At 63.7% G+C, this 115,343-nt stretch carries 97 protein-coding genes and 1 riboswitch (2 of these 98 only partly in view); of the genes, 69 read left to right on the forward strand and 28 right to left on the reverse strand.

Annotated features, from left to right (window positions below; translation table 11 throughout):
- The 8 genes from DBIPINDM_RS06890 to DBIPINDM_RS06925 form a co-directional block, all read left to right on the forward strand.
- Positions 1-495: the 3' portion of an aldose 1-epimerase gene (locus DBIPINDM_RS06890; RefSeq protein WP_258585026.1), read on the forward strand. It extends 405 nt beyond the left edge of the window; the window shows 495 of its 900 coding nt (coding positions 406-900); its start codon lies off the left edge, out of view; it ends in the stop codon at positions 493-495.
- Positions 496-656: 161 nt separating this feature from the next.
- Positions 657-1,814: a fumarylacetoacetate hydrolase family protein gene (locus DBIPINDM_RS06895; RefSeq protein WP_258585027.1), complete on the forward strand. Its 1,158-nt coding sequence runs from the start codon at positions 657-659 to the stop codon at positions 1,812-1,814.
- Positions 1,815-1,917: 103 nt separating this feature from the next.
- Entirely contained in the window at positions 1,918-3,447 is a 1,530-nt protein-coding gene (locus DBIPINDM_RS06900; RefSeq protein WP_258585028.1) for a sugar ABC transporter ATP-binding protein, read from the forward strand.
- Positions 3,444-4,478 carry an ABC transporter permease gene (locus DBIPINDM_RS06905; protein ID WP_258585029.1) on the forward strand — a complete coding sequence of 345 codons (1,035 nt, stop codon included), beginning with the start codon at positions 3,444-3,446 and terminating at the stop codon, positions 4,476-4,478. The genes DBIPINDM_RS06900 and DBIPINDM_RS06905 overlap by 4 nt, the downstream gene beginning before the upstream one ends.
- A 227-nt stretch (positions 4,479-4,705) precedes the next feature.
- Positions 4,706-5,641: a substrate-binding domain-containing protein gene (locus DBIPINDM_RS06910; protein WP_258585030.1), complete on the forward strand. Its 936-nt coding sequence runs from the start codon at positions 4,706-4,708 to the stop codon at positions 5,639-5,641.
- A 116-nt stretch (positions 5,642-5,757) separates the two neighbouring features.
- Positions 5,758-6,744 carry an ABC transporter permease gene (locus tag DBIPINDM_RS06915; protein WP_258585031.1) on the forward strand — a complete coding sequence of 329 codons (987 nt, stop codon included), beginning with the start codon at positions 5,758-5,760 and terminating at the stop codon, positions 6,742-6,744.
- A 3-nt stretch (positions 6,745-6,747) separates the two neighbouring features.
- Positions 6,748-7,539, forward strand: coding sequence for an ATP-binding cassette domain-containing protein (locus tag DBIPINDM_RS06920; protein ID WP_258585032.1), 792 nt, complete (start codon positions 6,748-6,750; stop codon positions 7,537-7,539).
- A 149-nt stretch (positions 7,540-7,688) separates the two neighbouring features.
- Positions 7,689-8,711, forward strand: a complete 1,023-nt coding sequence (locus DBIPINDM_RS06925; protein ID WP_258585033.1) for a LacI family DNA-binding transcriptional regulator — start codon at positions 7,689-7,691, stop codon at positions 8,709-8,711.
- A gap of 332 nt (positions 8,712-9,043) precedes the next feature.
- Here DBIPINDM_RS06925 and DBIPINDM_RS06930 read toward each other — a convergent pair whose 3' ends face one another.
- The gene (locus DBIPINDM_RS06930; protein WP_258585034.1) at positions 9,044-9,634 is read right to left on the reverse strand and encodes a TetR/AcrR family transcriptional regulator; all 591 of its coding nucleotides are present in this window, start codon (positions 9,632-9,634) and stop codon (positions 9,044-9,046) included.
- Between the two features lie 244 nt (positions 9,635-9,878).
- Between DBIPINDM_RS06930 and DBIPINDM_RS06935 the strand changes: the two genes are divergently transcribed.
- Genes DBIPINDM_RS06935 through DBIPINDM_RS06945 form a run of 3 tightly spaced genes read left to right on the forward strand, consistent with a single transcriptional unit; the run spans position 9,879 to position 14,470 of the window.
- Positions 9,879-10,130: a hypothetical protein gene (locus DBIPINDM_RS06935; RefSeq protein WP_258585035.1), complete on the forward strand. Its 252-nt coding sequence runs from the start codon at positions 9,879-9,881 to the stop codon at positions 10,128-10,130.
- Complete coding sequence (locus tag DBIPINDM_RS06940) at positions 10,115-13,300, forward strand: efflux RND transporter permease subunit (RefSeq protein ID WP_258585036.1); 3,186 nt, start codon at positions 10,115-10,117, stop codon at positions 13,298-13,300. Before DBIPINDM_RS06935 ends, DBIPINDM_RS06940 begins: the two co-directional genes overlap by 16 nt.
- Positions 13,301-13,315: 15 nt before the next feature.
- The gene (locus DBIPINDM_RS06945) at positions 13,316-14,470 is read left to right on the forward strand and encodes an efflux RND transporter periplasmic adaptor subunit (protein WP_258585037.1); all 1,155 of its coding nucleotides are present in this window, start codon (positions 13,316-13,318) and stop codon (positions 14,468-14,470) included.
- A 43-nt stretch (positions 14,471-14,513) separates the two neighbouring features.
- Here DBIPINDM_RS06945 and DBIPINDM_RS06950 read toward each other — a convergent pair whose 3' ends face one another.
- Positions 14,514-15,422: a LysR substrate-binding domain-containing protein gene (locus DBIPINDM_RS06950; protein WP_258585038.1), complete on the reverse strand. Its 909-nt coding sequence runs from the start codon at positions 15,420-15,422 to the stop codon at positions 14,514-14,516.
- A 101-nt stretch (positions 15,423-15,523) separates the two neighbouring features.
- Between DBIPINDM_RS06950 and DBIPINDM_RS06955 the strand changes: the two genes are divergently transcribed.
- From DBIPINDM_RS06955 to DBIPINDM_RS06995, 9 genes are all read left to right on the forward strand, one after another.
- Positions 15,524-16,312 (forward strand): 2OG-Fe(II) oxygenase, encoded by a 789-nt coding sequence (locus DBIPINDM_RS06955; protein ID WP_258585039.1) that lies wholly within the window; start codon positions 15,524-15,526, stop codon positions 16,310-16,312.
- Between the two features lie 240 nt (positions 16,313-16,552).
- Entirely contained in the window at positions 16,553-17,245 is a 693-nt protein-coding gene (locus DBIPINDM_RS06960) for a GntR family transcriptional regulator (protein WP_258585040.1), read from the forward strand.
- 36 nt (positions 17,246-17,281) lie between these two features.
- The gene (locus DBIPINDM_RS06965) at positions 17,282-18,388 is read left to right on the forward strand and encodes a mandelate racemase/muconate lactonizing enzyme family protein (protein WP_258585041.1); all 1,107 of its coding nucleotides are present in this window, start codon (positions 17,282-17,284) and stop codon (positions 18,386-18,388) included.
- Between the two features lies 1 nt (position 18,389).
- Complete coding sequence (locus tag DBIPINDM_RS06970; RefSeq protein WP_258585042.1) at positions 18,390-19,574, forward strand: mandelate racemase/muconate lactonizing enzyme family protein; 1,185 nt, start codon at positions 18,390-18,392, stop codon at positions 19,572-19,574.
- 264 nt (positions 19,575-19,838) lie between these two features.
- Entirely contained in the window at positions 19,839-21,503 is a 1,665-nt protein-coding gene (locus tag DBIPINDM_RS06975; protein WP_258585043.1) for an ABC transporter substrate-binding protein, read from the forward strand.
- Between the two features lie 140 nt (positions 21,504-21,643).
- On the forward strand, positions 21,644-24,004 hold the full coding sequence (locus DBIPINDM_RS06980; protein WP_258585044.1) for a molybdopterin guanine dinucleotide-containing S/N-oxide reductase: 2,361 nt from the start codon (positions 21,644-21,646) through the stop codon (positions 24,002-24,004).
- A gap of 65 nt (positions 24,005-24,069) precedes the next feature.
- The gene (locus DBIPINDM_RS06985) at positions 24,070-24,960 is read left to right on the forward strand and encodes an ABC transporter permease (protein ID WP_258589211.1); all 891 of its coding nucleotides are present in this window, start codon (positions 24,070-24,072) and stop codon (positions 24,958-24,960) included.
- Positions 24,957-25,835, forward strand: coding sequence for an ABC transporter permease (locus DBIPINDM_RS06990; protein WP_258585045.1), 879 nt, complete (start codon positions 24,957-24,959; stop codon positions 25,833-25,835). The genes DBIPINDM_RS06985 and DBIPINDM_RS06990 overlap by 4 nt, the downstream gene beginning before the upstream one ends.
- Positions 25,828-27,870 (forward strand): ABC transporter ATP-binding protein, encoded by a 2,043-nt coding sequence (locus DBIPINDM_RS06995; protein WP_258585046.1) that lies wholly within the window; start codon positions 25,828-25,830, stop codon positions 27,868-27,870. The genes DBIPINDM_RS06990 and DBIPINDM_RS06995 overlap by 8 nt, the downstream gene beginning before the upstream one ends.
- A gap of 18 nt (positions 27,871-27,888) precedes the next feature.
- On the opposite strand, the gene DBIPINDM_RS07000 is transcribed toward DBIPINDM_RS06995, so the two are convergent.
- Positions 27,889-28,791: a LysR family transcriptional regulator gene (locus tag DBIPINDM_RS07000; RefSeq protein WP_258585047.1), complete on the reverse strand. Its 903-nt coding sequence runs from the start codon at positions 28,789-28,791 to the stop codon at positions 27,889-27,891.
- A gap of 115 nt (positions 28,792-28,906) precedes the next feature.
- Here DBIPINDM_RS07000 and DBIPINDM_RS07005 point away from each other — a divergent pair, with 115 nt between their 5' ends.
- The 8 genes from DBIPINDM_RS07005 to DBIPINDM_RS07040 all read left to right on the forward strand — a co-directional run bounded on the left by DBIPINDM_RS07005 (position 28,907) and on the right by DBIPINDM_RS07040 (position 37,626).
- On the forward strand, positions 28,907-30,562 hold the full coding sequence (locus tag DBIPINDM_RS07005; RefSeq protein WP_258585048.1) for an ABC transporter substrate-binding protein: 1,656 nt from the start codon (positions 28,907-28,909) through the stop codon (positions 30,560-30,562).
- 246 nt (positions 30,563-30,808) lie between these two features.
- On the forward strand, positions 30,809-31,606 hold the full coding sequence (locus tag DBIPINDM_RS07010) for a DUF427 domain-containing protein (RefSeq protein WP_258585049.1): 798 nt from the start codon (positions 30,809-30,811) through the stop codon (positions 31,604-31,606).
- 92 nt (positions 31,607-31,698) lie between these two features.
- Entirely contained in the window at positions 31,699-31,848 is a 150-nt protein-coding gene (locus DBIPINDM_RS07015) for a hypothetical protein (RefSeq protein WP_258585050.1), read from the forward strand.
- Positions 31,849-31,911: 63 nt separating this feature from the next.
- Positions 31,912-32,286: a hypothetical protein gene (locus tag DBIPINDM_RS07020; protein WP_258585051.1), complete on the forward strand. Its 375-nt coding sequence runs from the start codon at positions 31,912-31,914 to the stop codon at positions 32,284-32,286.
- Positions 32,287-32,343: 57 nt separating this feature from the next.
- On the forward strand, positions 32,344-33,108 hold the full coding sequence (locus DBIPINDM_RS07025) for an SDR family oxidoreductase (protein WP_258585052.1): 765 nt from the start codon (positions 32,344-32,346) through the stop codon (positions 33,106-33,108).
- 422 nt (positions 33,109-33,530) lie between these two features.
- Positions 33,531-34,505, forward strand: coding sequence for an ABC transporter substrate-binding protein (locus DBIPINDM_RS07030; RefSeq protein WP_258585053.1), 975 nt, complete (start codon positions 33,531-33,533; stop codon positions 34,503-34,505).
- A 77-nt stretch (positions 34,506-34,582) separates the two neighbouring features.
- Positions 34,583-35,650: a quaternary amine ABC transporter ATP-binding protein gene (locus tag DBIPINDM_RS07035; RefSeq protein WP_258585054.1), complete on the forward strand. Its 1,068-nt coding sequence runs from the start codon at positions 34,583-34,585 to the stop codon at positions 35,648-35,650.
- Positions 35,647-37,626, forward strand: coding sequence for an ABC transporter permease (locus DBIPINDM_RS07040; protein ID WP_258585055.1), 1,980 nt, complete (start codon positions 35,647-35,649; stop codon positions 37,624-37,626). The genes DBIPINDM_RS07035 and DBIPINDM_RS07040 overlap by 4 nt, the downstream gene beginning before the upstream one ends.
- 19 nt (positions 37,627-37,645) lie before the next feature.
- Here DBIPINDM_RS07040 and DBIPINDM_RS07045 read toward each other — a convergent pair whose 3' ends face one another.
- A complete protein-coding gene (locus DBIPINDM_RS07045) occupies positions 37,646-39,004 on the reverse strand; it encodes an NAD(P)-binding domain-containing protein (protein WP_258585056.1) in 1,359 nt (452 codons plus the stop codon).
- Positions 39,005-39,265: 261 nt separating this feature from the next.
- Here DBIPINDM_RS07045 and DBIPINDM_RS07050 point away from each other — a divergent pair, with 261 nt between their 5' ends.
- Entirely contained in the window at positions 39,266-39,967 is a 702-nt protein-coding gene (locus DBIPINDM_RS07050; RefSeq protein ID WP_258585057.1) for a helix-turn-helix domain-containing protein, read from the forward strand.
- A gap of 160 nt (positions 39,968-40,127) precedes the next feature.
- Here the strand turns inward: DBIPINDM_RS07050 and DBIPINDM_RS07055 are convergent, their stop codons facing one another.
- Genes DBIPINDM_RS07055 through DBIPINDM_RS07070 form a run of 4 tightly spaced genes read right to left on the reverse strand, consistent with a single transcriptional unit; the run spans position 40,128 to position 43,911 of the window.
- Positions 40,128-41,168, reverse strand: a complete 1,041-nt coding sequence (locus DBIPINDM_RS07055) for a heme-dependent oxidative N-demethylase family protein (RefSeq protein WP_258585058.1) — start codon at positions 41,166-41,168, stop codon at positions 40,128-40,130.
- A gap of 9 nt (positions 41,169-41,177) precedes the next feature.
- Positions 41,178-42,143, reverse strand: a complete 966-nt coding sequence (locus DBIPINDM_RS07060) for a PDR/VanB family oxidoreductase (protein WP_258585059.1) — start codon at positions 42,141-42,143, stop codon at positions 41,178-41,180.
- Positions 42,140-42,736, reverse strand: coding sequence for a dimethylamine monooxygenase subunit DmmA family protein (locus DBIPINDM_RS07065; protein WP_258585060.1), 597 nt, complete (start codon positions 42,734-42,736; stop codon positions 42,140-42,142). The genes DBIPINDM_RS07060 and DBIPINDM_RS07065 overlap by 4 nt, the downstream gene beginning before the upstream one ends.
- A 41-nt stretch (positions 42,737-42,777) precedes the next feature.
- The gene (locus DBIPINDM_RS07070) at positions 42,778-43,911 is read right to left on the reverse strand and encodes an aminomethyltransferase family protein (RefSeq protein WP_258585061.1); all 1,134 of its coding nucleotides are present in this window, start codon (positions 43,909-43,911) and stop codon (positions 42,778-42,780) included.
- Positions 43,912-44,197: 286 nt separating this feature from the next.
- Here DBIPINDM_RS07070 and DBIPINDM_RS07075 point away from each other — a divergent pair, with 286 nt between their 5' ends.
- The 16 genes from DBIPINDM_RS07075 to DBIPINDM_RS07150 all read left to right on the forward strand — a co-directional run bounded on the left by DBIPINDM_RS07075 (position 44,198) and on the right by DBIPINDM_RS07150 (position 61,856).
- Positions 44,198-44,485 carry a hypothetical protein gene (locus DBIPINDM_RS07075; RefSeq protein ID WP_258585062.1) on the forward strand — a complete coding sequence of 96 codons (288 nt, stop codon included), beginning with the start codon at positions 44,198-44,200 and terminating at the stop codon, positions 44,483-44,485.
- A gap of 12 nt (positions 44,486-44,497) precedes the next feature.
- Positions 44,498-44,875 (forward strand): hypothetical protein, encoded by a 378-nt coding sequence (locus DBIPINDM_RS07080; protein ID WP_202355418.1) that lies wholly within the window; start codon positions 44,498-44,500, stop codon positions 44,873-44,875.
- 33 nt (positions 44,876-44,908) lie between these two features.
- A complete protein-coding gene (locus DBIPINDM_RS07085; protein ID WP_095198794.1) occupies positions 44,909-45,070 on the forward strand; it encodes a hypothetical protein in 162 nt (53 codons plus the stop codon).
- 14 nt (positions 45,071-45,084) lie between these two features.
- On the forward strand, positions 45,085-46,488 hold the full coding sequence (locus DBIPINDM_RS07090) for an APC family permease (RefSeq protein WP_258585063.1): 1,404 nt from the start codon (positions 45,085-45,087) through the stop codon (positions 46,486-46,488).
- A gap of 45 nt (positions 46,489-46,533) precedes the next feature.
- Positions 46,534-47,223 carry a hypothetical protein gene (locus tag DBIPINDM_RS07095; protein ID WP_258585064.1) on the forward strand — a complete coding sequence of 230 codons (690 nt, stop codon included), beginning with the start codon at positions 46,534-46,536 and terminating at the stop codon, positions 47,221-47,223.
- A complete protein-coding gene (locus DBIPINDM_RS07100; protein WP_258585065.1) occupies positions 47,220-47,549 on the forward strand; it encodes a hypothetical protein in 330 nt (109 codons plus the stop codon). Before DBIPINDM_RS07095 ends, DBIPINDM_RS07100 begins: the two co-directional genes overlap by 4 nt.
- Positions 47,550-47,634: 85 nt before the next feature.
- Positions 47,635-48,531 (forward strand): class II glutamine amidotransferase, encoded by an 897-nt coding sequence (locus tag DBIPINDM_RS07105; protein ID WP_258585066.1) that lies wholly within the window; start codon positions 47,635-47,637, stop codon positions 48,529-48,531.
- Between the two features lie 4 nt (positions 48,532-48,535).
- The gene (locus tag DBIPINDM_RS07110) at positions 48,536-49,267 is read left to right on the forward strand and encodes a GXGXG domain-containing protein (protein WP_258585067.1); all 732 of its coding nucleotides are present in this window, start codon (positions 48,536-48,538) and stop codon (positions 49,265-49,267) included.
- A gap of 6 nt (positions 49,268-49,273) precedes the next feature.
- The gene (locus DBIPINDM_RS07115; protein WP_027034102.1) at positions 49,274-50,602 is read left to right on the forward strand and encodes an FMN-binding glutamate synthase family protein; all 1,329 of its coding nucleotides are present in this window, start codon (positions 49,274-49,276) and stop codon (positions 50,600-50,602) included.
- A 94-nt stretch (positions 50,603-50,696) separates the two neighbouring features.
- Positions 50,697-52,004 carry a type III glutamate--ammonia ligase gene (glnT, locus tag DBIPINDM_RS07120; protein WP_258585068.1) on the forward strand — a complete coding sequence of 436 codons (1,308 nt, stop codon included), beginning with the start codon at positions 50,697-50,699 and terminating at the stop codon, positions 52,002-52,004.
- A 36-nt stretch (positions 52,005-52,040) separates the two neighbouring features.
- The gene (locus tag DBIPINDM_RS07125; protein WP_258585069.1) at positions 52,041-53,294 is read left to right on the forward strand and encodes a sarcosine oxidase subunit beta family protein; all 1,254 of its coding nucleotides are present in this window, start codon (positions 52,041-52,043) and stop codon (positions 53,292-53,294) included.
- 10 nt (positions 53,295-53,304) lie between these two features.
- Positions 53,305-53,580 carry a sarcosine oxidase subunit delta gene (locus DBIPINDM_RS07130; RefSeq protein WP_258585070.1) on the forward strand — a complete coding sequence of 92 codons (276 nt, stop codon included), beginning with the start codon at positions 53,305-53,307 and terminating at the stop codon, positions 53,578-53,580.
- A complete protein-coding gene (locus DBIPINDM_RS07135; protein WP_258585071.1) occupies positions 53,580-56,561 on the forward strand; it encodes a sarcosine oxidase subunit alpha in 2,982 nt (993 codons plus the stop codon). The genes DBIPINDM_RS07130 and DBIPINDM_RS07135 overlap by 1 nt, the downstream gene beginning before the upstream one ends.
- Complete coding sequence (locus DBIPINDM_RS07140; protein WP_258585072.1) at positions 56,554-57,177, forward strand: sarcosine oxidase subunit gamma; 624 nt, start codon at positions 56,554-56,556, stop codon at positions 57,175-57,177. Before DBIPINDM_RS07135 ends, DBIPINDM_RS07140 begins: the two co-directional genes overlap by 8 nt.
- A gap of 346 nt (positions 57,178-57,523) precedes the next feature.
- A complete protein-coding gene (locus DBIPINDM_RS07145) occupies positions 57,524-59,893 on the forward strand; it encodes a DUF1989 domain-containing protein (protein ID WP_258585073.1) in 2,370 nt (789 codons plus the stop codon).
- Between the two features lie 253 nt (positions 59,894-60,146).
- Positions 60,147-61,856 carry an APC family permease gene (locus DBIPINDM_RS07150; protein WP_258585074.1) on the forward strand — a complete coding sequence of 570 codons (1,710 nt, stop codon included), beginning with the start codon at positions 60,147-60,149 and terminating at the stop codon, positions 61,854-61,856.
- A gap of 52 nt (positions 61,857-61,908) precedes the next feature.
- On the opposite strand, the gene DBIPINDM_RS07155 is transcribed toward DBIPINDM_RS07150, so the two are convergent.
- The 5 genes from DBIPINDM_RS07155 to DBIPINDM_RS07175 all read right to left on the reverse strand — a co-directional run bounded on the left by DBIPINDM_RS07155 (position 61,909) and on the right by DBIPINDM_RS07175 (position 70,718).
- The gene (locus tag DBIPINDM_RS07155) at positions 61,909-63,264 is read right to left on the reverse strand and encodes an LLM class flavin-dependent oxidoreductase (protein ID WP_258585075.1); all 1,356 of its coding nucleotides are present in this window, start codon (positions 63,262-63,264) and stop codon (positions 61,909-61,911) included.
- Positions 63,265-63,453: 189 nt separating this feature from the next.
- Positions 63,454-66,594, reverse strand: a complete 3,141-nt coding sequence (locus tag DBIPINDM_RS07160) for an efflux RND transporter permease subunit (RefSeq protein WP_258585076.1) — start codon at positions 66,592-66,594, stop codon at positions 63,454-63,456.
- A gap of 243 nt (positions 66,595-66,837) precedes the next feature.
- A complete protein-coding gene (locus tag DBIPINDM_RS07165; RefSeq protein WP_258585077.1) occupies positions 66,838-67,980 on the reverse strand; it encodes an efflux RND transporter periplasmic adaptor subunit in 1,143 nt (380 codons plus the stop codon).
- A gap of 54 nt (positions 67,981-68,034) precedes the next feature.
- Positions 68,035-68,643 carry a TetR family transcriptional regulator gene (locus DBIPINDM_RS07170; RefSeq protein WP_258585078.1) on the reverse strand — a complete coding sequence of 203 codons (609 nt, stop codon included), beginning with the start codon at positions 68,641-68,643 and terminating at the stop codon, positions 68,035-68,037.
- Between the two features lie 434 nt (positions 68,644-69,077).
- Positions 69,078-70,718 carry an acyl-CoA synthetase gene (locus DBIPINDM_RS07175; protein WP_258585079.1) on the reverse strand — a complete coding sequence of 547 codons (1,641 nt, stop codon included), beginning with the start codon at positions 70,716-70,718 and terminating at the stop codon, positions 69,078-69,080.
- Between the two features lie 202 nt (positions 70,719-70,920).
- Between DBIPINDM_RS07175 and DBIPINDM_RS07180 the strand changes: the two genes are divergently transcribed.
- The 4 genes from DBIPINDM_RS07180 (at position 70,921) to DBIPINDM_RS07195 (ending at position 74,691) form a co-directional block, all read left to right on the forward strand.
- A complete protein-coding gene (locus DBIPINDM_RS07180; protein WP_258585080.1) occupies positions 70,921-71,886 on the forward strand; it encodes a sugar-binding transcriptional regulator in 966 nt (321 codons plus the stop codon).
- An 86-nt stretch (positions 71,887-71,972) separates the two neighbouring features.
- Positions 71,973-74,027 (forward strand): bifunctional aldolase/short-chain dehydrogenase, encoded by a 2,055-nt coding sequence (locus DBIPINDM_RS07185; RefSeq protein WP_258585081.1) that lies wholly within the window; start codon positions 71,973-71,975, stop codon positions 74,025-74,027.
- Between the two features lie 123 nt (positions 74,028-74,150).
- Positions 74,151-74,411 carry a ribbon-helix-helix domain-containing protein gene (locus DBIPINDM_RS07190; RefSeq protein WP_416361773.1) on the forward strand — a complete coding sequence of 87 codons (261 nt, stop codon included), beginning with the start codon at positions 74,151-74,153 and terminating at the stop codon, positions 74,409-74,411.
- On the forward strand, positions 74,404-74,691 hold the full coding sequence (locus tag DBIPINDM_RS07195) for a type II toxin-antitoxin system RelE/ParE family toxin (RefSeq protein ID WP_258585083.1): 288 nt from the start codon (positions 74,404-74,406) through the stop codon (positions 74,689-74,691). Before DBIPINDM_RS07190 ends, DBIPINDM_RS07195 begins: the two co-directional genes overlap by 8 nt.
- 67 nt (positions 74,692-74,758) lie before the next feature.
- Here the strand turns inward: DBIPINDM_RS07195 and DBIPINDM_RS07200 are convergent, their stop codons facing one another.
- The 3 genes from DBIPINDM_RS07200 to DBIPINDM_RS07210 form a co-directional block, all read right to left on the reverse strand.
- Positions 74,759-75,811, reverse strand: coding sequence for a substrate-binding domain-containing protein (locus DBIPINDM_RS07200; RefSeq protein ID WP_258585084.1), 1,053 nt, complete (start codon positions 75,809-75,811; stop codon positions 74,759-74,761).
- 49 nt (positions 75,812-75,860) lie between these two features.
- Positions 75,861-76,856 (reverse strand): ABC transporter permease, encoded by a 996-nt coding sequence (locus DBIPINDM_RS07205; protein ID WP_095791243.1) that lies wholly within the window; start codon positions 76,854-76,856, stop codon positions 75,861-75,863.
- Positions 76,857-76,937: 81 nt separating this feature from the next.
- The gene (locus DBIPINDM_RS07210) at positions 76,938-78,449 is read right to left on the reverse strand and encodes a sugar ABC transporter ATP-binding protein (RefSeq protein WP_258585085.1); all 1,512 of its coding nucleotides are present in this window, start codon (positions 78,447-78,449) and stop codon (positions 76,938-76,940) included.
- A gap of 136 nt (positions 78,450-78,585) precedes the next feature.
- On the opposite strand from DBIPINDM_RS07210, the gene mtnK reads away from it, so the two are divergent.
- From mtnK to DBIPINDM_RS07270, 12 genes are all read left to right on the forward strand, one after another.
- Positions 78,586-79,860: an S-methyl-5-thioribose kinase gene (mtnK, locus tag DBIPINDM_RS07215; RefSeq protein ID WP_258585086.1), complete on the forward strand. Its 1,275-nt coding sequence runs from the start codon at positions 78,586-78,588 to the stop codon at positions 79,858-79,860.
- Entirely contained in the window at positions 79,857-80,951 is a 1,095-nt protein-coding gene (gene mtnA, locus DBIPINDM_RS07220; RefSeq protein WP_258585087.1) for an S-methyl-5-thioribose-1-phosphate isomerase, read from the forward strand. Before mtnK ends, mtnA begins: the two co-directional genes overlap by 4 nt.
- Positions 80,952-81,301: 350 nt before the next feature.
- Complete coding sequence (locus tag DBIPINDM_RS07225) at positions 81,302-82,324, forward strand: ABC transporter substrate-binding protein (RefSeq protein ID WP_258585088.1); 1,023 nt, start codon at positions 81,302-81,304, stop codon at positions 82,322-82,324.
- Between the two features lie 68 nt (positions 82,325-82,392).
- Positions 82,393-84,861 (forward strand): ATP-binding cassette domain-containing protein, encoded by a 2,469-nt coding sequence (locus tag DBIPINDM_RS07230; protein ID WP_258585089.1) that lies wholly within the window; start codon positions 82,393-82,395, stop codon positions 84,859-84,861.
- Positions 84,858-85,889 (forward strand): ABC transporter permease, encoded by a 1,032-nt coding sequence (locus DBIPINDM_RS07235; protein ID WP_258585090.1) that lies wholly within the window; start codon positions 84,858-84,860, stop codon positions 85,887-85,889. The genes DBIPINDM_RS07230 and DBIPINDM_RS07235 overlap by 4 nt, the downstream gene beginning before the upstream one ends.
- A gap of 107 nt (positions 85,890-85,996) precedes the next feature.
- Positions 85,997-86,824, forward strand: a complete 828-nt coding sequence (locus tag DBIPINDM_RS07240; protein ID WP_258585091.1) for a phosphogluconate dehydrogenase C-terminal domain-containing protein — start codon at positions 85,997-85,999, stop codon at positions 86,822-86,824.
- Between the two features lie 291 nt (positions 86,825-87,115).
- Entirely contained in the window at positions 87,116-88,057 is a 942-nt protein-coding gene (locus tag DBIPINDM_RS07245; protein ID WP_258585092.1) for a D-ribose ABC transporter substrate-binding protein, read from the forward strand.
- Between the two features lie 78 nt (positions 88,058-88,135).
- Positions 88,136-88,819 carry a DUF2291 family protein gene (locus DBIPINDM_RS07250; protein WP_258585093.1) on the forward strand — a complete coding sequence of 228 codons (684 nt, stop codon included), beginning with the start codon at positions 88,136-88,138 and terminating at the stop codon, positions 88,817-88,819.
- Complete coding sequence (locus tag DBIPINDM_RS07255) at positions 88,816-90,375, forward strand: sugar ABC transporter ATP-binding protein (protein ID WP_258585094.1); 1,560 nt, start codon at positions 88,816-88,818, stop codon at positions 90,373-90,375. The genes DBIPINDM_RS07250 and DBIPINDM_RS07255 overlap by 4 nt, the downstream gene beginning before the upstream one ends.
- The gene (locus DBIPINDM_RS07260; RefSeq protein WP_258585095.1) at positions 90,375-91,439 is read left to right on the forward strand and encodes an ABC transporter permease; all 1,065 of its coding nucleotides are present in this window, start codon (positions 90,375-90,377) and stop codon (positions 91,437-91,439) included. The genes DBIPINDM_RS07255 and DBIPINDM_RS07260 overlap by 1 nt, the downstream gene beginning before the upstream one ends.
- A 2-nt stretch (positions 91,440-91,441) precedes the next feature.
- A complete protein-coding gene (locus tag DBIPINDM_RS07265) occupies positions 91,442-92,476 on the forward strand; it encodes a Gfo/Idh/MocA family protein (RefSeq protein ID WP_258585096.1) in 1,035 nt (344 codons plus the stop codon).
- On the forward strand, positions 92,473-94,311 hold the full coding sequence (locus DBIPINDM_RS07270; RefSeq protein WP_258585097.1) for a hypothetical protein: 1,839 nt from the start codon (positions 92,473-92,475) through the stop codon (positions 94,309-94,311). Before DBIPINDM_RS07265 ends, DBIPINDM_RS07270 begins: the two co-directional genes overlap by 4 nt.
- Before the next feature lie 4 nt (positions 94,312-94,315).
- Here the strand turns inward: DBIPINDM_RS07270 and DBIPINDM_RS07275 are convergent, their stop codons facing one another.
- A complete protein-coding gene (locus tag DBIPINDM_RS07275) occupies positions 94,316-95,029 on the reverse strand; it encodes a transcriptional regulator NanR (RefSeq protein WP_258585098.1) in 714 nt (237 codons plus the stop codon).
- 177 nt (positions 95,030-95,206) lie between these two features.
- On the opposite strand from DBIPINDM_RS07275, the gene oiaX reads away from it, so the two are divergent.
- Both oiaX and DBIPINDM_RS07285 read left to right on the forward strand, forming a co-directional pair.
- Positions 95,207-96,457, forward strand: a complete 1,251-nt coding sequence (gene oiaX, locus DBIPINDM_RS07280) for a 3-oxo-isoapionate-4-phosphate decarboxylase OiaX (RefSeq protein WP_258585099.1) — start codon at positions 95,207-95,209, stop codon at positions 96,455-96,457.
- 8 nt (positions 96,458-96,465) lie between these two features.
- Positions 96,466-97,788, forward strand: coding sequence for a four-carbon acid sugar kinase family protein (locus DBIPINDM_RS07285; RefSeq protein ID WP_258585100.1), 1,323 nt, complete (start codon positions 96,466-96,468; stop codon positions 97,786-97,788).
- 81 nt (positions 97,789-97,869) lie between these two features.
- Here the strand turns inward: DBIPINDM_RS07285 and DBIPINDM_RS07290 are convergent, their stop codons facing one another.
- Positions 97,870-98,409: an Lrp/AsnC family transcriptional regulator gene (locus DBIPINDM_RS07290; protein WP_258585101.1), complete on the reverse strand. Its 540-nt coding sequence runs from the start codon at positions 98,407-98,409 to the stop codon at positions 97,870-97,872.
- Positions 98,410-98,457: 48 nt separating this feature from the next.
- On the opposite strand from DBIPINDM_RS07290, the gene DBIPINDM_RS07295 reads away from it, so the two are divergent.
- The 4 genes from DBIPINDM_RS07295 (at position 98,458) to dhaL (ending at position 102,168) form a co-directional block, all read left to right on the forward strand.
- Positions 98,458-99,633, forward strand: a complete 1,176-nt coding sequence (locus DBIPINDM_RS07295; RefSeq protein ID WP_258585102.1) for an MFS transporter — start codon at positions 98,458-98,460, stop codon at positions 99,631-99,633.
- A 100-nt stretch (positions 99,634-99,733) separates the two neighbouring features.
- A riboswitch (FMN riboswitch) is annotated at positions 99,734-99,881 on the forward strand.
- A gap of 77 nt (positions 99,882-99,958) precedes the next feature.
- The gene (locus tag DBIPINDM_RS07300) at positions 99,959-100,432 is read left to right on the forward strand and encodes a 6,7-dimethyl-8-ribityllumazine synthase (RefSeq protein WP_258585103.1); all 474 of its coding nucleotides are present in this window, start codon (positions 99,959-99,961) and stop codon (positions 100,430-100,432) included.
- Between the two features lie 68 nt (positions 100,433-100,500).
- Positions 100,501-101,508: a dihydroxyacetone kinase subunit DhaK gene (locus DBIPINDM_RS07305; RefSeq protein WP_318036927.1), complete on the forward strand. Its 1,008-nt coding sequence runs from the start codon at positions 100,501-100,503 to the stop codon at positions 101,506-101,508.
- Positions 101,509-101,523: 15 nt separating this feature from the next.
- Positions 101,524-102,168: a dihydroxyacetone kinase subunit DhaL gene (gene dhaL, locus DBIPINDM_RS07310; protein ID WP_258585105.1), complete on the forward strand. Its 645-nt coding sequence runs from the start codon at positions 101,524-101,526 to the stop codon at positions 102,166-102,168.
- Here dhaL and DBIPINDM_RS07315 read toward each other — a convergent pair.
- Positions 102,163-104,088 carry an autotransporter outer membrane beta-barrel domain-containing protein gene (locus DBIPINDM_RS07315; protein ID WP_258585106.1) on the reverse strand — a complete coding sequence of 642 codons (1,926 nt, stop codon included), beginning with the start codon at positions 104,086-104,088 and terminating at the stop codon, positions 102,163-102,165. The two genes, dhaL and DBIPINDM_RS07315, sit on opposite strands and share 6 nt — an antisense overlap.
- An 81-nt stretch (positions 104,089-104,169) precedes the next feature.
- Between DBIPINDM_RS07315 and DBIPINDM_RS07320 the strand changes: the two genes are divergently transcribed.
- Positions 104,170-105,072: a FadR/GntR family transcriptional regulator gene (locus tag DBIPINDM_RS07320; protein WP_258585107.1), complete on the forward strand. Its 903-nt coding sequence runs from the start codon at positions 104,170-104,172 to the stop codon at positions 105,070-105,072.
- An 81-nt stretch (positions 105,073-105,153) separates the two neighbouring features.
- Here the strand turns inward: DBIPINDM_RS07320 and DBIPINDM_RS07325 are convergent, their stop codons facing one another.
- From DBIPINDM_RS07325 to DBIPINDM_RS07335, 3 genes are read right to left on the reverse strand one after another with little or no spacing between them, the layout of a single operon-like run.
- Positions 105,154-105,597, reverse strand: a complete 444-nt coding sequence (locus DBIPINDM_RS07325; RefSeq protein ID WP_258585108.1) for an RpiB/LacA/LacB family sugar-phosphate isomerase — start codon at positions 105,595-105,597, stop codon at positions 105,154-105,156.
- 29 nt (positions 105,598-105,626) lie between these two features.
- On the reverse strand, positions 105,627-106,355 hold the full coding sequence (locus tag DBIPINDM_RS07330; RefSeq protein ID WP_258589212.1) for a triose-phosphate isomerase: 729 nt from the start codon (positions 106,353-106,355) through the stop codon (positions 105,627-105,629).
- A 55-nt stretch (positions 106,356-106,410) separates the two neighbouring features.
- Positions 106,411-107,175 carry a DeoR/GlpR family DNA-binding transcription regulator gene (locus DBIPINDM_RS07335; RefSeq protein ID WP_258585109.1) on the reverse strand — a complete coding sequence of 255 codons (765 nt, stop codon included), beginning with the start codon at positions 107,173-107,175 and terminating at the stop codon, positions 106,411-106,413.
- Between the two features lie 272 nt (positions 107,176-107,447).
- On the opposite strand from DBIPINDM_RS07335, the gene fba reads away from it, so the two are divergent.
- A complete protein-coding gene (fba, locus tag DBIPINDM_RS07340; protein WP_258585110.1) occupies positions 107,448-108,512 on the forward strand; it encodes a class II fructose-bisphosphate aldolase in 1,065 nt (354 codons plus the stop codon).
- A 65-nt stretch (positions 108,513-108,577) separates the two neighbouring features.
- Here fba and DBIPINDM_RS07345 read toward each other — a convergent pair whose 3' ends face one another.
- The 6 genes in view from DBIPINDM_RS07345 to DBIPINDM_RS07370 are tightly spaced (at most 50 nt apart) and all read right to left on the reverse strand, a layout consistent with a single transcriptional unit that may run on beyond the window.
- Positions 108,578-109,519: a sugar phosphate isomerase/epimerase family protein gene (locus DBIPINDM_RS07345; protein WP_258585111.1), complete on the reverse strand. Its 942-nt coding sequence runs from the start codon at positions 109,517-109,519 to the stop codon at positions 108,578-108,580.
- 50 nt (positions 109,520-109,569) lie between these two features.
- On the reverse strand, positions 109,570-110,658 hold the full coding sequence (locus DBIPINDM_RS07350; RefSeq protein WP_258585112.1) for a class II aldolase: 1,089 nt from the start codon (positions 110,656-110,658) through the stop codon (positions 109,570-109,572).
- Positions 110,628-112,145, reverse strand: coding sequence for a glycerol-3-phosphate dehydrogenase (locus DBIPINDM_RS07355; protein ID WP_258585113.1), 1,518 nt, complete (start codon positions 112,143-112,145; stop codon positions 110,628-110,630). The genes DBIPINDM_RS07350 and DBIPINDM_RS07355 overlap by 31 nt, the downstream gene beginning before the upstream one ends.
- Before the next feature lie 45 nt (positions 112,146-112,190).
- Positions 112,191-113,231, reverse strand: a complete 1,041-nt coding sequence (locus DBIPINDM_RS07360) for a 2-hydroxyacid dehydrogenase (protein ID WP_258585114.1) — start codon at positions 113,229-113,231, stop codon at positions 112,191-112,193.
- 10 nt (positions 113,232-113,241) lie between these two features.
- Positions 113,242-114,795: an FGGY-family carbohydrate kinase gene (locus DBIPINDM_RS07365; RefSeq protein ID WP_258585115.1), complete on the reverse strand. Its 1,554-nt coding sequence runs from the start codon at positions 114,793-114,795 to the stop codon at positions 113,242-113,244.
- On the reverse strand, positions 114,795-115,343 hold the 3' portion of the coding sequence (locus tag DBIPINDM_RS07370) for an ABC transporter ATP-binding protein (protein WP_258585116.1). Its footprint extends 576 nt past the window's final position; 549 of the gene's 1,125 nt are visible here — the last part of the coding sequence; its start codon lies beyond the right edge, outside the window — the gene reads right to left on this strand; the stop codon is at positions 114,795-114,797. The genes DBIPINDM_RS07365 and DBIPINDM_RS07370 overlap by 1 nt, the downstream gene beginning before the upstream one ends.

The raw sequence follows: 115,343 nt of genomic DNA on the forward strand, positions 1-115,343 counted from the left end.
CGCTATGCACTGGAGGATGGCGCGCTGTCCGCCGTCCTGGCCGTCGAGAACCGGGCCGCCGTCCGCCTTCCCTACGGACTCGGTTTCCATCCCTGGTTTCCGCACCGCCCGCGCACCTTGCTCCAGGCATCGGCGCAGAGGGTCTGGTTGGAGGACGAACGCCATCTGCCGACAGGGGTTGTGCCGCTCGCCTCTCGCCCGGACTGGGATTTTTCGCACGCTGCGCCGCTTCCCGACGCCTGGGTCAACAATGCCTTCGAAGGCTGGAATGGGCGCGCCTCGATCGTTCAACCGGATGACGCCATCGTCGTCACGGTCGAAGCATCGCCGTCGCTGAATGTCTTCGTTCTCTATTCGCCGGCACGAGACGCCGATTTCTTCTGCTTCGAACCCGTTTCACATCCAGTGGACGCCCATCACGGCGGCGGCCTGACCACACTGGAACAAGGCGGATCGACAAGCGCGCGTTTGCGTCTACGCTGGGATGAGCTGTAGCGTCGAATCGGGCGTCACTAAGTGGCGCAAGGGCATGGTGGCACAGGCCTTTTCCACTGAGCGTCTGTCGCTCCGGCGCATGCTGCTTCAGGGCGTGTCGACTTGAACAGACCATGCGCACCACATAACAGTGAACCATCCTGCGTAATGACGAGAGTGCAATGACAAACATGACGTTTCTGCCTGACGATGGTGTCTTTCTCGGCCGTGCTCGATCACCGGCCGCGCTCCATCCTTTGGTGGTCACGGTGCGTGACGGCACCGTCTTCGACATCACCTCGAGCGTGGCACCGACGGTGCGTGATGTCTGCGAGATGGCCGATCCGGCAGGGCATGTGCGCTCGGCCAAGGGCAAGCCGATCGGCTCGCTCGACGACATCGCGGCCAACAGTTTCGAGGCCAAGCGCGATCCGGCAAAACCATATCTGCTCTCCCCGGTTGACCTGCAGGCAGTCAAGGCGTCGGGCGTGACCTTCGTCGTCAGCCTGCTCGAGCGGGTGATCGAGGAACAGGCGCGCGGCTCGGCTGAAAAGGCCGATGCCATCCGCGCCGACATTGCCGGATTGATCGGCCATGACCTTTCGAAGCTGAAGCCCGGTTCGCCCGAGGCGATGGAGATCAAGGCCAAGTTCATCGCACGCGGCGCCTGGTCGCAATATCTGGAAGTGGGCATCGGCCCCGATGCCGAGATCTTCACCAAGTGCCAGCCGATGGCCTCGGTCGGCTTCGGCGCCGATGTCGGCCTGCACCCGGTGTCGACCTGGAACAATCCGGAGCCGGAGATCGCCATGATCGCCGCCTCAAGCGGCAGGATCGTCGGCGCCACCATCGGCAACGACGTCAATCTGCGCGACGTCGAAGGGCGTTCGGCACTGCTGCTCGGCAAGGCAAAGGACAACAACGCCTCGGCTTCGCTTGGCCCTTTCATCCGCCTGTTCGACGACACGTTCTCGATCGACGACGTGAAGCAGGCCGTGGTGCGCCTGAAGGTCGAGGGCGATGACGGGTTCTCGCTGGAGGGCGCAAGCTCGATGGCCGAGATCAGCCGTTCGCCGGAAGAGCTGGTTGCCGCCGCGATGGGGCCGCACCACCAATATCCGGACGGGCTGGCGCTCTATCTCGGCACCATGTTCGTGCCGTCGAAGGACCGCGGCGAAAAGGGTAAGGGGTTTACGCACAAGGTCGGCGACATCGTCACCATCTCGTCGGAGAAATTCGGTGCGCTGGTCAACCGCGTGCGGCTGTCGCCCGATTGCCCGCACTGGACTTATGGTGCCAGCCATTTGATGCGCGACCTGGCGAAGGCCGATTTTATCTAGAATCTGTCCGAAACGGCCGCAATCAACACAATTTTATGCGGAATCCCAGTGACGGCGGACGCAATCCGCTTCAAGATCGCGGTGCGGTCGGGGGGCCGTTTCGATGTCCGATTCGCCGATCCTGTTCGTGCGCACCATCGCCAAGCGCTTTGGCGGCACGGTCGTGCTCGATGACATGAACCTTGTGGTCGAGCGCGGCTCGACCCACGCGCTGGTCGGCGAAAGCGGCGCCGGCAAATCGACGCTGACGAAAGTGCTGGCGGGCATTGTCCGGCCAGACCGTGGCGTGATTGAATTTGACGGCAAGACCGCGACGATCGACAGCCCCAATGCGGCGCGCAAGCTCGGCATTGGCGTGGTCCTGCAACGGCCGGGGCTTTTTCCCGAGCGCCCGGTGCTGGCCAATCTGTTCGTCAACCGCGAGCCGGTCCACAACGGGCTGATCTCGCGGCGCGAAATGGAAGCACGCAGCCGTGACCTGCTTCGCCAGCTTGATCTCGATGTCGATGTCCATGCCTCGCTCGGCGATCTCGGGCCCGGCGAACGGCAGTTGGTCGCGATCGCCCGCGCGCTTCTGGAAAACCCGAGGCTGCTCCTCCTTGACGACCCGAATTCGGCGCTCGACCACCGCCAGAGCGAGCGGCTGTTCGCGGTGCTGCGGCGGCTGAAAGCCAGGGGCATGAGCATGCTTTACGCGTCGAACCGGCTGGGGGACGCGCTTGCCATCGCCGACCAGCTGACGGTGATCCGCAACGGCCGCGACGTGCTGTCAAAGGCGCGGCAGGAGCTGACGGCGTCCGAGGAAGCGATGATCGGCCAGTTGCGCCAGTCGCTGTTCCCACTGCCGCTTAGGGCCCTGCCGACGCTCGCCGGCACGCTGCGGCCGCAGATCACCGTCGACGGGCTCAGTGGCGGCACACTGAATGGGATCAGCTTCACGGCCCGCGCGGGCGAGATTGTCGGGCTTGCCGGGTCCGGAGCGCCGGATCTGCTCGCTCTGTTGTTCGGGCTGCGCAAGGCGCGCCAAGGCAAGGTGCGCTTTCCGGATGGAGACGGCTTGCCGAAGACGCAGACAGAAGCAGCGCGGCGCAACATCTGCATGATATCAGGCGAGCGCGGCAATGGGTTGATGCCGGACAAGTCCATCGCCTTCAACATGGCGAACGTCGTCGTCGGGGCACGCAACTGGGGGTCGCGCTGGTATTCGCCCAAGGCGGCGCTCGGCCGCGCCGCACGGCAGATCGAGGCACTGCGCATCAGGAGTACGCCGGAGATGCCTGCGGGCTCGCTATCGACCGGTGGCCAGCAGAAGGTGATCATCGCCAAATGGCTGGAAATCGGTCCGCAGACGGTGCTGCTCGACGAACCGGCCCGCGGTATCGACATTGGCAGCAAGCAGGAGATCTACGCCTTGATCCGCCAGATGGCGGCCAGCGGCTGCATCGTGCTGCTGCATTCCAACGAGCTGTCCGAACTGACCGGGCTCTGCGATCGCATCCTTGCGTTGCACCAAGGCAGGCTGGCCGGCGAAATCGCCGGCGACGATATGGATGTGGGCAGGCTTCTGACGCTGATCACGTCGGGCAAGCCAGCGGACGAAAACCGCCGGAGCAGTCGGGAGAGCGCTGCATGACCAGGACCGAGACCGCGCCGCCGCTTGCCGGGTCGGCGAACCATCAAGGCAGACGCAGCATCCGGCTGCCGGCCGAGACCGGCGCTGTCGTTGCGCTCGCCCTGTTGGTCGCACTGCTTGGTTGGCTGAGCCCCGCCTTCCTCGAGCCGCCCAGCCTGCTCTCGGTGCTGAGCCAGGCCGCCCTGCCTGGCCTGCTGGCGATCGGCATGGTGTTCGTGCTCGCCACGCGCGAAATCGATCTTTCGGCCGGTGCCGTGTTTCATCTCGCGGCAACCTTCACGGCCCTGCTGATGGTTGCCGGAATGAGCCCCTGGCTCGCCGCGCTGGCGGGTGTCGCGGCCGGCGCCGGGCTCGGCCTGATCAACGGCCTGCTGGTGATCGCGCTGCGCCTGCCGGCTCTGCTGGTGACGCTCGTCACATGGTGGATGATCCAGGGCCTGTCGCTGGTCACCGGCAAGGGACAGACAATCGTGCCGCCGGGCATAACCGGGAGCTTCTTCACGACTCTATCGGGCAAGGCGTTCGTCGTGGTGCCAGCGGCAGGCCTCGTCTTCATCGTACTGGCGCTGGCGATGCATGTCGTGCTTCACCGCACCCGCTTCGGCTACAGGGTCCAGGCCGTGGGCAGCAATCCGCGGGCTGCCGCCTATGCCGGCATTCCAACAGGCAAGGTCAGGGTGCTGACGCTGGTGCTGATGGGTGCGATGGCCGGGCTTGCCGGCGTGATCCATGTCGGCGCCCAGGGCGCCATTGCCCCCGGTGACGGCGGCACGTTCGCACTGCTGGCGATCGCGGCGGCCATCATTGGCGGCACATCGCTTTCGGGCGGCAACGGCAGCGTCATCGGTGCCGCGATCGGCATGCTGTTCCTTCAGGTGATCCTCAGCGCCATGAGCATGCTTGGCGTCGATGTCGCGTGGAGCACTTTCGCCGCCGGTACCCTGGTCGTGCTTGCGCTGGCGGTCGACCGGCTGATCCGGCTGTGGCGCAACTGGCGCGCCGGACACGGCCAGGACGATCCACTCGGCTGAGCCTCGACGCCAATCATCCGACTGCCCTGAAAAAATCACCTCAACTGATGCAATCTGATGGGGTTCGTTGATGGCGCCACCTGAGGCGCCAACTACATCTGCAGATGGAGGCTTGCCATCCGTCGAAAAAGGGGATGCTCTGAGGCATCCGAGCGGCGCTGGCAAAAGACGCAGTCCGGCTGAAGCCGGAACAAGGGACGGATCATCTTCAACCGGGAGGAAAGCAAATGCTGACAAGACTAAGACTTGTGCTCTATGGCCTGCTGGTCGCGCTGACGGTTATTCCGGCAGCGGCGCAGGCCAAGACATTCTACTGGATTTCGCATGGCGGCCCGGCCGATCCGGTCTGGACCTACTTCCTGGCCGGCGCCAAGCAATGGGCAAAGGACACCGGCAACACCGTCAACACCTCGTTCCACAATGGTGATGTCGCCTCCCAGCAGGAAGCCGTTCGCGCCGCCCTCTCGGCCAAGGCCGACGGCATCGTCACCACCAGCCCCGATCCGGGCAGCCTTGTCGAGATCGTCAAGGAAGCCCGCGCGGCCAACATCCCGATCATCAACTTTAACACGCCCGATCCCAAGGCCAATTTCAACGCCTATGTCGGCGGTGACAACGTCACCTTCGGCAAGCATTGGGCGCAGTATCTGGTCGACAGGGGCCTGGTGAAGAAGGGCGACTTCGTCTGGATGCCGGTCGAGGTGCCCGGCGCCACCTATGGCGTCCAGGAAGAGGAAGGCATCAAGAGCGTCTTCGGACCGCTCGGCATCACCTATGAAGTGACCGAGGCGACGCTCGACCAGGCCGAAGTGATCAACCGCATGGTCGACTACCTCACCGCCCACAAGGGCAAGGTCAACGCCATCATCGGGCTCGGCGACCTCGTCACCGGCTCGATCAAGCGGGTGTTCGACCAGGTCGGCGTCAAGCCGGGTGAAATCCCGGTCGTCGGCTGGGGCAATTCGCTCGACACCACGCAGGAAGTGCTGAACGGCTACGTCAATGCCGGCCAGTGGCAGGACCCGCAGGCGACCAGCTATGTCGCGCTGTCGCTCGCCAACATGGCCGCGTCAGGCATCCCTCCGGGCTTCAACGTCATCACCGGCGCGCTCTATGAAAAGGACACCGCGGCCGTCTACGACAAGATCCTGTCCGGCAAGTAACATCCGGACCCAAACAGTCGCGATCGCATCCGCGGTCGCGACTGTTTTGTCCATTCGCCGAGCCTCGCCGGAACCGGTGCAGGTGTCAGCCATTCCCATCATGTCGCGGGTTATCAGTGGAAAATCATTCGCTTGTCCAACGCCTGATTGCGCGGCCTGAATTCGGCCCCTTCGTGCTGCTCGTCATCGAGATCGGCGTTTTCTGGGGCTTCAACCACGACTTCCTGTCGCCGCAGAACATCTCCAACACACTGGCCTTCACCGTCGAGCTCGGCCTGATCGCGCTGGCGATGACCTTGCTGATGACATCGGGCGAATTCGACCTGTCCGTCGGGTCCCTGTTCGGCTTCTCGCCGGTGCTGATGTGGACGCTGTTCAATGGCGGCGTCACCTCGCTGGAGATGGGCTTCGTCGTCGCGCTGGTGGTCGCCGCCTTGATCGGCCTGGTCAATGGCTGGTTCGTCACGCAGCTCAAGATCCCGTCCTTCCTGGTGACGCTCGGCATGCTTTTGGTGGTGCGCGGCAGTGCCCTTTTCATCACCGACGGTTTTCCGCAGCGCACCTGGAGCGCCGAAGGCAGCTGGCTGGCGCAGGCGCTGGTCGGCGACTTCTTCATCGGGCCGTTCCGCATCTACATGTCGCTGTTCTGGTTCATCGCCGCGGCCATCGCGCTCGGCTACGTGCTGACGCAAAGCCGGACCGGCAACTGGATCCAGGCGGCGGGCGGCAATCCCAACGCGGCGCGGGCGCGCGGCGTCAATGTCAACCGCGTCAAGATCGGCCTGTTCGTGCTGTCGTCGCTCATGGCGTCCCTTGCCGGCGTCATCTCCTCGCTGCGCACCTCCGCCGCCAACCCCAACAGCGGCACCGGCTACGAGCTCGAAGTCATCGCCATGGTGGTGATCGGCGGCACGGCGCTGACCGGCGGGCGCGGCACGATCATCGGCACCGTGCTCGGCATCCTGATCCTGCGCGTGATGCGCAACGGCATCGTGCTGATCGGCGTGCCCGGACTTGCCTACAACATCTTCATCGGCGCGATCATCCTTGGCATGATGGCACTCCACTCATGGCTGGAACGCCGGCATCAGGCAGGGACTTGAACCATGGCCGAGCCATTGATCCGCATGCAGAACATCCGCAAGTCCTACGGCCGCGTGCAGGCGTTGGAGGATGCCAATTTCCATGTCAATGAGCGCGAGATCGTCGGCCTGCTCGGCGACAACGGCGCCGGCAAGTCGACGCTGATCAAGGTCTTGTCGGGCGCCGTGCCGCTGACCAGCGGCGACATCTTCATCCGCGGCAAGAAGGTGAGCCTGCGCAGCACCAGCGACGCCATCGCCCATGGCATCGAGACCATCTACCAGGACTCGGCGCTGGTCACGCAACTGTCGATCGCCCGCAATTTGTTCCTGGGACGCGAGCCGATCAAGCCGCCGCGCTTCCTCAACCGCATGGACCAGGAGGCGATGAACACTGTCGCCCGCGACCTGCTCAAACAGGTCGGCATCTCGAAAAACATTCCCCCGACGACGCCGATCGGCTCGCTCTCCGGCGGCGAGCGCCAGGCTGTGGCGATCGCGCGCGCCATGCATTTCGACAGCGATCTCATCATCCTCGACGAGCCGACCAACAATCTCGGCGTCGCCGAAACGCAAGGGGTGCTGAGCTTCGTGCGCAGCGCCCGCGATTCCGGCCATTCCTGCATCTTCATCGCGCACAACATCCACCATGTCTTCCAGGTGGTCGACCGCATCGTCGTCATGCGCCGGGGCAAGGTGGTCGCCGACGACATCGACCCGAAGAAAACAAATGTGACGGAAGTCGAGCGGATCATCACCGGCATGTCGGACAAGGAAATCCGCGACGCCATCGCCGACGGCAAGCCGCCGCACTGAGGATGGGCGGAAGCCGTCTTGTCGAAGCAGCCGAATGCGCATCGCGGTGATGGGTGGCAATCACCCGTCCCTCAGATCACATCGCCTGTCAAATCGCTTGTCACATCGCTTGGCTGGCGCGCCATCGCATCGGCGCATAGGGTCGCGGCATGAAGGCCACCGTCTCCGACATCGCCCGGAATTGCGGGCTCTCGACCGCGACGGTCGACAGGGTGCTCAATAACAGGCCCGGCGCCAGCGCCGCCAATCGGCAGCGCGTGATGGAAGCCGCCAAGCAGCTCGGCTATTTGCCGGTCGCCGATCAGGTGACGCTTCCCTCCAAGCCCGCAAACCTCGAATTCTTCCTGCCGATCGGCAGCAACGCCTTCATGCAGGATCTGGCAAGACATATCGAGGATTATGCATCGCGCCTGCCGCTGGTCGCGTCCTGCCGGATCCACACCCTCGCCGGCATCTCGCCGAACGCGCTTCAGACAGCCGTGGAAAACCTGTCGCTGAGGGCCAATGGCGTCGGGGTGATCGCCGTCGACCATCCCCGAACCCGCAACATCCTGCGCGACATTGTCGAGGCCGGCATCCGCCTGGTGACGCTGGTGTCCGATATTCCGGCCGCTCCCCGCTCGGCCTATGTCGGCATCGACAACCGGGTGGCCGGGCGAACGGCGGCACTTCTCATGGGACGCTTCCTCGGTGGCCGCGAGGGCCATCTGGCGATGGTGGTCGGCTCGCGCTCCTACCGCGGCCATGAGGAGCGTGAAATGGGTTTTCGCTCGGTGCTTGGCGAGGAATTTCCCAACCTCACCGTGACCAGCGCCGTCGAGATCAATGACGAGCCGGATGCCAGCTATGCTGAGACCATGAAGGCGCTGCACAACGAACCGGAACTGCTCGGCATCTATTGCGTCGGGGCCGGACGTTCCGGCGTGGCGAAAGCCATCCGGGAAGCCAGGCCCAACCGCAAGCCGGTGTTCATCTGCCACGACCTGACGCGGGAAACGCGCGGCTATCTTGTCGACGATCTCGCCGACGTCGTCATCGACCAGAACGCCAGGCTGATCGCCGAACAGTCGGTCATCCGCCTGCTCGGCTCCATTGCCTCATCGGCGCCCTACCTGACACGTAAATTCATCGAGCCGCGCCTGATTTTTAGGGAAAACGTGCCGGTGCAGTGAGGCCGAGCGGCCTGGGCAAACCCAGCCTCCCGTATTTGTATGATAATTGACACGGCAAATCTGCACAGCTGCTATGCACAATTCATTGTTGCCGAATCATTGGGCAATTCGTAGGTTCTGGTTGTCGGCCATCTACTCCTCCCAGATGCGATGCCGACGCTGAGTGGGGTGCACCTCCTCCCGCGCCACACTCGAAATCGAGCCCGCTGCCACCTCCTCCCGGCAGCGGGCTTTTTTCGTTCAGCCGTCGAAAATTCCTGTGCCGCCCGCGCTAAAGGGCGCGCACCGTCGCGGTCATACGACCGGTAAATCGCCAACAGTCGCGGCGGATTTCAACCGGCGGCGGTGCCCCGGAAGGAAACGATCAGCCCTTCGGCCATGCGCACGAACTGCGTGCTCGGACCTTCGGTACCCACGGTCTGCACGCTGACACGCGCGCCCTCGAACAGCAGCGACAGCGTATCGGCGAGCAGTTCGGCCTGACCAATGCCCGCATCCCGACACAGCGTCACGAGGCGCTCACGCTGGGCCTCCTTGAGTTCCTTGATTACCAGCCTCGCCGGATGGTCCGGCTCGGTCAGTTCAGCGGCGGCATTGGCCATGTCACAGCCGCGGCCGTCAGCCTTGAGCATGACGGCGGCCTTGCGAACCCAGGCATGCAGCTGCGCGAGCTTGTCACCGGGAAACTCGGCTTCGAACCCCTCCCACATCGCGCCGGCCTTGGCCGCATTGGCGCGCAGGCACTCGACGATCAGTTCGTCCTTGGATTCGAAGTGACGATAGAGCGTCATCTTGTTCGTGCCGGCAGCTTCGGTGATAGCGTCGACGCCGACGCCCTTGATGCCGTGCTTGTGGAACATGTCACGCGCCGTCTCCAGGATTCGATCCCGGGGACGTGAGCGCTCCACGACGCCGTCTGTCATCATGATCTCCTTTCGTTTCCTAAAAACCACGGCCACCTCTTGACTAGGGTGTTACCGGTCTGTAACTATGCAAATGTTACTTACTGGTAACACCTATGTCGCCTTCCGTCAATAACAAGGCCGTGAACTGGTCCTGCCAGATTGAGATGGGCGAAAAACTGCAGTTCATGCGGCTCCGGCCGGTGAAGAGATGAAAAACGGTTCGCGAGCATGGGCTGCGAATCGACAGACAAGGAGCCGGCCAATGCCACAGCGCCGCGATCTTACCATAGATGAGGCCGTCCGGGATCCGATGATCCGGCTGGTCATGAAAGCAGATGGGGTGGACCCCCGCGCCTTCGAGAAGATGCTTCGCTCGCTTGCCGATGAGCAGCGTCGCGAGGTGCCGTTGCTGCGTTCACGGGAAGTTCCCCGTGACGGGCACGGCCAGTTGTCCAAGGTTGCCAGCGCCTTCGGGCGGGCAAGAGCAACTGGCGAGGCATGTGTGTCGTGGTAAATTTTTTCATCCACCGTCCGATCTTCGCCTCGGCGATCGCCATCATCATGGTGCTCGCCGGGACGATTTGTTATTTCCTGCTGCCGGTCTCGCAGTTTCCTGACATCACGCCGCCCCAGGTCGTGGTCAGCGCCCATTATCCGGGCGCCAGCGCGCAAGTCGTGGCCGATACGGTGACGACGCCGCTGGAGCAGCAGATCAACGGCGTGCAAGGCATGACATACATGTCGTCGACGAGCTCCAATGACGGCTCCTCGACTATCACCATCACCTTCGATGTCGGCTATTCCCTGAGCACCGCCGCCGTCGACGTCCAGAACCGCGTCTCGCAGGCGGCTTCGTCGCTGCCGGCGATCGTCAACCAGGGCGGCGTGACGATCAAGAAGCAGAACCCGAATTTCGTCCTGATCGTCAACCTCACCTCGCCCGACAAGTCCATCGATCCGGTGGCACTCTCGAACCTTGCCTATCTGCAGGTTGTCGATCCGCTGAAGCGGCTGCAAGGCGTCGGCGACGTGCAGATCTTCGGCGAGCGGCGCTATTCAATGCGCGTCTGGCTCGATCCCGACAAGCTCGCCAATCTCGGCATCACCGCCGTCGACGTGCAGAATGCCATCGCCGAGCAGAACGTCCAGGTGGCGGCCGGCAAGATCGGCCAGTCGCCGGCGCCCGCCGGCACAGCCTTCGAAATGCAGGTCAACGCCGTCGGCCGCCTGAGCGACCCGAAGGAATTCGGCGACATCGTGGTGCGCGCCAACACCGACACCGGCTCGCTGGTGCGGCTGCGCGACGTCGCCCGCATCGAACTCGGCGCGCTGCAATATTCGTCCTCCGCCTTCTTCGGCAAGGACCCGACCGTAGTGCTCGCCGTCTATCAGATGCCCGGCTCCAACGCGCTCGACCTTCAGCAGCGCGTCAAGGACAAGATGCAGGAGCTGTCCGGCCGTTTCCCCGAAGGCGTCAGCTACGCCATGCATTACGACACGACGCGCTTTGTCTCGGCATCGATGCATGACGTGCTGATCACGCTCGGCGAAGCCCTGGTGCTGGTTGTTGCCGTGGTGTTCGTCTTCCTACAGAGCTGGCGCACGACGATCATCCCGACCATCGCCATTCCGGTGTCTTTGGTGGCGACGCTTGTGGTCATGGAGATGATGGGCTTCTCGCTCAACATGCTCTCTTTGCTCGGCATGGTGCTGGCGATCGGCCTTGTCGTCGACGATGCCATCGTGGTGGTTGAGAACGTCGAACGACAGCTCGAGGCTGGGCTGAAACCACTGGCGGCGACCAAGGCCGCGATGGCCGAAGTCACCGGCCCGATCATCGCCACCACCGCCGTGCTGATGGCGGTGTTCGTGCCTGTCGCCTTCATCCCCGGCGTTTCCGGCAAACTCTACAACCAGTTCGCGCTGACGGTGGCGATTTCGGTCGGTATTTCCGCCTTCAATTCGCTGACGCTGAGCCCCGCGCTCAGCGCCGCCTTCCTGCGCCATCGCGGCGAGACGCAGTTCGTGCTGTTCCGCTGGTTCAATACAGGTTTCGACAAGCTATCGCATGCCTACGCCCATGGCGTACGCATTCTCATCCGCTTGCGCTGGATCATGCTCGGCCTGTTCGCGGCCGGGCTGGTTGCCACCTATTTCGTCTGGCAGAAGCTGCCCTCGACCTTCCTCCCGGTCGAGGACCAGGGTTATTTCTTCGTCGTCATCCAGTTGCCCGACGGTGCCTCGCTGGAGCGCACAGACGCGGTGGCGCAGAAGGCGCGCGACATCCTGCAGGCGACGCCCGGCGTCGACATTGTCGGCTCGATCAGCGGCCTGAACTTCCTGACCAGTGCCGCGCAGTCGAACTCGGCGGTCGAGTTTGCCATTTTGAAGCCCTGGGAGGAGCGTACTCCCGACCAGAGCGCATCAAAGCTCGTTGCCGACGTGCGCGGCAAGCTGTTGCAGATACCGGAAGCCTTTGCGTTGAGTTTCGATCCGCCTTCGATACCGGGTATCGGCACCACGGGCGGCTTCGAATTCGTCGTCGAGGATCTCACCGGTCGCGGCAGCACGGCCCTCAACGACGCGACGCAGGCCGTGATCGCCGAGGCGCGCAAGCAGCCGGAAATCAATCCGCAGCAGCTGTTCTCGCCGTTCTCGACCTCGACGCCGCAGTTCAACTACGACCTCGACCGCAGCAAGGCCAAACTGCTCGGCCTGAACCTGCCCGACGTCTTCAACACGCTGCAGATCTATCTCGGCTCGCTCTACGTGAACGACTTCAACCTGTTCGGCCGCACCTTCCGGGTGACCATCCAGGCCGACAAAGATGCACGTGCGGGTGCCGCCGACATCTCACGGCTCTATGTGCGCAATGCCTCGGGCGGCATGGTGCCGCTCAGCACACTGGGCAAGCTGGTGCCGTTCGTCGGGCCGGAAACCGTGCCGCACTACAACAACAACGCTTCGGCCTCGATCAATGGTGGTGCCGCACCGGGCTTCTCCTCGGGCCAGGCCGTCGCTGCCATGGAACGGGCGGCGGCCACCGCGTTGCCCAGGGATTTCGGTTTCGAATGGACCGGCATCACCTTCCAGGAGCTCAAGGCAGGATCGATCGCGTCGGTCGTCTTCGGCCTCGCCATCGTCTTCGTCTTCCTGATCCTGGCGGCGCAGTATGAGAGCTGGGCGATGCCGTTCATGGTGCTGCTGGCGGTGCCGCTCGCACTGTTCGGCGCATTCGCGGCTCTCTGGGTGCGCGGCATGCAGATCGACGTCTATTCGCAGATCGGCTTCGTCATGCTGATCGGCCTGGCGGCCAAGAACGCCATCCTGATCGTCGAATTCGCAAGACGACGGCGCGAGGAAGGCCTCAGCATCGTCGAGGCGGCGATGGAAGCCGCGCGGCTGAGACTCCGGCCGATCCTGATGACGGCCTTCGCCTTCATCCTCGGCGTGCTGCCGCTGATGTTCGCGACAGGCGCTGGTGCTGCAAGCCGGCAGTCGATCGGCACCACCGTCTTTGGTGGCATGGTTGCCGCGACCATCCTGTCGCTGGTGTTCGTGCCGGTCTTCTACGCGGTCATCGAACAATTGCGGGAACGCCGTGAAGGCGGCGAGCCCGCCTCCCAACATCCTGAACCAACTGCCGAACCCGCCTTCCCTCCCCTGGCGGAAGCGGCCGAATAAGATTGGAGAATTACTATGCGTAAATGGAAAATCGCGTTGGGAACGGCTGTCGCGCTGGGTGCGATCTCGGTGGCCAGTGTCCACCTGCTCGACATGGGCAACCTCAGGCTCAGCGCCGGCACGGCCGGAGCGGCGACGCCGGCTCCAGCGGCATTCGTCATGCCGGTGCCGGTGGCAAACGTCATCAAGAAGACGATCCCGATCTATCTCGACTATGCCGCCCGCATCGAGCCGATCCGCAGCGTCACGCTGCAGGCGCGCGTGCCCGGCTACCTGCAGGAACAGACGGCGCAAGACGGCGCCGATGTGCGGCAGGGCGACCTTCTCTACAAGATCTCGCCTGACGACTTCCAGGCGGCACTCGACCAGGCGAAAGCCCAGGTCCAGCGCGATACGGCGACACTCGACTATGCGCGTTCCAATCTCGGCCGCGGCACCGAACTGGCCAAGAGCGGTTACCTGGACAAGGACAGCTTCGACCAGCGCACCAGCACCTTGCGCGAAGCGCAGGCGTCGCTGGCGCTCAACCAGGCGGCGGTGCGCACGGCGGAGCTCAATCTGAGCTACGCCGAAATCCACGCTCCGTTCACCGGGCGCCTGGGCCGCAACCAGGCTTCGGTCGGAACGCTGGTCAGCGTCGCCGGCACGGTGCTCAACACGCTGGTGCAGCTCGACCCGATCTATGTCACCTTCAATCCGAGCGAGACGGATCTGGCCGAGATCGAACAGGCCCGCGCGGCCGGCCCGATCGAGGTCGAGGTCCTGCTTCCAGGTGAGACCGAGACCAGCCAGAAGGGTGAACTCACCTTCATCGACAACACGGTCGACCACTCGACCGGAACCATCACCGCACGCGCCACCATCGGCAATGCGAAGTTCACGCTCATGCCTGGCCAATATGTTCGCGTGCGGCTGCATATCAAGCAGCAGCCCGATGCGTTGATGGTGCCGCAGACGGCGCTGGGTTCGAGCCAGCTCGGCAAATATCTCTACGTCGTCGGCAAGGGCAACACGGTCGACCAGCGGCTGGTCTCAATCGGCCCGACCAGCGGCGATCTGGTGGCTATCCTGAGCGGCGTCTCCGAAGGCGACCAGGTGATCACAGGCAATCTGCAGAAGATCGGGCCCGGAATGCCGATCTCGCCACTGCCACAGAAGCCGGCTACCTGAATCCCCCGCAGGCCCGGTTTCCGCGCGGCGCCCCGACCTTTTCTCAGGTCGCGGGCGCCGTTTTCACAAGCAGGCCGACAAGAGCGGCGACATCCGCGCGGTCGGCCTTGGCCGGCGGCATGAAGGCGCAATAGGGATGGCCAAGGCGCACCGAGACTGACGAGAGCGCGATCAGGCGGCCGGCCTCCAGATCGGCCTGCGCCATCACCCGCTGGCCGAGCGCCACCCCCAGACCAAGCCTCGCCGAAGCGATCGCCAGGCTGGACAGGCCGACACGGCGCCCATGCGACGGGTCAGGCGAGCGGCTGCCGCCGCATGCGGCGAACCAATCGGCCCAGGTCGGGTGCGACGCATAGTTCGGCCCCCAATTGGTGTGGATGAACAGGCTCTCATGCAGGTCCGTGAGACCCGGATCGCCCTTGCCGTGCCGGTGCCAGAATTCCGGCGCGCAGACCGGCAGCGCATCATCATGGACGAGGCGGACCATGCGCAGGCCGGGATAGTGATAGTCGCCATAGGAGATGCGCAGATCGACATTCTGGCGCATCAGGTCGATCGGATCGTCCTCCGCCCGCACATCGATCGCCATCTGCGGAAAGGCATCGAGAAGGGCGGCCAGCCTCGGCGCCAGCCACAGTTCGGCCAGCGAGAACGGCACGCTGACCACAAGGCGCGTCCTCAAGCCGCCTTCCAGCATGCGCTGGCCGATGGCGGCGATGTCGCCCAAAGCGCGCGCCGTCTGCGGATAGATGGCATGGCCGGCGTCGGTGAGCGTGATGCGGTTGCCAGTGCGCACGAACAATTGCTTGCCGAACCAGGTTTCGAGATTGCGGATCTGCTGGCTGACCGCCGCCGAGGACACGCCAAGCTCGCTCGCGGCCAAAGTGAAGCTGCCGGCGCGGGCCGCGACTTCGAAGGCCTTGATCGCGTTCAGCGGTGGCAGCCGTTCCATGACAGGTTCCATAAGTTTTTCTTGGTCAGTCGTAATAATTTTCCGCGTTGAGGGAAAGAATTTTTTGCCGTCTTCTGTGCTCAACCCTTGGAGCACCCGACATGAAAGACATTCTCGATCTCGACCGCTATCCGCTCGACCGCGAAGGCAGCCCTGAATGGCATCGCCTCGTCGAGCAATCCATCGAAGCACTCGAAGCCGACGGCATGTTCAACCTCGAAGGCTTTTTGCGGCCTGGCGTCGCTGAACAGGCGGTGCGGGAAATCAAGCCGGTGATGGACACGCAGTCCCATGTCCACAAGCGCATGCACAACATTTACTTCAAGCCCGATATCCCCGAACTCGCACCCGAACATCCCGCGCTGCGCAAGGTCGAAACCATCAGCCACACTGTCTGCGCCGACCAGATTCCCGGCAGCACCGTGCTTGCCATCTACGAGTATGAACCGCTGGTGCGGTTCCTGGCGGCGACCATGGGCAAGGCAAAACTGCATGTCATGCAGGATCCGCTGGCGCGCACCAATGTCATGGCCTATCGCGCCGGCGAGGCGTTGAACTGGCATTTCGACCGTTCGGAATTCACCACGACGCTGCTGCTGCAGCAGGCGGAGCGCGGCGGCGACCTCGAATACCGCACCGACCTCAGATCGGATGACAACCCGAATTACGAGGGCGTCGCCCGGCTGCTCGAAGGCCGTGATCCCGACGCCAAGATCCTGCGCATGAAGCCGGGTACGCTGAATGTCTTCCGCGGCAAGAACACCGCGCATCGCGTCACCACGGTCGAAGGCGAGCGCGAACGCATGATCGCGGTGTTTTCCTACTATGAGAAGCCGGGTGTGATGTTCAGCGCCGAAGAGCGGGTCGGCTTCTACGGCCGGGCGGCCTGAGAGACCGTTTGGAAATTCTACTCTGGCGGCCATCTGAAGGCGTTTTCTGCGCTTCCGGTGCTCACGGACCCAAATGTCCGCTGCGCGCCGGTTCTCGAAACCACCACCATATGTCTTGCCAGAGCGAATTTCGAAGCGGTCTCGAAGCGCCAAATCCAAAATCAGAATCCGAAAATAATCTCTTGTTAGATTGTCGACAATCTGATTGTCTCGCTTTCTGTTCTCGCTGGAGTGGGCCGGATGGTGAAGACGGATTTCAGCCCGATTGCCGATACGACGCGCCGCGCCGAAATCGTCGCGCTGCTGCGGCGCGCGATCCTGACCGGGCAACTGCAACCAGGCCAGAAGCTCAACGAACTCAGGATATCCGAACAGATGCGGGTCAGCCGCGCGCCCCTGCGCGAGGCGATGCGCGAGCTGGTGCAGGAAGGCATCCTGACCAGCATTCCCTATGCCGGCACCTTCGTCATCGACGTCACCGCCAAGGACATCGACGATGCCTATTCGCTCAACCAGGTGCTGGACGAATTCGCCATCGAGTGCACCTGGCCGCTGCGCGACCAGAGCTTCTTCGATGAGCTTGACCGGCGCCATGAAGCGGTGAAGCAGGCGACCCGCAATCTCGACACCACGCGCCAGATCGAAACGGCGCTGCAACTGCATGGGCTGATCTACGAATGGGCCGACAATTCCGTGCTGCTGGAAACCTGGCAGCGGCTGACCAGCCGGCTGCAGATGTATTTCGCGCTGCACCAGCATGCGCGCAATGAGCCGGTGCCGGCCGAGGACGTCCATGAGACTTACGTGCAACTGATGAAGGGCACCGACATGCGCGCTGCCCAGCGCCATGCCCGCGAGCATATCCACCTCGATTTCGAACAGCTGCTTTCTTACGCACGCGGCCTCGAACAGCGCCCATCAAGGGGCGCCTGATCAATTCCCCAGACATTACAGCCAACGGACAGACACGTGCGGATCGAAACCATCAAAGCCTACCATGTCGTGCAGCCCTTCGTGGACGGCCCCTACCGGATGTCCAAGGGGCGCGAAGCCGACGCCTTCGAGGCGGTGATCGTCGCCATCAGCTCGGACAGCGGCTTGACCGGCTGGGGCGAAATGGCGCCGCTTGGCAATTTCTACTCGGCCGCCTTCCCGGCCGGCACCCGCGCCGGCGTGCCGGAAATCGCACCGCATCTTATCGGCCAAGATCCACGCGGGCCGGCCAGCATCGGCCGACTGATGGACACGGTGTTCAAAGGCCATCCCTACATCAAATCGGCACTCGACATGGCGTGCTGGGATCTCGCGGCGCGCGCCGCCGATGTGCCGCTCGTCACGCTGCTCGGCGGTAAGGAGAGCGACACGGCCGAACTCTACAAGGTCGTCACCCATGGCAGCGTCGATGCCATGGCCGCGCTGGCCAAGCGCATCGTCAAGGACGGCTTCCATCGGCTCCAAGTCAAGGTCGGCGGCAATGTCCATGACGACATCGAACGTGTCACCGCGGTCGCCGCTTCGGTGCCGAAAGGCACCGTGATCTTCTGCGACGCCAATGCGGGCTGGACGCCCTATCAGGCGCGCCAGTTTGCTGACGCCACGCGCGCCATCGACTACACGTTCGAGCAGCCCTGCACGACCATCGACGAGAACATGTCGGTGCGCCGCATGCTCGACAAGCCGATGGTACTCGACGAATCCGTCATCTCGCTCGAGGCAATGCTGGAAATCCATCGCCTGGGCGCGGCCGACGGATTGACGCTGAAGATCTCGCGGCTGGGCGGCGTGACGAAGACGCGCCAGATCCGCGACGTCGCCGTCGATCTTGGTTTCATGATCACGGTCGAGGACACTGGCGGCGCCGAGATCGACACAGCCGCCATGGCGCATCTGTCGCTGTCGACGCCGGAGGAGCGCCGGCTGCATGCGATTGCCTTCCATGAATGGGTGACGGTGCGCACCGCATCGAACATGCCGCCGGTCACCGGCAGCCGCATGGGCATTCCCGACGGACCGGGCCTTGGCATCGACGTCGTTCCCGACCTGCTCGGCGCGCCGTTCTTCGAGATCGGACGCTGACATGAAAATCCGCAGCATCAAGGCCACGCCGATCAATCTTCGCCTCGAAGCGCCCTATGGCTGGGTGTTCGGCGAGCTCGACGGATTTTCGCAGACCATTGTCGAGGTCGAGACCGAAGATGGGCTGATCGGCCTCGGCGAGGCGCCGACGCCGGCGGCGGCCGCCATTGTCAATGATGTTCTGGCCGAGCGCCTGATCGGCCGCGATGCCTTCGATATCGCCGGCGCCGAGCATGTCTGCCTGCCCTACTGGACCGGCGTGCAGTCGATCAACGACCGCGCCCGCATCATGGCCTTCGGCGCCGTCGAAATGGCGCTGTGGGACCTGCGCGGCAAGGCGTGGAAGCAGCCGCTCTACCAGCTGCTCGGTGGCGCCGTGCGCAAGGACATCCCGTTCACCGACTATTTCTCGCTGCGCGGCGACGGACCCAAGGTGAAAGGCGAGACGACGCCGGAAGAAGTCGCCGACTATTGCGTTGAACTGCATGAGACACATGGAACGACCTTCTTCGAAGGCAAATTCTCGACGCAAGACCCGAAAGTCTCGCTGAGAATGGTCGAGCTGATCCGCGAAAAACTCGGCGACGAGGCGATGATCCGCATCGATTCCAACCAGGCCTATTCGCTGGCGACGGCGCGGCGGCTGGCGCGGCCGCTCGAAGAGCTCGGCGTGCGCAACTGGGAGGATCCGGTGGCGACGATCGAGGAGATGCGCCAGTTGCGGCAGCATTGCTCGATCCCGTTCTCGACCCACAACATCGACATTGCGCGCGCCATGGACCTGAAGGTTCCGGACGCCTTCGTCGGCAATCCGACAGCGCATGGCGGCATCGGCCGCATGCTGCGCTTCGTCGGCGCCTGCGAGCACGCCGGCGTCGATTTCTGGTGCTACAGCGGCGACAGCGGCATCGGCAGCGCGGCCTATCTGCATCTGTGCGCAGCACTCGGCTGGATCCGGGAGCCGAACCAGTCGCTGTTTCGCATGCAGCCTATGGATATCACCGACGAAGGGCCGTTTTCGCCGAGGAATAATGTCGTGCGCGTGCCGGAAGGCCCCGGTCTCGGCGTCACCTTGTCGCGGAAAAACCTCGCGGCCTGCCATCGCGATTTCGTCGAGAACGGCCCGTGCAACAAATATCACGACCCGGCGAAGCCCGGAACATATCGCCGCCTGCCGCTCAACTAGGAGAACGAGAAGGAAAGGAGACTTATTCAACAACAAGAAGTCCGCGCCGCGATCGGATCGTGACGACAGGACCTGACGGGTGGAAGCATTGCCTCAAGAAAATCTGACCCCCGCGCCGCAAGGATCGGATGGACCAGAAAAAACCGCATGCTACAGTCCGGTCAAACTCACGTCGTAGATGGCCGGGATGAGGAGAACTCCACGGAATTTCGTCAACTGAAATGCATTCTTCAGCCATAAGAAACAGGGGAAAGGGTTAAACCCATGAGCAAGAACTACCGCATTCTCGACCTGATCCGGCGCAACCGCTCGCCGCTCGAAAATCACCTGATCGACGGTCTCGTCGACGGCCGCGTCAGCCGCCGCGACTTCATCCGCCATGGCAGCCTGCTCGGCCTGTCGCTGCCGCTTCTGGGTGGTATCACCACGGCGGCCGGCTTCGGCGGCATGCCGTCGCTCGCCCGCGCCGCGGGTGCCGCCGGCGCCACCATCCGCGTCGCCAGCAGCGTGCCGGCAGCAGCCATCGACCCGGTCACCATTGCGGACGCCGGCGGCCTGCTGGTCATGCAGCAGGTTGCCGAATTCCTCTGCGTCGATGGCCCCGACCTCGTGCTGCAGCCGGCCCTGGCCGAGAGCTGGAAGCCGAACGACAACGGCACGGTGTGGACCTTCAAGCTGCGCAAGGGCGTGAAATTCCACTCGGGTGGCGAGATGAAGGCCGACGATGTCGTGGCCAGCATCGACCGCCTTGCCGATCCGGCAAACTCGTCCAACGCACTGTCGGTGTTCACCGGCATCCTGCAGAAGGGCGCCACCAAGAAGGTCGACGACTATACGGTGGAATTCCATCTCGACGCGCCGAACGGCAACTTCCCCTACATGGTATCGTCGGACAACTACAACGCGGTCATCATCCCGGCGAGCTACAAAGGCGACTACGAGAAAAGCTTCGACGGCACCGGCCCGTTCAAGATCGAGAAGTACACGGCAAAAGTCGGCGCGTCCTTCGTCCGCAACGACGACTACTGGGGGCCGAAGGCGCTGCCGGATCGCACCGAGTTCACCTTCTTCACCGATGTGCAGCCGATGATCCTGGCATTGCAGGGTGGACAGGTCGACATCATCAACCAGATGCCGGTGCTAGCCGGCGTTGCACTGCTCAATGATCCGAGCGTCGACATCATCAGCCTCAAGTCGGTCGCGCACCAGCAACTGCATCTGCGCTGCGATTCCGATCCGTTCAAGGACCCGCGCGTGCGCCGCGCTATCGCGCTCAGCCTCGATCGCGACAAGCTGGTCGCCGGCCTGATGAAAGGTCGCGCTTCGCCTGGCAACGACAGCCCGTTCGCGCCTGCCTATCCGTCGACCGATACGAGCGTGCCGCAGCGCAAGCAGGATATCGCGCAGGCCAAGCAGCTGATGGAAGCGGCCGGCGCCGGCAAGGGTTTCAAGGTGACGCTGACCACCGAGCGTTACCTGGAAATTCCCGAATACGCCCAGCTCATCCAGAACTGGGTCAAGGAGATCGGCATCGAGCTCGAGCTCAACATCCTCGACCAGGGCGGCTACTACGGCGATGCGGTGTTCGGCAAATCGAACTGGCTGGATTCGGTGATGGGCATTACCGACTATGGTCACCGCGGCGTGCCGAACGTGTTCCTTGCAGCACCGCTGAAGAGCGACGGCACCTGGAACGCCGCGCACTTCAAGAACAAGGACTACGACACGCTGGCGAACAGTTACATCGCCGCGCTCGACCTTGAGGCGCAGAAGGCCGACGCCGGCAAGATCCAGAAGCTGCTTCTCGAGGAAACGCCTGTCATCTTCGGCTATTTCTACGACTACCTGACGGCGACGGCGAAGGGCGTGGCCGGCGTGCAGCCGACCGCCATGTCGCAGCTGTTCCTCGACAAGGCATCGAAGGCCTAAGCGGAGGCAAGCAAAGCCCATCCCGCAACCACCAGCCCCTCCGGGGGCTGGTGCTTTCGCTGCCAGGTCGAGGCAAGGCGCTGCGCGCCGGCCTGACGCGGAACCTCGCGTTGCGGGACGATCAATCATTGACCGGTCCCATGGAGTCCGAGACCCTGCTCACCACCATGCATTGGGGGACCTACGAAGTCCGTGCCGAGAACGGCAGGCTCGTCGGCGTCGAGCCGTGGAGCGGCGACCCCGATCCATCGCCGATTGGCAAGTCCATGCTCGGCACGGTTCAGGGCGACCTGCGCGTCTCCCATCCCGCCATCAGGCGCGGCTGGCTGGAGGGGAACAGGTCCGGCGCCAAGGGCGGGCGCGGCAGCGAGGCTTTTGTCGAAGTCTCCTGGGAAACGGCACTGGGCATCGTAGCGGCAGAACTCGACCGTGTTCGCCTCGAGCATGGCAACAGCGCGATCTATGCGGGCTCCTATGGATGGGCGAGCGCGGGGCGGTTCCACCATGCCCAGAGCCAGGTCCACCGCTTCCTCAACACGATCGGCGGCTATACGAGCTCGGTGCTCAGCTATTCCTACGGCGCGGCCGAGATCATCCTGCCGCATGTGCTTGGCGGCACCGATGGCCTGACGGGCAATCATTCCACCTGGGACGGGATCGAACGGCATAGCCAACTGATCGTCGCCTTTGGTGGCCTGCCCTGGCGCAATGCGCAGATACAGGGTGGCGGCGCGGCCCGTCACGAGGCGGCGGCGGCCTTGCAAAAGGCCGTCGGCAACGGCGCCCGGCTGATCAACGTCTCGCCCGTGCGCGATGATGCGCCGCGCGGCGTCGAAACCGAATGGCTGCCGCTGCGGCCGAACAGCGACACCGCACTGATGCTGGCTCTATGCCATGTCCTCATCAGTGAGCACCGTCATGACGAGGCATTCCTGGCGCGGTACTGCACTGGCTTCGAGGCCGTGCGGGCCTATGTCCTGGGAGAAGCCGACGGCCAGCCGAAGAGCCCGGCATGGGCTGCCGCCCTGAGCAGGGTGGCAGAAGACAGGATCGTCGCGCTGGCCAGGGAAATGGCTGCCAAGCGCACGATGGTGATGGTGAGCTGGTCTTTGCAGCGTGCCGACCATGGCGAACAGCCATATTGGGCGGCGATTACGCTTGCCGCGCTGCTCGGCCAGGTTGGATTGCCGGGCGGCGGCTTTGGCTTCGGCTATTCATCGACAAATGGTGCTGGAAGACCGGAGATGGGATTTCGGTGGCCGTCCGTGCCGCAAGGCAGGAACCAGGTGCCGGACTTCATCCCGGTCGCGCGGATGGCCGACATGCTGCTCAATCCCGGCGGTTCCTTCCAATTCAACGGCGCCACGATGTCCTATCCCGACATCAGGCTCGTCTACTGGGCCGGCGGCAATCCCTTCCATCATCACCAGGATCTGAACCGGCTGGTCGAGGCATGGCGACGTCCTGAAACCATCATCGTCCACGAGCCCTTCTGGACTGCGACGGCGCGCCATGCCGACATCGTGCTGCCGGTCACCACACCGCTGGAGCGAAACGATCTCGCCTTTTCGAACCGGGAAAACCTGGTGGTCGCCATGAAGCAAGCGATCGACCCCGTGGCGGAAGCCCGCGACGATTATCGTATCTTTGCCGACCTGTCGGCACGGCTCGGCACCGGCGAAGCCTTCACCGAAGGGCGCGGAGCCGGCGAATGGATCCGGGTCCTTTACGATCAGGCCAGCGATAATGCGAACGCGGCCGGGGTCGCGATGCCGTCCTTCGACCGTTTCTGGCGTGACGGCCACGCCGATCTTGCCCGGCAGGTGACGTCGCAGATATTGCTCGGCGCCTTCCGCGCTGATCCCGAGCGCCACCGCTTGGCGACCCCATCGGGCCGGATAGAGCTGTTTTCGCCGACAATCGATGCCTTCGGCTATGACGATTGTCCGGGCCATGCTGTCTGGCGGGAGCCGCGGGAATGGCTGGGCAGCGACCTCGTCAATCGGTTCCCGCTGCATCTTCTGTCACCGCAACCGGCGGACAAGCTGCACAGCCAGTACGATCACGGTTCGGTCAGCCGCGCGGGCAAGGTGTCGGGCCGCGCGCCGCTGTGGATCAACCGGGCCGACGCCGCCGCGCGCGGCATCGTGGACGGAGCGGTCGTGCGCGTTTCCAACGATCGCGGAGCGTGCCTCGCGGGCGCCGTGCTGACGGATGGCCTGATCCCTGGCGTCGTCCAATTGCCCACCGGTGCATGGTTCGACCCCGCCGAGCCGGGCCAACCGTACAGTCTGGAAAAGCATGGCAATCCGAATGTGCTGACGCCGGACCGGGGGACGTCGCGCCTTGCCCAATCGCCGACCTGCAATTCGACACTGGTCGAGGTGTCGCGATTTGACGGAGCCGTTCCGCCCGTGACAGCATTCGATCCGCCTGCCACAGTGCGTTTAGCCGACGTGTCCGGCCTGGCCGGACCGCAGCCCCATCACAAGGAGGCTTAGCCATTCTCTCCTTCTTTGCCCGGCGTGTTTCCCTGTCGCTCGTGACGCTGTTCCTGCTCAGCATCATGGTGTTCCTGGGTGGCCAGGTGCTGCCCGGCAATGTCGGGCGCGCGATCCTTGGGCCGTTTGCCGACCAGCGCGCGGTCGATGCGCTCAATCACACGCTCGGCGTCGATCGCCCGCTGCTCACCCAATATGCGACCTGGATCTGGAATTTTATCCGCGGCGACATGGGCACGTCCTACATCTTCCGCTCGCCGGTTGCGCCGTTTGTCATCAACGCTTTGGGCAATTCGATGAAGCTGGCGGCGGTCGCCTTCGTGCTGGTGGTGCCGATCGGCATCCTCGGCGGCGTCGTGGCAGCGCTCAACCTCAACCGCCCGCTCGACCGCATCATCAGCCTTGGCGGCCTATCGGTGACGGTGCTGCCGGAGTTCGTCACCGGCATCATCCTGATCCTGATCTTTGGCGTGTGGCTGCGCTGGCTGCCGATCTCGGCGGCATGGCCGAAGGATGCCGGCTTCTTCACCCAACTATATTACCTGATCCTGCCGTCGCTGCCGCTGTTCCTGGTGCTGTTCGGCTATATCGCGCGCATGGCGCGCTCCGGCATGATCGAAGCACTCGATTCCGACTATACAAGAACGGCGGTGCTCAAGGGCCTGCCCTGGCGCACCGTGATCTGGCGCCATGTGCTGCGCAATGCGCTGCTGCCGACCATCACCGTCATCGCCACGCAGACCGGCTATCTCATCGGCGGCCTGGTGGTGATCGAGACGCTGTTCCGCTACCAGGGCATCGGTTCTCTGATCTTCACCGCCGCGCGCGGCAAGGACTTTCCGATGCTGGAATCCGGCATCCTCACCATCGGCATCGTCTATGCCGTGGCGACACTGATCGCCGACTTCCTCTATTCCGTGCTCAATCCGCGCATCCGGCTGGGGTCAGATCAATGAGCGTCGTCCAGACCACCTCTCCGCCACAAGACGACACGCGCCGGCGCAGCCCCATGGCGGAGGTTTTTTTCTCCCTGCTGCGCTCGCGAACCTTCCTCGTCGGCCTTTTCATCGTGCTGTTCTGGGTCGCCTGCGCGCTGTTCGGCGAACATTTTGCGCCCTACGACCCGCTTGCCGACGACATCATCAACGCGCTGGCACCACCCTCGCGAGACCACTGGTTCGGCACCGACCAGATCGGCCGCGACGTCTTCTCGCGCGTCATCGTCGGCTCGCGCGATATCCTCACCGTCGCCCCGCTGGCGACGCTGCTGGCGACGGTGGCTGGTACGGCACTTGGCCTGCTCACCGGCTATTTCCGCGGCATCGTCGACGATGTCGTCAGCCGCATCCTGGAAGCGTTCATGGCCATTCCCGTGGTCATTGTCGCGCTGCTCGCCATCGTCGCGCTCGGCACCTCCAAGACCACCGTCATCGTCGTCATTGGGCTGAGCTTCGCGCCGATCATCGCACGCACCGTGCGCTCGGCGGTGCTGGCCGAGCGCGAACTCGATTATGTTGCGGCGGCGCAGCTGAGGCATGAGAGCGCGCTGCATACGATGTTCGTCGAGATCCTGCCCAACGTCATCCCGCCGATCCTGGTCGAGACCACCGTGCGGCTGGGTTACGCCATCTTCGCGGTTGCCACGCTCTCCTTCATGGGTTTTGGTATCCAGCCGCCCTCGCCCGACTGGGGGCTCTCGATCTCCAGCAATTACGGCATGATCGGCGGCGGCTTCTGGTGGACGGTGCTGTTCGACGCACTCGCCATCGCCTCGCTGGTGATCGGTGTCAACCTGGCCGCCGACGGCGTTCATGGAGCGCTCAATGACTAACTCCGCAAAGGCTGAAAACGCCCTCGAACTCAGCGATCTGTCGGTTGCCTACCGGGTGGCCGGACGCAACCGCGCCGTGCTGCGCAATCTCAGCCTCAACATCAGACAAGGCGAGGCCTACGGGTTGGTCGGCGAATCCGGCTGCGGCAAATCCACCGTAGCGCTCACCGTCGTGCGCTATCTGCCGAGGAACGGCTCGATATCCGGCGGCGCCATCTCGCTCGACGGCCAGGATGTCATGAAGCTCGATGCCGAGGCCTTGCGGCGCGCACGGGCCGAAAGCGTCTCGATGGTCTATCAGGATCCCGGCAAGGCGCTGAACCCGTCGATCCGCATCGGACGCCAGCTGACCGAGATCTTTGAACTTGCCGGCGTCACGGGCAAGGCGGCTGAGGATCGCGCCATCGCGATGCTCAACCGCGTGCGCATCTCCGATCCGCCAAGCGTCATGCAGCGCTACCCGCACCAGCTCTCCGGCGGCATGCAGCAGCGTGTGGCGATCGCCATGGCGCTGGCCAACGATCCCTCGATGCTGATCCTCGACGAGCCGACGACGGGCCTCGATGCGACGGTCGAAGCCGAGGTGCTCGACCTCATCGCGCAGTTGCGGCAAGAGCTCTCGGCCTCGATCCTGTTCATCAGCCACAACCTCGCCGTCGTCTCCAACATGTGCGACCGGGTCGGCGTGCTCTATGCCGGCATGCTGGTCGAGGAAGGCCCGACCGACGTCGTCTTCAACGATCCGCGCCATCCCTATACCGTAGCACTCCTGCGCTGCCTGCCGCGCGGCGGCCAGCGCAAGGACCAGGGCCGGCTCGACACCATTCCGGGTTTCCTGCCCGGCATTGGCGCTGACATCAAGGGTTGTGCCTTTGCCGACCGCTGTGCGCTCGCCGACGACCGCTGCCGCATCGAATTGCCGCCGCTCTATGATCTGAGTGACGAGCGCGGCAAACGCCTGTCGCGTTGCTTCCATCACGACAAGGCGCAGGCCCTGCCGCGCGCCACACCGAGCGATGTGGCGCTTGCGCCAAAGCCGGCAGTAGCACCGGTGTTACGTGTCGCCGGGCTGAACAAGACCTATGCCAGCCACGGCCATCCCTTGCGCGCGGTCAAGGATGTCTCGCTTGATCTACGGCCCGGCGAGACGCTGGGGCTGGTCGGCGAATCCGGCAGCGGCAAGACCACTTTCGCCAGGCTGCTGCTCGGCCTTGTGTCACCTGATGACGGCGGCACCATCGAGCTCGAGGGCAAGGCGCTGGCGCCGAAGCTGGAGAACCGTGGCGACGACCAGGTCAAGGCGATGCAGATCGTCTTCCAGAACCCGGACTCAGCGCTCAACCGCTCGCATTCGATCCGCCACATCCTCGGCCGCGCCTTGAAGCGGCTGGCCGGCCTCTCTGGCAAGGCGCAGGAGGCGCGCCTCGACGACCTCGTCCGCTCGGTTCGCCTCACCGACCGGCATCTGGCCGTCAAGCCGCGCCAGCTGTCGGGTGGGCTGAAGCAGCGCGTCGCCATCGCGCGGGCCTTCGCCGGCGATCCGCGCATCGTCGTCTGCGACGAGCCGACCTCGGCGCTCGACGTCTCCGTCCAGGCGGCAATCCTCAACCTGCTCGCCGACCTGCAATCCAAGGAAGACGTCAGCTACATCTTCATCTCGCATGACCTTGGCGTGGTGCGTTACCTCTCCGACAAGATCGCCGTGCTCTATCTCGGCCGCATCATGGAGCTCGGGCCATCGGAGGAAGTCTTTTCCGGTCCGCATCATCCCTATACCGAAGCCCTGCTGTCGGCCGTGCCCAAGCTCGACCAGACGGAAACGGCGCGCATTCGGCTCGACGGCGAGATCCCCAGCGCCACAAACCCGCCCACGGGCTGCGTCTTCAACACGCGCTGTCCGCGCAAGATCGGTCTGATCTGCGAGCAGCAAGAGCCGCCGCTGGCCGAGGCGCAGCCCGGACATTCGATCCGCTGCCACATCCCCTATGCGGAGCTGGCGAGGCTGCAGAAGGGGCTCGTGATCGAACCGGCATAGCAAGGCATCGCTGGCCGGTTACCTACGGCCGGCCATGCCTAGGGAGCGGTCGCCTTCCGAAAAACCCTGATCGCTGGTCCAGCCCTTGGCCAGCGAGCGCAAGCCTGTCAATGCGACTTCGAGGACATCCGACGAGACAGGATTGCTGGGATAGGCGAGATAGATCGGCCGCTGGAACATCGGCGCGTTGTCGATGCGCCGCATCTCGCCGCGCTCGATATGGCCGCTGACGGCGCTAAGCGGCAGATAGGCGGCCGCTTGCTGTGAAAGCACATGCTGCAGCCCGATGAACACCAGCCCGGCCGAAATGGCCGGCTTGACCATGCCGGCAAAGGCGCGGTCATGCTCGATGCGGAATTCCAGCCCCCAGTCCATCAGGATGTAGTTTTCGGTCCATGGCTTGGTCTGCGCGGCATGCTGGACCAGCACCACCTGATCGACGGCCAGCGTTTCATAGACGATGCCAGGATGCGGTCGTGGCAGATAGAGAATGCAGATGTCGAGCAGGCCTTCGGCCAGCTGGTCAATCGCCAGATCCGGAAAACTGCCTTCGAGCCGCAGCGCCACGTTCGGCCGTTCGGCGCGCATCCATTCGACCCATGGCGAGGTGATGCGCTCCCACAGATAGGCGGGAGCGGTCAGTCGCAGCAGGCTCTCATAGCCATCGGGAACAGCGATGTCCTGCCTCGATTGCTCCCAGGTGCGGGTGATGGAGGAGGCGTGCGGCAGGAACTGCCGGCCGGCCGGCGTCAGCGTGACGCCGTCGCGGTCACGCACGAAAAGCCGGCGCCCCAGCTGCTCCTCCAGCCCCCGGATCCGTGCACTGACGGTGGATTGCGCCAGGTTGAGCCGGCTGGCCGCGACGGTGAAGCTGCCATGTTCGGCAACCTCCAGGAAACTGCGCAGGTTTTCGGTATCCATGCTCACACCTTGCATCGAAAATTTCGATGGCCCCCAACAAAAAATATCGCTTTCCGGCCGCGATCAACAATGACCTAAATGGCCAATCCCCCAAGGGCAAGCGAGGAATGCAGCCATGCCAAGGCATTTCATGACGATTGACACTGCTCGCGAAAAACTCACCGCAATCGAAAATTCCGCTGTCGACGAATTGCTGGCCGGCAGGCTCGACCGCCGCGATTTCCTGCGCCATGGCAGCCTTCTCGGCCTTTCCCTGCCATTCCTGGGCAGCCTCGTGACGGCTGCCGGCCTCGGCACGCAAAAGGCCCGCGCCGAAGGCAAGCCGGGCGGCACAGTGCGCGCCGGCGTCGCCACGCCAGGCGGCGCCATCGATCCCGTCACCTATTATGACAGCGGCAGCTACCAGCTGGTTTTCCAGACCGCCGAATTCCTCTGCATCACGCAGCCCGATCTCACTTTGAAGCCGGTGCTGGCGGAAAGCTGGGCGCCGAACGCGGACGGCAGCGTGTGGACCTTCAAGCTGCGCAAGGGCGTGAAATTCCACAATGGCGAGGACTTCAAGGCCGATGATGTCGTCGCGACCTTCGACCGGCTGGCCGACCCCAATGGTGCCTCGAACGCGCTTTCGGTGTTCAAGGGCCTGCTGTCGAAGGGCGGCACGCAGAAAGTCGACGATCACACCGTCGCCTTCCATCTCGATGCGCCGAACGGCAGCTTTCCCTATTCGGTGTCGATCGACAATTACAACGCCGTCATCCTGCCGGCGAGCTACAAGGGCGACTACGAAAAGACCTTCGAGGGCACCGGCCCCTTCCGGCTGGAGAGCTACACGCCGAAGGTCGGCGCAACCTTCGTGCGCAATCCCGACTATTGGGGCGAGAAGGCGCTGCCGGATCGGCTCGAATTCAAGTTCTACGGCGACGTGCAGCCGCGCATCCTGGCGCTGCAGGCCGGCGAGGTCGACGTCCTCGATGCCGTGCCGCTCGATGTCAGCCAGGTGGTGCTGAATAGCCCCGACATCACGGTGTTGCGCGTCGCCTCGACCGCCCACCGCCAGCTGCACATGCGCTGCGACACCGGTCAGTTCACCGACAAGCGCGTGCGCCAGGCGCTGGCGCTCAGCATCGACCGCTCCAAGCTGGTCGACGGCCTGTGCCGCGGCATGGCGGCGACCGGCAATGACAGCCCGTTCGCGCCAGCCTTTCCCGCCACCGACAAGACGGTGCCGCAGCGCGTGCAGGACATCGCCAAGGCCAAGCAGTTGCTCGAGGCGGCAGGCCTTGCCAGCGGCTTCGACATCACGCTGACGACGCTGCGCTATTCCGACATTCCGGGCTACGCTCAGCTGTTCCAGAATTTCGCCAAGGAAATCGGCGCCCGCATCTCGCTCAACATCGAGGACCAGGACAAATATTACGGCAAGGCGGTGTTCGGCCAGTCGGACTGGCTGGACAGCCCGTTGGGGATCACCGACTACGCCCACCGCAGCGTGCCCAATGTCTTCCTCAAGAGCCCGCTGGTCAGCGACGGTCCGTGGAACGCGGCGCATTTCAAGAACCCTGCCTATGACGGCATGGTCACCAGTTACCTCAAGGCACTCGACATCGGTGCGCAGCGCGCGGCCGCGTCCGACATCCAGAAGCTGCTGCTCGACGAGACACCTGTGATCTTCAGCTATTTCCCGGATCTGCTGGTGCCGGTGCGCAAGAATGTCAGTGGCTTGCCGCCGATCGCCGCCGGGCTGCTGCTCGATCGCGTGTCGCTGGGATAGAGGCTGGATTGGACAATTCTGCTTTTCGGGCGGTGAGGCTATCGCTGGCAGGGCTGCGAAGAACGATGGGGGGCCATCGTTCGAGCCGCTCGATGCAAGGGAAACCCGCCGCCCGGAAACCCTTTCCGGCGCCATAGCTCAATCCAGGTTCATCTCGCTATGCGCCAACGCTCGATGACAAAAGAAAAGAAACGGGAGACTACCATTCGCAAGCCTCATTTGCGCGGTCGCGGACCGCATTTCCCCTTGCTCGACACCATCGTGCAGTATGAGTTCGAGCCGGGCTATGTCGCCTTCACCATGCCGATGCAGAAGCGGCTGCGCGTGCAGGTGGGATCGATGATCGTCGCCGATACGACCAAGGCGCTGGTGCTCTACGAATCCGACCATTTGCCGGTCTACTACTTCCCGATCAGCGACGTTCGCGAGGAATTCCTGCTGCCCAGCACCACGACGACCGAGAGCCCGTTCAAGGGCGTCGCCACCCATTATTCGCTGAACACCGGCATCACGCTGGTCGAGGATGCCGCCTGGCGTTATCTCGATCCGGTCAAGGGATCGCCGCTGTTGTCGGACTACATGTCCTTTTATTGGCCCAAGATGACGCACTGGTATGAGGAGGACGAGGAGATCTTCGTCCACGCCCGCGATCCATTCCGCCGGGTCGACTGCCTGCCCTCCTCGCGGCGGGTGCAGGTCATCCTCGACGGCGAGCAGGTTGCCGATTCACGTCGCGGCGTGTTCGTGTTCGAAACCGGCCATCCGGTGCGCCACTATCTGCCGATCGCGGACACGCGGCTCGATATGTTCGCGCCCAGCCGCTACATCTCGCGCTGCCCTTACAAGGGCATCTCCAGCTACTATCACGTGACGACGGCCAAGAAGCGGCACGAGAACCTCGTCTGGTATTATCCCGATCCGGTGCATGAGGCCGAGCGCATCAAGGGCCTGGTCTGCTTCCATCACGAACTGGTCGACAAGATCCTGGTCAACGGCGTCGAAATCCCGAAGGAATTCACGGCCGCGTCCAGCGGCTATTTCTGAGCTGTCACTGGCTGACTGCGTTCGAGTCACCCTTCGAGTTTTCGTTCGCCCGGGCCAGTGCTAGGCTGAGCCTTCGCGACGGACGATTGCTCATGACGACAGCACTTCATCTTGCGGCCCTGCCCTGGCTCGTCGCCCTGGCCGCTTTGCCGGTGCCGGCATTTGCCGAAAACGGTCCGGCTTTCGATCTCAAGCTCGACATCGACCAGGACGGCAAGATGGACCGGGCCATGGTTCTGTAGGAGCCCGGCGGACCGGCCGATCTGTATATTTACCTGGCAGCCGGTGAGGAGAAGCTCGATCCCTTGCGCCGGCCCGATTTCGTCAAGAAAGGGCTGACCGAAGACCGGGTCATTGACCTTGAAAGCAAGGGCAAGGGATCGCTGGCGATGACGTCCTGCTTCGGCTGCGGCGCCAGCAAGTCGACAGAAGACACGCTGACGATCGTCTATCGCCAAGGCCAATTCCTGGTCGGTGGCTACGGTCGCAGCTGGGATTGGAATCAACAGACATCCGATGGCGTCAAGACGACGGTTGGTGGCTGCGACATCAACTATCTCACCGGCAAGGGCACTGTCTCCAAGGACCTTGAGGACGGCAAGCCGATCAAGGGCGGGTTCAAGCCGGTGCCGCTCAAAGACTGGTCTACCGACAGGCGCCCTAAGGCGCGCGACTTCTAAGAGGTTGCTCGAAAGACCGCATAGGCAATAACCTCTTCGAAACGGGGAGGGCTATCGATGGATCTTTTCAAGCTGGGCGGCGATGTCGCGCTGGTTACCGGCGCCGGCAGCGGCATTGGCCAGGCAATCGCGATCGGACTGGCTGAGGCCGGCGCCAACGTCGCCTGTTTCGGTCATGCATCGAAGGGTGGGCTGGAGGAGACTGCGCAGCGGATCACGTCACTTGGCCGCAAGGCGCTGGTGTTGACCGGCACGGTCACCTCGGAGAAAGATCTCGCAGCAGCGATCGATCGCGCCGAGGCGGAGCTCGGTGTGCTGACCGTCGCCGTCAACAATGCCGGCATCGCCGGGTCGGAACCGGCCGAAACGATGTCGCTGAAGACATGGCAGAAGGTGCACGAGGTCAATGTCGCCGGCGTGTTCCTGTCCTGCCAGGCCGAGGCTCGCAAGATGCTGGCTCGACGCAAGGGCTCGATCATCAACATCGCCTCGATGTCGGGCACGATCGTCAATCGCGGGCTGACGCAGGCGCATTACAATTCCTCGAAAGCCGCCGTCATCCACATGTCGAAGAGCCTCGCCATGGAATGGGCCGATCGCGGCTTGCGCGTCAATGTCGTCAGCCCGGGCTACACGCTGACGCCGATGAACAAACGGCCGGAGGTCGCTGAGGAGATAAAGATCTTCAAGCGCGACACGCCAATGGGGCGCATGGCAACGCCGGAGGAAATGGTTGGGCCGACCGTGTTCCTGGCCAGCCGCGCATCGAGCTTCGTCACCGGCCTCGATCTGATCGTCGATGGCGGTTACGTCTGCTGGTAGGACCGCATCTGGCAGAACTTCGCCTGCAGTCTGAATTTGTGCGTTCCGCGCGGCTTAGTCGTTGCGTGAGATGAACGTTGGTATATATAATTTCATCCTATGAAACGGCTTGGCGAGATGGGGCTTGCCATGCCGACAGCCGAGATCATGGGACCTTGATGGCTTGCACCTTGCAGGGCGCCGCAAGACTGGCAATTGATCCGCAGATGATCGCTCCCGCAGCGATGCATCGGCAGCCATGACGCTGACGGTATATTCCATCCTCACGAGAATTGAGCACCATCTTGCCTGCGCTGGCCACGGCCAGGGCGATATATTGGGGCCGACGGCCTTGCGCAACAGCCAGCCTTTCCAACACAATCAAGAAAAGACGCAAGAAGGGAACGACCAATAACCGTCACAGCTTGAAGGAGAACCAAGCAATGCCACTTCGCAGTGTGATTTCGAAATTCTCAATGGGAGCACTGGCCCTTGCAGCGGCAAGCGCCATCACGCCGACGGCCCAAGCCGCAGCGCCTGAATCCAACGACCCGATCAAGATCGCGCTGTTCGACTGGACCAGTGTCAATCTCAACGCCAAGATCCTCGGCGGCATCCTGGAAAAGCTCGGCTACACCGTCGAGTATCCGACGGCCGACTACCTCTCCAGCCTGACCACTGGCCTGACCAATGGCGACCTCGATGTCGGCCTGGAGTTCTGGGACACGACCGCCGGCGAGGCGATGAAGGCGTCCGACGCGACCGGCCAGACAGAGCGCCTCGGCAAGCTTGGACCGAAGGCCAAGGAAGAATGGTGGTTTCCCGAATACATGAAGGAGAAATGCCCGACCTTGCCGGACTGGCATGCCTTGCTCGACGCCACATGCGCGGCGTCATTCTCGACGGCGGAGACCGCGCCGAAGGGGCGCTATCTCGGCGGCCCGGTGACCTGGGAAGGCTTTGACGACGAGCGCGTCGCGGCGCTGAAACTGCCCTTCACCGTGATCCATGCCGGCACCGATGCAGCGATGTTCGCGGAACTCGACTCCGCCTATCAGCGCAAGGCGCCGATCATGCTGTGGATCTATTCGCCGCACTGGGCGCCGGCCAAGTACAAGGGCGAGTGGGTGCAATTCCCCGAATACACGCCCGAATGCTACAACGACCCGAAATGGGGCGTGAACCCCGACGCCAAATATGACTGCGGCAAGCCGCATGGCGAGATCTGGAAATACTCCTGGAACGGTATGAAGGACAAATGGCCGGTCGCCTACAAGGTGGCGAAGGCCTTCACGATCGATACCGACGAGCTCAACAAGATGAGCGGCGAAATCGACCTTGACGGCAAGAAGCCGGAAGATGTCGCCGCCGCCTGGATCGCCGCGCACGAGGCCGACTGGAAAGCCTGGGCGCAGTGACCGTTCCGACTGGAAACGCGAGACCCGGCTGTTGATCGGCCGGGCCTCAAGTCTTGATGCTCCAGAAGGACGATTGGATGACGACTGAACAGGGATCGGCGCAACCGGGCACGGATAGCCGTCCGATAAAACTTGCATGCCGCAATGTCTGGAAACTGTTCGGAGCGAACGCGGCCAATTTCATCCGCGAGCGCGACGGCAAGGCCAGCATGGCCGATGTCACTGCTGCCGGACTGGTCGGCGCCGTGCGCGCCGTCGATCTCGAAATCCGTCAGGGCGAGATCTTCATCATCATGGGCCTGTCGGGATCCGGCAAGTCGACACTGGTGCGCTGCATGTCGAGGCTGGTCGAGCCGAGCCACGGCAAGGTCGAGTTCGAAGGCAAGGACCTGCTCAAGATTTCCGACGCGGCACTCATCGAATTGCGCCGCCATCGCATGGGCATGGTGTTCCAGAATTTCGCGCTCTTGCCGCATCTCAATGTTCTCGACAACATCGCCTTTCCGCTCGGCATCCAGGGGCAAAACCGAGCGACACGTGAGGCGCGGGCTCGCGAGGTCATCGAACTCGTCGGCCTGCGCGGCCGTGAGCATTTCTATCCCCGCGAATTGTCCGGCGGCCAGCAGCAGCGCGTCGGCATCGCCCGGAGTCTCGCGACGAAGCCGGAGATCTGGTTCCTCGACGAGCCGTTCTCCGCGCTCGATCCGCTGATCCGCCGTGAGATGCAGGACGAGTTGATGCGGCTGCAGACCATGCTGCACAAGACCATCGTCTTCATCACCCATGATTTCGACGAGGCCATAAGGCTCGCCGACCGCATCGCCATCATGAAGGATGGCGAGGTCATCCAGATCGGCACGCCGGAGGAACTGGTGGTCAATCCGGCGACCGACTATGTCGCCGAGTTCACCCGCGACGTCGACCGCGCCAAGGTGATTTCGGCGCGCAGCCTGATGCGCGCCTGCGATGGCGCCGAGCATGGCGGCACGGTTTCGCCCGATGCCAAGATCGCCAGCTTCTCGGCCAGCATCGTTTCCACCGGCAAGCCTTTCGCCGTGGTCAACGGCACCGGCAAGCCGATCGGCGAGGTGACGCCGCAAGCGGTCATCGACCTGCTGGCCGGCATCGAGAGAGCCGGCGCATGACGGTAACGGCAAGCGCCAGCGAGGCCAGGCCGCCGCTTCAGCGCTGGCTACTGGTCTGGGCGCTCGCCCTTGCCGCGGTGCTCACGGTGTTCTTGCTGCAGGACAGCGTCCCTTGGGCTGTCGACTATCCGGCCAGTGCCGTCGTGCCGGTCGCCGACGGGGTCAGCGCGCTGATGGGCTGGATCAAGTCGAACCTGTCGTGGCTGACGCGCTCGATCACCGCAGTGCTCGGCGTGCCGCTCGATTTCGCGCTCAATCTGCTCGCCAAGAACTTCAAGATCGGCCACGGCGCGGATGCCTATGTCTTGCCGCGCCTGTCCTGGGTCGGGGTGTGCGCTGCCGCCTTCCTCGCTGGCCATGCCGTGGGTGGTCGCAAACTCAGCCTGCTGGTCGGCGGCTGCTTCCTCTACATCGCGCTGTTCGGCCAATGGACCAGCGCCATGCTGACGCTGGCGCTAATCTCGATCGCCGTGCCGTTCTGCATCGTCACCGGCCTGCTCGCCGGCATCTGGGCCTGGCGCAAGCCGTGGGCAGAAAGGCTCATCGTCTCCCCTGCCCTTGATCTGATGCAGACGATCCCGACCTTCGCCTATCTCATCCCGATGCTGCTCCTGTTCGGCAACAGCCCGGTGTCGGCGATGATCGCCACCGCCATCTTCGCCACGCCGCCGATGGTGCGCGCGACGATGCTCGGCCTCGCCCGCGTGCCGCTGGAAATCGGCGAATTCAGCGACATGGCCGGCTGCACGGCGCGGCAGAAACTGTGGCGGGTGCTGCTGCCCTCGGCGCGGCCGACGCTGATGGTCGGCGTCAACCAGGTCATCATGCTGGCGCTCAACATGGTCATCATCGCCTCGATGATCGGCGCCGGCGGCCTCGGCTACGATGTGCTTCTGGCGCTGCGCGCGCTGAAGGTCGGCGAAGCGATGGAAGCCGGCCTCGCCATCGTCGCGCTGGCGATAGCGCTCGACCGGCTGAGCCAGGCCATCGCGCACAAGCAGGCGAAGGGCCATGTCCATCGGGAGCTGAACTCAAACTTCTGGCGGCGCTACCCCCATCTGACGCTGGCCATCGCCATCCTTGCCGTCACCACGCTGCTCGGCCTGTTCGTGCCGGCTTTCGCGGCGGTGCCGAAGGCGATCACCTTCACCACCGCGCCGCTGTGGAAGGCGGCAGTGAACTGGGTGACGATCAACTTCTTCGATGCTATCGAAGCCTTTCGCGTGGCGCTGATCCTCAATGTGCTCAACCCGATTCGAGCCTTCTGCGAAGGCTTTCCGTGGCTGGGCGCGGTGTTCCTGCTCGGCCTCGCCGGCTATCAGCTCTCAGGCCTCCGCCTGGCGGCCCTGGTCGCGGCGTTGACCGCCTTCTGCGCCATCACCGGCCTGTGGGAAAAGACCATGGCCACCGTCTATCTCTGCGGCATCTCGGCCTTCATCGCCTGCCTGATCGGCATCCCGATCGGGCTGATGGCAGCGCGCAGCGACCGCTTCGAGAAAACCGTCACGCCCATCATCGACACGCTGCAGGTGCTGCCATCCTTCTGCTTCATCATCCCGGTGGTGATGCTGTTCCGCGTCGGCGACGTCACCGCCATGATCGCAACGATAGCCTTCGCCGTGGTGCCGGCGATCCGCTACACCAATCACGGCATCCGCCAGGTGCCGCCGGCGCTGATCGAGGCGGCGAAGGTGTCGGGCTGCACGCCGCGCCAGACATTCTTCCGCGTGCAACTGCCGCTGGCGCTTCCCGAGATCATGCTCGGCGTCAACCAGACCATCCTGATGGCGCTGGCGATGATCATCATCTGCGCCATGGTCGGCACACGCGATCTCGGCCAGGAGGTGTTCATCGCGTTGTCCAAGGCCGATTCCGGCCGCGGCATCGTCGCCGGCCTGGCAATAGCCTTCATCGGCATCGTCGCCGACCGGCTGTTCAACGCCTGGACGGCGAAGGCGCGGGCAAGACTGGGATAGGCAGGACGATGCGCTGCGACTACTCCGCCGCGACGCCCTTCACTTCGAGATAGCTCTCCATGGAATCGTCCAGCGCCTGCAGCCAGGGCGTATGGTGTAGCGGCGCCATGGTGCCGGTCATCAGCGAGCGGTAGGCGTGATCGCGAAAACTCATAATGTCTTCCGCCTTGTGGTGTTCCCACTCCATGAAAGTCTGGTTGACCGCTTCGACATCGAAGCCGGGATAGTCGGTCTGGTCCATCAATTCCTTGGTGTAATCGCCCTGGAACCAGATCATCTGCTCGGCGTCTTCCAGCGTCTCTTCACGCGCTCGCCATTTGGCACCATGCGCGGCCATCGCCTCGGCCGAGGGCAGCTTGATGCGGCCCATGATGACGTCGCGGGCGAACCAGGCCTGCGCGTCGAACATGTTGAAGGTGTAGAACTGATCCTGCATGCCGATATAGGACAGTTTTGGATTCTTCTCCCAGACGACGCCTTCATAGAGATCGAGCGGCCACATGCGGTTGGCGGTCTTGAGCTTGAGGTCGTCGGTGAGGAAGGGGAAGGAATGGAGGTAGCCGGTGCACAGGATGATGGCGTCTACATCCTTGGTTGAGCCGTCCTTGAAGTGCGCGGTCTTGCCGACGACCTTCTGCAGCAGCGGCACCTCCTTCCAATTGTCAGGCCATTTGAAGCCCATCGGCTTCGAGCGGTAGCTGGAGGTGATGGATTTGGCGCCGTATTTGTAGCATTGCGAGCCGATGTCCTCGGCCGAATAGGAGCGGCCGATGATCAGGATATCCTTGCCCTTGAACTCCATGGCGTCGCGGAAATCATGGCTGTGCAGGATGCGGCCGTTGAAGGTGGAAAAGCCCTCGAAATAGGGAACGTTGGGCACCGAAAAATGCCCGGAAGCGACGACGACGTTGTCGAACTCTTCGGAGTAGGTGACGTCGTTGGTGCGGTCATGCGCGGTGACGGTGAATTTCTTGGTCTCGTCCGAGAAGGTGACCATGCGCACCGGGCTGTTGAAGCGCACCCATTTGCGCAGCCCTGATTTTTCGACGCGGCCCTTGATGTAATCCCACAGCACGGCGCGCGGCGGGTAGGAACCGATCGGCCGGCCGAAATGCTCCTCGAAAGAGTAGTCGGCGAATTCCAGACACTCCTTCGGTCCGTTCGACCAGAGGTAGCGGTACATCGAGCCGTGCACCGGATCGCCATGCTCGTCGAGGCCGGTGCGCCAGGTGTAGTTCCACAGGCCGCCCCAGTCCGACTGCTTTTCAAAACAGACGATTTCAGGAATGTCGGCGCCCTTGTCGGCAGCCGACTTGAAGGCCCTGAGCTGTGCCAGGCCGGACGGTCCGGCGCCGATGACGGCAACGCGAGTTTTCATTTCCAGGGCCTCCTCTTTTTGATTTCCCCAGCGAAACAAATTTCACTGACAGTGACACTAATTGGCCCTTCGGTGCTGTCAACAGACATCTGCGGGAACGGCGTTTGCGCGCAAAGGATTCCTGGCGAAAAACCTTCGCTGGCAGAATTCATGGGATCGGCAGGTGGGACTTAAGACGGCTTGCCGACGCCGCCTCGCTGCTGTATCGCCACCTCTGATGTTCACCTTGAGTGAAATAAATCCGCGACGTCCGGGGGCGACATGGCGAAAGACAGTTCCAATCCCAAGGCTGCCGGCGCCAAGCCAAAGGTCTCGGCCGACGGCAAGACCATCCGGGCACCGCTGACGCAGAATCCGCACGCCATCCGCGACACCCGCGAAAAAGTGCTGGAGGTGGCGATCGGCCGTGAGGTGCGGGCGTTCCGCAAGAAGCTCGGCATCACCGTCGCCGATCTCGCTGTCGCCACCGACATTTCGCTGGGCATGCTGTCGAAGATCGAGAACGGCATCACCTCGCCGTCGCTGACCACCTTGCAGGCGCTGTCGCGGGCGCTCGGCGTTCCCGTCACCGCCTTCTTCCGCCGCTTCGAGGAGGAGCGCAGTGCCGTCTTCGTCAAGGCCGGCGAAGGCCTCGATGTCGAGCGCCGCGGCACGCGCGCCGGCCACCAGTACAATCTGCTCGGCCATATCGGCTCGAACACCAGCGGCGTGGTGGTCGAGCCCTATCTGATCACGCTGACCGAGGATTCGGATGTCTTCCCGACCTTCCAGCATGAGGGCATGGAGTTTCTCTACATGCTGGAAGGCGAAGTCGTTTACCGGCACGGCAGCAACCTCTATCCGATGAAGCCCGGCGACAGCCTGTTCTTCGACGCCGACGCGCCGCACGGGCCGGAGCAACTGACGAAACTGCCGATGCGGTATTTGTCGATTATTTGCTACCCGCAGAACAGCGCGGGTTAGTCGGACCGCCGCAGCCCCCTCACCCGGATTGCCAAGACCGAATTGCGAAGGGCAATTCGGGGCAATCCGACCTCTCCCCGAGGGGAGAGGAGCTAGCGTTGGCGATCTCTTCTCCCCTCGGGAGAAGGTGGCCCGAAGGGCCGGATGAGGGGGCCTTGCTTCAATCCGGCCCAAACCCCGGCGATGTCGCGCTCCCATCATCCAGCTTCGACAGCCATTCGACCAGCGTCGGCCTATACCGAGTTAGGCCCTTGTAGGTGGCGAGTTCCTCCGGCAGGTCGCGGATGACGCGGTGCAGGCGGCGTGCCCATTTCGGCTGCGTCACCAGTTCGTCCATCTTGATCAGATAGCAGCGGATCGGGAAGACGATGCCGTTCGAGCGCGGCAGCCGCCAGAAACTCTGCAATTCGACGCGCAGATGCACCTTGTCGCCGACATTCTCCGGCGTCACTGTGGTCCGGTCCGGACCCCATTTGTGATAATTTTCGGGGCTGGTGTCGAGGCGCGGATTGATGGTCATCGTCCAGTTCAGGCGCCGCGCCGGCTTGCCTTGCTGGATGTTGGTGAGGAATTTCAGCGCCCTGACGAAAATGCCCTTCTCATGCGCCAGCGGCACCGGCGCGTGCCACTCGAAGAAGTTCATGCCAATGTCGAAATCGAGCGACCAGTCGGCTTGGGTGGTGACCATGCCGGCATCCATCCACAGATTACCGTCGCGCTGGTCGAGTATGCAGAAATCGCCCTGGCTCTGGCGGGTGATGTATTCCATCGGCCCGTAAGGCAGCGTCGAGGTGTCGCCGAAGGTGAAGGTGTCGTCGATGCCGAGGGGCCGGTTGATCCAGCGCCAGCGGTCGCCGTCGCGGGTCAGCGTAAAATGCTCGGGATAGCCCAGCGCCTGCTGCTCCATCAGAAGTTCGAGCAGGTCCCAGCCGGCCAAGGTCATGTGCGGCAGCGACTGGCAGCGCAGCGGGTCCTCGGCCAGCACCAGAGCGCGGTCCTGCATCTCGGCGACATAATGCTCGTCGACGTCGATCAGGTTTTCCAGCACGCTGCCCTTCGGGCCGACGACATGCGGCTCGATGTTGACCGCATACATGTAGGCGTCTTCATGGAACGGGAACGGGAAGCGCCTGATGTGCTCCGGGCTGTTCCTGAAGGTGAAATCGTCGCGGAACGTTTCCTTGCGAAAGGTGATGCCCATGATTTCCTCCTACCGCTCCAGCACCAGCGACCGGCCTTCGAAGCGCGAGACGCACGGCATGATCTTGCAGCCGGAGCGATGGTCTTCCTCGCTCAGCCAGTGGTCGTTGTGGATGAACTTGCCATCGTATGAGATGACGTTGGTTTCGCACTGGCCGCAGACGCCGCCGCGGCAGAGATAGGGCGGATCGACGCCGGCCGCCTCGATGGCTTCGAGCAGGCTCTGCTGCTCGCCGACGCGGATCGACTTGCCGCTGACGGCTAAAGTCACGTCGAAGGGCAGGCCGGGCTGGGGTGCAGCGAAATGCTCGAAATGCACGGCCTCCGATGGCCAGCCCAAGCTTGCCGCGCGGTCGCGCACCCAGTTGATCATCCCGGCCGGGCCGCAAACATAGAGATGCGTGCCGAGCGGCTGCGTCGACAGCAAGCGGTCGAGATCGATGCTCTCGTCACGGTCGTCGTGATAGAGCCTGATGCGCCTGTCGTAGCGCTCCCGCAGCACGTCGGCATAGGTGCCGAGCGAGGCGGTGCGGCAGGTGTAGTGCAGTTCGAAATTACCGCCCTCCCCCGCCAGTTGCGCGGTCTGCGCCATGAAGGGGGTGATGCCTATGCCGCCGGCGAGCATCAGGTGTTTTTTTGCCCTGAGATCGAGCGAGAACAGATTGACCGGATAGCTGATCACCATCTCGAGGCCCGGCTTGACGGACCTGTGCATGAACAGCGAGCCGCCGCGGCCGACATCGTCGCGACGCACCGAGATGGTGTATTCGCGCGTGTCGAGCGGCGAGCCCATCAGCGAATAGGGATTGAGCCGGGTGCGGTCGCCGTCGCGCATCTCAACCACGACATGGGCGCCGCCGGAAAAGGTCGGCAAAAGCTCGCCGTCGCGCCGGCGGAAATGGAAGCGTGTGACCAGCTCGTTGACCGGAACGACGTCGCTGACGACGACATCGAGTTTGGTGGTGCCAGTGCTCATGGGGAGGCCTCCTCCATTGGAGGAATCTCCGAGCGATCCTCGGCATTGATGCAGACACCCTGGAAGGCAGCGAGGCGCCGGGAATAATGATCGCGCACCAGAAGCAGCAGGCCGCAATGCGAACAGGTGGCCGGCTGTGTCGTCACGTTCTCGGTGATGCCCTTGCAGTGCACGCATTGCATGCGCCGCGCCAGCGAGCCGCGATGTTCTGTCTGCATCGAGGTGTGGTCTATGCCGGCTTCGAGCGCCACCTGCATCGCCTGCCCGATCAGACCTTCGGTGCCGGCAAGGTAGAGGCGCAAGCCCATATGCGCGTTGCTCAGCGTCTGCTTCAGGCGCGGCAGCAGGCTGGCGAAGGACGGCGCCTGATGAAACTGCGCCGGCTTCAGCGCTTCGAGAGCTGCGACATGCTTGCCGTCGGGACCGGGAATGAAGACGATCTCAGCCCCGTCGAAGAAACCAGGCGGAGCCACCCTGGCCATGTCAAGGATGGCCAGCGCGCCTTCCGCATCCGCCACGAAAAGATGGTGCTTACCGGGCTGCGGAGACAGGGTTCCGTAGATGGGCCGGCTGATGATGGTCTTGGCTGCCATTCTCGCTTTGTGCCTTAAAATCCCTCGCTGTTGATGATGCCTCAACCCTTGGCGGTACGCTTGGTCTTTTTGGGATCGTCGAACGGCAGTGGCTGCGCCGTCGCCTTGATCGAGCCGCTCTTGTTGCGGATTTCGAGCTTGGTGTCCTTGACGGCGCAGTCGACGTCGAGGCGGGCGATGCCCATCGATTTCTTGACCAGTGGCGAATACATGGCGCAGGTCACCACGCCGACCTTTTTGCCGCCGCGATAGACAGGTGCGCCCTCGTCGGCCGGCTCCTTGCCGTCGAGCAGCACGCCATAGATCTTGAAGCGCTCCTTGCCCTTCAGCCGGTAGTGCTCCTCGGCGCCGCGAAAACCGGTCTTGCCGGGGCTGACGGTGAAGTCGAGGCCGAGTTCCCACAACGTGTCGCCAGGGCCTTCATTCTCGAACGGATATTTTTGCGAATTGTCGTAGGGATAGAACAGCAGATAACTTTCGACGCGCAGCATATCGAGCGTGGTGAAGCGGCACGGGATGATGCCGGCGCTCTTGCCCTCGTCGAGAATCCTGTCCCAGATCGTGCCGGCATCCTGGCCGCGGCAGAAGATCTCGTAGCCGCGCTCGCCGGTGTAGCCGGTGCGCGAGATCATGACGGGGAAGCCGAACAGCTGCGTCTGCATGTGATGGAAATAATTGAGGTCGCGAATCCCCGGCACGTGCTTGGCCAGATAATCGACCGCGGTCGGCCCCTGCAGCGACAGATCATGCAGATTATCGTCGAAGCGTAGCGACACGTCCCTGCCCATCGCAGCGCGCTGCAATTCCTCATGGCCGGTGCCCGAACCATGCACCACCATCCAGGCGTTCGGGCCGGTGCGGTAGAGGATGCAGTCGTCGGTGAATTTTCCCGCCTCGTTCAGCATGCAGGCATAGGCCGACTTGCCCGGATATATCTTTTCCACGTCGCGCGTGGTGGCGAGATCGATGAGATGCGAGGCATGCGGCCCGGTGATGTGGACCTTCTTCAGGCCCGACACATCCATCAGCCCGGCCTTGGTGCGGATAGCAATGTACTCTTCGTCAGCGTCCTTGTCGTAGGTCCAGGCGGTGCCCATGCCGCTCCAGTCTTCGAGCTTCGAACCCAGCGCGCGGTGGCGGTCCGCCAGGGTCGAAAATCTCCAGGATGCCGTCATCCGCTCGTCCTCCGTTCAAAAATCCATTGTTCCCTGCTCCTTGGCTCGGAGGCCGGAGCTTTGGCTTGAATAATGATCGCAAACGTGAGGGAGCCGCAATCCCCTGAAAGCAAATAATTTCATTGTCAGGCAAAATTGCCCGCTCCGAGCAAACGGTTAACTCAACGTAAATTCGTCTTGACAATTGCCGGAAACGGTCTGAATTTATGAAAAAAATTTCACTCTCTTGAAAGAGAGCGGCGCACGGTGGATTCGGAACCGGACGTCGGAAAAAAGGGGAAAACCGATGTCAGACCTGCAGCAGCGCATCGAAGCGCTGTATCGCTCCGACTTGCGCGGATCCGCGTTGCTGATCATCTGCCTGTGGGCGACGATCCTCTTCGTCCTCTTCATGACATGGCCGTACATTCCAGACAGCGGCATCAAGGCCGTCGTCGCAATTGCCGCCGCCGCCGTGCTGATCTTCAACACTGCCGCGATCCTGGCGATGGTCAAACACTACAAGGAAGACAAGGACTTCATCTACGGGCTCGACATCAAGAATGCCGACGCGGCCCGCAACCGCAACTCCTGAGGGGTCAAGAACATGCCGCGCTACACGCCGCCGGAGCAGAGCAAGGCCGGCCAGGTTTTCGATATCGTCGTCGTGGTGGTCGCCATCTTCGTGGCGCTGTGGCTGCCGCTGAAGCTTGGCCTTGCCGGAGCCGCCAAATCCATCGACGCGCTCGACGCCAAGACCTGGGAAGCGCTTGGCCAGAACCCGACCATGGCCGCGATCTGGGAGAAGCTCGGCTACACGCCCGAGACCGCGCATGACGTCATCCAGAACCGCTTCCACTATGTCATCGACTGGCCGACGCTGATCATCATGGCGGCGGTGCTGATCGGCTATTTCGTCTTCCTGTTTCGCGCATCCGACCGCGAATACCGCGACGTCATCAACGAAAAGTTCGACGACAAGTAAGAGTTCCGAAGACAGGCAATCGGGAGACGCACCATGTGGATTTCACTTTCTTACGCATGCTGGGGCATCTCGGTCGTGCTCGCTTTGTGGATGCTCTACGACTGGTTCAAGGTCGACACGACCTATTCCGAGGACGTTCTGACCTCGTCGCGTGAAGGCGAGCTTGAGGCCGTTTCCGAAAAACACCGGATCTGAGTGGGGATTGAACAATGACGGTCGCGGTTGAAACGGCGGGTTCGGTAACAAATGGCGACAGGGTCTCGCTGCTGCGGGTGCTCGGCCCCGCCCATGTCTGGGCGCTCGGCGTCGGCATCGTTCTGGTCGGCGAATTCACCGGCTGGAATTTTTCCGCCGACAAGGGCGGCGCGCTGGCCGCGCTGATCGTCTGCTGGATCGTCGGGCTGCTCTACACCTCGGTCGCCATGATCGATTCCGAGGTGACGTCGACGGTCGCCGCCGCCGGCGGCCAGTATGCGCAGGCCAAGCACATCGTCGGACCGCTGATGGCCTTCAATGTCGCGCTGTTCCTGGTGTTCGCCTACACGATGCTGGAGGTTTCGGACGCGATCCTGCTCGGCGACACGATCGTTGCCAAGGCCGGCGTCGAAGGGCTCACCCACAATTCGTTCATCGCCGCCACCATCGTGGTGCTGGCCTGGCTCAACTATCGCGGCGTGCTGATGACGCTCAACGTCAATTTCGTCATCACGGCAATCGCCTATATCTCGATCGTCATCCTGTTCTTCTCGGTAAGCCCGTGGACGCAAGGGGCGGTGTTGAAGCTCAATGAGCTGGTTACGCCGGGCAATGCGCTCCCCTATGGCTGGATCGGCGTCATCGCCGCCTTCCAGTTTGGCATCTGGTACTATCTCGGCATCGAGGGCACCACGCAGGCCGCCGAGGAAGTGCGCTCGCCGGCCCGCTCCCTGCCCTATGGCACGATGGCCGGCATGATCACGCTTCTGATCGCCGCCGCCATGACCTGGTACGTCTGCGCCTCGCTGATGCCCTGGGAATATCTCGGCATCACCTATTACCCGCTGTGGGACGCCGGCAAGCTGACCGGCAGCCCGCTGCTGGAAAATCTGTTGTTCATCGCCACGCTGCTGGCGGCGCTGGCCTCGGCCAATGGCTGCATCAACGACGCAGCACGCGCCTGGTTCTCGCTTGGCCGCGACCGCTATCTGCCGAGTTGGTTCTCTGCGGTGCATCCGAAATACCGCACGCCTTACCGTTCGATCCTGTTCCTGCTGCCGATAGCGCTCGCCTTCGCCTTCATCGCCGACCTCAATCAGGCGATCACCTTCTCGATCCTGTCGGGCGTGCTGCAATACACCTTCATGAGCATCAACATCATGATGTTCCGCAAGAAGTGGCCGCTCGGCACGATCCGCCGCGGCTACACGCACCCCTTCCATCCGCTGCCGGCGATCGTGCTGTTCTGCCTGTGCGTGGTCACCTTCTTCGCCATCTTCCTCGGCTTTGGCTCGCAGCTGATCGCGATGACCATCTTCTATTTCCTGATCTCGCTGTGGTTCCATTTCTACCGCTACAAATTCGTGCGGCGCGGCGACCAGTTCACCATGCCGTGGCCGAAACCGCAGGGCTATTGATGGGAGACGGCCCGCCCCGATCCTTGGCGGGCCGGACATGACAAAATGTCCGAAGTGACATCAGCACTGCTTGTCGGGGGCATTGTCCTGGCTCTCGCCCTTCACCTTGCGTGGCTGGCGCGCCGCAGCCGCAACAGGGCATTAGTGGCGCTCGCCGCCGACGCGGCCGGCATCCGCACCGTCATTGCCGACGCCGCTGATGTTTCGGACGGCACCGCCGGCGTCGTCACCTGGGAAGGCTCGTGGAACGGCCAACGCGTTCAGCTGCGAACCATCGTCGATACGCTGGCGACACGAAAACTCCCGGCCCGCTGGCTCAGCGTTTCGATCACCGAAAAGGTCGCTGTGCCAGCCACGTTCGACATGATGATGCGGCCGGGCTCGCCGACGACCTTCTCCAATTTCGACCATCTCCAGCATACGCTGCCCAAGGCGCCCGGCTTTCCCGCCGAGGCGGTGCTGCGGACCGACCGCCGAGGCACGCGTTTCCCGCAAGGCATCATCGCCGACCATCTGGAGCCCTTTTCGGAGGGGCGCGCCAAGGAATTGCTGATCACCCCAAACGGCGTGCGCATCGTCTGGCTGCTGGCCGAGGCCGAGCGGGCGCGTTACGGCGTTTTCCGGCAGGCCGCGTTTGGCGACGCGCAGATCGATCCGGCGCTGATCCAACGGCTGCTCGTATCCCTCTCGGCGCTGCGCGACGCCATCAACCAAAGCGAACGGCAAGCCGCATGACCAGTTCAGACACCTCGCCCGCACCGGCAAACCCGTATCTCGTCCTGGGCGCCGCAATCGTGCTGCCAGGCAGCGGACATGTCATTCTGGGTGTGCCGGTGCGTGGCCTGCAGTTTCTATTCTTCATGGTGATCCTGGCCTGGGTCACCGCCAAGATCGCGCCGGCAGACGCCAGCTTCATCGGCCGTCATGCCGGCGGCTTCTTGATCTATGCGCTATCGATCCTCGACGCCTACAAGCTCGCCCGCATCCGCCATGCCCGGTGGGTTCACAATGCCGCGCGAGACAGCGATAATTCGGACGGCGGCATCACGCCGCATAGGTAACTACAGGAAAATTTTTTTCATGTGATTGAATTCGTGCAACGCATTCGGTACATCATCTCTTAGCTACAAACGCCGGGAGGCTGACATGTGTGGAATTGTCGGACTGTTTTTGAAAGACAAGTCGCTGGAGCCAAAGCTCGGCGCGATGCTGTCGGAGATGCTGGTCTCGCTCAGCGATCGCGGCCCCGACAGTGCTGGCATCGCCATCTATGGCGCCCCTTCCAAGAACGAAGCCAAGATCACCATCCAGTCGGCGAAACCCGCGCGTGATTTTCGCGACCTCGATACCGAGCTTGCCAAGGCGCTCGGTGTGCCGGTGAGCATTGCGGTGAAGTCGACCCATGCCGTCGTCAGGACCAGCCCTGACAGGATCGATGAGGCCCGCGAGACCATCCAGGCGCTGCGTCCCGACATCCGCATCATGGGCGCCGGCGATGTCGTCGAGATCTACAAGGAAGTCGGCCTGCCGGAAGCGGTCGTCGATCGCTTCGACGTCCGCAAGATGACCGGCACGCATGGCATCGGCCATACCCGCATGGCAACGGAATCGGCGGTGACGACGATGGGCGCGCATCCGTTCTCGACCGGCGCCGACCAGTGCCTGGTGCACAATGGCTCGCTCTCCAACCACAACAATGTCCGCCGCGAGCTGATCCGCGAGGGCATGAAATTCGAGACCGAGAACGATACTGAAGTCGCGGCCGCCTACCTCTCCTCGCAGATGGCGCATGGCAAGAATCTCGGCGAGGCGCTGGAAGGCACGCTCTCCGACCTCGACGGCTTCTTCACCTTCGTCGTCGGCACCAAGAACGGTTTTGGCGTGGTGCGCGACCCGATCGCCTGCAAGCCCGCCGTCATGGCCGAGACCGACCAGTATGTCGCCTTCGGCTCGGAATATCGCGCGCTGACCAAACTGCCCGGCATAGACAATGCGAGGGTCTGGGAACCGGAACCCGCAACCGTCTATTTCTGGGAGCATTGAGTTCATGCCGGCAACCAAACTTTCAAAGGCGGCGACGCACGACCACGCCTCTCGTATCTTCGATCTCGATGTGTCGTCGCTGCGCGAGCTCAACCAGGCGCTGCACAATCTGACGCCCGGTTCCAATGAAACAGCATGGGAAGTGCTGCACCCGAAGGGCAGCCATTCGGTCGCCGTCGGCGTCGACCAGCCTGTCTCCATCGATGTGCGCGGCAGCGTCGGCTACTACTGTGGCGGCATGAATTCCGGCAGCACCATTACCGTGCATGGCTCGGCCGGACCCGGCGTCGGCGAGAACATGATGTCGGGCTCGATCACGATCAAAGGCGACGCCAGCCAATATGCCGGCGCCACCGGCAAGGGTGGTCTGCTGGTCATCGAGGGCAACGCCTCGTCGCGTTGCGGCATTTCGATGAAGGGCATCGACATCGTCGTGCACGGCAATATCGGCCACATGTCGGCCTTCATGGCGCAGTCGGGCAATCTGGTGGTGCTGGGCGATGCCGGCGATGCGCTCGGTGATTCCATCTACGAGGCGCGGCTGTTCGTGCGCGGCAAGGTCGACAGCCTGGGTGCCGACTGCATCGCCAAGGAGATGCGGCCCGAGCATCTGGAATTGCTGCAGGGCCTGCTCGACCGCTCCGGTGTCACCGGCGTCAAGCCGTCGGAGTTCAAGCGCTACGGCTCGGCGCGCACGCTCTACAATTTCAATATCGACAACGCCGACGCGTATTGAGGCAGCATGACCTATCGCAACCCGCCGACGACGCCGCGCAAATCCGCGACCTTCGACGACTACACGCTTTCCGAAATCCGCCGCGCCGCGGCGACCGGCATCTATGACATCCGGGGCGCCGGCGCCAAGCGCAAGCTGCCGCATTTCGACGACCTGCTGTTCCTCGGCGCCTCGATCTCGCGCTATCCGCTGGAAGGCTATCGCGAGCGCTGCGACACCTCAGTCGTGCTCGGTTCGCGCCATGCCAAGAAGCCGATCGAGCTGAAAATCCCGATCACCATTGCCGGCATGAGCTTCGGCTCGCTGTCCGGGCCGGCCAAGGAAGCGCTCGGGCGCGGCGCGACGCTGTCGGGCACCTCGACCACGACGGGCGATGGCGGCATGACCGAGGAAGAGCGCGGCCATTCCAAGCAACTGGTCTACCAATATTTGCCCTCGCGCTACGGCATGAATTTGCGCGATTTGCGCCGGGCCGATGCGATCGAAGTTGTCGTCGGCCAGGGCGCCAAGCCCGGCGGCGGCGGCATGCTGCTTGGCCAGAAGATTTCCGACCGCGTCGCCGAGATGCGCACGCTGCCGAAGGGCATCGACCAGCGCTCGGCCTCACGCCATCCCGACTGGACCGGCCCGGACGATCTCGAGATCAAGATCCTCGAACTACGCGAAATCACCGACTGGGAAAAGCCGATCTACGTCAAGGTCGGCGGCGCCCGCCCCTATTATGATACCGCGCTGGCAGTGAAGGCCGGCGCCGATGTCGTCGTCGTCGACGGCATGCAGGGCGGCACGGCGGCGACGCAGGAAGTGTTCATCGAGAATGTCGGCCAGCCGACGCTCGCCTGCATCCGGCCGGCCGTGCAGGCGCTGCAGGATCTCGGCATGCACCGCAAGGTGCAGCTGATCATCTCCGGCGGCATCCGCAACGGCGCCGATGTCGCCAAAGCGCTGGCGCTCGGCGTCGACGCGGTCTCGATCGGCACCGCGGCGCTGGTCGCGCTCGGCGACAACGATCCCCGCTGGGAGGCGGAGTACAACGAGCTCGGCACCACAGCCGGCGCCTATGACGACTGGCATGAGGGCCGCGACCCCGCGGGCATCACCACGCAGGACCCTGAGCTGATGAAGCGGGTCGACCCGGTGGCGGCCGGACGCCGGCTGGCGAACTACCTCAAGGTGATGACGTTGGAGGCTCAAACCATTGCCCGCGCCTGCGGCAAGAACAGCCTGCACAATCTCGAGCCCGAGGATCTCGTCGCGCTCACCATCGAAGCCGCCGCCATGGCCGGCGTGCCGCTCGCCGGCACCAACTGGATACCGGGGAAGAACGGCTTCTAGAGCATGATCCCGAAAAGTGGAATCCGGTTTTCGGAAAAGATCATGCTCAAGCCAAGAAACAGCACATCCAAAATACCATAAGCGAGGAACTATAATGGGGAACGATCTCGCCGCATTCGCCAAAGAGAACGGCGTCAAATATTTCATGATTTCCTACACCGACCTGTTCGGTGGCCAGCGTGCCAAGCTGGTGCCGGCACAGGCGATATCAGACATGCAGAAGGACGGCGCCGGCTTTGCCGGTTTCGCCACCTGGCTCGACCTGACGCCGGCGCATCCCGACATGCTGGCGGTGCCGGATCCGGACTCGGTCATCCAGCTGCCATGGAAGAAAGAGGTAGCCTGGGTCGCCGCCAACTGCATCATGGACGACAAAGAGGTCGACCAGACGCCGCGCAACACGCTGAGGCGGCTGATCGCGGAGGCCGCCGGCGACGGGATGCATGTCAAGACCGGCGTCGAGGCCGAGTTCTTCCTGATCTCGCCGGACGGCAGCGTCATATCAGACCAGTACGACACGGCATCAAAGCCCTGCTATGACCAGCAGGCGGTGATGCGCCGCTATGACGTCATCGCCGAGATCTGCGACCACATGCTGGCGCTGGGATGGAGCCCCTACCAGAACGACCACGAGGACGCCAACGGCCAGTTCGAGATGAACTGGGCCTTCGACGACGCGCTGGCGACCGCCGACAAGCACTCCTTCTTCAAGTTCATGGTCAGGTCGGTCGCCGAAAAGCACGGCCTGCGTGCCACCTTCATGCCAAAGCCCTTCCAGGGCCTGACCGGCAATGGCTGCCATGCCCATATCTCGGTGTGGGACAAGGCTGGCAAGACCAACGTCTTTGCCGACAATTCGATGGAGCTCGGCCTGTCGGCCAAGGGCAAGAATTTCCTCGGCGGCATCATGAAGCACGCCTCGGCCCTGGCCGCCATCACCAACCCGACGGTCAATTCCTACAAGCGCATCAACGCACCGCGCACGATCTCTGGCGCGACCTGGGCGCCGAACACGGTGACCTGGACCGGCAACAACCGCACCCACATGGTGCGCGTGCCCGGACCCGGCCGCTTCGAGCTGCGGCTGCCCGATGGTGCCGCCAACCCCTATCTGCTGCAGGCGGTGATCATTGCCGCTGGTCTGGACGGCATCCGCTCCAAGGCCGATCCCGGCAAGCGCTACGACATCGACATGTACCAGCACGGGCACACGGTGAAGGGCGCGCCAAAACTGCCGCTCAACCTGCTCGACGCGCTGCGCGAGTTCGACAAGGACAAATCGCTCAAGGCGGCGCTGGGTGAGGAATTCTCGTCGGCTTATCTAAAGCTGAAGCACCAGGAATGGAATTCCTATGCTTCGCACTTCACGCAATGGGAGCGCGACCACACGCTGGATATCTGATGTCCGGTTTGGGGCGAGCGACCTCGGAATGAACGTATGAAATACTCGATCTTCTCGCTCGCCCGTGCCGCCTTGTCCGGCCACAAGAACTGGCAGCGCACCTGGCGCGACGCCACGCCGAAGGATCGCTACGACGTGGTGATCATCGGCGGTGGCGGCCATGGCCTGGCCACCGCCTGGTTCCTCGCCAGCGAATACGGCATCAAGAATGTCGCCGTGCTGGAAAAAGGCTGGATCGGCTCCGGCAATGCCGGCCGCAACACCACCATCATCCGCTCCAATTACGGCCTGCCCGGCAATACCGGCTTCTACGAATTGTCGATGAAGCTCTGGGAGCGCATGGAGCAGGATCTCAACTACAATTCGATGGTCAGCCAGCGCGGCGTCATCAACCTCTACCATTCCGATGCGCAACGCGATGCCTATGCGCGGCGCGGCAACACGATGCGCATCAACGGCATCGATGCCGAACTGCTCGACCTCGCCGCGGTCAAGAAGATGATACCGTTCCTGAACTACGACAATGCGCGTTTCCCCGTGCAGGGCGGATTGCTGCAGCGACGCGGCGGCACAGCGCGGCACGACGCCGTGGTTTGGGGCTATGCCCATGCGGCGAGCGGGCTCGGCGTCGACATCATCCAGAATTGCGAAGTGACTGGTTTCGTCAGGGACGCCAATGGCAAGGTGACCGGGGTCCAGACTTCGCGTGGCAAGATCGGCGCCGGCAAGGTCGGCATGGCCGTCGCCGGATCCTCGTCGCGCGTCGCGGCGATGGCGGGCTTGCGCCTGCCGATCGAAAGCCATGTGCTGCAGGCCTTCGTCTCCGAGGCGATCAAGCCGCTGATCCCCGGAGTCATGACCTTTGGCGCCGGCCATTTCTATGTCAGCCAGTCCGACAAGGGCGGACTGGTCTTCGGCGGCGACATTGACGGCTACAATTCCTACGCCCAGCGCGGCAACATGCCTGTAATGGAGGATGTCTGCGAGGGCGGCATGGCGCTGATGCCGATGATCGGCCGCGTGCGGCTTTTGCGCCAGTGGGGTGGCATCATGGACATGTCGATGGACGGTTCGCCGATCATCGACAAGACGCCGGTCGACGGGCTCTATCTCAACGCCGGCTGGTGTTATGGCGGTTTCAAGGCAACGCCGGGTTCCGGCTTTGTCTTTGCCCATCTGCTGGCCCGCGACACGCCGCACGAGGAGGCAGCACGGTTCCGCCTCGACCGCTTCCGGACTGGTGCCATGATCGACGAAAAGGGCCAGGGCGCCCAACCGAACCTGCACTGAGGACGGTCACATGCGCATCACCTGTCCCTTCTGCGGCGAACGCGAACTCGGCGAGTTCACCTATCTCGGCGACGCCAAACCGGTGCGGCCGGTGGCTGGCGCTTCGGAAGATGAGGTCTTCGACTACGTTTATCTGCGCGACAACATCGCCGGCGTGATGAGCGAGAACTGGTATCATGGCGGCGGCTGCCGGGCGTGGCTGAAGGTCACCCGCAACACGCTGACGCATGAGATTTCGGCGATCGAACCGGCGGCCGGTGCCGGTGCCGCGAAGGTTGGCGCGTGATGGCCGGCGCACAGACAAACCGGCTGGACAATGGCGGTCTCATCGACCGCTCGGCGCCGCTGAACTTCCGTTTCGACGGTAAGAGCTTTTCCGGCTTCCAGGGCGACACGCTCGCCTCGGCGTTGATTGCCAATGGCGTCAAGCTGGTCGGCCGCTCGTTCAAATACCATCGCCCGCGCGGCATCCTGACCGCTGGCTCGGAAGAACCCAACGCGCTGGTCGAACTGCGCACCGGCGCCCGGCGCGAGCCGAACACCAAGGCAACGACGGCGGAGCTCTACGAGGGGCTGGAAGCCGCCAGCCAGAACCGTTGGCCGTCGCTGCGCCACGACGTGATGTCGGTCAACCAGCTGTTCGCGCCGATCTTCGTTGCCGGCTTCTACTACAAGACCTTCATGTGGCCGGCGAAATTCTGGGAAGCGATCTACGAGCCGGCGATCCGCCGCGCCGCCGGCCTTGGCCGCGCTGCGGGCGTTGCCGATCCCGACCACTACGACAAGGCCTGGGCGCATTGCGATGTGCTGATAGCGGGTTCCGGTCCGGCCGGCCTTGCCGCGGCGCTCGCCGCCGGCCGCAGCGGTGCCCGCGTCATTCTCTGCGAGGAAGATTTCACGCTTGGCGGCCGCTTGCTGTCGGATGGCGGTACGATCGATGGCCTACCGGCCACCGAATGGCTGTCACGGACGCAGGCTGAGCTGGCAGCAATGCCCGATGTCCGCATCATGACCCGCACGACGCTGTTCGGTGTCTATGACGGCGGCACCTATGGTGCGCTGGAGCGGGTCAACGACCATCTGCCCTCCCCGCCCGAGCATCAGGTGCGCCAGCGGCTGTGGCGGATCGTGGCCAAGCGCTGTGTGGTCGCCGCAGGCGCCCTTGAGCGGCCGATCGTCTTCGCCGGCAACGACACGCCCGGTGTGATGATGGCTTCGGCGATGCGAACCTATGTCGGACGCTACGCCGCCGCTCCTGCAAAGCGCATCGCGCTGTTCACCAACAATGAGGATGGCTGGCGCACGGTCGAGACGGCACTCGGTGCCGGACTGCAGATCGCGGCGGTGATCGATGCACGGGCTGACGTCTCACCCGCTCACCGCTCGCTCGCCTCCAAGGGCGGCTTTACAGTGCTGCATGGCTCCGTCAGCGGCGTCGAAGGCGGCAAGGATGGTGTCAGGAAAATCGCGGTGTCGCTGACCGGCGGCGCACGCGCCCAAGTCGAGGCCGACGGGCTTGCCGTTTCCGGCGGCTGGAATCCCGCGGTCGGGCTGACCTCCTACCATCGCGGCCGGCCGAAATGGCGCGACGACATCGCCGCCTTCGTCCCGGATGGCGCGCCTCCCGGCATGGTCGCCGCCGGAGCCGCCAACGGTGCCTTCGGCCTTGGCGCCTGCCTGGCTGAAGGGTTCGCCGCAGGTTCTGCGGCGGCGCGTGATGCCGGGCGTGCCGGCAAGACCGGCTCAGCGCCACTCGCCGACGACGAAGCCTTTTCGTTGACGCCGCTCTGGCACGTCGCCAGCAAGGGCAAGGCCTTTGTCGACTACCAGCACGATGTCACCGCCTCCGACATCGAACTGGCCCAGCGCGAAGGTTTTGAATCGGTCGAGCATCTGAAGCGCTACACCACGCTCGGCATGGCGACCGACCAAGGCAAGACCTCGAATGTCGCCGGTCTCGCCATCATGGCCGCGGTGAGCGGCCGATCCATCCCCGAGACCGGCACGACGATCTACCGGCCTCCTTACGTGCCGGTCGCCATCGGCGCCTTCGCCGGCCACCACCGCGACGAGACTTTCCATGCAACACGGCTGACGCCCTCGCATCACTGGGCCGCCGAACAGGGTGCCGTCTTCGTCGACACAGGTCTCTGGAAGCGGGCGCAATGGTATCCGCGCGCTGGCGAAAAGGACTGGCTTGACTCGGTGACGCGCGAGGTCAAGGCGGTGCGCGGCGGTGTCGGCTTCTGCGATGTCTCGACGCTCGGCAAGATCGACGTGCACGGCCCGGACGCCGGCGCCTTTCTCGACCGCGTCTATATCAACACCTTCTCCAATCTCGCCGTGGGAAAAGCCCGTTACGGGCTGATGCTGCGCGAGGACGGCATCGTCTATGATGACGGCACGACGTCGCGGCTGGCCGAAGACCATTATTTCCTCACCACCACCACGGCCAAGGCCGGGCTGGTGATGCAGCATCTCGAATTCTGCCGGCAGGTGCTGTTTCCCGAACTCGATGTGCAGCTGACTTCGGTCTCCGACCAATGGGCGCAGTTTTCCATCGCAGGCCCGAAGACACGTGATCTGCTTCGGGAAATTGTCGCCCCTGCCGAGGACCTTTCCAATGAAGGTTTCCCGTTCATGGGCGCGCGGGAAATCGCTTTGCGCGGCGGCATCAGGGCAAGGCTGTTCCGCATCTCCTTCTCCGGCGAGATGGCGTTCGAGATTTCGGTGCCGGCGCGCTACGGCGAGGCGATGGCGCGCAATCTGATGCTGGCCGGCAGACAGTTCGGCGTCACGCCTTACGGCACCGAGGCGCTCGGCGTCATGCGCATCGAAAAGGGTCACATCGCCGGACCGGAACTGAGCGGCACGACGACGGCGGCCGATCTTGGCCTCGGCAAGATGATGTCGACCAAAAAGGATTTTATCGGCCGCGTCATGGCCGGCCGCGAAGCGCTGGTCGCGCCGGACCGGCAGGTCGTGGTGGGCATCAAGCCGACGGACAGAGCGCGCCGGCTGCGCTCCGGCGCACACATCATCCCGAAGGGGCAGACACCCGGACCAGGCAACGACCAAGGCTATGTCACCTCGGTCTGCTTCTCGCCGACATCAGACCAGTGGATCGGGCTGGCTCTAGTCGAGCGCGGCCGCGAACGCATCGGCGAGATCGTCCATGCGCACGATCCGATACGCGGCGAAGACTATGATGTCGAACTCTGCAATCCCGTCTTCTACGATCCGGATGGAGGGCGCCAGCGTGGCTGAATTTTCCTGGGACATCCGCAGTCCGCTTGAGCGGGCGCTTGTTGCCGGACCGTATGGTGCGCATGGCGATGCCGGCGTCTCGCTGACCGAGGTGCGAAATTTCGACCTCGTCCAGGTGATGGCGCGGCGCGGCAAAGCGGCGGAGATGAGCAAGACTGCCAAGGGCAGGTTCGGCGTTGCAGCTCCGGAACCGCCGAAGGCAGTCGGCACGGCGGATGCTACGTTGATCTGGTCCGGGCCAGACCAGTTTTTTGTCTTGTCCAAGGGCGGCAAGCATGGGACGGGAGCGCTTGCGCCTGCCTTTACCGCATCGGCATCGCTCTCCGACCAATCGCATGCACGGTCGCTGATCAGCATCTCCGGCGCCAAGGCGCGCACGATGCTCGCCAAGCTGTCATCAATCGATCTGCATCCGGCGGCATTCCCCACCGGTGCGGCTGCTGCGACCTCGATGGATCATACCAGCGTCACGCTCTGGCGGGGTAATGATCGGTCGGATGGGCAGGCGGTGTTCAACCTCCTGGTGTTCGCGACTTTTGCCGAGAGCCTGTGGCATACGATGCTCGATTCTGCTGCGGAGTATGGCGTCAATATCAAGCATTCCGAGGAATTTTAGATCGCCAATTGTAGATCTCGGCGCCGCCCCTCATTGCCCTGCCGGGCATTTCTCCCCGTGAACGGGGAGAAAGAGGCTGGCCGTTACGCCGCGCCACTTCCGCAGCGCTGGTGATTGGCGAAAGCGGAGATCGGAGCGTCCTTCGCCCCGTTTACGGGGAGAAGATGGCGGCAGCCAGATGAGGGGCGGCGCCGACGTTCGGAAGATAAGGCTGAGCAACGAATTCATACCTTTGTTCACATCCGGCCCGCCACCTTCGCCTTGCCAAACGCGACGCCCCTGCTATTCTTGCTGCTAAAATAATTTCACGCACAGGCAAACTTGTTTCTCGAACCGCAAGGCTGAGATGAGCCAGTCGCCCTACCCCACAGTCACAGCCGGAGCGCCGCGCCCGAGCCTGATCCTGAGGCCCGGCCAGATCGCGCTGCCGCCGGGGATGGAGCGCTATACGATCCAGGGCAATGGCGCGGTGCTGATCGAGGTTGAGGCCGGCGACACGATCACGGTTCGCAATGTCGAGGGCGGCCAGGCCTGCGAGTTGCTGGCCTGGGACAAGTCAGGCGCCACCGACCCCGGCATCTTCGGCGAGAAATCCAACAGCAATGCCGCCGGCATCAAGGCGTTGTTGACCGAGGGCGACGACAGTATCGGCGCGTTGCGGCGCGGCATTGCGCGCCGGCAGGTGCAGCTCGACCAGGCCAAGGCTGTGCGCGTGTTCGGCGCCATCACGCCTGCCGGTACGGAACAAGCATTCACGGTCACGTGTGACGGCTCCATGGTCATCGCCGCGCCCGGCGGGCCGATGCTCGTCGATGGCCACGACACGGCGACGCCGCTCACCGTCATAGTGCGCCGCGCCACGATCCGCCTGAAAACAAAATCGCAGCTTGCCGATCCCCTCGCCGATCCGGTGCTCGATCTGCGCGTCCATTCGGCGACGGCGGAATCCTATTTCGTCAAGGCCGGCGATTATCTGCAGATCATCGATGTCGAAGGGCGCCAGTGCACCGACTTCCAGTGCTTTTCGGCGCGCAAGCTGGACAAGGGCCTCGACCATCCGCTCGACGTGACGACGACGCGCACGCTGATGGGATCAAGCTATCCGATGCCCGGCCTGCACTCGAAATATTACGACCAGGACATGGAGCCGCTGGTCGAGGTGGTGCAGGACACATGCGGCCGGCATGATGCCTTCGCGCTCGCCTGTGCTGCCAAATATTACGACGACATCGGCTATCCCGGCCACACCAACTGCTCGGAGAATTTCAACGGTGCGCTGGTCGGCAAGGGCGTCAATCCCCGCGCCGGCTGGATGGCGATCAACTTCTTCTTCAACACGGCGATCGACGCGCATGGCGTCATGGTCTCCGACGAGCCATGGTCGCGACCCGGCGACTATGTGCTGCTCAGAGCGCTGACCGACATCGTCTGCGTCTCCTCGGCCTGCCCTGACGATACGACGCCGGCCAATGGCTGGGATCTGACCGACATCCATGTGCGGACCTATTCCGGCCAGCACAAATTCTCGCGAGCAATCGCCAGACGCATGACGCCCGATTCGGAACCGAAAATGACCCGCGAGACCGCTTTTCATTCGAGCTTTGCCAAGCACACCCGCAACTTCTCGGAGTATAGGGGCTACTGGCTGGCCAATTCCTTCGCCAGGCAAGGCCCCATCGACGAATACTGGGCCTGCCGGCAGGATGCCGTGATCATGGACCTGTCACCGCTGCGCAAGTTCGAGGTCACCGGCCCGGATTCCGAAGCGCTGCTGCAATACACGCTGACCCGCGACGTGAAAAAACTCGGCGTCGGCCAGGTCGTCTATTCCGCCATGTGTTACGAGCATGGCGGGATGATCGACGACGGCACGCTGCTCAGGCTCGGCAAGGACAATTTCCGCTGGGTCGGCGGCGACGATCTGTCCGGCGAATGGCTGCGCGAAACGGCGAAAAAGCTCGGTCTCAATGTGCTGGTGCGCTCGTCGACCGACCAGATGCACAATGTCGCCGTCCAGGGGCCGAAGAGCCGTGACATCCTGCGAGAGGTGATCTGGACCTCGCCATTGCAGCCGTCGATTGACGAGCTTGAATGGTTCCGTTTCGCTGTTGCCCGGATCGGTGGCGGCAACGGCATTCCGGTGGTCGTCTCGCGCACCGGCTATACCGGCGAACTCGGCTACGAGATCTGGTGTCATCCGCGCGACGCCGAAAAAGTGTTCGACGCCATCTGGGAGGCCGGCCAGCCGCACGGGCTGAAGCCGATGGGCTTGCAGGCACTCGACATGGTGCGCATCGAGGCGGGACTGATCTTCGCCGGTTACGAATTCTCGGACCAGACCGACCCGTTCGAGGCGGGCATCGGCTTCACCGTGCCCTTGAAGACCAAGACCGATGACTTCATCGGCCGCGAGGCGCTGATCCGGCGCAAGGAGAACCCGCAGAACAAACTGATCGGGCTCGACATCGACAGCAATGTCGCCGTCGGCCATGGCGACTGCGTCCATGTCGGCCGCGCCCAGATCGGCGTCGTCACATCGGGCATGCGCTCGCCGGTGCTGAACAAGAACATCGCGCTGGCCAGGCTCGACGTCACCCATGCGGCCATCGGCACGGAGGTCGAGATCGGCAAGCTCGACGGCCACGCCAAGCGGCTGCCGGCGCGCGTCGTCGCCTTCGCCCATTACGATCCGCAGAAGACCAGGCCGCGCTCCTGAGCGCGGCTTTCCGGACAGGCAAACCCTCGCTTCGGCAGTGCCGCAGGATGTATTGCGGCGTGCGCGCGCAAGCGTGATGTGCACGGCGTCACAAAACGCTTGACGTGAAAGCGCGCCGGATCAATCTTCACTCTTAAGAAAAAAATACGACTGAGTGGAAACACCGGAGTCGTACGGTCATGTGCCGGGGAGCAAGCTTCGCGAAGTCGAGGCATCGCCGGCGGGGAACACTAGAAAAGGGGAAGTCACTGACATGAGCACCATAAGCACGGCCCTCGAGCAGCCTGCCGAAAGCAAGCTGCTCAGGCATATCGACTGGCGCGGCGCCTTCTGGGTGGCGAGCGGCGTTCCGGCGCTGGTCCTGTTTTCGATCGGCGGCATCGCCGGTACCACCGGAACGCTGGCCTTCCTGATCTGGACGGTGTCCATGATCATGGGTTTCCTGCAATCCTTCACCTATGCCGAGATTGCCGGCCTGTTCCCGAACAAATCGGGCGGCGCCTCGATCTACGGCGCCACCGCCTGGCTGCGCTATTCCAAGTTCATCGCGCCGCTGTCGGTGTGGTGCAACTGGTTCGCCTGGTCGCCGGTGCTGTCGCTCGGCTGTTCGATCGCCGCCGCCTATATCCTCAACGCGCTGGCGCCGGTGCCGCTGTTCACCGAGACCTCGGCGGAAGTCGTCGCCTATATCGCGGCACATGCCGGAACGGCGCCCGCCGACGCGATTGCTGCGGTGACGACCGCCGCGACACCGGCCATCCGCAACTGGACGCTGTACAGCCATACGCTGGGCCCGGTCTCCTTCACGCTCAACGCGACCTTCTTCATCGGCGCGGTGCTGATGTTGATCATCTTCTCGATCCAGCATCGCGGCATCCTCGGCACCGCCAATGTGCAGAAATATATCGGCCTGCTGGTCATCATCCCGATGCTGATCGTCGGCGTCGTGCCGATCTTCACCGGGCAGATCAACTGGGCCAATTTCTCGCCACTGGTGCCGCTGGCCGCCGCCTATGCGCCGGACCCCGGCGCCTGGAACATCGCTGGCTGGACGCTGGTGCTCGGCGGCATGTTCATCGCCGCCTGGTCGACCTACGGCTTCGAAACGGCCGTCTGCTACACCTCCGAATTCAAGAACCCCGGCACCGACACTTTCAAGGCCATCTTCTATTCTGGCCTGCTCTGTATGCTCCTGTTCATCCTGGTGCCCTTCACCTTCCAGGGTGTGCTGGGCCTCAACGGCATGCTGGCGACACCGATCGTCGACGGCTCGGGTGTTGCCGACGCGCTGGCCGGCATGGTCGGCGGCGGCAAGCTCATCCACAGCCTCTTGGTGATGCTGATGATCCTGGCGCTGGTGCTGTGCATCATGACAGCGATGGCCGGCTCCTCGCGCACGCTCTACCAGGGCTCGGTCGACGGCTGGCTGCCGCGCTATCTCAGCCACGTCAACGAACATGGCGCGCCGACGCGGGCCATGTGGACCGACCTCTGCTTCAACCTGATCGTGCTGGCGATCGCCTCGGCCGACGCGACGAGCTTCTTCTTTATCCTCGCCGTGTCGAACTGTGGCTACATCATCTTCAACTTCCTCAACCTCAATGCCGGCTGGATCCACCGCATCGACAACGGCCATATCGCGCGGCCATGGAAGGCGCCGAGCTGGCTCTTGGGCATCGGGGCGATCTTCGCCTATGTCAATGCGATCTTCATGGGCGCCGGCGCCAAGGTGTGGAACCCGATGGCGCTGTGGGCCGGGCTGATCACCGCAGCGCTGATCATCCCGGTGTTCTGCTTCCGCCACTACATCCAGGACAAGGGCAAGTTCCCCGACCACATGCTGGCCGATCTCGGCATGAGTTCGGCCGATCTCAAGGTCAAGAAAGCGGGCATGCTGCCCTATCTGACGCTGGTCGCCGGCGTGGCGGTGATGCTGATCGCCAACTGGCTGTTCGTCATCTGACAGGCCGACTTAACAGGCATCGGGCGCGCTTCGGCGCGCCCGATGCTTTTCTTCAGCCAGCCTTGCGGACCGCCGCCTTCGGGTCTTCGAAGAACCGGTTTGGCGGCCGCTTCAAGCCGAGATTCTCGCGCAGCGTCGATCCCTCATACTGCCGCCTGAAGATGCCGCGCCGCTGCAGCTCGGGCACCACCTTCTCGACGAAATCATCGAGCCCGGCGGGCAGATAGGGAAACATGATGTTGAAGCCGTCCGACCCCTCAGTGACCAGCCATTCCTCCATCTCGTCGGCGATGGTTTGCGGCGTGCCGACGAAGGCGAGGCCGGAATAGCCGCCCAGCCGCTGGGCAAGCTGGCGCACGGTCAGATTTTCGTTGCGGGCCAGCTCGATGACGCGCTCGCGGCTGCTCTTCGAGGCATTGGTTTCCGGTATATCAGGCAGAGCGGCGTCGGGATCAAAGGCCGACGCGTCATGTCCAAGCGCGATCGACAGCGAGGCAATGCCGCTCTCGTAATAGACCAGGCTGTCGAGCTTCGCCCGCTTGGCCCGCGCTTCCTCGACACTGCCGCCGACAATGACGAAGGCGCCAGGCAGGATCTTGATGTCGTCGCGCGAGCGGCCGAGCTTTTGTGCACGGCCTTTGACGTCGGCGAAGAAGCGCTGCCCGGCGGCAAGATCACCGTGGGCAGCGAAAATCACCTCGGCCCTCTCGGCGGCCAGCTGGCGCCCCGCCTCCGAGGCACCAGCCTGGACGATGACCGGCCAGCCCTGCACCGGCCGCGCAATGTTGAGCGGGCCGCGCACGGAGAGGTGCTCGCCCTTATGGTCCAGCACGTGCAATTTGGCGGGATCGAAATAGAGCCCGCTTTCAGCATCGCGGATGAAGGCATCGTCGGCAAAACTGTCCCACAGGCCGGTCACGACATCGTAAAATTCCCGCGCCCGGTGATAGCGCTCGTCATGCTCGACATGTTCGTCCAGCCCGAAGTTCAGCGCGGCATCCGGGTTGGACGTGGTGACGATGTTCCAGCCGGCGCGGCCGCCGCTGATATGGTCAAGCGACGCGAAGCGGCGGGCAATGTGATAGGGCGCGTCGAAGGTGGTCGACGCGGTGGCGACCAGCCCGATATGGTCGGTGACGGCGGCCAGCGCCGACAAAAGCGTGAACGGCTCGAACGACGTCACCGTGTGGCTGCGCCGCAACGCCTCGATCGGCATGTTGAGCACAGCCAGATGGTCGGCCATGAAGAAGGCGTCGAACTTCGACGCCTCCAGCGTCTGCGCGAAGCGCTTCAGATGCGCGAAGTTGAAGTTGGCGTCGGGATAGGCGCCGGGATAGCGCCAGGCGCCGGTGTGCAAGCTGACCGGGCGCATGAAGGCGCCGAGTCGCAATTGCCGTTTTTCTGCCATGGGAAGACACCCTGATGAGGACGAGCGTTACCGCTCCAGTGTAGCGCAGGATGGGACCGCTTTGCGGTCCTGGGAAGGAATTCTGTTTTGCAGAATCCTCTCCGGAGAGCATTTTCATCGGCGTGACGGACCGACCGTCACACGGCATCATCCGCCATCGCCGACGGCGGATGATGCGATAAGACCGCCCTATTCCGCGGCCAAGGCCAGTTGCGGCCGCTCGGCGGGCAGCTCCGGCTCGGCCGCCTGCTCACTATTCACCACCTTCTTCGGCTCACGGCCGAAGAAGAGGGCGTAGCCTGCCGGCAGCACCAGGATGGTCAGCACGGTGGCAACCATGATGCCGCCCATCATGGCATAGGCGAGCGGCCCCCAGAACACGGCGCGCGAGATCGGGATCAGCGCCAGCACCGCCGTCATCGCCGTCAGCACGATCGGCCGGAAACGCCGGACAGCCGAGCCGATGATGGCCTCCGAGCGCTCCATGCCTCTGGCGATGTCCTGGTCGATCTGGTCGACCAGGATGATCGAGTTGCGCATGATGATGCCGAGCAGCGCGATGACGCCGAGGATGGCGACGAAGCCGAACGGCGCGCCGCTGATCAGCAATGCTGCAGCCGCACCGATGATGCCGAGCGGACCGGTGGCCAGCACCAGCATCGCCTTGCCGAAATTCTGCAGCTGGATCATCAGCAGCACGACGATGATGGCCAGCATGATCGGCGCCTTGGCGGCGATGGACGCCTGGCTTTCGGCCGAATCCTCGGCACCGCCCTGGATCTCGATCTTGTAGCCGGGCGCCAGGCCGTCGCGCAGGCCCTGCATGTCCTTGTACAGCTTGGTGACGACGTCATTGGACTGCACGCCGTCAGGCAGCGTCGCCCGCACGCTGATGGTCGGCAGGCGGTCGCGCCGCCACTCGATGCCTTGTTCGAGCACCGGCACCACCTTGGCCACCTGCGACAGCGGCACGAAGCCGCCGAAATCGGTCGGGATATAGACCGAGTCGACCGAGGACAGCAGGCTGCGGCTGGCATCCGGTTCGCGGGCGACGATGGACACCGTCTCCTCGCGGTCACGGAAATCGTCGAGGGACGCGCCGGACATCGATGCCTGCAGCATCTGGCGGATGCGCTGCGAGGTGACGCCGAGCGCGCGGGCACGGTCCTGGTCGATGACCAGCTTCATTGCCGGCACGGGTTCGAGCCAATCGTCATGCACCGCGCCCAGCAGCGGATCCTCGCGGAATTTCGCCTTCACCTGGTCGGCGATGCGGCGCACCTCCTGGCGATCCGGACCCATGACGCGCATCTGCACCGGCCAGCCGGTCGGCGGTCCGAGGAACAGGCGATCGACCTTGGCGCGGATCGAGGGGAAATCCTGCGCCAGAACGGTACGCAGCTTGACGATCAGCCGCTCGCGCGCCGGCTCGTCATTGGCCATCACCAGCATCTGGGCGAAGTTCGGGTTGCGCAGCTGCTGATCGAGCGGCAGGAAGAAGCGCGGCGCGCCTTCGCCGATATAGGTGGCGATGAAGCGCTTGTCCTTGTCGTCCATCATCTTGGCTTCAAGCGCCTTGGCCTGCACCTCGACCTCCTTGATGCTGGTGCCTTCCGGCAGCCAGAGATCGACGAGGATTTCCGGACGTGACGATTGCGGGAAGAAGTTCTGCGGGATGAACTGGAACGCCCACAGGCTGGTACCGAAGGTTACCAGCGTCATGACCAGAACGATGATGCGATGGCGCACCGCCCAGCCGACGGTCGAACGAAGCCGGCGATAGAAGCGCGTATCGAAGGCATCGTGATGGCTGCCGGCATGCTTGCGCTGCTTGAGGATCATGTTGCCGAGCCATGGCGTGAAATAGACCGCGACGAACCATGACACGATCAGCGCGATGCCGACGACATAAAACAGAGTGCGCACATATTCGCCGGCCGTCGAGGCAGCGAAGCCGACCGGGATGAAGCCGGCGGTGGTGATCAGTGTGCCGGTCAGCATCGGGAAAGCGGTCGATGTATAGGCGAAGCTCGCGGCCTCGATCTTGACCAGCCCCTCCTCCAGCTTGCGCTCCATCATCTCGACAACGATCATGGCGTCGTCGACGAGCAGGCCGAGCGCGATGATCAGGGCGCCGAGCGAAATGCGCTGCAGGTCGATGCCGAGCTCGTACATGATGGCGAAGGTGGCTGCCAGAACCAGCGGAATGGCAATGGCGATGACCAGGCCCGAACGCCAGCCGATCGACAGGAACGAGACGACGAGCACGATCAGCAGCGCCTCGCCGAGCGCATGCATGAATTCGGCCACCGCATCCGTGACGACGCCCGGCTGGTCGGAGATCTGATCGACCGACACGCCATAAGGCAGCGCCTCTTCGAAGCGCTTGTAGGTCGCCTCGACGTCCTTGCCGACATCGGTGACTTTAAAACCCTTGGCCATGACGACGCCAAGCTGCACGCTGTCATGACCGTTGAAACGGTATTTGCGCTGGAAGGGATCTTCGAGCCCCGAGGTCACGGTGGCGATGTCGCCAAGCCGGGTGACCTGGCCGCCGGCGCGCAGGCGCAGTTCCCTGATGTCGGCAGCCTTGGTGACGTCGCCTTCGACGGAGATGCGCACCGAATTGACGCCGGTGTCGACGGACCCGGCCGGATCGACATTGTTCTGGCCCTTGATCGCGTTCTGCAGGTCGGTCAGCGTCAGGCCGCGCTCGGCCAGCGCCTTGGATGAAACGTCGATATAGAGTTTTTCCGGCTGGTCGCCGATGATGACCGCTTTCTCGACGCCGGGCGTCGTCAAAAGCATGTCGCGCGCCTGGATGGCGAATTTCTTCAGCTCGGGATAGCTGAAGCCGTCGCCGCTGATCGAATGCAGCGTGATGAAGGTGTCGCCGAACTCGTCGTTGAAATAGGGGCCGAGCAGGCCTTGCGGCAGGTCACCTTGGATATCGCCGACCTTCTTGCGCACCTGATAGAAGGCGTCCGTCACCTCGGCGGCGTTGGTGTCGCCCTTGATCTGCACGGTGATGATGGCGCTGCCGGCGCGGGTGAATGAGCGCACGAAGTCGAGATGCGGCGTTTCCTGCAGCTTGCGCTCGATCTTGTTGACGACCTGGTCCTCCATCTCCTGGATCGAGGAGCCCGGCCAGATCGCCTGTACGACCATGACCCGGAAGGTGAAATCCGGGTCTTCCTTCTGGCCCATGCGCATCAGGCCAAGCGCACCGGCGATGATGATCAGCCCGAACAGGAAGCGCGCGATGGAGGGATGGCCGATGGCCCAGCGCGACAGGTTGAAAGGCCGCTTTTCTTCAGTGGAGGTCGTCATCGGTGCTGGTCCACTTTGCTTGGTTGCCGGCGCCTGGTGCTTCGAAGAAGCGCGGCGCGAGAAACGAAATCATCTGCGTTCGATCTGGCTTCCGGGCGGCGAGGCTTTCCGAGTGGAGAGACACTCATCGCGGTGGGACGCGAAGATCGATGCGGGGGTACATCGGCCTTGACGTCTCGACCTTCGGGCGCACGCCGCCCGGAAACCTGCGGCCGCGGGAACGCGCGGCCGACCTGTCTGTCGTCAGCGCAGCTGGCTGGCGTCTTCGCCCTCGGCGGAGGCGGATTGCTGCGCCACGCCGCCGGCGAGCTTGACCTTCAGATTCTCGGTCATGAACTGCGTGCCGGCGGCGACCACGATGTCGCCGGGCTTCAATCCTTCGGTGACACGCACGCCATCGGCGGCGAACTCGGCGACCTTGACCGGGCGGGCATGAACGGTGTCGGCGCCACGATCGACGGTCCAGACGATCGACTGGCTGTCTTGCTTCGCCAGTGCGCTCAACGGGATCGAAACCAGCTGCTTTTCGTTGGCCGCCGACGCCTCGATATTGGCGGTCATGCCGAGAAGCACGCGCGGATCGTTGGGCAGGCTGACGCGGACGGCAAAGGTGCGTGATTGCGTATCGGCGCTGCCGGCGACTTCGCGGACCTTGCCGTCGAGCGCCAGCGTGTTGTCGGACCAGAACCCGGCCTTGACTGATTTGCCCGGCTTGAATTCGGCGATCTCCATTTCCGGCACCGCGATCAGCACTTCCTTTTCGCCGTCGACCGCGACGGTGACCACCGGCGTACCGGAGCCGACCACCTGGCCGACATCGGCGTTGACAGCCGTGACGATACCGTCCCTGTCAGCCTTGAGATCGGTATAGCCGACCTGGTTCTTGGCCTGGTCGAGCGACGAGCGGGCGGAGTCGCGCGTGGCGACCGCCTGGTCATAGGTCAGCGTTGCCTGCTCCAGCTGCGATTTCGGCGCAAAATTCTTGGCGAAAAGCTGTTCGGCGCGCTTGCGTGCAAGCTCTGTTGTCTCGACCTGCCGTTCGGCGGCATCGAGTGCGGCCTGCGCGCTCTTGACCGAGAGGTCGTAGTCGGTGGGATCGATGCGGGCGAGCACATCACCTGGCGCCACATGCTGGCCGATATCGACCAGACGCTCGGTGATCTTGCCGTTGACGCGGAAAGCCAGGGCGCTTTCGGTGCGGGCACGCACCGAGCCGGAATAGGAGAGCATGCGGGCGTCATGCGCCTGGGCGATCTCGACGACCTTGACCGGGCGGATGATGTCCTTGACTTCGGCTTTCTCCTGGCTGCAACCGACAAGAGCGAGCGCCGCGACGATCAAGCCCGCGACCGGCAACCGGTGGATGATGGAATGGGACAAAGACACCTTGGCACTCCCGAACTGGAGATGAACTGTCGACCGGCGCCCGGCGGGCGGCGGCTATTTTTTCAGGGCCTTGATCGCATAATCGATAAGGTCATCGGGCATCGCCCGGTTGGTCTTGGCGAGGCACTGCGCCACCATCTGCGGATGGCAAAGAATGATTGTGGCGGCGCCGAAGCAGCGGGATGCAATCACCGGGTCCTGCTCCCTGAATTCACCAGATTCGATGCCGTCACGGATGACCTCGGCGAAGAGATCGTGGATGCTGTCGATGTGCTTGTCGATGACGCTCCAGTCCCGCTCCATCGCGACGACGACCATCTCATGGACCTTCTGCTCGTCGAGCATGGTCTCCAGTGTCATCTTGTATTGCGCATGGATGTAGCGACGAAGCCGCTCCTCGGCGCTGACCGGCAGGTGCATGATCTCGTAGGCCATCTTGTAGCTGGCACCGAGCATGCGGCCGCAGACCGCCTGGTGGATTTCGACCTTGGAGGCAAAGAAACGATAGATGTTGGCCGGCGACATGCCGAGTTCGCGGGCAATGTCGGCAACATTGGTCTTGCCGTAGCCATAGTGCCGGAACAGGCGCTCGGCGCAGTCGAGAATGCGCGTCACATTCTCCTGCCTGGCGGCATCGGCGACTATGTTGGCGGCTTCGGACATGGCTCTTTCGTTTGACAAGTGACGAATTTCAATTTTCGTCAGTCGTAAATTGAAGAAGACGGGATGTCAACGCGAAATCGACGTACGCGTACAAGATAGTGACAGATGGTGACAGTGAGCGGGTGCGACAACCGGCGCTCGCGATTGGCGACCGGGCACCATGAGTTCGTCATCCTAGGGCGGAGCAAGGAGCGTAGCGACGCAGCGCAGACCCTAGGATCCATGCCGCGACGCCCGCCGAAGAATGAGGCGGATCAAAGAGTTATGCCGATCAACGCCGGCAGCCTGCGGAGAGCCGTTGGAGCACGGCCGCCAGGTCAGGGCATGGATCCTGGGGTTTCCGCGACGTCGCTTCGCGACTGCTCCACCCTAGGATGACGAAGTCGCCCAGGTCCGCGGCAAATTGTCGAGGCCTAGCAAGAATGACGGTGCGCTCACGCCACCTTGGCCATTTCCCGCAGCCGGAATTTCTGGATCTTGCCCGTCGAGGTCTTCGGTATCTCCGCGAAGATCACCGCTTTCGGCACTTTGAAGCGGGCCAGCAGCGCGCGGCAGTGCTCGATGATCTCGGACTCGGTCGCGGTCTTGCCCGGCTTCAACTCGACATAGGCAACCGGCACCTCGCCCCATTTGTCGTCATGGCGCGCCACCACGCCGCAAGAGGCGACGGACGGGTGCTTGTAGAGCGCATCCTCGACCTCGATCGAGGAAATGTTTTCGCCGCCCGAGATGATGATGTCCTTGGAACGGTCCTTGAGCTGGATGTAGCCGTCGGGATGCATGACGCCGAGATCGCCGGAGTGGAACCAGCCGCCGGCGAAGGCTTCGTCACTTGCCTTGCGGTTTTTCAGATAGCCCTTCATGACGATGTTGCCGCGGAACATGACCTCGCCGATGGTCTCGCCGTCGGCCGGCGTTGTCTGCATCGTCTCGGGGTCCATGATGGTCAGACCTTCGAGCGCGGCGTAGCGCACGCCTTGTCTTGCCTTCTTGGCGCTGCGCTCTCCCTTTGCGAGACCGTCCCATTCGCCGTGCCATTCGTTGACCACGGCCGGACCATAGGTCTCGGTCAGGCCGTAGAGATGGGTGACGGCAAAGCCGGCATCGGCCATGCCCGACAGCACGGCTTCGGGCGGCGGCGCGGCTGCGGTGTTGAAGGTGACGGTCTGCGCGAACGTTCGCTTGTCCTCGTCCTTCGCGTTGATCAGCACCGACATGACGACCGGCGCACCGCACAGATGAGTGACGCCATGGTCGGCGATGGCGTCGTAGATCGGCTTCGGCCGCACCCAGCGCAGGCAGACATGGGTGCCGGCCTGGACGGCGAGCGTCCACGGAAAGCACCAGCCATTGCAATGGAACATCGGCAGCGTCCAGAGATAGACGGCGTGCTTGGCCATGCCGGCATGGATGGTGTTGGTGTAGGCCATCAGGGCGGCACCGCGATGGTGGTAGACGACGCCCTTCGGATTGCCTGTCGTGCCGGAGGTGTAGTTGAGCGAGATGGCGTCCCATTCGTCGTCAGGCATCGACCAGGCGAAATCCTCGTCACCGCCGGCGACAAAATCCTCATAGTCCGCTGTGCCGATCCGCTCGCCCTTCGGATAGGGCGCGTCGGCGGCGTAGTCGGGATCGTCGTAGTCGATGACCAGCGGCTTGACCTTGGCCAGATCGAGCGCCTGCCGGACAACGCCTGAGAATTCGCGGTCGACGATGAGCACCCTGGTTTCGGCATGGTCGAGTTGGAACGCGATGACCGCGGCATCGAGGCGGGTGTTGAGCGAATGCAGCACCGCTTTGGTCATCGGCACGCCGAAATGCGCCTCCAGCATCGGCGGCGTGTTGGACAGCATGACGGTGACCGTGTCGCCCTTGCCGATGCCGCGCTTTTGCAAGGCCGAGGCGAGCTTCAGCGAGCGGCGCCAAAAATCACGGTAACTGAGGCGCTGGCGGCCATGGATGATGGCGATATGGTCGGGATAGGTCTTTGCCGCGCGCTCCAGATAGGTGAGCGGCGTCAGCGGCTGGTGGTTGGCCGCGTTCCTGTCGAGATCCTGTTCGTAGGGATTGCCCATCCCGTCCTCCCCAAAGTCCTTTTCGAGCTTTCTAACCTTAGGACTCTCGTCAGGCCATCCCCCTGAATGGCCGAAAATGCTATGCTATCCAGGCTTTGTAGAATGGCGATCCTGAATGAGTCTTGCCGAGAGGCGATCGCGCTCACGCATCCAAATTTGACTTTTGTCGAGAGCCGTGACTAATGTCAGCCGAGGAGGCGGCATGGCGATCCGACCGGCAGAACAGCTCATTCACAAAGCCGCCTGGCTCTATTATGCGCATGGTCTGCGGCAGGATCAGGTCGCAAGCCAGCTTAACATTTCCCGTGCTTCGGTGGCTATGTATCTGCGCAAGGCGCGCGAGACCGGCATCGTCAACATCTCGACCTCGACGCAGCTGTTCACCGACGACGTGATGGCGCGCAAGCTCGAGGACGCGCTGGGCCTCGACGCAGTCTGGATCGCGCCGGAGAACGGCCATATCCCGGACCCATCGACTGATATCGCCGTGCTGGCGGCGAGCGTCTTTCTCGAACTGGTCAAGAAGGGCGACCGTATTGGCGTCGCCTGGGGCCGCACCGTCTACACGATCGCCGACATCATGTCCTATGCCGACCTGCAGGATGTCACGGTGGTGCAACTCTGTGGCAATCTCGGCGCACCCTATTCCTACCGGCCAGACCAGTGCACGATGGAAATCGCGCGCCGGCTCAATGCCAAGGGCCTCAACTTCTACGCGCCGCTGGTGCTGTCGACGGAAGAGCTGGCACGCGCGCTGCGGGCCGAGCCGGTGATCCGTGAGCAGCTGTCGGGAATCAGAAACTGCGATCTGGCGCTCTACTCGGTCGGCGCGGTCGATGCCGACAGCCATCTGGTCAAATGCGGCGCCCTGACATCAGAAGAGATGGCGGAGCTGCGCAGCCGAGGAGCCGCAGGCGTCATTGCCGGGCAGATCATCGATGCCGAAGGTAAAGTTCTCGACTGCAGCTATAACCGCCGGGTGATCTCCGCCGAGCTTGCCTCGCTGCGCGCCATCGCCAGGCGGCTGATGGTGGTGCAGGAGGACAGCAAGTTCGAACCGCTGCTGGCGGCACTCGCCGGCGGGCTTTGCACGCATCTGGTGGTCGGCGCGCATATGGCGCAGCGGCTGCTCGATCATGCCGGAGCGGCGCCACAAAAAGCATCCTGAAAAGCAACCCTTCGCCGGCGCATTGTCATCAAGGCGTCGCGGCATTCCTGTTTCACCACCCAAGACAGCAACTGGACGAAGCGAACATGAAGAATTTGTGGAACGACGACGCGGCCGAGAAACTCGTTGCCGACTATGCGAAGAAGGGCGTCGGCCGCGATCTCGCGCTGCGCGTCTACACGACGCGGCTGCTGGGTGGCGTGCCGCAGCTGGTCCTGCATGGCGGCGGCAACACCTCCTGCAAGATCAAGGCGACCGACCTCGTCGGCGACGAATGGGACGTGCTGTGCGTCAAGGGCAGCGGCTGGGACATGGCGGTCATCGAGCCGCAAGGCCTGCCGGCGGTCAAGATGGGCGCGCTGCTCAAGGCGCGCGCGCTGGACAAGCTCGCCGACGAAGACATGGTGGCGTTGCAGCGGGCGAACCTGATCGACCCATCCTCGCCCAACCCTTCGGTGGAGACGCTGCTGCATGCCTTCCTGCCGCACAAATTCGTCGACCACACCCATTCGACCGCCATCCTGGCGATCGTCGACCAGGAAGACTCGAAGCCGCTGGTGAAGACGGTGTTCGGCGAGAAGATGGGCTACGTTCCCTACATCATGCCGGGCTTCGACCTCGCCAAGGCGGCGGCCGATGTCTTCGATGCCAACCCGACCGTGGAAGGCCTGATCCTGGACAAGCACGGCATCTTCACCTTCGGCCACGATGCCAAACAGGCCTACGACCGGATGATCCACTATGTGAATGTTGCCGAGGATTATGTGGCCAAGCATGCCAAGCCGCAGGCGGCAAAGGTGGCGCTGCCGGAAAAGCTTTCAACGCCGGCTTCCATCGCTCCGATGCTGCGCGGTGCCGTCGCGGTGGCACGCGGCGAAGGCCGTTTCGACCGCATGATCTCTGACTTCCGCACCTCCGACGCGATCGTCGACTTCATCAATTCGGCAGGGATTGCCGACTATGCCGGACGCGGCGTGTCGACACCTGACCTGTCGATCCGTATCAAGACCGGGCCGATGGCGGTGCCAGCGCCCGATACCGACAAGGCCGGCGACTACAAGGCCGTGATCAAGAGCCATGTCGATGCCTTCGCCCGGGACTATCGTGCCTATTTCGAGACCAATGACGCCCTCGACGACGTCAAGCGCACCATGCTCGACCCGATGCCACGGCTGACGCTGGTGCCGGGGCTCGGCATGTTCGGCCATGGCCGCACATTGAAGGATGCGAAGATCGCGTCGGATGTCGGCGAAATGTGGATCGAGGCGGTGCGCGGCGCCGAAGCGGTCGGCCGGTTCCATCCGCTGTCCAAGGCTGACCTGTTCCCGCTCGAATACTGGTCGCTGGAGCAGGCCAAGCTTGCCTCCAACAAGCCGAAGCCGCTGACCGGCCAGGTGGTGCTGATCACCGGCGGCGCCGGCGCGATTGGTGCTGCAACCGCGAAGTTGTTCGCCGACAATGGCGCCCATGCGGTCGTCGTCGATCTCGATGCTGAAAAAGCAGCTGACGCCGCCAAGAAGGCAGGCAACAATTCGATCGGCGTCGGCGCCGACATCACCGACCCGGCCCAGGTACGCGCCGCTTTCGACAAAGCGGTGGCCGTCTTCGGTGGGGTCGATATTCTCGTCTCCAATGCGGGCGCAGCCTGGGAAGGCCGTATCGGCGAGCTCGACGATGCGCTGCTGCGCAAGAGTTTCGAGCTCAATTTCTTCGCCCATCAGTCGGTGGCGCAGAACGCCGTGCGCATCATGCTGGAACAGGGCACCGGCGGTGTGCTGTTGTTCAACACCTCCAAGCAGGCGGTCAATCCGGGTCCGAAATTCGGCGCCTATGGCGTGCCGAAGGCGGCGACGCTGTTCCTGTCCAGGCAATACGCGCTCGACTACGGCGCCCACGGCATCCGCTCGAACGCCGTCAACGCCGACCGCATCCGCTCCGGCATTTTGACCGACGCCATGATCGCCAGCCGCTCCGGCGCACGCGGCGTCTCCGAGAAGGAATACATGTCCGGCAATCTGCTCGGCCAGGAAGTGACGGCGCAGGACGTGGCGCAGGCCTTCCTGCATCATGCGCTGGCCGAACGGACCACCGCCGACGTGACGACGGTCGACGGCGGCAACATCGCGGCGGCGCTGCGGTAGGTAGAACTTTCCTTGCGATCCCCTGCCGCAAGGCAGGGGATCATGGCATGAGATACAGGAAACCTAACAAATATTGTTAGTTCTTGTGAGGTGTGATAGTGGATCGGTATGAAAGCCGAACCGATGCGCACCCTAACCATTTCGCTCACCGCGAAGCAGAGTGCTCGCCTGCAAAGCGCCATCGAAGGCGGAGCGTATGCCTCCAACAGCGAGATTGTCCGCGACGCTCTTCGTCTGTGGGAGCAGCGCGAGGAGTTACGCGCCCTTGAACTCGAGCACCTGAAACGCGCCTATGCCGACGGCATGGCCAGCGGCAAGCCGGTGGAAGTCGAACCCGCCGAGTTTCTACGCAATCTGAAGGCAGAACGCCGCGCCCGTGGCTAGATATCGGCTCACACCGCGCGCCGCGCAGGATTTGCGGGACATCTGGAACACCATAGCAATCGACAATGAAAAGGCAGCGGACAGGCTGCTGATGCGCATTTTTGAGAAGCTGGACCTGGCGGCACACCACCCCAAGATGGGCACGGCCCGGCCGGAATTGAGCGCGACAGCCCGCGTGCTCATCGAAGGCCGCTACATCGTCATCTACGAACCGCAACCGGACGGCGTCCTGGCTGTGGCTGTCGTCCACGGGATGCGCGATCCGGAACACTGGCTGTAAGCGAGAGCCTGCCTCCACATGAAAAGGGCGGCTCATGGCCGCCCTTTTGCGTTTGTCAGACCCGCGTCTACTTCGCGTTCGGGTTCGGCATCCAGGCCGGCATGGCGACATCGGCATGGGCGAACTGCGGCAGCTTGGCCGACAGGTCTTCCATGTTCTTGATGTCCTTGTCGATCAGCTCCTTCTGGGTGATCAGCGTCGGCGGCACGATGACATTGTGGCCAGGATCTTCACCGGCCAGCAGTTGCGCCAGCGCGCGCACCGAGACCTGACCGACGACGGCCGGGTTGGTCGCAGCGGTCGCCGCCCAGGCGCTGTCGGGCTCGCGCATGGCTGATATATCCGAGGTCGAGATGTCGGCCGAATAGATCTTGATGCCCTTGTTCAGGCCGGCCTCGTCGACGGCGATCTTCACGCCCTTGGCGAATTCGTCATAGGGGGCGAACATCACCTTGATGTCCGGGTGGGCCGACAGCACCGAACGCGCCTGGTTGGCGACGGAGTTGGCGATCGGGTTGTCGAGCGTGCCGAACATCGCGACTTCCTTGATGCCCGTATATTTTTTCTTCACGTCGACCCAGGTCTCGTTGCGGCGGTCGAGCGGCGCGATGCCGGCGACATAGACATAGCCGGCATTCCAGCTCTCGCCATTGTCCTTGACCGCCTGCTCGAGCGCGAGGCGGGCAAGGTCTTTATCCGATTGTTCGATCTGCGGGATCTTGGGGTTTTCGACATTGACGTCGAACGCCACCACCTTGATGCCGGCGTCGACCGCACGCTGGGCGGCGTCCTTCATCGATTCCGTCAGGCCGTGCTGGATGATGATGCCCTGCACACCGAGCGCGATGGCCTGGTCGACCATGTCGGACTGGAGGGCTGCGTCCTGGCGGCTGTCGAGCACGCGCAAGTCGATGCCGAGCGCCTTCGACTGTGCCTCGACGCCCGAAAGATAGGCCTGGAAGAAGTCGCCGGTCGAGAGATAGCGCACCAGCGCGATCTTGACGCCGGGCTTGTCGAACGGCGCCGGCTTGTCCGCGGCCAGCGCCGGGAACTGCATCAGCATGGTTGCGCCGGCCAGTCCGAGCGCCACCTTCCCCAGAAGTCTTCTTGTGATGTTCACCTTGTTTCCTCCACTCTTTGTTGAACTCGAAAATCCTGTCCGGTCGAAACTACCCCCTGCCCCTGCCCGAAAGGGCAAAGGTGAAGACAAGGGCGACGACCAGAACCACGCCCTTGACGAAATCCTGCGTGTAATAAGGCGCGTTCATCATCGTCAGGCCTTGCAGCAGGATGCCGACGAACAACGCGCCGACGGCGGTGCCGAAAGCGTTTGGCTTGGCAGCACCCAGCACCGCGTAGCCGATCAACGCCGCGGCGACCGCATCGAGCAGCAAATTGTTGCCCGAGGCGATATCGCCACGTCCAAGCCGGGCAGCGAGCAAAATGCCGCCGATCGAGGCAAAAACGCCTGAAATGACGTAGGCCCAGATCTTGTATGCCTTGACCGGCGCACCGGCGAGTTCGGCGGCGCGCTCATTTGAGCCGACGGCATACATCATGCGGCCGAAGCGGGTGTATTCGAGGAAGAACCAGATCAGTACGGCGAGCACCAGCAGCACGACCACCGACACCGGAATGAGGTTCGGGATGAAGAAGTCGAAGCGATGGCGGCCAAGCGCCAGGAAGGCGTCGCCGAACTTGCCATTGGCGACCGAGCCGTCGGGCATGGTCATGCCGGTGGCGATCGAACGGCCCTCGGTCGGGATGCGCTGCAGGCCGACGAGCAGGAACATCATGCCGAGCGTCGCCAAGAGATCGGGCACGCGCATATAGACGATCAGCCAGCCATTGATCAGGCCGACAATGGCGCCGATGAGCAGGCAGACGACGACCGCAACGACGGCGTTCTGCTCCAGCACCACCATGACATAGGCCGCCGCCATCATGGCCGAGGTGGCGACCGAGCCGATCGACAGGTCAAAGCCACCGACGACGAGCGTCGCGGTGACGCCGAGCGCCAGCACACCGGTGATGGCGACCGACTGGAAGATGAAGACGGCACTTTGCGGCGAGACGAACCCGTCGGCGGCGATCGCGAAATAGGCGACGAGCCCGAACAACAGGACGATGAATCCATAGCGGATGGCGTAGTCGCGCAGCGTCATTCAGCGCACCCCGGCGCCGCTGCCCTGTTTACCCAACTCGAACCCATAGTCTCTCCGTTCCAATTCAATCGATCGCCACGCTCAGGCCGCGCTGTGCAGCGGCCCGCCGGCGACCTCGGCCAGCAAGCGATCGAGATCGACTTCGGCATTGCGGTGTTCGCCGACGATTGTGTGCTCCGACATCACCAAAATGCGGTCGGCCGTCTCCAGCGCCTCGTCGAGTTCGGTGACGAACAAAAGCGTCGCGCGGCCATGGGCGCTTGCCCTCAGCTTGGCGGCGATGTCGCGCCGGGCCGAAATGTCGACACCCTGAAACGGCTCGTCGAGGATGAACAGCTTCGCGTCTTGTGCCATCCAGCGGGCGACCATCACCTTCTGCTGGTTGCCGCCGGACAGTGCCGACATTTCGTCCTTCTCGGAGCGGCAGACGATGCTGAGTTCCTCGATCTGCCGGCGCGCGGTGGCGCGTTCGAGGCGTCGCTTGAGCACGCTCAGATTCGACATCCGCTTGAGGAATGGCAGGCTGACATTGCGCTCGATGTTGAAGCCGCCGACGATGCCGCTGGTGGCGCGGTCCTTGGCGACGAGGAACACGCCGGCGGCGATCGCGTCACCCGCCGAGCGCGGCGCATAGGGCTTGCCGTTCATCGTCATGGTGCCGGCGAGCGGCTTGCGCACACCAAACAGCGTTTCGGCAAGTGCTGTCTTGCCGACGCCCACAAGGCCGGTGATGGCGACGACCTCGCCATCGCCAAGCGTCAGTGAAATCGGCCTGGCGCCCTGCACGATGCGCAGGCCTTCGACGGTCAGGACCGGTTTGACTGAGTCCCTGGCAACGATCTGATCGAGATGGATCTTGCGGCCAAGCATGGCGTTGACCGCGCCTTCATAGTCGAGCGGTTTCCTGTCGAAGACGCCGGAGATGACGCCGTCGCGCATCGAGACGATGCGGTCGGCAAGCCGCCTGATGTCGGACATGCGGTGCGAGATGTAGAGGATAGCCACGCCTTGCTCGCGCAGCCTGTCAACCAGCGCGAACAGCCGGTCGGCCTCGGCGCTGGAGAGTGAGGAGGTCGGCTCGTCGAGGATCAGCACCTTCGGCTGATGCGCCAAGGCCCGCGCGATCGCCACCATCTGGCGATCGGCCAACGAAAGGTCGTTGACGCGGGCTTTCAAATCGATGGCCAGCCCCATGCGGTCGGCGACGGCCTTGGCTTCGCGGCGAACGCGGACCGGATTGAACAGGGTCGGCACGCCCCGGCCGCTCAGTCTGTCGAGCGTCAGATTGGTCGCGACATCGAGATCGGCCACGACACCGTCATTGATGTTCTGGTGCACAGTGACGACGCCGGCGCGGATCGCTTCCGCCGGCGTGTTCGGCGCGAAGTCTTGGTCAGCCAATGTCATGGCGCCGCCGCCGCGCTCGTAGACGCCGCTGATGATCTTGACGAGGGTGGATTTGCCGGCGCCATTGGCGCCCATCAGCACGGTCACTTCGCCGGAATGCAGCTCGAGCGAGATGCCGCCAAGCACCTCGTTGCGGCCAAAGGATTTCCTCAGTCCCTCTACGCGGAACACGGCATTGCCGACCATGCGTTCCTCCCTGACCACGACGCTATGGTCAATATCGGCAATTGTCAACACGATTGACAATTGCCAGATCGCTTCCTAGCTTGGCCCGACCGCCATGCCTCCGTTATGTTCGGAGTGCATATGCGAGAGGATGACGATGACTGGGAAATTGCCGTTCGAAGCACTGTCGGTGGAGACGCTTGCAACGCGCCTCGGCGCCAACGAGGCGCTATGCGCCAAGATCGGCAGGGACACGACACACTGGAAGGTCCGCGAAGTCGGTGACGGCAATCTGAACCTCGTCTTTATCGTCGAGGGCGCCAGCGGTGCTGCCGTGGTCAAGCAGGCCCTGCCCTATGTCCGCTTGGTCGGCGACAGCTGGCCATTGCCGCTGAAGCGTTCCTTCTTCGAATATCACGCGCTGACAAGGCAAGAGGCGCGCGCGCCCGGCTCCGTGCCGGCGATCTATTACTTCGATGAAGGCCAGGCCTTGATCATAATGGAGTATCTGGCGCCGCCACACATCATTCTCAGGCGCGCCCTGATCGACGGGCGCCAGCTTCCGAACATCGCCAGGGATATCGGCCTGTTCATGGCCCGCACGCTGTTCCGTGGTTCCGACCTGTCGATGGTGACCAGGGATCGCAAGGCCGATCTGGCGCTGTTCGCCGACAATGTCGATCTCTGCGACATCACCGAGAATCTGGTGTTTTCAGACCCTTACTTCGACGCAAAAATGAACCGGCACACGTCGCCGCAGCTTGACGCGCTGGTCGCCGAACTGCGCGCCGATCGCGACCTCAAGGTCGAAGCGCAACGGCTGAAGCACATTTTCGCCGCCAATGCCGAGACGCTGCTGCATGGCGATCTGCATTCCGGCTCGATCATGGTCACCGACACAGAGACCAGGATGATCGATCCGGAGTTCGCCTTCTACGGACCGATGGCCTTCGATGTCGGCATGCTGCTGGCCAATTTCTGGATGTCGTTCTTCTCGCAGCGCGGGCATGAGGAGAAGGGCAAGCGCGATGCCATGCGCGCCTATCTGCTCGGAGTCACCACAGAGACATGGGCGGTGTTCCGCGCCGAGTTCTCGCATCTGTGGCGCAGCGAGCGGACCGGCATGCTCTACCAAAAAAGCCTGTTCGAGGATCAAGGCGACAGGTTGGGCGCCGAGCAGGCGCTCGACCATGTGCTGCACCAGATATGGACCGACCTGCTCGGCTTTGCCGGCATCGAGGTGCACCGGCGCATCCTCGGCCTCGCCCACAATGCCGATTTCGAGACCATCGCCGACGAGGACCTGCGCGCCTCCTGCGAGGCGAAGGCACTGAAATTCGGCCGTCACATCGCCGTCAACCGGCGCCAGATACACAGCATCGACGAGGTCAACACTCTGGCCACGCTGATCGAACAGGAGAACAGCATTTGAACGTCGGCGACCGCCACTATCGCACCATCTGGCTGAGCGACGACGGACGTTCGGTTGACATCATCGACCAGCGCTGGCTGCCGCATGATTTTCGCGTCGAGACGATCGGCACGGTCACCGGCATCGCCACCGCGATCCGCGACATGTGGGTGCGCGGCGCGCCGCTGATCGGCGTCACCGCGGCCTATGGCGTCGCCATGCAGATGGCGGATGATCCTTCCGACGCAGCGCTCGACGCCGTGTGGGAGATGCTCCACGAGACGCGCCCGACGGCGATCAATCTGCGCTGGGCGCTGGACGAGATGCGGCGCTTCCTCCGCCCGCTGCCAACAGAACAACGCGCCGCAGCCTCCTATCGGCGTGCCGGTGAGATCGCCGACGAGGATGTCGGGCTGAACCGCGCCATCGGCGAGAACGGTCTTGCCATCATCAAGGCGATCGCCGCGCGCAAGCAGCCGGGCGAGACGGTCAACATCCTGACCCATTGCAATGCCGGCTGGCTGGCCACCGTAGACTACGGCACCGCCACCGCGCCGATCTATCTCGCAACCGAGGCCGGCATTCCCGTTCATGTCTATGTCGACGAGACGCGGCCGCGCAACCAGGGCGCCCAGCTGACCGCCTGGGAGATGGCCGGGCATGGCGTGCCGCACACGCTGATCGTCGACAATGCCGGCGGCCATCTGATGCAGCGCGGCGCAATCGACATGGTCATCGTCGGTACCGACCGCACCACCGCCGATGGCGATGTCTGCAACAAGATCGGCACCTATCTGAAGGCGCTCGCCGCCGCCGACAATGACGTGCCGTTCTATGTCGCGCTGCCGTCGCCGACCATCGATTGGACGGTGCATGATGGGCTGAACGAAATCCCGATCGAGCAGCGCTCAGCCGACGAGGTCTCGCTTGTCTGGGGCAAGACCGCCGGCGGCGAGATCGCCCAGGTGCGCATCTCGCCCGAAGCGACGCCAGCCGCGAACCCGGCCTTCGACGTAACGCCGGCGCGGCTGGTGACCGGACTGATCACCGAACGCGGCATCGCCAAGGCCTCGCGCGAGGCGCTGAAGGCGATGTTCCCCGAACGCGGATAGCGCTCGGTCGGCCCTGCGGCTGACACGGTGACGTCGCCAAGCCCCGAAATTCCTCGCACCCTGTCTTGCCCAGGCATCTCCTCTGTGCGGGGAGATCCGCCGGCTTTTTATGGCCTTGCAACCTCGATCGTTCGCGAACGCTTCGTGAGCCGACGACACACCACCAATCTCCCCAAGCCAAGATGCCCCGAGCACGGGAAACTCCCTTCCAGCTCAACACACGGTTGCTTGCGCATTTGGTATGCTGGTATAATATGTACCTGGTATGGCGTCCTCGACAGAGCGCCGTAGTCGAGTGGCAGAGCCGGACCGGCAGGGTTCGGCGCATTGTGTTCTTGGGAGGAACCATCATGAGGTTTGTGACTGTGGCGGCGCTTGCCAGCGCCGCGCTGGCGAGTGTGTGCGTGCTGCCGGCAATGGCATCGTCGGACAAGCCGGTCATCGCACTGACCAACGCCTATTACGGCAACACCTGGCGGCACCAGATGGTGGAGGCTTTCGAAGCCTCGGCCAAGGAAGCAAAGGCGGCTGGACAGATCGCCGACTACATCGTCATGAACGGCGATGGCTCGGTGGCGCAGCAGAACAGCCAGATCGCCGAACTGATCCTCAAGAAGGTCGATGTGCTCGCGGTCGACGCCGCCTCGGAAACCGCGGTCAACGGCATCATCGAGAAGGCCTGCAAGGCCGGCATCATCGTCGTCTCCTTCGATTCGGTCGCCTCGGCGCCTTGCAACTACCAGCTCAATTTCGACTTCAAGGGCTACAAGGCGACCCAGGCCGAGGCCGTCTTCAAGATGCTCGGCGGCAAGGGCAATGTCATCCAGGTACGCGGCGTCAAAGGCTCGGCCCCGGACAACGACATGTTCAACGCACAGCAATCGGTGCTGGCGAAATATCCCGACATCAAGGTTGTCGCCACCGTCTATGGCCAGGCGACGGCCTCGGTCGCGCAGGCGGCCATCGCCAATGTCCTGCCCTCGCTGCCGCATGTCGATGCGGTGCTCGGCCAGGGCGGCAGCGACGATGTCGGCATTGCCCAGGCCTTCGTCCAGTATGGCGGCGACTATGCCGGCAAGATGCCGATCATCGAAGGCGGCGGCGGCACCGACTTCGTCAAATGGTGGGCCGACGAGAACGCCAAGAACGGCTACCAGACGGTTTCGATGAACACGACGCCCGGCATTGGTGGCGCCGCGTTCTGGCTCGGCCTGTCCCTGCTCAAGGGCGCCAAGGCACCCAAGATGATGATCATGCCTGTCGCGACCGTCGATGCCAGCAACCTTAAGGACTATGCGAAGCTGCCGGGCGGCCAGATCATCAGCCCCAGCTATTCGCTCGATTGGGTCAAGCAGAACCTGCTGAGCAAGTAACGCGACCAGCACAATGGATCGGACGCCGAAGGGCGCCCGATCCTTGGCCGTGAAGAAACGGAGGACGAATGTCCCACCTTGCCGTTGCCGATCAGAAGGGCGCAGCCGCCATGGCACCCGCCGCTCGGCAGGAAATTGTCTCCCTTTCACAGATCACCAAGAGTTTCGGACCAACGCTGGCGAATGCCGAGATCGATCTCGCCGTTTCGGCCGGTGAGATCATCGGCCTCGTCGGCGGCAACGGCGCCGGCAAGTCGACGCTGATGCGCATTCTTTGCGGCACGATGTGGCCGACGCTGGGCTCGATCGCTTTCGCCGGCCAGGCTCTGAGTTTCGCCGGCTACGACACGGCGGAAGCGCAACGGCGCGGCATCCGCATGGTGCATCAGGAACTGTCGCTGTGCGCCAACCTGTCAGTGGCCGAGAACTTCTTTCTGGAGACGCCGCAGGACGCGGCAAGCCGGCCGGGCTGGCGGAGGCTTTACAGAGGCCGCGCTCGCTCGGCACTGGATGCCGTCTTTCCCGGCAATGGTATCGATGTGGATGCGCAAGTCAGCGAGCTCTCCATCGCTGAACGGCAGATGGTCGAGATCGCGCGCGCCGCCGCCACGCCTGGCGTCAGGCTCATCGTCCTCGATGAGCCGACCTCCTCGCTCGATCTCGATCGCTCCAGGCAGTTGCGGGCTTTCATCCGCGAGCGGGCCAAGGCCGGCCTGGCCTTCATCTTCATCAGCCACAAGCTGCAGGAGGTCATCGACATCGCCGCGCAGGTGGTCGTGCTGCGCAACGGACGCAGCGCCTGGCGCGGCGACGTGGCGGAAACGTCGATCGGCAAGCTGGTGCAACTCATGGGCGGCGACGCCAATCCAGTCCATCAGCACGGCGCCACCGTCGCCAGCACCGGAGGCGCATTGGTGCGGCTGTCCGGGGCGCTGACATCCGAACTCGGCCGCGAAATCGAGATCGCGCGCGGTGAGATCGTCGGACTGGCGGGGCTCGAAGGCAGCGGCCAGAAGGATCTGCTGCATGCCATCTTCAAGCCGGGAAAGGATGCCGCCGTCACCCGTACCGGCGAAGCCGGCTTCATTGCCGGCGACCGTCAGAAGGAAGGCGTGTTCCCGCTGTGGAGCGTGCTGGGCAACATCTCCATCGGCAGCCTTGCGCGTCGCCCGGCGCTGGGCCTGGTCTCGGACCGGGTCAACCGCGAGGCCACGGCCGACGCCGCCGGCCGGCTGCGACTCGACGAAAACCGCTTCGGATCCAACATTCTGGAGCTGAGCGGCGGCAACCAGCAGAAGGCGCTGGTTGCCCGCGCGCTTGTCGCCGATACACCAATCATCCTGCTCGATGATCCGACGCGCGGCGTCGACATCGCCACCAAGCAGGATTTCTACCGGCTCTGCAACGACATCGCGCGCAGCGGACGCACACTTGTCTGGCACACCACCGAGGACGCCGAACTGCTGGCCTGCGACCGCGTGCTGGTCTTTGCCGGCGGCCGGATCGTCAAGGAACTGACCGGCGAGGCTATCACCGAAGCGGCGATCGTCGGGGCATCCTTCGTCCAGCAGACGGACAAGCGCGCCGAGGCCGCGCACGGCAAGGGTGCGGCCGGGCTTGCCCGCAGGCTGGTCAACGCGGCTCCCTTCATAGGCCTCGCCGCCGTGCTGGCAGTGATGATCTCGGCCAATCCGGCGGTCGCCTCGGTCTTTGGCCTCGACCTGCTGCTGATGCCGGCGCTGTCGCTGGTGCTGGTGACGGCGGCGCAGATGTTCATCGTCGGCGGCAGCGAAATCGATCTCGGCGTCGGCGCCTTCGCCGGCCTGATCAGCGTGCTCAGCGCCACGCTGCTCTACGACCAGCCATGGCTTGGCGCGCTGGCGCTTTTGGCTGCGGTCGCCGCCTATGCAGCGCTCGGTGGCCTGATCCAGGCGCGAAAGATCCCGGCCATCGTCGTCACGCTCGGCGCCTCCTTCATCTGGGTGGGGCTGGGTTATGCGCTGCAGCCGACGCCGGGCGGCGCCAGCCCTGAATGGCTGACGGCGCTGTTCGGCTGGTCGCTCGACTTCCTGCCGACATCCATCATCCTCATCGCGGCGGTTGCCCTGGTGGTGTTGGTAATCGACCGGCTGCCACTCGGCGTGGTGCTGCGCGGCTTCGGCAACAACCCCACCGCGATGATCCGCTCGGGCTGGTCGCCGACACGCTACGCACTGGTGCGCTATCTCATCGCCGGCCTGTTCGCGGCGGCCGCCGGCTTGTCGCTGACGGCGATCAACACGGCGAGCGACATCAATTCCGGCAATTCGTTCACGCTGCTCAGCGTCGCCGCCGTGGTGATGGGCGGATGCTCGCTGCTCGGCGGCATCGTCTCGCCGGTCGGCGCCATCGCCGGCGCGGTGACGTTGTCGCTGATCGGCGCGCTGCTCGGCACGCTCAATGTCAGCAGCGACTTCAACGCCGCGACGCAAGGGCTGATCCTGATCGCGCTCCTGACGTTGCGCGGGCTGACTGCCGACCGAGGGAGCGAACAATGAACGCGCTGTCCGCCTTCACCTTGTGGGCCCAGAAAAACCGCTGGATCTGGGCCGCCATCGGCGTGCTCCTGCTCTGGCTGGTGCTTTCGGTGGTGACCAACCGGTTCAGCCTGTCCAGCCTGTCGGGCATCATATTATCGGCCTCGTTCCTGACGGTCGTCGGCATCGGCCAGATGTTCGTCGTCACCACCGGACGCGGCAACATCGACCTTTCCGTCGCCTCGGCGATCACGCTCAGCGCCTTCGTCGCGCTGCTCACCATCAAGGGCCAGGATGCCAACCTTGCCATTGGCGTCGCCGCTGCCCTCCTGCTCGGCCTTGCGGTCGGGCTGCTCAATTCGCTGCTCGTCGTCGGTCTCGGCATTCCGGCGATCATCGCGACGCTCGCCACCGGCTATGTGCTGGCGACCGCGACGCTGCTGTCGAACAAGGCAATCCCGGGCTTTGCCGTCAGCCCGGCGCTGAAAGGTCTGGCGACGGGCCGCATCTCGGGTGTTCCGATCATGGCCGTCATCGCCATTCTCGGCGTGGCGGCGGCCTCCTTCGTGCTGCGCTACACCGTGTTCGGGCAGTTGCTGTCGGCGGTCGGCCAGAACCGCGCGGCCGCCCGGCTCGCCGCCATCAACAACGGCCGGGTGATCGCGGCGGCCTTCATCATCTCGTCGGTGCTGGCCTCGCTCGATGGCCTGCTGCTCGGCGCCTATATCGGCGGCGCCTTCCTCGAAATGGGCCAGCCCTATCTGCTGCAGTCGATCGCCGCGGTGGTGCTCGGCGGCACGCTGATCTTCGGCGGCTCGGCGACCGCGCTCGGCACCCTGTTCGCCAGCATCCTGCTCATCCTGATCGTCACCACCATGCAGATTATCGGGCTGCCGCCCGGCGCCCAGGACATCGTCCAGGGCATCGTCGTCATCTTTGTCCTGGCGCTGGCGGGGCGACAGGCATTGGCGCGGCGCGCCACTGTCGATGCCGCTGATGGAGCGTCGCCGAAGACGCAGGCGAGCGCGGCCACCGCCCCGCCGGAGTGACGACCAAAGCCAAGGATTCCTCTTGCCAAATTATGGTAGAGTGATCATACCAGTATATAAGGTGACGATCGCACGACGATCGCTTAGGGTTCAAGGAGCAAGGCCAGATGACGACGATTGCGCTGTTCGGTGCGGGCGGGAAAATGGGCTACCGCCTGTCGACCAATTTTCGCGGATCGGACTACACGATCCGCCATGTCGAGATCAGCGAGGCGGGCAAGGAGCGGCTGAAAACCGGTCTGGGCTTCGATGCGGTCGGCGTCGATGAGGCGCTCAAGGGCGCCGAGGTCGTGATCCTGGCGGTGCCGGACACACATATCGGCAAGGTCGCCGCCAGCATCGAAAGCAAGCTGGCCCCTGGCACGATGGTGATCGTGCTCGATGCCGCGGCCCCTTTCGCCGGGCACCTGCCGAACCGTGCCGACCTGACCTATTTCGTCACCCATCCCTGCCATCCGCCGATCTTCAACGACGAGACCGACATGGCCGCCAAGAAGGACTTTTTCGGCGGCGTCAAAGCCAAACAGCATTTCGTCAGCGCCCTGATGCAAGGGCCGGAGGCGGACTATGCCAAGGGTGAGAAGATCGCCCAGATCATCTGGGCGCCAGTGATGCGCTCGCATCGCGTCACGGTCGAGCACATGGCGCTGCTGGAACCCGGCCTTTCGGAGACGGTGTGCGCTTCGCTGCTCGTCGTCATGAAGGAAGCGCTCGACGAAGTCGTGGCACGCGGTGTCGACCGGCAGGCGGCGCTGGATTTCCTGCTCGGCCACATGAACGTGCTCGGCGCCGTCATCTTCGGCGAGACCAAGGGCGTTTTCTCCGATGCCTGCAACAAGGCCATCGAATTCGGCAAGCCGGTGCTGATGCGCGACGACTGGAAGCGCGTCTTCGAGCCGGAAGAAATCGCCGCCTCCATCCAGCGCATTACGTGAGGCTGGCAGCCTTCCCTTCTCCCCTCGCAGGAGAAGGGAAGACATCAACCGCTCAGATACAGATCATCTGAAATAGTGGTTGACTCATTATACCAGTTGGCTAAGCTGTTCGCGAACTCGGATCAATCAGGTTGCTGGGAAACCTGGACGAGTGGAGGACGGCTGGGGAGCGACGATCCGTTGAGGAGGAGCCGGCACGCGGCTTTTGAATCCGGGGCGACCCGCAGCCTGACCAATTCAATGCATCAGCCTTGATCGATCAAGGCACGAGCTTTTCAACGGGAGGACTTCATGAAACTCACTCGCAGAATGACGCTTGCGGCTTTCGCCGGCGTGCTGGCACTTGGCACGGCGGCGCCGGCCTTCGCGGCCGACCTGATCGCGATCATCACCCCCTCGCACGACAATCCGTTCTTCAAGGCGGAAGCTGTCGGCGCCGAGGCAAAGGCCAAGGAACTTGGCTACGAGGCGCTGGTTCTGGTGCATGACGACGACGCCAACAAGCAGTCGCAACTGATCGACACCGCGATCGGCCGTGGCGCCAAGGCGATCATCCTCGACAATGCCGGTGCCGACGCCACCGTCGCCGCCGTGCAGAAGGCCAAGGACGCCGGCATCCCCTCCTTCCTGATCGACCGCGAGATCAACGCCACCGGCGTCGCCGTGGCGCAGATCGTCTCCAACAACTACCAGGGTGCCCAGCTCGGCGCGCAGGAGTTCGTCAAGCTGATGGGCGAGAAGGGCAATTATGTCGAGCTGGTCGGCAAGGAATCCGACACCAATGCCGGCATCCGCTCCAAGGGCTATCACGACGTGATCGACGACTATCCGGACCTGAAGAAGGTCGCGCAGCAGTCGGCCAACTGGAGCCAGACCGAGGCCTATTCCAAGATGGAATCGATCCTGCAGGCCAATCCCGATATCAAGGGCGTGATCTCCGGCAACGACACGATGGCGATGGGTGCCTATGCGGCGCTCGCCGCCGCGAACCGCAAGGATGTCATCGTCGTCGGCTTCGACGGCTCCAACGACGTGCGCGACTCCATCACATCAGGCGGCATCAAGGCGACGGTGCTGCAGCCGGCCTACGCCCAGGCGCAGATGGCGGTCGAGCAGGCCAACGACTTCATCAAGAACAAGAAGTCGCCGGAGAAGGAAAAGCAGCTGATGGACTGCGTGCTCGTCAATGGCGACAATGCCGCCAAGCTGGAAACCTTCGCGCTGAAGAACTGAGCCGGCGCAACGCAAACAGCGAGGGACGAACCCAGGGTTCGTCCCTCGCCTCCTTTTCACCGGGATGCTTTGACCTTCATGCTGAACAAGCCGGTATGGCCCACCAAAGTAACCGGGCAGATTAAAGCGATTTGGCCGATCCTTGCGCTGGCCGCCGGCATCGGCCTCAGCGCCTGCAAGATCCTGCCGACGCCATCGGCGCAAGGCAGTGCCGGCGACGCGTCCGGCTTCAACCCGGACAAGATGGTCGAGGAGATCTGGGCCGCGAAGGTCATTCCGTATCTGCAGCAGAAGGCCGGGCCGTTCGCCGAGGTCCATGCGCTGGCGAAGACCGATCAGGCGGCGGCCGGCGCTAAATACGGCAACCCCAAGAAGCAGGCGAATTCGCCATGGACCTTCGCGGTCCGCGTCGAGGGCAAGATCGTCGCCGCCAACACACAGTCGCGCGCGGCAACGATGGATATCGACGTCGACGGCGACGGCAAGGCGGATGCGCGCGTCCAAATCGGGCCGGCGATGCGCGGAACCGCACTGCGCGACAGCCTCGACTTCGTCCAGTTCAACGATTTCACGAACCAGATCGACTTCGCCCAGTTCGGCAAGGCGTTCAACGCCTATGCCGACAAGACCGTGCTGTCCAAGCTGCCGCGCGAAGCGCTGGAGGGCCGCACCGTCAAGGTGCTTGGCGCCTACACGATCGAAGGCGGCCAGGACCTGCCATTGGTGACCCCGGCGGAGGCCGAGATCGGGCCGAAGCCATGAACGCGGCGACCGGTCACGAAATCATCCTGAAGCTGGAAGACGTCTCGAAAGTCTATGCCGGCACCGTCGCGGTCAAGCAGGCCAATTTCGAGGTGCGCAAGGGCGCGGTCAATGTGCTGGTCGGTGAAAACGGCGCCGGCAAATCGACGCTGATGAAGATCATCGCCGGCGTCGAGCAGCCGACGGCCGGCCGCATCCTGCTCGACGGCAACGAGGTCTCCTTCTCCTCGTCCGGTGATGCGGTGAACCGCGGCATCGGCATGGTGTTCCAGGAGCTGAACCTGTTCGGCAACATGACGGTTGCCGAGAACATTTTTGCCACGCGCGAGATCACCAACCGGTTTCGCAAGATCGACCGCAAGGAACAGGAACGGCGGGCCGGTGAATTCCTCGATCGGCTCGAAGCCGGTATCCGGCCGGATATGCTGGTCGAGGATCTGCGCATCGGCCAGCAGCAGCTGGTCGAGATCGCCAAGGCTGTCTCGCTCGATGCGCGCATCCTGATCATGGATGAGCCGACCTCGGCGCTGAGTGCCGCTGAAGTCGAGATCCTGTTCAAGGTGATCGCCGACCTCAAGGCGCGTGGCGTAGCGATCGTCTACATTTCGCACCGGCTCGAGGAGCTGATCCGCATCGGCGACTACATCACCGTGCTGCGCGATGGCCGCATCACCGGCCAGGAGGAGGTGAAGAACGTCGACACGCAGTGGATCGTGCGGCAGATGATCGGCTCGGACGCCAAGGATTTCGCCAAGGCCGACGGCCATGTTCCCGGCGAGGAGGTGTTCCGCGCCGAGGACATCTGCCTGCCGCGCGCCACTGGCGGACTGGCGGTCGACCACGTCTCGCTGTCGCTGCGCGCCGGCGAGATTTTGGGCATCTACGGGCTGATGGGCGCCGGGCGCAGCGAGCTGTTCGACTGCATCATGGGCCGCCACGGCCATGCCAGCGGCAAGATCTTCATCGACGGAAACCATATCAGGGAACGCGACACGACGCGGCGCATCAGGCGCGGTCTGGCGCTGATCCCGGAAGACCGCCAGCGCGAGGGCCTGGTGTCGATCCTCTCCGTCGCCAGCAACCTGACATTGGCGAGCCTGTCGCGCTTCGTCACCCTCTTCCACATCCGTGGCGGTGCCGAGGGGCAGGCCGTGGCGCAGATGGTGCGGGAACTCGCGATCAAGGTCGCCGACCCGGCGCAGGAGGTCTCGTCGCTGTCCGGCGGCAACCAGCAGAAGGTGGTGATCGGCAAGGCGCTGCTCACCGGACCGAAGGTGCTTTTGATGGACGAGCCGAGCCGCGGCATCGATGTCGGCGCCAAGGCCGACGTCTTCCGCACCATGCGCAAGCTGTCGCGCGATGGGCTGGGCATCCTCTTCGCCACGTCCGACCTCGATGAGGTGATGGCGCTGTCCGACCGGATCGCGGTGATGAGCAATGGCAAACTGACAGGCATGTTCGACCGGGCCGAGGCGACCGAAGCGGCGATCGTCGCCGCATCGGCGCTTGGCCATGGACCCGCCCATCTTGCCCCCGCATATGGAGAGCAACGCTGATGACTGACATTCCGGCCAGGGCGGCTCCCTCTTCGGCCTCCAGCGGCTCCGCGCTGCTGACGCTGATGAAGCTCAGGACCTTCATCGCGCTGATTGCCGTGCTGGTGTTCTTCTCCATCGCGGCGCCGAACTTCCTGTCGGCCGCCAATCTGATCCTGATGGCCAAGCATGTGGCGCTCAACGCCTTCCTCGCCATGGGCATGACCTTCGTCATCATCACCGGCGGCATCGACCTTTCGGTCGGCTCGATCGTCGGCCTGTGCGGCATGGTGGCCGGCTATCTCGTGCTCAACGGCATCGATCTGCAGATCGGCTACACCATCTACTTCAACGTGGTCGAGATCGCATTGATCACGCTGGCGGTCGGTATTTTGATCGGCGCCGTCAACGGATTGCTGATCACCCGGCTCAATGTCGCGCCCTTCATCGCCACGCTCGGCGTGCTCTATGTGGCACGCGGCCTGGCGCTGCTATCGTCCGACGGCCGCACCTTCCCCAACCTGGTCGGCAAGCCGGAACTCGGCACCACCGGCTTCGGTTTCCTCGGCGCCGGCCGGCTCGTCGGCTTGCCGGTCTCGATCTGGATCCTGATCGTGGTGGCGCTGGGGGCGGCCTATCTCGCCCGGTACACGCCGCTTGGCCGCCACATCTTCGCCGTCGGCGGCAATGAGCGCGCGGCACGCATCTCCGGCGTGCGCGTCAACATGGTCAAGATGTTCGTCTACATGTTCTCCGGCTTCTGCGCGGCGATCGTCGGCCTGATCATCTCCTCGGAGTTGATGGCCTCGCATCCAGCGACGGGCGAAAGCTTCGAACTGAACGCCATCGCCGCGGCGGTGCTTGGCGGCACCTCGATGTCGGGCGGTCGCGGCACGATCGGCGGCACCATCGTCGGCGCCTTCGTCATCGGCATCCTGTCGGACGGGCTGGTGATGATGGGCGTGAGCTCCTTCTGGCAGATGGTGATCAAGGGCCTGGTCATCATCGTCGCCGTCGTCGTCGACCAGGCGCAGCGCCGGCTTCAGCAGCGTGTCACCCTGATGCAGATGGCAAAGGCGGGTTGAGCATGGCGAATCTGAGCGGAGCGCTGATCGGCTGCGGCTTCTTCGCCGTCAACCAGATGCATGCCTGGCGCGACATCGAGGGCGCCTCCATCGTCGCCATCTGCGATCGCGACCCGGAACGGTTGCGGATCGTCGGCGACCCGTTCGGCGTCACGCGGCGCTACACCGATGCCGCGGCGCTGTTCGCGGCCGAGACGCTCGACTTCGTTGACATCGCCACCACCGTTGGCAGCCATCGGCCGCTGGTCGAGATGGCGGCCGCCCACCGCGTTCCGGTGATCTGCCAGAAGCCGTTCGCCCCGACGCTCGCCGACGCCAAGGCGATGGTCGCGGCCTGCGCCAAGGCCGGCGTGCCGCTGATGGTGCATGAGAATTTCCGCTGGCAGTCGCCGATCCAGGCGATGCGCGCCGTGCTCGACAGCGGCGAGATCGGCACGCCCTTCTTCGGGCGTATCTCCTTCCGCTCCGCCTATGACGTGTTTTCCGGCCAGCCCTATCTGGCGACGGGAAAGCGTTTCATCATCGAGGATCTCGGCATCCACATCCTCGACATCGCCCGCTTTCTGCTCGGCGATGTTTCGAGCCTGACCGCCCGCACCGCACGCATCAACCCCGCCATCGCCGGCGAGGATGTCGCTACGATGCTGATGGATCACAAGGGCGGCGCCATTTCGGTGGTCGATTGCAGCTATGCGACCCGGCTTGCCGTCGAGCCGTTCCCCGAAACGCTGATCGAGATCGACGGCAGCGACGGCACACTCCGGCTGGCGCAGGGATACCAGCTCACCGTCACCGGCAAGAGCGGCACAACGGTCAAGGATATCTCGCCACCCCTGCTGCCCTGGGCCTCGCGGCCATGGCACAACATCCAGGAAAGCGTGCTGGCGATCCAGCGACACTGGGTCGACTGCCTTGCATCAGGCAAGGAGCCGGCAACCTCAGGCGCCGACAACCTCAAAACATTCGCGCTGGTCGAGGCGGCCTACAGGGGCGCCGCAAGCCGAGAACCGGTGCAGATCGACGGTCTGCTGAAATGACGGCGGATCGCTTCCTCCTCTGCGGCACACGCGCGGCGGAGACCGAACCGGTCCGGCTGATCGCCGGTCCGCTCAGCACCGATTTCGTCAACGGCAATCTGCGCACGATCCGCCATGACGGCACGGAGGTGCTGCGGGCCGTCGCCTATATCGTGCGCGACCGCGACTGGGGCACCTACGAGCCCGCACTGACGGACCTTGTCATCGACCAAGGCGTCGATGCTTTCTCCGTCGGCTATACGGCAAGCTGCACCGGACCGGGCGGAAGCCGGCTCGTCTTCCGCGCCACCATCAAGGGTTCGGCGGACGGCCGGCTGGTGTTCGACGTCAGCGCACTGCCCGAAAGCGATTTCGAGACCAACCGCTGCGGCTTCTGCGTCCTGCATCCGATCGCCGGCCTCGCCGGCAGCCCGGTGACGGTGGAGCACACCGATGGCAGCGTGGTGGCGACGAAACTGCCCGACCTGATCGACCCCTGGCAGCCTTTCAAGGATTTGCGCGCCATCACGCATGAGGTGCGGCCCGGCGTCACCGTCGAATGCCGCATGGAAGGCGACGTCTTCGAGATGGAAGACCAGCGCAACTGGTCCGATGCCTCCTATAAGACCTATGTGCGGCCGCTGGCGCTGCCTTGGCCCTATGTGTTGCCGGCCGGCCAGACCAACCGCCAGACGATCAGCCTGTTGATTGCCGGCGACGGCAAGATACCGGCCTTCGTCGCGGCATCCAGCGCGGTCCGCGTGACGCTCGGCGAGCCCGGTCCGGCGCTGCCGGATGTCGGCGTGATCGTCTATCCCAGCGATGTCGAGACAGCATTGGCGAACCTTCCGACGCTGTCTTCACTCGGCCCGCAGCAACTGCTGTTCCACTACGATCCGACGCGCGGCCATGGGCTCGACGCCTTGCGCTCTTTCGCCCGGCTCGCCGCCGCCTACTCCGCCCGCACAACGCTCGAATGCGTGGTCGCCTGCAGCAGCGATCTCGATGCCGAACTCGCAGAGGTCGCCGGCTTCGTGCGCCGGGCAGGTCTGCGGCTCGATGCCATTGCGGTGTCGCCTTCGGTTGACCGGCAGTCGACGCCGCCGGGCAGCGCCTGGCCGCCCTGCCCGCCGCTGGAAGATGTCTATGCCGCGGCACGACGCGCCTTTCCCGACATCCGCCTCGGTGGTGGCATGTTCAGCTATTTCACCGAGCTCAACCGCAAGCGCGTCCCGGCCGGGCTGCTCGATTTCGTCACCCATTGCACCTGCCCCATCGTGCATGCCGCCGACGATCTCAGCGTCATGCAGTCGCTGGAGGCGTTGCCGTTTATCACCCGGTCGGCGCGGGCGATCTTCGGCGACAAGCCCTACCGGATCGGACCTTCCACCCTTGCCATGCGGCAGAACCCTTATGGCGGCGCGACCAAGGACAATCCGGACCTCCTGCGCATCGCCATGGCCAATCGCGATCCGCGCCACAACGGCCAGTTCGCCGCCGCCTGGACCATCGGCTATGCCGCGCGCGTCGCGCCGGCCGGGCTGGAGATGCTGACGCTGTCCGGCTTAACCGGGCCGTTTGGCGTGCTGGCGGCATCCAGGGAACCGGCCGCCGAAGGGTCACCGCGGCCGATCTTCCAGGCCATCGAGGGGCTTTGCGAGCTGGCCGGCCTCACCCATGTGTTCGCCAAGACAAGCGACGAGACGCGGATTGCGGCGCTGGCCGGGCGCTCCGCCTCGGGCGAGACCATCGTGTGGCTGGCAAACCTGACGGCGGACGATGTCTCGGTCGACGCTTCCGCGCTTGGCCAGGGTCATCTCTTAATGTCGCCCTACGCCATTATCCGGATCGGTTAAGAGCCTACTTCTCGGAATTCATCACGTAGAGCGCGCGCGAGCGTTCGAGGTGCTTGATCATCGACTTCTCGGCACCGTCGGCGTCCCTCTGCTCGATGCGGTCGATGATCTCCTCGTGCTCGGTCAGCGTGTATTTTTCCTTGCCGGTCCAGATCAGCATCTCGGTGTGATATTCCTTCAGCCAGCCGAGCATGGCCTCGCTGACAGCGACATAGATCGGGTTGCCCGATATCGCCGCGATCTGGGTGTGGAATTTCATGTCGGCGGAAATGAAGGCTTCGGAATCGCCGCGCGCGGCACGCTGCTCGGCGACGGTTGCCTTCAGCCGCTGCACGTCCTCGACGGTGGCCTTCTCGGCGGCTTCCCTGACCATGCCGCGCTCGAAGAAGATGCGCGCGGTCTTGAGGTGCTCGAGCGTGTCCTTCGACGACGACAGGATGATCTTGGCCGCGCCGTCGACCTGCTTGATGATCGACTTGGCAGTGAGCTGCAGCACCTTGGCCCGCTCGCCATGCGAGATGGCGACAAGCCCCATATTGCTCAGCGCCTGCATCGCCTCGCGGATCGCAGGCCGGCCAACCTCGAAGCGCTCCATCAATTCGCGCTCCGACGGCATGTCGTCACCCGGCTGAAGCTCGCCGCTGGTGATCAGCCGCTTCAGCCTTGCAAAGACTTCGTCGGAAAGCTTGCGCCGGACGATCGGCTCCGAACGGTTCATCGTGACGAATCACTCCCTGGCCCGGTTCCTGTTTAGCATTCCCGACGGGATTCCCGGAATGCCTGCGCCCTGCTCGCCGCGTCGCGCGAGGTCGGGATATTTGCTTGCAATACTTATGTACTCATTATACCAGATTTCGAACGCAACGAAACTTTTTTCGGACCCTTTCGACCGGCCATGATCACGTTCACCTATCGCATAGAAACGCCTGATAGCATCGAAGCGCTGGCGGCCAAGATCGCCAGCGACCAGTCGACTGGCACCTTCGTTGCCCTGCCTGGTGAGACCGAGGAGCTCAAGGCACGCGTGGCGGCGCGGGTGCTGGCGATCCGGCATCTGCCCGATGTCGCACAGCCGTCCATTCCCGAGGCCGGCAGCGGACCTTTCAAGCGCGCCGATGTCGACATCGCATTCCCGTTCGATGCGATCGGCACCGATCTTTCGGCGCTGATGACCATCGCCATCGGCGGCACCTATTCGATCAAGGGCCTGTCGGGCATCCGCGTCGTCGACATGAAGCTGCCGGAAGAATTCAGGGACGCTCATCCCGGTCCCCAGTTCGGCGTCGCCGGCAGCCGCCGGCTGACCGGCGTCGAGGGCCGCCCCATCATCGGCACCATCGTCAAGCCGGCGCTGGGCTTGCGGCCACCTGAGACGGCCGCGATGGTGGGCGAGTTGATCGAGGCTGGCGTCGATTTCATCAAAGACGATGAGAAGCTGATGAGCCCGGCCTACTCGCCGCTTTCGGAGCGTGTGAAGGCGATCATGCCGCTGATCCTCGACCACGAGCAGAGAACCGGCAAGAAGGTGATGTATGCCTTCGGCATCTCGCATGCCGATCCGGACGAGATGATGCGCAACCATGATCTGGTGCTTGAAGCCGGCGGCAATTGCGCCGTGGTCAACATCAACTCCATCGGCTTTGGCGGCATGGCATACCTCAGGAAGCGCTCCGGCCTGGTGCTGCACGCCCACCGCAATGGCTGGGATATCCTCACCCGCCATCCCGGTCTCGGCATGGATTTCAAGGTGTGGCAGCAGTTCTGGCGGCTGCTTGGCGTCGATCAGTTCCAGATCAACGGCATCGCCTCGAAATACTGGGAGCCGGACGAGTCTTTCATCCGTTCCTTCGAGGCGGTGACGACGCCGCTGTTTTCGCCTGACGATTGCGCCCTGCCGGTCGCCGGCTCCGGCCAGTGGGGCGGCCAGGCACCGGAGACCTATGAGCGTACCGGGCGGACGGTCGATCTGCTCTATCTCTGCGGCGGCGGCATCGTCAGCCATCCGGATGGCCCGGGCGCCGGCGTGCGCGCCGTCCAGCAGGCATGGCAGGCCGCGGTCGCGGGCATTGCGCTGGCGGACTATGCCCGCAGCCACGCCGAGTTGGCGCGCTCGATCGAAAAGTTCGGCGACGGCAAGGCGGCGTGAGCAACGCCATGCAGAACCTGCTCCTCAGCTATTATGGCGACGACCTCACCGGTTCGACCGACGTCATGGAGGCGCTCGAGCTTGGCGGCGTGCCGACCGTGCTGTTCATGCGCCAACCCGACCAGCCCTTGCTGTCGCGGTTTTCGCGGTGCCGCGCCGTAGGATTGGCCGGTACGAGCCGGAGCGAAACGCCGCAATGGATGGACGAAAATCTGGCACCCGCCTTTAAGTGGCTGAGAAGCCTCGAAGCGGTGGTTTGCCACTACAAGATCTGCTCGACCTTCGATTCCAGCCCGACAATCGGCAGCATCGGCCGCGCCCTCGAGATCGGCCGGCGTGTCTTCGACCAGAAGAGTGTGCCGGTGGTTGTCGGGGCGCCCCAGCTCAAGCGCTACACGGCGTTTGGAAACCTCTTCGCCGCATTTCGCGGCACTTATTTCCGCATCGACCGCCACCCCGTCATGAGCCGGCATCCGGTGACGCCGATGAAGGAAGCCGACCTGCTTATCCACCTCCATCGCCAGACCGATCTCGGTTCCGGCCTTGTCGACCTGGCGGCGCTACAGGCGGATGATCTTTCGCAGACAGTAGACCAGGCTCTGCAGGACAAGGAAATCGTCCTGTTCGACGTCGAAAGCCGCCAGACGCAGGCACGCGTCGGCGAACAGATCTGGCGGATTTGCGAACAAGGCCATGGTTTCGTTGTTGGATCCTCGGGCGTCGAATATGCGCTGCTTGCCGAATGGACCGGCAAAGGCATCGCCGCGGGTCACGCATCCTTCGCGCCGCCCGGTCCGGTGGACCGGCTCGCCGTGGTCTCGGGCAGTGTGTCGCCGACCACCGAGAAGCAGATCCGCTTCGCGCTCGCCCATGGGTTCGACGGCATCCAGATGGATGCCATGCAACTGGTCTCGGACGGCGCCGGCGAGGCGATCGAGCGCGCTATCGCAAGCGGCCTGGCGAGCCTCGCGGCAGGGCGCAGCGTCATCCTCTACACCGCCCTTGGTCCCCAGGCCGATCGCAGTGCCGAGATCGACCATATCGACGGCGCGCGAAACAGACTTGGCCGAGCGCTGGGGGATATTCTGCGCCGGCTGGTCGTCGAGCAGAAGCTCAAGCGCGCGGTGATCGCCGGCGGCGACACCTCCAGCCACGCGCTGGGACAACTGTCCATTGATGCGCTGACCGTGCGCATGCCGCTGCCGCAATCCCCGGGTTCGCCGCTTTGTCTCGCGCATGGCGGCGGCGACATCGACGGTCTCGAAATAGCGCTGAAGGGCGGCCAGGTCGGCACCGACGCCTATTTCGAGACGATCCGGCTGGGCGGCTAGACTCTTTGTTTGACGCAATTCCCAAGGGAAAGCGCTATGCGCTTTTCCCGGGAAAACCGCTCCACACTTTTCCTGGAATTGCTAGTACAGCGGCTTGCTCATATGGTTGGGTGTCGGCCACGTCTCGGTGACGCCAGGCTGCACCGGGCGCTCGAGATAGGTCGACAGCACCACGTAGCTGCGTGTCGAGGTGACGCCAGGTGTTTCGTAGAGGCGAGCGAGCAGGCCTTCCAGCGCCCTCGTATCTTCCGTGCGAACCTTCAGCAACATGCAGGTGTCACCGGCGACGGTGTGGATCTCCTCGACTTCCGGATATTGCGAAACCGCCATCAGTTCCGGGGTCTTGCCCCAGCCCCTGGTGTCGATATGCACGAAAGCCAGCAGCGGCTTCTTCACCGCCTTGGGGTCGATGATGACAGCGGTGCCGCGAATGGCGCCGCTGCGCCGAAGGCGCTTGACCCGTTCATGGGCGGCTGGCGGTGAGAGGCCGACCCGATCGCCGAGTTCGGCATAGCTGACCGTGGCGTCGTCGACGAGGACGCCTAATATTTTTCGGTCAATCGCGTCGACATCACGGGGCGCCGGCCTGTTCTGCTGAATGCCATCTGTTTCTTCATCCATATCGACAATCCTGGTTGCCACGGAATTTAATACGGCCATTATGATAATATGTCGAACAGCAATCAAGCCACAGTCCTGCCAACCGACGCCAGGCCACCGATCCCGGCCCTCGCCTATCTGCTGACCGGCTGCATCGCCGTGATCGGCTCGAATTCGCTGGTCCTGGGCCCGATAGCCCCGGCCGTGGCTTTGTCGTTCGGAACAAGCGTGCCGGTGGTGATGATCGCAGCCGCTGCGTTCGGCCTCGGCACCTCGGCAAGCGCCCTGTTCCTGGCCCGTTACATCGACCGGCTGGGTGCACGCCGGATGCTCCAGGGTGCACTGCTGTTGCTGGCGCTGGCGCTCGTCGCCAGTGCTGTGGCGCCCACGGTGGTCTTGCTGGTCGCTGCCCAGCTTGTCGCCGGCATCGCCGCCGGCGTCGCCATGCCGGCGATCTATGCCAGTTCGGCTGCGATCGCGCCGCCCGGCCGCGAAAGCGGGACGATCGGCGTCGTGCTGACAGGCTGGACGCTCAGCATGGTGGCCGGCGTTTCGCTCTCGGCCGTGCTTGCCGATCTCGTGCATTGGCGCGCCGTCTTCGCAGCCGTCGCGGTGGTGGCACTGCTGGCACTGGCCAGCCTCACAATGACGTCGCTGAACGACATTAGAAAGAGCGGCCCGGCACCAACGCCGCTGGCGGCGCTCAGCATTCCCGGCATTGTGCCACTTCTCATCGCCTGTGCGGCCTTCATGACCGCCTTCTACGGTGTCTATGGCTATCTCGGAGACCACCTGCACAGCGGACTGGGCAAACCGGTGAGCGCCAACGGCTGGGCAGCACTTGCCTATGGCGTCGGCTTCGGCACTGCGGCACTTCTCGACGGCGTGATCGATCGCCTGGGCGCCCGCCGTGTCATGCCGTTCGCCTATCTTCTTGTCGCCGCCGTCTATGTCGCCATTGCCGCGACGAGCGACAGTTTCGGCCTGACGCTCGCCATGGTGGCAGTGTGGGGACTTGCCAATCATTTCGGATTGAATGTCCTGGTGATGCGCCTCTCGGCGCTCGATCCCTCGCGGCGCGGCACGATCATGGGCCTGAACAGCGCGGTGACCTATCTGGCGGTCTTTATCGGCACCACCGGCTTCGGGCCGCTCTATTCCAGCTTCGGCTTTGCCTTCTGCGCGATGGTTGCGGCCCTACTGATGCTGGTTGCTGCTTCGGCGGCGGCGTGGCGCACGCGATAAAGCGCGTCTTTCGCACAATTGCTCCAGTCGACAGAACGTGATTGGCCACCGGCCTGGCGCAGTTGACAGCAGCACCCCTGCCCTTCCATACAAAGCCCGTTAATGTTCTCAGGGCGGGGTGAAAGTCCCCACCGGCGGTAAGGGTCTAGGCCCAAGCCCGCGAGCGCTTTCCGGCAAAATCGGAAAGGTCAGCAGATCCGGTGCGATTCCGGAGCCGACGGTTAGAGTCCGGATGAAAGAGAACGAAACGGAAAACGGACCGCCTCGGCGGGCCGGATTTCGTATCGTGCGTCCTGATTCTGGTTCGAAACGGAAGGATGGACCCATGAATCAGCATTCCCACAAAGACTATGAAACTGTTCGCATCGCCGTCATCAGGGCGCGCTGGCATGCCGACATCGTCGACCAGTGCGTAAAAGCCTTCGAGGCCGAACTGGCCGACATCGGCGGCGACCGCTTCGCCGTCGATGTCTTCGACGTGCCCGGCGCCTACGAGATCCCGCTGCATGCCAAGACCTTGGCGGGGACCGGCCGCTATGCCGCGATCCTCGGCACGGCGTTCGTCGTCAATGGCGGCATCTACCGGCACGAATTCGTCGCCAGCGCCATCATCGACGGCATGATGAACGTGCAGCTGTCGACCGGCGTGCCAGTGCTTTCGGCGGTGCTGACACCGCACAATTATCACGACAGCGCCGAGCACCACCGCTTCTTCTTCGAACACTTCACCGTCAAGGGCAAGGAAGCGGCCAAGGCCTGCGTGGAAATTCTCGCCGCCCGGGAAAAGATCGCGGCATGAAATCTTCCCGGCCGGGTGGAAATCGCGATAACACCCGGTAGTATTTGCGAAAAGTCGGGAGGATGCCGGTGCAGACCAAGAAGATCATCAATGACGGCAACCGCGCCGTCGACGAGATGCTCGAAGGGATTCTCGCCGCGCATCCTCGCCACCTCAGGAGCGCGGACGGCAGCCCGCGCTCGATCATCGCCCGCGACGGACCGCGGCCCGGCAAGGTCGGGCTGGTGATCGGCGGCGGCTCCGGCCACGAGCCGACCTTTCTCGGCTTTGTCGGCAAGGGACTGGCGGACGCGGCGGCGATCGGCAATGTCTTTGCCTCGCCACCACCCGATCCGATCCTCGAATGCGCCAAGGCGGTGAGCGGCGGCGCCGGTGTCCTGTTCATGTACGGCAACTATGCCGGCGACGTGATGAATTTCGACATGGCGGCCGAGATGGCTGAAATGGACGACATCGAGGTGCGCACCGTGCTGACCACCGACGACGTCGCCTCGGCGCCGCGCGATCAGCGCCAGAAGCGCCGCGGCGTCGCCGGCAATTTCTTCATCTTCAAGGCGGCCGGTGCCGCTTGCGACCGCATGCTCTCCTTGGATGAATGCGAGCGCATCGCGCGCAAGGCCAACGACCACACCTTCACCATGGGCGTGGCGCTGTCGCCCTGCTCGCTGCCGCAGACAAGGCGGCCGAATTTCGAGATCGGCGCGGACGAGATGGAGATCGGCATGGGCATCCATGGCGAACCCGGCATCGCCCGCGGCAAGCTCGGTACCGCCGACGAGATCACCGACGAGATGCTGGACAAGATTTTCGCCGAGATGGCGCCGAAGCCTGGCGACAAGGTCGCGGTGCTGGTCAATTCGCTCGGCTCGACGCCGCTGATGGAGCTCTACATCATGAACCGCCGGGTCAAGCAGCGGCTCGACGCACTCGGCGTTTCCATCCACGCGACCTGGGTCGGCAATTACTGCACGTCGCTCGAAATGGCCGGCGCCTCGGTGACGCTTTTTCATCTCGACGAGGAATTGCAGACCATGCTCGATCACCCCTGCGACTGCGCCATGTTCCGTGCCGGCTGACGAAAGAGCGTTCCCGTGACCATCGACGCCGCTGACCTGAAAAGAATGTTCGACGCCATCGCGGTGGCGATCGAGGCCGACAGGGACAGGCTCTGCCAGCTCGACGGCGTCATTGGCGACGCCGACCATGGCATTGCCATGGCGCTCGGCTTCAATGCCGTGCGCGATGCGCTGGCACCGCTCGACCTTGCAACGACCGAGCCGACGGCGCTGCTCAACACTGCGGCGAAATCGTTCCTCAATGCCGTCGGCGCCTCGTCAGGCCCGCTCTATGCGACGGCCTTCATGCGCGGCGCCGCCGCCGTCAAGGGCAAGGTGACGCTGGCGGACGCGGATTTCATCGCCCTGTTCCAGGCCATGGCACAAGGCATCAAGGACCGCGGCAAGGCGGAACCTGGCGAAAAGACGATGGTCGATGCGTGGCAGCCGGCGGCCGAAGCGGCCGCTGCAGCCAATGTCGCCGGCAAGACCTTGGCTCAGAGCCTCGAGGCGGCCCTTGCCGCCGCCGAGTCTGGTGCTGAAGCGACCAAGGACATGATCGCCGCCAAGGGCCGCTCCTCGCGGCTCGGCGAGCGATCGCTCGGCCATATGGACCCGGGCGCGGCGTCGGCCGTCACCGTCATCCGCGCGATACGCAAGAGTCTGATGTCGGCTCTATAGCTTCAAATCGAAGCTGACCTTGAAGGCATGTCCTTGCGCGTCCTTGGCGATCTGGCCGGAATAGGATGCGCCGAGCGTGGCATTGGATGACAGGAGAACGTTGAACCCGGCTTCGACCGCCAGCGCATCTCTGGCGATCGGCACGCCCGAGATTGTAAAGGATGCTCCGGTATTGAAGGCCAGATCGGAGGTTGGACCGACGTCGCCATAGGCGTGCTGCCAGCCCAGCATGCCGTGCAGGGCGGCCCTGGTGGGCCCCGTGTCGAATTGGGTCGAAGCACGAACGCCAAATGTCGAGAAGGTGTTTTCGGTCGTCGTCTTCTGTGCTGTCAACGCCGAAGTCGTGCCGCCGGTCTCGGCGAAGCCATCGGTGTTCAGATGGACATAGGCGAGGTTGGCGAAGGGTTCGAAGGCATCGCGGCCGATGTCGAACCGGTAGGCGAGTTCGCTGAAAGCCTGCGTCGTCGCGGCGTTGTAGTCGGCGGAGAGCTGTTCGCTGAAAGCAGGGAAGACCACGCTGCGCCTGGTCTCGATGTCATGCCAGCCATAGATCGCGCCGGTGCGGAAACCGAACTGGCCCAACTGCGTGCCGGCATAGACACCGAGATTGTAGTTATCACTCGAGCCGGATGAAGCGCGGTCGGTGACATCGAAGCGCGAATGGCTGTAACCGCCGAGCACGCCGAGCCGCCAGCTTCCGGCAGGTGCGTCGGCGCCACCAATGAATCCGGCGGTGTTGCGGCCGAAGGCGGCGGCATCGCCGGAAGCATTCGCGTCGCCCGTCATCGCAAGTGCCTCGCTCCAGATCACGATGCCATCGGCGTTGGCGGGCGCGGCGTGCATGCCTTCGGTGTCGATGCTGGCGGTTGTCAGCACCGGCGCGGAGACCGCGTCGAAGGCGGAACGAATTCGGCTGTTCGCGGCATCCCGCGCGAAGCCGCTGTCCTCCACAAGCGCGCCACTGATATCGGCGTGAATCTCACCGGAGAGCGCGTTTCCGTAGGGACGCAGATAACGGTAGAAGCCGACGGCCTCCACGGTGGGGTCGCTCTCCAGCGCTTCCCGATTGAGGATGTACATCGACCAGCCATCCTTCGTCTGGTTGAAGGAAAGCCCTTCGACTTCCTGCTCGCGGTCGATCTTCAGGTTGCCGAGATTTTCGACTTCGCCGGTCTTGAGGTTCGCCCGGTAAATGATCTTCTGGTCATTGTCGGTCGAAAAATACATCCAGCCGTCGAGGAGCTTGCCGCCCTGTGCCTGGTCGATGGTCTGCGTCAGCGGGATGTATTCCTTGAAGCTCCAGTCCGACAGATTGTAGACCGCGATCTCCGTCGCATTCTCATAGGTCATGCCGTAGCCCAGCCCGTTCTTGGCATCGACCGCCACCCAGCTGGCAATGTCATGGATGCCGTGAGGCGGATTGAGCGAAAAGGCCTGGCCGGTGAAGCTCAGGTCACTCGCGCGATACACAGCGAAAACCGGATTTTCGTACTTGCCGCCGGTGACCGGGTCGCGCTGGCTCGAATCCAGCGAGATGTAGAGAAGCCCGTCGGCATAGTCGATGTCGCCGATGTGGTTCAGCCCGATGTCGGAATATTGCGACGGAAGCTTGAGAACATTGGGAATGGCGGGGGAGACAGTCAGGGACGGGTTATAATTCCTGTCCGTGCGCTCGAGAATATTGGTGCCGGAAAAGTACCAGTTCGTGCCGTCCGTGGTCACGCCCTGCTGCTTTGAGGATATCGCATCGCCGGTGAAGGTCGTCTTCTCGACCATGATCCAGGGCTCGACGGCAAGCGCCGGCACCGATGTCATGGCGAGCGCGCTGGACACGAAGATGCAGGAGGTTATGATTTTCGGAAGGCAAGCCGTTCCCTTGAGGGCGGCTTTGCTGGCGTGTTCGGTCATCTTGGAAGACATTTCTGGTGCGTTCCTGTTGGTGTTTATGATCGACGGCTCGACACGCACGACATCGACCAACGACGGTGGCGGCCGTCGGCGATGGCAAGATTCGAGGTTTTGTGGCTCTTCGGGTGCTATCTGCGCTGTGGTTCGTCGATCGCTCTGGCGGGGAGTTCAACGATGTGCTCACTAGGGCGGGCACGTGACAATCGTATGAATAATGGGAATAGTATGAAGAATTCAACCGCCCTTCCCCGGGCATCCCGGATGACGTCCCGCATGGCCGGCTCGTCCCATTCCGGCCTTCACGGCAGGCTGCTCAACGAAATCGGACTCAGCATCGTGCGCGGCGAATTGATTCCCGGTGACCAGTTGCCGAATGGCGACGACTGGAGCGCCTCCTATGGCGCGAGCCGCACCGGCCTGCGAGAAGTCGTCAAGGTGCTGGCGGGCAAGGGCATGGTGGAAATGCGCCCCCGGACCGGGACAAGAGTGCGCCCGCGCAAGGATTGGAATTTCCTCGACCCGGACGTGCTGTTGTGGCGTTTCGGCTCGAGAACGACGGCCGAGGAGGCGCGTTCCCTGTTCGAGCTGCGCCGCGCGATCGAGCCGACGGCCGGGGCCCTGGCGGCGGAGCGCGCCAGCCCGGAGCAGATCGCCGAATTGCGGACAATCCTCGAGGAGATGGAACAGGCCGGCGATGACGGCGAACGCTTCGCCGTACCCGACCTGGCTTTCCACCAGGCGATCCTGCATATGTCGGGCAATGAGCTGATCGGTTCGCTCGCCGCTTTGATCGAGACCGCGCTGGTGATCAGCTTCCGGCTTTCAGACGACAATCCGGCCGGACAGCACCACTCGCTCAGCCTGCATCGGCAGATTGTCGAGAACATCGAAAGGCGCGACCCGGCGGCCACCAGCAAGGTGCTGATCGACCTGCTGGATGGGGCGGAAGAAGACGTGAGGCGTTCCCTCGCGGCCAGGCTTGGCAGACAGAAATAGAACCGGCATCGCCGCACGCGGCGTGCTCAGAGTCTACGTCGGGAACTGAACCTGCCCCAGCCTATGTTGTGGGTCTGCGGATCATGCAGATTTCGCCGCATCAAGCCTGTCGATCGCCTGGACATTGCCGGCCGAGGGTCCCTTCTCGTCGAACTCCGAAGCGAGCCATGTATCGACGATCGCCTTGGCCAGTTCCGGGCCGATGACGCGGGCGCCCATGGTGATGATCTGCGCGTTGTTGGATTTCGCCGCCCGCTCGGCCGAATAGGTGTCGTGGGTGAGTGCCGCGCGGATGCCCGGCACCTTGTTGGCCGAGATCGAGACACCGATACCAGTGCCGCAGAACAGGATGCCGCGCTCGTTCTCGCCGTCGATGATGGTCTGGGCGAGTTTTTGCGACAGGTCGGCATAGTAACCGGCCTGGCTGAGATCGCTGACCGTCAGGCCGGATTTGGTGGCAAGGTGTGCGGCGATCACATCGAGCAGCGGCTTGCCGGCGCTGTCGGCTCCAATGGCTATTTTCATGGTTTTGTCCCTTTCGTGTTCGGATGATTTCAGATCGCCGCCGAAGCGCGGCCGAGGATGTCGATGTAGCCATCCGCCTGCCAGGCGGAACGGCCGATGAACAGGCCGTCTATATTGGGCCGGCCGATCAGCTCGGCGGCATTGCCGGGATTGACGCTGCCGCCATAGAGCACCGGCGGCACGGACGGCAGCAGGCCGCCGGCCACCGTCTTGATCAGTGCCTGCTGCTTGTCGGCATAGTCGGAACTGGCCGGAATGCCCTTGTCGCCGATCGCCCAGACCGGCTCGTAGGCGAAGAGGATTTCTGCGCCCTTCGCCTCGCCTTCGAGGAATTGCAGCGCCCCCTCGACCTGGGCGCTCAACACGGCATCGGCCTTACCGCTTTCGCGCTCGGCCAGCGTCTCGCCGACGCAGATCAACGGGATCAAGCCGTGCTTCACCGCGGCCGCCGTCTTCAGGCCGACGGTGCGGTCGGTCTCACCAAAGTACTCGCGCCGTTCGCTGTGGCCGAGTTCGACCAGATCGAGCCCGCAGTCTCTCAGCATCAGCGGCGAAATCTCACCGGTCCAGGCGCCGGCATCGGCCCAATGCATGTTCTGGGCGCCGACCTTGATGCGCGTCGACGACAGCGCCTGTTTGACCTCGCGCACCGCCGTGAAAGGCGGGATGACGAAGGGCTGGATGCGGTCATCGAAACCGGGAATGAATCCGGCCAGGCGATCGGCAAAATCCAGCGCCTCGGCGAGCGTCTTGTTCATCTTCCAGCTTGTACCGACCCAATACACCACGCGTACTCCTTACTCAGTGCCGAACTTAGTTGCCGACTAGGGCCACCGAGACACCGGCGGCATCCAGCGCCTCGTACAAACCCGGCTCGAGCTCACGGCCGGTGAAGACCGTGTCGAACGCCTTGAGGTCGGTGAGAAAATGCAGCGCCGTGCGGCCGAACTTGCCGTGATCGACCAGCAAATATTTGCGGGTTGCCGCCGCCATCATCAGCCGCTTGGCCAGCACCACCTCCTGGTCCTGGTGGAAGGCGGAGGCGCCATGGATGGCCGATGAGGACAGGAAGGCGACGTCGGCGCGCAGCGATTTGAGCGAAGCCTCGGCCAGCAGGCCGAAGAAGCCGTGGAACTTCTTGCTGTATTGGCCGCCGAGCGCGATCAGGTTGATCCCGCCGGCGCCGGCCAGGTCCTGGATGACGGCCAGATTGTTGGAGATCACCGTCAGCGGCCGCAGATCGGCGAGATGGCGCGCAATGCCGCCTGCCGTCGAGCCATCGTCGATGATCACCGTCTGGCCGGGTTCGATCATGGCCACGGCGGCTGCCGCCAGGCGCTGCTTTTCCTCGGTCGCCTGCTTCTGCCGGTAGCGGAAATCGCTTTCGAACAGACTGCTCGGCTGGATCGAGGCGCCGCCGCGCACCTTGCGCAAAAAACCGCTTTCCTCGAGCTCGTCGAGGTCGCGGTGAACCGTCATCTTCGAGACGCCAAAGCGCAGAGCGAGGTCGTCGACGCCGGCCTGACCGGCGTCCATCAGAAACTCCATAATGCCTTGCCGCCTGATATCGCTCTTCATCGCCGCCGACCGCCACCGCCGAAGCGTGGCTCCTTGATCGAAGTTCAGATATAACAGCTATCGTCGCAAAAGTACCAAATATTTTGTGATAATGGGACAATTTCTTGGGATATTCCGCTTGCCCTGATCGCGGCGCTGTAACAAGAATTGCTGCCGGGACGGTCTGTCACGGTTGCGGTTGCGCCGAAATCCGGCCAGAAGCATCGGTGGGCTGGACGATGCGCGGACAGTCCGCAACCACAGGTTTGAAACCAGATACGGGAGACTATTCGTTGGCTCGCATCACACTGAGACAATTGCTCGATCACGCCGCCGAATACGGCTATGGCGTGCCGGCCTTCAACATGAACAACATGGAACAGGGCCTCGCCATCATGGAGGCGGCGGAAGAGACCAAATCGCCTGTCATCCTGCAGGCAAGCCGCGGTGCGCGCGCCTATGCCAATGATGTGGTGCTGGCCAAGCTGATCGACGCGCTGGTCGAAATCCACCCCGACATCCCGGTCTGCATGCATCTCGACCACGGCAACAACGAAGCCACCTGCGTCACCGCGATCCAGTACGGCTTCACCTCGGTGATGATGGACGGCTCGCTCAAGGAAGACGGCAAGTCGCCGGCCGACTACGCCTATAATTCGGGCATCACCAAGCGCGTCGTCGACATGGCGCATTGGGGCGGCGTGTCGGTCGAAGGCGAGATCGGCGTGCTGGGATCGCTGGAGAGCGGCGGCGGCGAGCAGGAAGACGGCCACGGTGTCGAGGGCGCGATCAGCCACGACCAGCTGCTGACCGATCCGGAACAGGCGGTGGAGTTCGTCAAGGACACGCATGTCGATGCGCTGGCGGTGGCCATGGGCACCAGCCATGGCGCCTACAAATTCTCGCGCAAGCCGGACGGCGCGGTGCTGGCGATGAACGTCATCGAGGAGATCCATCGCCGCCTGCCGAACATGCATCTGGTCATGCATGGTTCGTCCTCGGTGCCGGAGGACCTGCAGGAGATCATCAACAAATATGGCGGCCAGATGAAGCCGACCTGGGGCGTGCCGGTGGAAGAGATCCAGCGCGGCATCAAGCACGGCGTGCGCAAGATCAACATCGACACTGACAACCGCATGGCGCTGACCGGCGCCATCCGCAAGGTGCTGACCGAAAACCCGAGCGAGTTCGACCCGCGCAAGTACCTGACGCCGGCAATGGCGGCCATGCGCAAGCTCTGCAAGGAGCGCTTCGAGCAGTTCGGCACCGCCGGCAATGCACCGAAGATCAAGCCACTGCCGGTCTGGGAAATGGCCAAGCGCTACAAATCGGGCAGCCTCGATCCGAAATTCGGCTGAGTTCTGGCGACTTCAAATCTGCTGAATTCAACGGGCAGGAGCCGCATCGGCCCCTGCCCGTTTTTTCATTTGGCCTTTGGCAGAAGATCGGACCTGCCTGTCTCGATGAACGGCGCCCAGTAGTCGACGGACTCGCGGATCATGGCGACGACCTGATGGTCGACCGGCTCACGCTCGCGAAACGACAGTTCGAGGCAGATCTCGTTGTCGGTGCCGCCGCCGCGCCGCACCGTCTCCAGCAGTTTTTCCGGCGTGATGCGGCCGTCCCGGTTGTAAGTGGCGGTGAACGGCCAATGGCCGCCCTTGTTCATCGACGACTGCTTGACGTGGATGATCGGCGATTTCCGGGGAAAGGCCTCGGCCCAGGCATAGGGATCGATGTCGGCGGGATTGCTTGATGTGACGTCGCCATGGTCGATATCGACCATCATCTCCAGCGGAATGGCCATGCCGGCGGCGTCGATCGCACCTTGCAGCATCCGGCAGCTCTCGATGGTGTGGCCGAATTCGCGGCCGACGGACATCTGCTCCCAGAACAGGTAGGTCAGGCCCGCCGCCTTGGCGTGCTCGGCGACCTCGCGCCAGCAGTCCAGCGCGATGTCGAACAGCCGCGCACGGCGCGCTGGATCGTCAAAGTCGCGATGGGTGAAGATGGCGAACTGCGTGCCCATGCCGCTGGCACCAAGCTCGGCCGAAATGTCGGCAAAGGTCTTGAACCAGTCGACATAGTAGCGGCGCACATCGGCGTCGGGGTGGCCGAAATGATTGAGCCGGCCGTAAGGACCGGTCATGCCCGAGGTGACGCGCACGCCGGTGCGGGTGAGCGCGCCGCGGAACAGGCGGACGAATTTGACGATCGTCGCCGCCGGCCAGCCCGGATTGACGAATTCATGCGTGAGCTGCACGTCCCGAATGCCGATGTCATAGGCGATGGTGTCGATCAGGTCGTCCGGATCGGCGAAGCGATTGACCAGCGGATTGGTGTTGAGGGAGAGCGTGAAGGCCAAGGCTGCTATCCCTCCTCAACGCTGGCGCGGGGTGGTGGCGGCGAATGCCGTCATTGCAGCGTCACCCCCTCGCGGTTGAGTTGCTGGCGGTATTTTTCGGCGTCCCAGTTCAGCAGTTCGGCATTCTCCTTCGGGCTGAGATAGTTGACGCGCGCCGCACCATCGACGCGCGCGGCGACATCGGCCAGGCAGCGTGCCATCGCTTCGGCGCCGGCATTGGCATCCCTGCGCATCAGCACACCCTTGCCTGGAAAGAGAATGGATGTCGGCGCGGCGGCGGTGCGGGCGACGACCGCCGCGGCGTTCTCGCCGGGGCCGGCGATCACCGAGCCGACACCGAGGAAGATGACATGATCCGGATAGAGGCTGCCGGAAGCGGCGATGCGGCAACTGGCGAGATCGGTCGCGACAGCATGCGCAGCCGCCGAGGCCGGCAACCGGTAGTCGCTGCCGGCGGCGAGCCTCAGCAGCGCGTCGAGATCGGGCAGCGGAGCCGATCGCGGCGGCCGCGCGAGCAGCCCGGTCACCCGTTGCAGCAGCAAGGCTGCTTCGGCGACCGTATCGGCGGCGACCACCAGCCCGTGATTGCCGAGCACCAGCACGTTGGTCGCAGGCTTCAGCCGCTCGGCGATCCCCTGCGCCAGCGGCAGGCCGGGCCGGCGATAGGACACGAACACCCAATCGAGGCCGCGCAGGCGCTCCTCCAGCAGGGCTTCGGCGTTGGCCTGGACGGCAATCGAGATCGTCTCGACACAATGGACGTGGACGACGATCTTCTGCTGGAGCAGCGCGTGCACCGTCGTCTCGATGGAGGGTCGCAGCTGGCGGGGGTTGAGGTCCGCCAGCGTGAACTGTCCGGCCGTCTCGGCCGCTGGGCTCCGCTGCGCCACGGCATCGAGCAATGGCGCCAGCGCGACCGGCACCATGATCTCATCGTCGCGCGCGTTCTTCAGCCAGGTGCCCGAGGCTTTGATCCACAGCACGCCGGCCTGCTTGATGGAGGTGTTGCCGCCGGCGCCCTGGACCAGCAGCGGGTCGGCGCCGATTCTGGCCGACAAGGAGCGCAGCATGCGGAATTCACTGGTGCCAGTGTCGACGAGGCGCCCCATCAGCCTGCCCTCGCCAGCCGGTTCGCGCACCAATGCTCGAAAGCCGCCCTCTCCTCGGCGGACAGATGCAGGCCATGCTTGGTGCGCCGTTCGAGAATATCGGCTGAGGTCACCGCCCATTCCCGGTCGAAGAGATAATTGGCCTCGCGCTCGAAGAAATCCTTGCCGAAGCAGCGCCCGAGTTCATCGAGCGAACGCGCCGCGCCAACCAAAGCCCGTGTCCTGGTGCCGTAGAGCCGGCCGTAATGCTTGAGCAGCGATGCCGGCATCCACGGATACTCCCGTCCGAGATCGCCGAGAAACTGTTCGAAATCGGCATTGGCAATGTCGCCGCCGGGCAGATACGCCTTCGCTGTCCAGGGCTTGCCCATACGGGGAAAGAACGGAGCGATCCTGTCCAGCGCATGCTCGGCCAGTTTGCGGAAAGTGGTGATCTTGCCGCCGAAGACGGAGAGCAGCGGCGCCTGCGCGTCTGGCGCGTCGAGCTCGAAAATATAGTCGCGGGTGACGGCACTGGGGTTGTCGGCATTGTCGTCATAGAGCGGCCTGACGCCGGAGAAAGAATAGACGACATCGCCGCGCGCCAGGCCGCGCTTGAAATAGCGGTTGACCACCTTGATCAGGTAATCGATCTCGCTCTCATCCGCCCCCACATCCTCGGGCCGGCCCTCATAGGGAATGTCGGTGGTGCCGATCAGCGCGAGATCGTTCTGATAGGGGTTGATGAAGATCACGCGCTTGTCGCTGTTCTGGATGAGATAGGCCTGCCGCCCCTCCCAGAATTTCGGCACGACGATGTGGCTGCCCTTGACCAGGCGGACATTGCGCCTGGAGTTCTGGCCGGCAACGCGGTTGACGATGTCGTTGACCCAGGGGCCGGCGGCATTGATTAGTGCGCGGGCCCGAACGACCGTCCTGATGCCCGTCCTGCCATCCTGCATCTCGACAACCCAGACGCCGTTCTCGCGGCGGGCGGCATTGCAAACGGTGCGGGTGAAAACCTGCGCGCCGCGCTCGGCGGCGTCGAGCGCATTGATGACGACGAGACGGGCATCGTCGACCCAGCAGTCGGAATATTCGAAACCGCGCTTGAACGCATCCTTGATCGGCGCGCCCTCGGGCGCGGTGCGCAGGTTGAGCGTGCGGGTGGCCGGCAGCCGCTTGCGGCCGCCGAGATGGTCGTAAAGGAACAGGCCGAGCCGCACCAGCCAGGCCGGCCGGTCGTCGGGGCTGTGGGGCAGCACGAAGCGCATCGGCCAGATGATGTGCGGCGCCGATTCCAGCAGCACCTCGCGCTCGATCAGCGCTTCGCGCACCAGGCGGAACTCGTAATATTCGAGATAGCGCAGGCCGCCATGGACGAGCTTGCCCGAGCGTGAGCTGGTGCCTTCGGCGAGATCGTCCTTTTCGCACAGGATGACCGAAAGGCCGCGGCCGGCGGCATCGCGCGCGATGCCGGCGCCGTTGACGCCGCCGCCGATGACGAAGAGGTCGACGATTTCCGGACCGCCGTTCATGTCGCCGTGGCCTCGATGCCGGTTTGATGCGTCATGGCGGCTGCCTCAGCACGGATTGACCGGAGGCAGCCCGGCGAGGTAGCGGCGCACCTCTTCGGCGGCCTGTTCGGCGGCATAGGTGACGGTGCGCACCGAAGCGCCGGCGATGTGCGGCGTCAGCGTCACATTGGGAAGCTGCAGCAACGGCCAGTCCGATGGCACCGGCTCGACGGCGAACGTCTCCAGCATGGCGCTGGCGATCTGGCCTGAAATAAGCGCCTCGTAGAGCGCGTCATAGTCGACCAGTGGCCCGCGCGCAGTGTTGACGAAGATCACGCCAGGCTTCATCCGAGCGATGGTGTCCTTGCCGATCAGGCCGCGCGTCTCCTCGGTCACCCGCGAATGCAGCGTGACGACATCGGAGCGGGACAGGAGATCGTCCAGCGCGACGAGCTCGACGCCGGCGTTGCGGTCTTCAGCGCTCAACTGCACATAGGGATCGCTGACCAGGACGTGGCAGCCGAAGGCACGCAGCAGGCGGACCACCTTGGTGCCGATATTGCCATAGCCGACGACGCCGACGGTCATTTCGCTGAGTTCGCGGCCGGTGCGGTCGGCGCGGTAGAGATCGCCGCGCCACTCGCCCTTGCGCAAGGCCTCGTGGCCGACCCGGATCAGTCGCGTCTCGGCCAGGATGGCGCCGATGGTGAACTCGGCGACGGCAGTGGCGTTGCGGCCAGGCACATTGACCACGGTGATTCCGTGCGCCCTGGCAGCAGCCATGTCGATATTGATCGGGCCGCCGCGCGAAACCGCGACCAGCTTGAGATCAGGCAGGCGCCGCATCATACCCTCCGACAGCGGAGCCAACTGGGTGACGAGGATCTCGGCATCGCCGATGAAATCGACGACCTCGTCGGGGTGGCCGAAATATTCCTTGACCCTGTCGAGGCCGAGCGCCGGATTGCCGAACTCCATCGGCTCGTCGGGCCAGGCTGTCTGCAATGTCCTGATGTCGAGGTCGCCGCTCGCGACCTTCTCGATTTTGGCGCGAAACACCTCCGGCAGCATGAAGTTGTCGCCAATGATCGCTATTTTCTTACGCATACTCGACTTCTCAATTTGCCTGCACTGAAGCCATCGCGCGCCAGACCGGCCGCAACGCCTGGTGCGCCAACATGTAGGACGGGGTCATCTTGTCGTAGATCGCGGCGAGGCTGCGGTCGCTCGGCTCAGCCTCGCCAAGCAGCGGCGTCACCCATTCGCCGACGCACGCATCCATGGACGGGTAGAGACCGACGCAGACCGCGGCGATCATCGCCGCGCCCGCCGCGCCCGCCTCCTCGCGCGCGCTGGTGCGAATATCGGCGCCCACCGCCGCACCGAGGATCTTGCGCAGCGCCGGGCTTCGGGCGGCGCCACCGGTCAGGCGGACTTCGCGCGGCAGCGGCCCCATCGCCGCGTAGCAATCGCGCGCCGCGAAGGCCAACCCTTCGAAGACGGCGCGGACGAGGTCGGCATAACCGTGCCGCGAGGAAATGCCGACGAACCCGGCTCGGGCATTGGCATCGACGAACGGCCCCCGCTCACCCGCCTCCGACACATAGGGCTGATAGAGCAGCGAGGCGGGCTGCGCGGCAGCGATCCAGGCGTCGACAAGCGCGATCATCTCGCCATTGCTGCGCGAAATGCCTTGCGAGGCGAGAATGCCGGAGGCGAGCCCAAGCACCCAGTCGATGTTGAGCGTCGCCGCCATGTTCGACTGCATCTGCGCGAACACGCCGGGCGCCGGCATCGCCATCGTATAGCCCGTCGCCGCGTCGTTCAGCTGCACATCGTCGGGGGTCTCGGCCAACCGCATATGCATGCCGGTGGAGCCGATGATCGAGCAGCCCGGCTTGCGCTTGCGGTCGAGCAGGCCGGCGCCGAGCGCGGTGCAGACGACGTCGGCATAGCCGAGCACGACGGGTGTGCCCGCCAGCATTCCGGTGGCGTCGGCGGCCGCCTGCGACAGCCCGGTGCTGTGCCTGGTGCCGTCGACGATCGGCGGCAGCAGATGCCTGAGATCGGCGACACCAAGCACGTCGAGCACCTCGTCGCTATAGTCGCGGGTGTGGAAGTCGCCGAAGGTAAAGGTGCCCTCGGACGGATCGGTGGCGCGTTCGCCGGTCAGCCTGAAATAGAGCCAGTCCTTGCAGTGGAACGCGGTTGCCGCCTTGCCAAGCATTTCGGGCATGGTGCGCTTCATGAACACGAATTGCGAACCCTGCTGGCAGGCGGCGAGCCCGCTGCCGGTCTTTTCGAAACGGAGCCGGTCCTCGGGCCGCGCGCGGATCTCCTCGACGACGGCGGCGGCGCGCGCGTCGAGCCAGAGCCAGCCCTTCGCCACCGGCTCGCCCTTGCCATCGATCAGCCAGGTGCCGTCGCCTTGCCCGGTCACCGCGATCGCCACCGTCCGGCTGGCGAGGTCCGGCACCTTGTCGGCGAGTTGGCGCAGGGTTGTAGCGGCATCACTCCATGTGCGCGCCAGATCCTGTTCGGCGCCGCCACCCGGCAGTGTTTCATAGTGGTTGGGCAGGGCGGCCGCGGCAATCTGCCGGCCCGCAATGTCGAAGGCGATGGACTTGATGACGGATGTGCCGGCATCGATGCCAATCAGTATATCGCGCATCAGGCAAGCTCCATGCCGTGCGAGATCGCCTCGCCGCTCGCCTGGTCGAAGACGTGCAGGTTCTTCGGATCGATGCTGACATTGATCGCTGCACCCAGATCGAGACGCGTGCGGTCATGTTCGACCAGCACCAGCGAGCCGCCGGCGAAGTCGGCGGCGATATGGGTCTGGTCGCCGAGCCACTGGTTGGCCGAAACCCTGGCGGGAACACCTTCCTTCGAGCGCCGGACCGCGTAAGGCCTGATGCCGATCACAACCCGTTCGCGACTGAGCAATTGGTCGCGAACCGGAGCGCTGAAGGCGTCCTTGTCGTAATCGAGCGACAGGCCGTCGGGCAGCCTGAGATTGATGCGGCCGGCGGCCGTGCCGACATAGGCCTCGAAGACGTTCATCGGCGGTTCGCCGACAAAAGTGCCCGTGAACAGGTTCGCCGGGCGCTCCTTGATCCGGTCAGGCGTGTCGAACTGCTGCAGCACGCCGCCCTCCATCACGGCGATGCGGTCGGCAAGCGCATTGGCCTCGGTCTGGTCGTGGGTGACCAGGATCGC

Source organism: Mesorhizobium sp. AR02, assembly GCF_024746835.1.
GTDB lineage: Bacteria > Pseudomonadota > Alphaproteobacteria > Rhizobiales > Rhizobiaceae > Mesorhizobium.

What these genes read in the sequence shown, in the direction of transcription:
- DBIPINDM_RS06895 (WP_258585027.1), top strand. Translation starts at nt 657, where the DNA reads ATGACAAACATGACGTTTCTGCCTGACGATGGTGTCTTTCTCGGCCGT.
- DBIPINDM_RS06900 (WP_258585028.1), top strand. Translation starts at nt 1,918, where the DNA reads ATGTCCGATTCGCCGATCCTGTTCGTGCGCACCATCGCCAAGCGCTTT.
- DBIPINDM_RS06905 (WP_258585029.1), top strand. Translation starts at nt 3,444, where the DNA reads ATGACCAGGACCGAGACCGCGCCGCCGCTTGCCGGGTCGGCGAACCAT.
- DBIPINDM_RS06910 (WP_258585030.1), top strand. Translation starts at nt 4,706, where the DNA reads ATGCTGACAAGACTAAGACTTGTGCTCTATGGCCTGCTGGTCGCGCTG.
- DBIPINDM_RS06920 (WP_258585032.1), top strand. Translation starts at nt 6,748, where the DNA reads ATGGCCGAGCCATTGATCCGCATGCAGAACATCCGCAAGTCCTACGGC.
- DBIPINDM_RS06925 (WP_258585033.1), top strand. Translation starts at nt 7,689, where the DNA reads ATGAAGGCCACCGTCTCCGACATCGCCCGGAATTGCGGGCTCTCGACC.
- DBIPINDM_RS06930 (WP_258585034.1), bottom strand. Translation starts at nt 9,634, where the DNA reads ATGACAGACGGCGTCGTGGAGCGCTCACGTCCCCGGGATCGAATCCTG.
- DBIPINDM_RS06935 (WP_258585035.1), top strand. Translation starts at nt 9,879, where the DNA reads ATGCCACAGCGCCGCGATCTTACCATAGATGAGGCCGTCCGGGATCCG.
- DBIPINDM_RS06940 (WP_258585036.1), top strand. Translation starts at nt 10,115, where the DNA reads ATGTGTGTCGTGGTAAATTTTTTCATCCACCGTCCGATCTTCGCCTCG.
- DBIPINDM_RS06945 (WP_258585037.1), top strand. Translation starts at nt 13,316, where the DNA reads ATGCGTAAATGGAAAATCGCGTTGGGAACGGCTGTCGCGCTGGGTGCG.
- DBIPINDM_RS06950 (WP_258585038.1), bottom strand. Translation starts at nt 15,422, where the DNA reads ATGGAACGGCTGCCACCGCTGAACGCGATCAAGGCCTTCGAAGTCGCG.
- DBIPINDM_RS06955 (WP_258585039.1), top strand. Translation starts at nt 15,524, where the DNA reads ATGAAAGACATTCTCGATCTCGACCGCTATCCGCTCGACCGCGAAGGC.
- DBIPINDM_RS06960 (WP_258585040.1), top strand. Translation starts at nt 16,553, where the DNA reads ATGGTGAAGACGGATTTCAGCCCGATTGCCGATACGACGCGCCGCGCC.
- DBIPINDM_RS06970 (WP_258585042.1), top strand. Translation starts at nt 18,390, where the DNA reads ATGAAAATCCGCAGCATCAAGGCCACGCCGATCAATCTTCGCCTCGAA.
- DBIPINDM_RS06975 (WP_258585043.1), top strand. Translation starts at nt 19,839, where the DNA reads ATGAGCAAGAACTACCGCATTCTCGACCTGATCCGGCGCAACCGCTCG.
- DBIPINDM_RS06980 (WP_258585044.1), top strand. Translation starts at nt 21,644, where the DNA reads ATGGAGTCCGAGACCCTGCTCACCACCATGCATTGGGGGACCTACGAA.
- DBIPINDM_RS06985 (WP_258589211.1), top strand. Translation starts at nt 24,070, where the DNA reads ATGGTGTTCCTGGGTGGCCAGGTGCTGCCCGGCAATGTCGGGCGCGCG.
- DBIPINDM_RS06990 (WP_258585045.1), top strand. Translation starts at nt 24,957, where the DNA reads ATGAGCGTCGTCCAGACCACCTCTCCGCCACAAGACGACACGCGCCGG.
- DBIPINDM_RS06995 (WP_258585046.1), top strand. Translation starts at nt 25,828, where the DNA reads ATGACTAACTCCGCAAAGGCTGAAAACGCCCTCGAACTCAGCGATCTG.
- DBIPINDM_RS07000 (WP_258585047.1), bottom strand. Translation starts at nt 28,791, where the DNA reads ATGGATACCGAAAACCTGCGCAGTTTCCTGGAGGTTGCCGAACATGGC.
- DBIPINDM_RS07005 (WP_258585048.1), top strand. Translation starts at nt 28,907, where the DNA reads ATGCCAAGGCATTTCATGACGATTGACACTGCTCGCGAAAAACTCACC.
- DBIPINDM_RS07015 (WP_258585050.1), top strand. Translation starts at nt 31,699, where the DNA reads ATGACGACAGCACTTCATCTTGCGGCCCTGCCCTGGCTCGTCGCCCTG.
- DBIPINDM_RS07025 (WP_258585052.1), top strand. Translation starts at nt 32,344, where the DNA reads ATGGATCTTTTCAAGCTGGGCGGCGATGTCGCGCTGGTTACCGGCGCC.
- DBIPINDM_RS07030 (WP_258585053.1), top strand. Translation starts at nt 33,531, where the DNA reads ATGCCACTTCGCAGTGTGATTTCGAAATTCTCAATGGGAGCACTGGCC.
- DBIPINDM_RS07035 (WP_258585054.1), top strand. Translation starts at nt 34,583, where the DNA reads ATGACGACTGAACAGGGATCGGCGCAACCGGGCACGGATAGCCGTCCG.
- DBIPINDM_RS07040 (WP_258585055.1), top strand. Translation starts at nt 35,647, where the DNA reads ATGACGGTAACGGCAAGCGCCAGCGAGGCCAGGCCGCCGCTTCAGCGC.
- DBIPINDM_RS07045 (WP_258585056.1), bottom strand. Translation starts at nt 39,004, where the DNA reads ATGAAAACTCGCGTTGCCGTCATCGGCGCCGGACCGTCCGGCCTGGCA.
- DBIPINDM_RS07050 (WP_258585057.1), top strand. Translation starts at nt 39,266, where the DNA reads ATGGCGAAAGACAGTTCCAATCCCAAGGCTGCCGGCGCCAAGCCAAAG.
- DBIPINDM_RS07055 (WP_258585058.1), bottom strand. Translation starts at nt 41,168, where the DNA reads ATGGGCATCACCTTTCGCAAGGAAACGTTCCGCGACGATTTCACCTTC.
- DBIPINDM_RS07060 (WP_258585059.1), bottom strand. Translation starts at nt 42,143, where the DNA reads ATGAGCACTGGCACCACCAAACTCGATGTCGTCGTCAGCGACGTCGTT.
- DBIPINDM_RS07065 (WP_258585060.1), bottom strand. Translation starts at nt 42,736, where the DNA reads ATGGCAGCCAAGACCATCATCAGCCGGCCCATCTACGGAACCCTGTCT.
- DBIPINDM_RS07070 (WP_258585061.1), bottom strand. Translation starts at nt 43,911, where the DNA reads ATGACGGCATCCTGGAGATTTTCGACCCTGGCGGACCGCCACCGCGCG.
- DBIPINDM_RS07075 (WP_258585062.1), top strand. Translation starts at nt 44,198, where the DNA reads ATGTCAGACCTGCAGCAGCGCATCGAAGCGCTGTATCGCTCCGACTTG.
- DBIPINDM_RS07080 (WP_202355418.1), top strand. Translation starts at nt 44,498, where the DNA reads ATGCCGCGCTACACGCCGCCGGAGCAGAGCAAGGCCGGCCAGGTTTTC.
- DBIPINDM_RS07085 (WP_095198794.1), top strand. Translation starts at nt 44,909, where the DNA reads ATGTGGATTTCACTTTCTTACGCATGCTGGGGCATCTCGGTCGTGCTC.
- DBIPINDM_RS07090 (WP_258585063.1), top strand. Translation starts at nt 45,085, where the DNA reads ATGACGGTCGCGGTTGAAACGGCGGGTTCGGTAACAAATGGCGACAGG.
- DBIPINDM_RS07095 (WP_258585064.1), top strand. Translation starts at nt 46,534, where the DNA reads ATGTCCGAAGTGACATCAGCACTGCTTGTCGGGGGCATTGTCCTGGCT.
- DBIPINDM_RS07100 (WP_258585065.1), top strand. Translation starts at nt 47,220, where the DNA reads ATGACCAGTTCAGACACCTCGCCCGCACCGGCAAACCCGTATCTCGTC.
- DBIPINDM_RS07105 (WP_258585066.1), top strand. Translation starts at nt 47,635, where the DNA reads ATGTGTGGAATTGTCGGACTGTTTTTGAAAGACAAGTCGCTGGAGCCA.
- DBIPINDM_RS07110 (WP_258585067.1), top strand. Translation starts at nt 48,536, where the DNA reads ATGCCGGCAACCAAACTTTCAAAGGCGGCGACGCACGACCACGCCTCT.
- DBIPINDM_RS07115 (WP_027034102.1), top strand. Translation starts at nt 49,274, where the DNA reads ATGACCTATCGCAACCCGCCGACGACGCCGCGCAAATCCGCGACCTTC.
- glnT (WP_258585068.1), top strand. Translation starts at nt 50,697, where the DNA reads ATGGGGAACGATCTCGCCGCATTCGCCAAAGAGAACGGCGTCAAATAT.
- DBIPINDM_RS07125 (WP_258585069.1), top strand. Translation starts at nt 52,041, where the DNA reads ATGAAATACTCGATCTTCTCGCTCGCCCGTGCCGCCTTGTCCGGCCAC.
- DBIPINDM_RS07130 (WP_258585070.1), top strand. Translation starts at nt 53,305, where the DNA reads ATGCGCATCACCTGTCCCTTCTGCGGCGAACGCGAACTCGGCGAGTTC.
- DBIPINDM_RS07135 (WP_258585071.1), top strand. Translation starts at nt 53,580, where the DNA reads ATGGCCGGCGCACAGACAAACCGGCTGGACAATGGCGGTCTCATCGAC.
- DBIPINDM_RS07145 (WP_258585073.1), top strand. Translation starts at nt 57,524, where the DNA reads ATGAGCCAGTCGCCCTACCCCACAGTCACAGCCGGAGCGCCGCGCCCG.
- DBIPINDM_RS07150 (WP_258585074.1), top strand. Translation starts at nt 60,147, where the DNA reads ATGAGCACCATAAGCACGGCCCTCGAGCAGCCTGCCGAAAGCAAGCTG.
- DBIPINDM_RS07155 (WP_258585075.1), bottom strand. Translation starts at nt 63,264, where the DNA reads ATGGCAGAAAAACGGCAATTGCGACTCGGCGCCTTCATGCGCCCGGTC.
- DBIPINDM_RS07160 (WP_258585076.1), bottom strand. Translation starts at nt 66,594, where the DNA reads ATGACGACCTCCACTGAAGAAAAGCGGCCTTTCAACCTGTCGCGCTGG.
- DBIPINDM_RS07170 (WP_258585078.1), bottom strand. Translation starts at nt 68,643, where the DNA reads ATGTCCGAAGCCGCCAACATAGTCGCCGATGCCGCCAGGCAGGAGAAT.
- DBIPINDM_RS07175 (WP_258585079.1), bottom strand. Translation starts at nt 70,718, where the DNA reads ATGGGCAATCCCTACGAACAGGATCTCGACAGGAACGCGGCCAACCAC.
- DBIPINDM_RS07180 (WP_258585080.1), top strand. Translation starts at nt 70,921, where the DNA reads ATGGCGATCCGACCGGCAGAACAGCTCATTCACAAAGCCGCCTGGCTC.
- DBIPINDM_RS07185 (WP_258585081.1), top strand. Translation starts at nt 71,973, where the DNA reads ATGAAGAATTTGTGGAACGACGACGCGGCCGAGAAACTCGTTGCCGAC.
- DBIPINDM_RS07190 (WP_416361773.1), top strand. Translation starts at nt 74,151, where the DNA reads ATGCGCACCCTAACCATTTCGCTCACCGCGAAGCAGAGTGCTCGCCTG.
- DBIPINDM_RS07205 (WP_095791243.1), bottom strand. Translation starts at nt 76,856, where the DNA reads ATGACGCTGCGCGACTACGCCATCCGCTATGGATTCATCGTCCTGTTG.
- DBIPINDM_RS07210 (WP_258585085.1), bottom strand. Translation starts at nt 78,449, where the DNA reads ATGGTCGGCAATGCCGTGTTCCGCGTAGAGGGACTGAGGAAATCCTTT.
- mtnK (WP_258585086.1), top strand. Translation starts at nt 78,586, where the DNA reads ATGACTGGGAAATTGCCGTTCGAAGCACTGTCGGTGGAGACGCTTGCA.
- DBIPINDM_RS07225 (WP_258585088.1), top strand. Translation starts at nt 81,302, where the DNA reads ATGAGGTTTGTGACTGTGGCGGCGCTTGCCAGCGCCGCGCTGGCGAGT.
- DBIPINDM_RS07230 (WP_258585089.1), top strand. Translation starts at nt 82,393, where the DNA reads ATGTCCCACCTTGCCGTTGCCGATCAGAAGGGCGCAGCCGCCATGGCA.
- DBIPINDM_RS07235 (WP_258585090.1), top strand. Translation starts at nt 84,858, where the DNA reads ATGAACGCGCTGTCCGCCTTCACCTTGTGGGCCCAGAAAAACCGCTGG.
- DBIPINDM_RS07240 (WP_258585091.1), top strand. Translation starts at nt 85,997, where the DNA reads ATGACGACGATTGCGCTGTTCGGTGCGGGCGGGAAAATGGGCTACCGC.
- DBIPINDM_RS07245 (WP_258585092.1), top strand. Translation starts at nt 87,116, where the DNA reads ATGAAACTCACTCGCAGAATGACGCTTGCGGCTTTCGCCGGCGTGCTG.
- DBIPINDM_RS07250 (WP_258585093.1), top strand. Translation starts at nt 88,136, where the DNA reads ATGCTGAACAAGCCGGTATGGCCCACCAAAGTAACCGGGCAGATTAAA.
- DBIPINDM_RS07255 (WP_258585094.1), top strand. Translation starts at nt 88,816, where the DNA reads ATGAACGCGGCGACCGGTCACGAAATCATCCTGAAGCTGGAAGACGTC.
- DBIPINDM_RS07260 (WP_258585095.1), top strand. Translation starts at nt 90,375, where the DNA reads ATGACTGACATTCCGGCCAGGGCGGCTCCCTCTTCGGCCTCCAGCGGC.
- DBIPINDM_RS07265 (WP_258585096.1), top strand. Translation starts at nt 91,442, where the DNA reads ATGGCGAATCTGAGCGGAGCGCTGATCGGCTGCGGCTTCTTCGCCGTC.
- DBIPINDM_RS07270 (WP_258585097.1), top strand. Translation starts at nt 92,473, where the DNA reads ATGACGGCGGATCGCTTCCTCCTCTGCGGCACACGCGCGGCGGAGACC.
- DBIPINDM_RS07275 (WP_258585098.1), bottom strand. Translation starts at nt 95,029, where the DNA reads ATGAACCGTTCGGAGCCGATCGTCCGGCGCAAGCTTTCCGACGAAGTC.
- oiaX (WP_258585099.1), top strand. Translation starts at nt 95,207, where the DNA reads ATGATCACGTTCACCTATCGCATAGAAACGCCTGATAGCATCGAAGCG.
- DBIPINDM_RS07285 (WP_258585100.1), top strand. Translation starts at nt 96,466, where the DNA reads ATGCAGAACCTGCTCCTCAGCTATTATGGCGACGACCTCACCGGTTCG.
- DBIPINDM_RS07290 (WP_258585101.1), bottom strand. Translation starts at nt 98,409, where the DNA reads ATGGATGAAGAAACAGATGGCATTCAGCAGAACAGGCCGGCGCCCCGT.
- DBIPINDM_RS07295 (WP_258585102.1), top strand. Translation starts at nt 98,458, where the DNA reads ATGTCGAACAGCAATCAAGCCACAGTCCTGCCAACCGACGCCAGGCCA.
- DBIPINDM_RS07300 (WP_258585103.1), top strand. Translation starts at nt 99,959, where the DNA reads ATGAATCAGCATTCCCACAAAGACTATGAAACTGTTCGCATCGCCGTC.
- DBIPINDM_RS07315 (WP_258585106.1), bottom strand. Translation starts at nt 104,088, where the DNA reads ATGTCTTCCAAGATGACCGAACACGCCAGCAAAGCCGCCCTCAAGGGA.
- DBIPINDM_RS07320 (WP_258585107.1), top strand. Translation starts at nt 104,170, where the DNA reads ATGGCAAGATTCGAGGTTTTGTGGCTCTTCGGGTGCTATCTGCGCTGT.
- DBIPINDM_RS07325 (WP_258585108.1), bottom strand. Translation starts at nt 105,597, where the DNA reads ATGAAAATAGCCATTGGAGCCGACAGCGCCGGCAAGCCGCTGCTCGAT.
- DBIPINDM_RS07330 (WP_258589212.1), bottom strand. Translation starts at nt 106,355, where the DNA reads ATGAACAAGACGCTCGCCGAGGCGCTGGATTTTGCCGATCGCCTGGCC.
- DBIPINDM_RS07335 (WP_258585109.1), bottom strand. Translation starts at nt 107,175, where the DNA reads ATGAAGAGCGATATCAGGCGGCAAGGCATTATGGAGTTTCTGATGGAC.
- DBIPINDM_RS07355 (WP_258585113.1), bottom strand. Translation starts at nt 112,145, where the DNA reads ATGAACGGCGGTCCGGAAATCGTCGACCTCTTCGTCATCGGCGGCGGC.
- DBIPINDM_RS07360 (WP_258585114.1), bottom strand. Translation starts at nt 113,231, where the DNA reads ATGCGTAAGAAAATAGCGATCATTGGCGACAACTTCATGCTGCCGGAG.
- DBIPINDM_RS07365 (WP_258585115.1), bottom strand. Translation starts at nt 114,795, where the DNA reads ATGCGCGATATACTGATTGGCATCGATGCCGGCACATCCGTCATCAAG.